Source organism: Leeuwenhoekiella sp. CH_XMU1409-2 (assembly GCF_037029365.1).
GTDB classification, from domain to species: Bacteria; Bacteroidota; Bacteroidia; order Flavobacteriales; family Flavobacteriaceae; genus Leeuwenhoekiella; species Leeuwenhoekiella blandensis.
Genome location: NZ_JAYMEI010000008.1, coordinates 57672 through 162044 on the forward strand (window position 1 = coordinate 57672; position 104373 = coordinate 162044).

Below are 104373 nucleotides of genomic sequence, written 5' to 3' on the forward strand. Positions count from 1 at the left end.
TCTAAACCATTATCCAGCGCTGCGCGATGCGCAGTGATATCAACTCCATACGCAAAGCCAGAAACAATAAGCGGATTGAGCGGCGCCAGATCTTCAACAAATTGCTTGATAAAATCGATACCATGACTCGTCACTTTTCGCGTTCCTACAATTGAAATCATACGTTGATGCGTGTAGTCTTTACTACCGCGCTTAAACAGTAAGATCGGGCCGTCTATGCAATGTTTTAAGCGCTCAGGATATTCCGACTCCAAATAACCGCAACAGTGAATTTTATTATCCTGAATAAACTTCAGCTCTTCCTCGGCAGCAAGGCGGTGTTCCTTTTCAAAAAACTCTTTGAGCTTCAGCGTTCCTATACCGTCTAGTTTTAAGAGACTTTCCATTTTTTGACTCAACAAGTTTTGCGCAGATTCAAACCGCGCGATCAACCGCTTGATCGACGTATCACCCAATTTTGGAATACGTTGTAATGTAAGGTATGCAAGGAGCTCTTCTTCTTCCATTTCTGTAATTAACTGTTAATAAAGGTATTGTAAAATTGTTAACAATTCACAGATAACTTTCTAAAATGGGTAGGCTTTTTTTATAATTTTACTTTATGCATTTTTCAACTTACATCAGCGACTTACTTTATAGATACGAGTGCGTGATTGTGCCAGGCTTTGGTGCATTTTTAGCACATCGTGTTTCTGCGCATTATGACGAAACGACGCAGGCCTTTTTCCCACCTAAAAAACGCATTTCTTTTAACGCCCAATTGCAGGAAAACGATGGCTTATTAGCCAATTATATCGCTTCTGCAGAACGTTTAAGTTATGAAGACGCGCTTTTACAAGTCCAAGAGTTTGGACTTCAAATTCAGCAAAAATTAGATGCTGAAGAGCGCGTGTATGTTGACAAAATTGGTACATTAACTCGCAATGAAGCCGGTAAAATAAGCTTTGAGCCAGAAGCCAAAACAAATTACCTTACTGAAGCTTTTGGTCTTGCATCATATAACGCGCGTCCTGTGAGCCGTGAGGTTCTTACACAACAGGCTGAAGAAATTGAAGAAAAAGCACCTATTCACATCACTCCAGAGCGACGTTCTAACGGATGGATGAAATATGCGGCGGTAGGCTTACTTACCATCGGCTTGTCTGGATCTTTAGGCTTCTTATACTTCAAGGATATTGCAGATCATAATTTTGCTGAAAAGCAAAAAGCAGAGAGTCAAGTGGAGAATACCATTCAACACGCGACGTTTACCATTGACAATCCTTTGCCGGCAGTAACCTTGAATGCGTTTAAACCCAAAGGAAATTATCACATTGTGGCAGGAGCTTTCAGAATTCCTGAAAATGCTGAAACACGCGTAAATCAATTACGTGAAGCAGGATATAAAGCAAGAACCATTGGTAAAAACAAATACGGTTTACACCAAGTGGTTTACGGAAGCTACACCGATCGTATCGAAGCTTTAAAAGAATTAAGACAGATACGTAATACCGATAATGCAAACGCCTGGATGCTGGTTCAGCAATTGGATTAATACGCGTATTACACTATAAATATTGAAAGCCTCCAAACTAGGAGGCTTTTTAATTTCTTAAAGGCGCATTTCTTTCTATTTTTGCCGAAAATAAAACTATGAAAGCAAAAACGCCTTCTGAATCACGTACTACGCAAACCGACTTGGTTTTACCTAACGAGACCAATCCTTTAAATAATATGTTTGGGGGCGAACTCCTTGCCCGTATGGATCGTGTTGCGAGTATTACTGCCAGAAGACACTCTCGCAGAATTGTAGTAACCGCTTCAGTAAATCACGTGGCCTTTAATAAAGCTATTCCGTTAGGAAGTGTGGTGACTGTAGAAGCTTCGATTTCCCGAGCCTTTAAAACCTCTATGGAAGTTGTTATCGATGTATGGGTAGAAGATCGTGAAAACGGCTTAAAATCTAAAGCCAACGATGCTATCTACACCTTTGTAGCCGTAGATGAAACCGGTATGCCTGTACCCATCCCGCAGATTAAACCAGAAACAGAGAAAGAAGTTGAGCGCTATGAGGCAGCACTGCGCAGAAAACAACTCAGTCTTGTTCTCGCCGGAAAAATGCAAGCCAAAGAAGCCACAGAGCTTAAAGCACTTTTTGAATAAAAAGTTCAATCATAAAAAAAGGGAAGCAATTGCTTCCCTTTTTTTATTTTGATCGTTTTTCTAATTTCTATAATCCAACGCAGGTTCTCGGTCTCCCAACAATGGAATATATTCAAAGTCTGCGCCTCGTTTTTCTTCAAATTCCTTTTTTGCAGCTTTAAGAATTGCCGGATCATCAAAAAGATCCATCCCGGTTTTAGCCATTGTTTTTGCAGCAACCATCATTCCCTTTACGCCAATGCTGGTTCCTCCTGCAGCTACGGCTTGCCAACTGTGCGCTGGTGTTTCCGGTACCCAAGTTGCTGTATACAAGCCAACAGTTGGTACTGTAAAACTAACATCGCCCACATCGGTTGAACCACCAGCTTCCGGATTTGGGTTGTATTCACTTACACCTTCTACATTTTTAACATTAAGATCTGTGTTCAAACTTGCTGCGATCTCCTCGGCAAACTCGCGTTCTTCTGGCGTATAGGTGTAACCTCCAACCTCTGTCAGGTTATCATACATAAGTTTTTGAAGCGTAAGATTGGGCAGTAATTCGTGTGTACCGCCAATCATTTCATAATCCATTGTAGTACCGGTTCCTAAAGCTGCACCTTCAGCAGCTTTAACCATACGGTCAAAAACATCAATCACCACATCTCGTGTCGTGTGGCGGGCGTAATAATACACCTCAGCAAAATCAGGCACTACGTTGGGCGCCTTTCCACCATCGGTGATTACATAATGAATACGCGTATCTTCAGGCACGTGCTCGCGCATCATATTCACCATATAATTCATCGCCTCTACCCCATCTAGTGCAGAACGTCCTTTCTCAGGCGCGCCCGCTGCGTGTGCTGCGATTCCGTGAAATCTAAATTTTGCCGATTTGTTTGCCAATGCCGCACCGGGATCGGCTCCGTTAGCATTGCCGGGATGCCAGTTGATCACCGCATCTACATCATTAAAAAGTCCGGCTCTGGTAAGGTATACTTTACCTGATCCGCCTTCTTCTGCAGGGCAACCATAAAAGCGTATGGTGCCTGACTTTCCGGTTTCTTCAAGATATTTTTTGATGGTGATGGCAGCGGCGGTAGATGCGGTTCCAAATAAATGATGCCCACAAGCGTGACCGGCCACACCTCCATTAGATTCTTTATGTGCAACGGCTTTTTGCGATAAACCCGGCAAGGCATCGTATTCTCCTAAAACCGCGATCACCGGTTTACCTGAACCGTAACTCGCAATAAAAGCAGTAGGCATTCCTGCCACACCGGCTTCAACGGTAAAATCTTCTTCTTTTAAAGTTTCCTGAAGCAGCGCAACGCTTTGTTCTTCTTGATAACCCATTTCGGCAAATGACCAAATTTTATGCGCTATTTCACCGTAGGCTTCGGTGTTATCATCTAATTCTGAAATAAGCTTGGATTGCTTTTTTTGGGCCAAAAGAACACCTGAAAGCAGTAAAAAACAAAAGAGAAACGTAATTTTTTTCATAAAAATGAGATTGAAGTATTTATGTTCTCCTAAAAATAAAACAATCTGTTTTTATGAATTGATGCTCAATTTACATATTATACACCCAATCTGCGGGGTTTAAACGCTCTGAATCTTTATAGACCAAAAATTTTAAAATGGTTTTTCCGTTGAAGGAATTTTCAGCGATTTCACCTAAAGCTTGCTTGGTATTCACCTGATCATTAACCTTAACTTTAAGGTTTTTCAGGTTTTGATAAACGGTCAAGTAGTTTCCGTGGCGAATGAGAATGGTATAACCACCTCCACGTATGAGTTGTATTTGTTGAACTGTTCCTTTAAAGGCTGCACGCGCAACACTTCCGGGAGCAGTTTCTATTTCTATACCACTGTTGTATGTTGTGATATTGGGCAAAGTAGGATGTCTTGAGGTACCGAATTTTTTATAAACTCTACCACGTTCTACAGGCCAATCCATTCTACCCTTATTTGACGCAAAATCACTAGCCAATGCTTTGGCTGCAGGAGTAAGTGCAAATGTGGGCATGGCTCCCTTTTTGATCTCTCTTTCTGGTGCTGTTGCTCCACTTTCTTTTTTGGAAGCTGCAATGGCTTCTCGAATTAAACGATCGATCTCACGGTCAATGCGATTGGCTTCTGCCTGTTTTTTATTGATCTGCGCAACATAGGTAGATTCCTTTTCCCTAATGGTTGCAATTAAAGCATCTTGTTGCTTTTTCTCTTCTTCAAGCTTGGCTTGCTCTTTTTTGTTCTGAGCGATGAGTTGCTGTTTTTGTTCCTTTTGATCAATCAGCCTCGCATTGGTCTCTTGCAAAAGCGCTGTGCGTTCTTTAATCTGGTCGCCCTGTTTTTTACGGTAGTTGCTGTATTGTTTCATGTATTGCACCCGCTTGTACGCCTGCAAAAAACTCTCTGAAGACAACAAAAACATAATACGACTCTGACTGCTTTTACTCTTATACGATTTTTGAACCATCGCCGCATAGTCCTCCTTGAGCCGCTTTAGCTCGTCGCGCAATTCACTTATTTTATTGATGTTTTGATTGATCTTTTGCGTGAGCAAATTGGCTTGACTGTTGGTTACGCGAATCAAGTTTTGACGCGTTTTTATTTTAGAATCAAGATCTTCAACCTGGCTGAGCACATTAACTTCTTTCTGCTTATTGTTTTGTCGCAGCTTACTCAATTCTTCGATCTGACTCATCAAAGCCCGACGCTGGCGCTCCAGTTCTGCTTGCTTGTCTGTTTGTGCAAAAGCGAGCGTCGCACTAAGAAATAGCCCAAAAAACAACGTGTATTTAAAAAACGGCTTCAACTGCATTAAAGTTCGATTTCTTTTAATCCGCCAGGAATGTTAAACGGAAAGCTTACATCGGTATTAAAATCAACACCGCGATACGTAATGTCAATGGTAGTGGTTTTATCTGCTTCTTGTGCTTTTACGTGAATTTCTGACGGAAAGTATCCGTTTTGCTCCTGTACATAATCGCCGTAAGCAATCGTCAGGTTACGCTGTTCTGCCCGTTGTGCCAATCGTTGTTCCTGAAGTGTAAACGCTCCACTATTAAGATAAAAGAACAGATCAAATAAGGAAGACTGTTTGCGTGGCGCTACGACATAGCGCGCAGAAGTCGCCCCGGCGCTAAAACCACCACTTCTCAGATCGTAAATAGGCTGGCCAAGAAGTAAGGCTTCAACTTGATTATAATCGAGTTCTGTTCCCAATAAATCACTGAGTAGTTCAAAATCCCCATCAAAGTAAGTTCCTTCTATTTTCTCATAAAATTGAACACGATCTTTTGTGATCATGGCTTTGGCCAATGAAATTCCTAGAACCGAAGCACTCATCCAGATGGTTTCGCTTTTTTGCATACGCAAACTTACGGTGACACTTTGATTGGTATCAGGGTCTGAATATCTAATTTTTAATCGCGCAGCCAGCGTTTCAAAATCGGGATGCGTATCGTAATGCGTTTTAATGATTTTTGCTGAAGCTAAATCTTCGGTTGAAGCGGTATTTTTTGTGGATTTACACGCCGCTAAACTCAGAATCACTAAAACTAAAATTCCTCTATAAATCAATTGCATACTATTGTGTCAAATTTTTTAATCGTGTGCGGTACTCCGCTGCCTTTTCAGCATTGCCCAAAACTTCGTAACCGCGCGCCAGTTCGCTATAAAAATCAGCTTGCATCTGAGGATTTTCGATAACATAATCAACACCCATCTCCAGATAATCTACTGCTTGCTGTGCATTTCCCAACCCATTTTGTGCTACGCCGTAAACCAAATAGAACACGGCTTGTGCCGGATAAAACGCCAAAGCTTCTTCACTTAAGGTTGCTGCCTTTTCAAATTGCTGCGCCTGAAGCTGAAGCAACATCAAATTACGCAACACGTTTACATCATTAGGATTTTTTTGATACGCTGCCTCGTAGTAGGATAACGCTTTGGTTTTGTCATTATTTTTCAAATAATAAGCACCAAGCTCCTCATTGACGTCTGTAGCTTCAGTTTCAGAAAATAATGCGATCGCTTGCTCAAGTTCTGGTTCATATTCTGGATTTCGGTCTACAAAAATTAAAAAATCATTGAGCACGCTGTGCTTTGCTTTAGCTTCAATTTTTGAACTTTTCATCACGCGCTCTAAAGACTTGAAAGCCTGCTCTACTTCTTTTTGCTCCAGATTAAATTTATAAAGCGCCAGATGTACTTCGTCTGCATTAGGATTTATTTTAAGCAGCTTTTGTGCTGTTTGATAGGCTTGTTGCGTCTTACCTTGCTCGCTATAAACGTAAATTAAATTCAGGTAGTTTTTCTCGTTTTGTGGATTTTCAGCAATAGCACTTAGAAGTCTTTTTTCTTGATAATCGCCGCCACTTAACGCCAACGCCTGCTCTCGTATCTGGTTGCGATATGCATCTTTACCCAATGCTTCATCCAATTCATCGAGCACCGCGATTGCCTTTTCAAAAGCGCCTTGGCGCACATAAATGCGCGCAAGATCTTCTTTATACCGAATGTCGAATTTTGCCAAATCCTGTACCAGATCAATCGCCTTTTCAAAATCCTGACGCGCATAATACACTTCGTACAAGGCTTCCATGATATCGCGTTGATTCGGTTTGAGTTGTAGGGCCTTGAGGTAATTGTTTTCAGCCTCCTGAACCTGACCCAAAGCAGCTAGATTTTTTGCTTTTTCAAAATAAAGAATCGGCTCTTCGGGGCGCAGCGCGATACACTTGTCTAATGCCTGCACCGCACGATCGTAATTCTCGATGCCTTTCTGCTTTAAGGCTTCAAAGAAAGATTCTTGAAAAGCATCGGTAACGTCTTCGAGTTCGTCTACATTCACGTCTTGTAAAGGAGTAGGTTCTTGGGCTTCCGCCAACGGCGAAAACAACAATAACATCCCTAAAAACGCGAGCTTTTTCATCTAACTAGTTTAAATCAGCTCAGAATAATCGCCAATGCTGATCGCTGTAAAGTTACCATCGAATTTAGCATAATTACCAATCATGGCATTTTTTAACTGTGCATTAGTGACTTGGCTATACTTCTGAATCAAACTTTGTTCTATGGTACTGTTTTCAATAATTGTGCCTTCGCCAATCGAAACATTAGGTCCTACCGTCGCATCTTTTATCACAGCGTTTTCCCCAATAAAACAAGGCGGAATGATAGAAGCATTTTCAAGTTTTGCCGAAGACGCAACGAGATGCGCTCCTTCTTTTTGCAAAAACTGAAGCATTCTACCATTAGTTTCAACTGTTACGTTTTTATTACCACAGTCCATCCACTCGTCGATCTTGCCTGGTTTAAAGGTATAGCCTTTTGACTGCATTTGCTTGATCCCGTCATTGATCTGGTATTCTCCACCGTGCATCAATTTGGCATCCAGAACGGCCTGTAATTCCTCTTTAAGCACTGCAGCTTCTTTAAAATAGTAGATCCCAATTACGGCCAAGTCAGATACAAACTCTTTTGGTTTTTCTACAAGACCTTCGATCTCATTACTTGAATTAAGCGAAACCACGCCATAGGCTTCAGGGTTTTTCACTTGTTTTACCCAGATCACACTGTCTGCTTCTTTATCTAAGGTAAAGTCCGCTCTAAAGAGTGTATCTGCATAAGCGATCACACATGGACCACTTAAAGATTCTTGCGCACACATAATGGCGTGTCCCGTTCCTAAAGGCTTATCCTGATAGTAAATGCTTCCTTTTGCACCGAGATTTTTTGCGATTTGCTTCAGGTTTTCTTCGGTTTCCTCGCCAAAGTCTTCTGCAATCACATAGGCTACTTCTTCAATATTCTCGTCAAGAACATGAGCAATATCTTCTACAAGACGCTGCACGATAGGTTTGCCCGCAATAGGAATAAGCGGTTTTGGGATGGTTAAGGTATGTGGTCTAAGTCGCGAGCCGCGACCTGCCATTGGGACAATTATTTTCATAAGCTTATGTTCTGGTTGTTCCCTGCAAAAGAAACGTGAATTAAAAACTCGAAATGTAAATTGAAAATCTGGTGGTGCATTTCGAGTCTAGTTTACATTTTTACTTGGTTCCGGTACTGCCAAAGCCACCGGCGCCGCGTGCGGTCTCGCTCAACACTTCAACTTCATTCCAGTCGGCGCGCTCATGTTTTGCGATCACAAGCTGGGCGATACGCTCGCCATTTTCTATGGTAAAATCTTCGTTAGAAAGGTTGACCAAAATCACGCCTATCTCCCCTCTATAATCGGCATCAATAGTTCCCGGAGCGTTGAGTACGGTAATTCCCTTTTTTGCTGCAAGGCCACTGCGTGGTCTAACTTGCGCTTCGATACCCACGGATAGCTCAATAAACAAACCGGTTTTTACGATAGTGCGCTCTAAAGGCTTTAAGGTTACCGGTGCATCAAGTGCGGCCCTAAGATCCATTCCTGCCGAAGCTTCGGTCTCATAATGCGGTAGCTCGTGATTGGATGTATTGATGATATTTATTTGCATAGTATATATTGTTTCTTCCACAAGGTGGAAATCTTTTAGTTTTTATTCCGTCCTAAAATGGCTAGCAATTCTTTGTATTCCAGCACGAATATTAATCCTGCAAAAGCCAGAAGGATTGCAGTATTTACTCCATAATTTGATCTGAAAAAATAAAAAGAGATCAAAGCTCCGGCTGTGGCCACGAGGAGATACATACTGATTCTGCTCACATTGTAGGGGATTTGGTAATTATTTTGACCGTAAAAGTACGAAATCAACATCATCGTACCATAAGCCACAAGAGTCGTATATGCTGAAGCCATAAAACCAAGAATGGGTATAAAATACCAATTGAGACCAATGGTTAATACAGCTCCAAGAATTGAAAAGTACATTCCGTATTGGGTTTTATCGGTAAGCTTGTACCACACCGATAGGTTGTGGTAAATTCCCAAGAACAAATTGGCCAAAAGAATATACGGCACGATCTCTATAGCTTTATAATAGCTAGAATCACTGATCAAAAGCTCTTTAAAAAAGTCGATAAAGCACACGATAAAAAGTAAGCCTGAAGCTCCTACAACCACAAAATATTTTAAAATGGTAGCATAGGTCGTTGGAGCATTTTTATTTTTTGCGTGACTAAAGAAAAATGGTTCTGCTCCCAAGCGAAAGGCCTGTATAAAGATGGTCATAAATACCGCTAACTTATAACATCCTGAATAGGCTCCCATAATATCCTTATCGAGCATATTGCCTATAAGGAGTTTATCAAGGTTTTCATTTACCACAAATGCCAAACCGGCGACCATCACCGGCCAGCCATAGCGCCAAAGCTGAGCGAATAAGGCTTTATCAAAAACAAGCTTTATTCTAAAAAAATCAGGAGCTATCAAGAGAAAGGTCACTGCACTGGCGGCTAAGTTGGCCGCAAAAATATACGTGAGCAAATCATCTGAAGTATACCAACTCAACTGAAGATTAAATTCTGGTATCGCCCACAAGAAAAAAATATTGAGCAGGACATAGATTGCCAGATTGGTAAGTTTAATTCCTGCAAAGCGTAACGCTTTACCTTTTGCGCGCAAATACGCAAAAGGAGCTACTACAAGCGCGTCTAAAATAGCAACACCTAATAGATAGCCAAAATATTCAACGGGCAGCTCTAAGGCGTCGGTAATGGGTCTACGCAACGCATAAAGCACACCAAAGGCGACAATAGATGTTGTAGTAAGGGCAATTAGAACTGTGCTGTAGACTTTGTTTTGATTTTCAGCTTTAGAAAAAAAACGAAAAAAAGCCGTTTCCATACCGTAAGCCAATAACACATTCAAAAAAGCTGCACCCACGTAAAACGCAGTATTATCTGCATAACCCGAAGTCTCAAGGCTGTCTGTATGCAAACTAATGAGAAACAGGTTCATCAATCTTGGCAGTATCGTTGCCAACCCGTAAACCGCAGTATCTTTTACAAAACCTTTAAGTACGCTCAAAGAAGTTCGATTTTTTCCATTTAAAAATAACTATTCTGAAGCAATCCAGAACCGAGACTGCTTCGCTTTCTCCTTATTTAACCTCCAGAATGGTATAAAAGGTCATATCCCCCACTTTGTATTCTAGTAAGGCTTCATTTTTCTGAATTTTAAAAGGAGTTTCAGCCGGAATCTGAGGCAATGGATTTTGCGCTTCTTCCTTCCGATCTACAGAAAGAATACGATCTTCTGAATTTGCCGGAACTGTCGAGAAGGTTGCATAATACAAGTTGGTATCTTCCCAGCGCACTTCTGACTTTTTATTCTGAAAATACACATATTCAAAACTAACCTCCTCTGGGATACTTTTGACCACAAATTGTACTCTTTGAGTTTTATTTACTGAAGTTTTTTGAGTCGTTTTTTCAATCTCAAATGGCGGATTTTTAACGAGCTCGCTACTGCCTCCACAAGACAGCAATGTCATTAAAAAAAGTGCCGATACTAAGTTTTTCATAATCGAGTAGATTGGGTTTACAAAACTAACGTAAGGATTGTTTGGGTCTTATGTTATCAATAAACTATTTGCGGCATCCCGATAGCTATCGTGACATGCTAGAAAATACTTTGGCGGTAGCCATAAAAAAAGCCTTGCACTTGCAAGGCTTTAAGATATGAAATAAAATAATTTCTAGTTATTTAATGCTTCTGCACCACCTACGATCTCAAGAATCTCGTTTGTAATAGCAGCCTGACGCGCTTTGTTATACGTTAGTTTAAGTTGATCTCTCAACTCGGTCGCATTATCTGTTGCTTTATGCATCGCCGTCATACGTGCACCGTGCTCACTTGCTACAGAATCTCTGATTCCTTTGAAGAATTGTGTTTTTAAAGCTTTAGGTATAAGCTGCTTTACAATCTCTTCTTTTGATGGTTCAAAAATATAATCTGCAGTATTTGCCGGAGTTACATCTTCAAATTGCTCTTTTAAAGGAACAATAGGTAAAAACTGCTCACGGGTTACGATTTGCGTAGCGGCATTTTTGAAGGAATTATAAAGCAATTCTACTTTATCGTAAGTCCCTTCTGTAAACAAATTCATTGCACGCTCAGCGATCGCTTCAACATTCTCAAAAGTCAAATCATCAAAGATCTCACTGTCATTAAAAATCACAGTGTGCGATTTTTTCAGAATGTCATTTGCTTTTTTACCAATGGTTAAAAAGTGTACTTCTTTACCTGCGTAAACGTTCTCAGCAATGTTTTTAGCTTCTTTTATGATGTTTGAGTTGAAAGCACCTGCTAGACCTCTGTTTGAAGAGATCGCTACAACAAGTACTTTTTCAACAGGGCGTTCTTCTGCAAAACGACTCCCGCTATCCCCTTCCATAGAAGCGCTAAGATTTTGAAGCAACTCGGTTAACTTATCAGAATAAGGGCGCATTGCTGTAATAGCATCCTGAGCCTTCTTCAACTTTGCAGCAGACACCATTTTCATAGCGCTGGTAATCTGCATCGTAGAAGATACTGATGATATCCGGTTACGTATTTCCTTTAAATTTGCCATTTATTTAATGGTTTCTTACTAGGCGAAAATTATTTTTTATATCGAGCAGCAAGGTCATTTGCTACAGTGGTCAAGGTGTCGATCACCTCATCTGTAAGCTTACCTGCTTTCAATGTATCTAAAGTATCTCTGTGCTTTGCATTCAAAAGTTCAAGATAGTCTGTTTCAAACTCTTTTACTTTATCGATAGGCACATTACGCAATAGGTTTTTAGAACCTGCGTAGATTATCGCGATTTGATCTTCTACAGTATATGGCGTGTTTTCCGCTTGCTTTAAGATCTCAACGTTACGTTTACCTTTTTCAATTACACTCAAGGTAGCTGCATCAAGGTCTGAACCAAACTTAGCAAATGCCTCTAGTTCACGGAAAGCCGCCTGGTCTAACTTAAGTGTACCAGATACTTTCTTCATCGACTTGATCTGTGCAGAACCACCAACACGTGATACTGAAATACCTACGTTAATCGCTGGACGTACACCCGAGTTGAATAAGTCACCATCAAGGAAGATCTGACCATCTGTAATCGAGATTACGTTTGTAGGGATATATGCTGAAACGTCCCCTGCTTGAGTTTCGATAATCGGAAGTGCTGTTAATGAACCACCACCTTTAACGATAGGTTTCAAGCTATCAGGAAGGTCGTTCATGTTCTTTGCAATATCATCATCTGCAATCACTTTTGCAGCACGCTCTAATAAACGAGAGTGTAAGAAGAAAACGTCTCCAGGATACGCCTCACGACCCGGTGGACGACGTAATAAAAGTGAAACCTCACGATAGGCAACCGCTTGCTTAGATAAATCATCATAGATGATCAAAGCAGGACGACCTGTATCTCTAAAGTATTCTCCAATTGCGGCACCTGCGAAAGGAGCATATACCTGCATAGGAGCAGGATCTGATGCGTTTGCAGCTACAATTGTAGTATAAGCCATTGCACCTTTTTCTTCAAGTACACTAGCGATACCAGCTACAGTAGAAGCCTTTTGACCTACAGCAACGTAGATACAGTAAACAGGCTCTCCAGCATCATAAAATTCTTTTTGATTCAAAATGGTATCAATACAAACGGTAGTCTTACCTGTCTGACGGTCACCAATAACAAGCTCACGCTGGCCACGACCTACAGGAATCATTGCATCGATAGATTTGATACCTGTTTGTAAAGGCTCATTTACCGGCTGACGATAAATAACACCAGGCGCTTTACGCTCAAGTGGCATCTCATAAGTTTCACCTTCGATTGCTCCTTTACCATCGATAGGTTGTCCTAAGGTGTTAACAACACGTCCTACAATACCTTCACCTACGTTGATCGAAGCGATACGTTGTGTACGTTTTACTGTAGCACCTTCTTTAACTTCTTTAGAAGGACCTAAAAGTACAACCCCAACGTTATCTTCTTCCAAGTTCAATACAATACCTTCGAGACCTCCGTCAAATTCAACGAGCTCTCCGTATTGTGCGTTAGAAAGACCATAAACACGGGCAATACCATCACCCACGGTGAGTACTGTTCCTACCTCATCTAATGAAGCTGATGCTTCAAAGCCTGAAAGTTGTTTCTTTAAAATCGTTGAAACTTCAGCTGGTTTTACTTCTGCCATTTTGTTTGATATCTAAGTAAGCTTTGATACAACTCAAAGCTAAGTTGTAATTATAAACGTTTACTAAATTCTTTTTGCACGCTCACAAGTTGATTTGCAACACTTGCGTCGTACTGTACATCTCCTACACGAAGAATAAACCCTCCTATTAAACTCGGGTCAATATGCTGTTCTAAAGTAACCTCACTGCTATTGGTAAGCTCTTTTACTTTAGCTAAAATTTTTGCTTCTAAACTAGCGTCTAACTCCACAGCTGTTGTTACCTGAGCAACAACAATACCTTTAGACTCATTATATAAGCTCACATAGCTTTGAGCTACCTGACCTAAAAGAGCGCTACGCTTTTTATCAACCAAAAGATCGATAAGGCTTAGTGTGCTTGGGTCATAATCTGCAAAAACAGCCTTTAACGAAGCTCTTTTATCTTCTGGCTTAATAACAGGACTTTTAAGCACACTGCGCAATTCTTTGCTTGCGTTTAGTGTAGCATCAATAGATTTCATATTACCAAAAACAACTTCCTCAGTACCTTTTTCTTTGGCCTGATCTAAAATTGCCTTTGCATAACGTATTGCTGCTCTTGATGACATGAACTGCTTGTTTTATTAGTTAAGGGTAGCGTCTTGCAGCATTTTATCTACATACTGCTGCTGTTTTTCTTTATCTGAAAGCTCTTGCTTAACCACTTTCTCTGCAATTTCAAGAGAAAGTTCTGCAACTTGACCTTTTAACTCAGCCACTGCCGCACGCTTTTCTGCTGCGATAGCCTCTTGTGCTTGAGTGATGATTTTATCAGCTTGCGCTTTTGCATCACCTTCAGCTTCTGCGATCATTTTTGTTCTGATCTCACGAGCTTCTTTCAACATAGCATCACGCTCTGCACGTGCTTCCTGCAATGCTTTCTCATTGTCTGCCTGAAGATTTTTCATCTCCAAACGTGCTTTTTCTGCTGCTTCTAATGCACCTTGAATTCCTTGCTCACGCTCATCTAAAGAGCTTAAGATAGGTTTCCAAGCAAATTTCTTCATCAATAAGATGAGGATAATTAATATAACAGCTTGCATTACAAACAAGCCCGGCGAAAAATCATTTAATAACTGATCCATCTTTGAATTTAATGTTTTAAATAAAACAACTCCTGTAACCAACCGTTACAGGAATTGCTTAGTTGTTTAAGCTTGATTATTTACCTAAGATCAACGCACCGAAAGCAAGACCTTCTAAAAGTGCACCAATGATAATCATCGCAGTTTGAATCTTACCAGCCGCTTCAGGTTGACGTGCGATACCTTCCATCGCTTTTCCACCGATTTGACCTAGTCCGATACCACCACCGATAACGATTAATCCAGCTCCAATTAAATTGTACATAACAATTGATTTAAAAATTAAACAAAACTTTCTCTTACATCCTCAACGTCATCTACATCATGACCTTCTGCATCGTGCTCATGGTCGTGGTCGTGTTCTGCAACCGCCATACCAATAAACAACGCAGAGAGCATCGTAAAGATAAATGCCTGTAAGAATGCAACTAATATTTCAATAACCGAGATGAACAAGGTAAGAACCAGAGATAATCCTGTAGAACCTACTGCGCCAAACTGGGCTTTTAAAGTAATCATTAATGCGATTAACCCCATTACCACAACGTGACCTGCGGTGATGTTTGCAAACAAACGAATAAGAAGGGAAAAAGGCTTGGTCAACATACCTAAAACTTCGATAGGTATTAATATGATTTTCATAATCACCGGTACATCTGGCATCCAGAAAATGTGTTTCCAGTAATCTTTATTACCGCTAAACTGAACGATAAAGAATGTGAATAATGCAAGACAAACGGTAACTGCGATTTGCCCTGTGATGTTGAAACCGAATGGCGTCATCCCCAAAAGGTTTGAAACCCAAATGAAGAAAAATACGGTAAGCAAGAAACTCATATACTTACGATACTTGTGCTCTCCAATGTTAGGACGTGCGATCTCGTCACGTACATAAATCACTAGTGGCTCTAATGCACGACCAAAACCGGTAGGGATACTTTTCTTTTTGTATTGCTTTCCTAAAGAACCAAACCAGAATAATAACAGTAATCCTACGAGTAAGATTCCAAATACACTCTTGGTGATTGATAAGTCAAAAGGCTTATGCGCATTTACAGGATGATGATCTTCTCCCATCACGATCTCCTCTGCGCCTTCTTCTAATTCGTAAATTTTATCGTGAAGATTTACAAAACGGCCTCCGCCTTTCTCAACAACAACTTCACCGTCAATATCGTGATGAAATTCTGAAGACATAAATGCAACAGGACCATTACTTGCCCATAAAATTACGGGTAATGAAAAACCTACACTGTGACGCTCACCATCACTCCCTTGATAAGAGAACAAGTGAAAGTCATGAGAATCTTTTAAGTGATGATTGGTGTAATCTGTGATTTCCTGTTGTGTATTAACAGGGCCTTCGTCATTAGCTTCCGCGACACTATGCTCTTGTGCATTAACCAGTGATCCTAACAACAGAAAACTGATAACAGCTAGAAAATGAATGGGTAAAGAAGTTATCTTCATTATTATTTTTTAAAAAATCAGGCTTGCTAAAATTTGGTGCAAAACTAATCAATTTATTCACAATTGCACCTTTTTTATCAAGAAATAGACTTAAGATTCTTTTTTTAAGATTTTAACAATCACTAAGACCTCGTAAATTAAGAATATAAATATGGGAATCAACATACTAAGACGCTCCATTCTCGAGAAAACAGTTTCTGAAAACAGTAAATTTTTAAAAAACAAAGCCCATAAAAACAGTTTACCAAAAATCGTGAACAAAAACATATAGCCCACCTTATCCTGAAGCTCGGGAAGCAAGGCCGGTAGCGTAATAAATGTGAGGCAAATGATCAGGCTGCTTACACCTCCAAATATGTAAAAATCGAGTAGGTCGTACGGCAATTGTACCTCGAGCATTTGCAATGCTCCGATATGCAAGAAATAAGAAACTACAGCAAGAGCAATGATAACTATTGCGGTAGTAAGTAAAGGTTTTGTAAGATTCATGAATTAAGGTCTTTGACCGCTTTAATGATCACATACATTGACAAGAATACAGCAAGCAGTGTTACTGCAGGTTCTAAAAACGTCGTTTCAAATTTACCATCTAACCAAGAGCCCAAGAGGTTGCCCAAATAAATGGTCACACCCATTTGGATGGCTACGGTAGAAAATTTTGCCCAACTTTTAAGCGGACTTTCCGGTTTCTTTTCTGACATCTTTAGACAGATTTTTTACGCCGCTTCCCATAACACAGCTCGCATTAAAGTCGGCGCCGGGCTCTACCGAAAGTTTTCCGGTTGCAACCTCACCTTTTACAACAGCAGAAGCCCTTAGGTTTAACAATCCGTCAATAGTTATTGTGCCGTCAACGGTACCCTCAAGATCTGCTTCTTTGCAAATCAATGTTCCTTTTAAAACACCCGATTTACCAATGACAACCTTACCGGTACTTTTTATTTTTCCTTCAAGGCTACCATCGATTCTAAAATCACCTTCAGACTTGATTTCTCCGGTAATTGAGGTTCCTTCACTAATTCTGTTTTGTTTGTTTCCCGTTTCGGGCGCTTTTGCAGCTCTGTCTTTTCTCATTATTCAGACTCTAAGTTTTTATATGCTTCAACATTTTTATGCAGTTGTATAATTCTATAATTAGCAGAACTTATGACAACCGGTTCTTCCTCTTCTTTTATAGCAATGAGTTTTGTTTCTTTTAAGCGCTGGGCAAAATATAAGGCTTCAACCTTAGATTTAAAACCGTGAATGGCTAAATATTGAGTTGCGCTATCATACACATCGCGTGAGACACTCAATTTTGCCAAATTATTTCGGTCGAGATATTGAGAAATGGAATCCTGTATGTTGACAAGCGTATCTCGTTCATTGGTCCTGAATGCATAGAGCAAGTTGTAATTCTTTGCTTCTGCATCTGGTGTAAAATTGGCATCTTTAAGCTGTGGCAACACCTGATCAAGCAATTCTTTTGCTTTTTTACCCTCTTCTTGGTTGGGATAATTCAGTGCTACATAATTTAATGCCTCTTCATACGCTGCATATCCTTTTGAGCGTCCTATGGCTGTTGCTTTGAGCAGTTCAAATTTGGGTACAAACGTGTCTCCGGCAAATTGATCTATGTATTGATTGGCCTGGGCGATCACCTTTGCATATTCCTGATTTTCAAAATCACGATACACGCGTTTATAAATCACCTCAGGACTGTCTTGATCTTGCTCTAAAGCCTTATCGGGATTCTTTATGATACTCGCATAGCGCGTGTCTGCGTAATTCTGAAGGATATCAAATTTATATTTATCACTGTTAAACGTATCGCCACTCGCCTCGTACAGCTGATACAGGTTATATTTTGCCGGAAGCACCAAGCGCTCTTCAGGATTTGCTGCGAGTAATGCTTCTAATCGCTGAATCGCCAACTGTGGCTCTTTCAGTTTTTCTTTATAGATCAAACCGAGCTGATAATATGCATAATTACGTTCGGTATGAATGCTGTCGATTACCGGTTTTTCTGAAGGGATTTTGCTTATGTAAGTGTCTACCTTGTAAACTCCGTTATCTACTTCTTCCAGCATATTTTCTTCACCGGCGATCTCATTTGAAGCAAGTGCCCCACCTACTTTATTTGAAACACGCCAGTTATCTACATTGGCACGCGAGCCCCAGCGCTGCTTAAAATCAAGTTTACCTTGCGCAACCTGTGCCGGATTATAAAAGTAAAAAAGGCTGTTTCCTCCCGGAGGATTAGGACCAGAATTTGGATTATTGGCTACAAAAAATTCGTTATTGGCAATTGCTGCTTCGGCATTTGCTTCAGCGATAGAGTCTTTTGTTTTTTGTTCTTTGAGCGCGGTGATATACGATTCAAAATAAGCAACACGGTCAGCATCGTTCATATAAACCAAATTGAGAATGCTGTCATTGCGCGTAGCGATTCCTTCATAAAGAATTACATCGCTAAGATTCTCCCGTTTCTTGCTGATGTTGCGGTACTCTCTTGTTTTCTCCGGAATAAATGCCAGCGTACTGTCATAGTATGCGCCTGCGATTAAATATTCTGAATTGTTGAAGTTGAGATCTCCCAGACTCAAATAATTGCGCGAGGTCAAGTATTTATCTTCGCCTTGCGAGGCAATGGATTTATTGTAATACGACACCGCTGAATCTTCGCGGCCTACATTGCGATAAAACTCGGCAAATTGATATTGAATGATGTCCTTGTAAGGGCGGTTCTCTCGATTTTCTTCCAGATCGGTTAGCAGTTCAAAAAGGCGTTCTTGATCTCCCTTCTCGTAGTTAAAATTCCGGATCTTGTTGATGTAAGCGTTGATCATATACCGGCGCGGAGAACGACGATTTAAGTCAATGACTTTATCATAATTTGCGTTAGCCAACTGATCCTGCCCGATATTGTCATAAAGCTGACCTTTGATAAAATAGTAACGGCCTTTCTCTTCATTTTTTCGGGTAAGAAACGCTGCTTTTTCAATATAAACCAAAGCGCTGTCTAAGCGATTCTCATAGATATACCCCTGCGCTAACATTGCCGAAGCATCAGCAAAATCCTGACGATCAAGGGCGTCTTCTTCCTCTAGAAGTTTGTGCAGGCTTGCAATAGCAAGTTTTGTATTGTCAAGGCGTATTTGTGTTTTTGCCTTCCAGATCTTGGCTTGAGCGATATTGTTACTCGCAGGGTAATACGACAAAATATAATTGAAAGCTTCTAAAGCTCGTACAAAGCGTAAATCATAATACCGCGCTTTACCCAGAAGCATAAAGGCTTCATCAATCTGCGGATTGCGCTCGGTACCATCAATAGCCATACTGTGTTTTTGAATGGCTTTTACAGCTTTCTCTTCGGCACGTTTAAAACTGGGGGCGATCGCTTCACCCGGCAACGGCACAAAATCTGGAGAATCTAAACGCTCGATGGGTAAGATGGCCCAAAAATTATCCTGATAGCCCTCAATAAGCGCATCACGCCCTTGCTCAAAGGCTTGCCTTCCGTTAAAAAGGGTATTGTATTCTGCGGTGATCGCATGAAAATTGCGCGATAAAAATTTGTCTTTCTTGCGGGAGCAGCCCATAAGAACAGTCAAAAGCACCAGAATAGTGAGTAATTTTTGTACCTGAGTTTGCAAATCGATTTAGAGTATATAGCAATAACTGCAAAGTAGCAAAATTAGTATGAAAGGGTTAAAAAGACGTTAATATAATTTTTCTTAGAATCTAAAGCACTCATTTCATATTTTTAGAATAACGGCTGTGCTATGAAAAAAATAATTCTACTTATATCGTTAATTTCTTTAGTTGGTAGTAATTTATTATTTGCCGCTTATAGGCAAAGTGACAGCAAAAATCCTTTAATTAATCTAATAAGTACTCTCGAGCATAACTATTTTGATATCACCGAAAACCTATTAAATGAAGAGCTTGAAGCAAATTTTGAACTTAGCAGATTAAAATTTCTCCTAAATGATTTTCATCAAGTAACAGAAGTTATTCTTCAATCAATTTCTACAGCTGATCAAACAAGGGTCCTGAAAGAGAATAGCTCATTTAATCAAATCAGACAATTAACGCTACTCAACCTTAAAGAAATTGAAAGTAAGCTTATTCAGCTTGAGGCCCGTTCAGCAAGCTATAACCTGATTAATCTCTTAAAATTAGTTGAACTTGCCAATACTTATTGTGAGGAAATAGTTCGTTATCGAGAACATATTAACAACCCTTATTTTGCTAAAGCGAGCCTGATAAAAAAGGTGAGAAAGTCTAAAATGCTTGAAGAGCGTTTAGGTGCAGATGGAATTACAAATAATCAATGGCAAAAAATTATGACTTCTGGAGTGGGAAGCCAAGCCCCAGATTTAATTAGACAAATTAACAGACAAAATCAAGATTTACTAATTCAATTTAAAAAGGAAGAAAAAGCTATTGTAAAAACTGGTGCTTTAGAAGAAGTAGTTACCAATACTCATGTGGTTGACGGTTTAATTTATACCTACAGCGACTTTCCTCCAGACAAGCTATCCTATATTTATAGTTCTGATAGCTTTCTAATTCAAGGTTTAATCAGTTGGTTAGTATATATTAATTCTGGAACCAAGGTTTTACTTTCAGAGCTTTTTCATTCCCGCTTAGATGAACAAAGGCTGCTCAAAGAGCTCAATTTAAAATCTGCGACCACCAATACAATTCATAGGTCTATTAAAAATGAAAATCAAGATGAAATATGGTTAGAGTTAAATTCTTCGATTCTAAAAAATAAGTCTTTCTCAGAAATAAGAATCGACCGTGTCTCAATCGAAAAAGAGAATATTATATTCTATTCTCAGGAGAACGCTATCCTTAGTTTGAACAATAGGTCTGGTGACCTATTAGAACAAATTAAAGCCAAAATCAATAATCAAAGACAGCCTGAATATCAAATGAATTCATTTAACATCCAACTGAGTACTTATTAAACTCCTACTCTACCAAAGGCTCCTCCTTACTAAAATACGCCTCAAGCTCTTTTAGCGTAGCTTCAGAAGTTTTGATGTCTTTTACAACGCTTCCTTTTTCTAAGACTACAATACGCTCACAAACTTCGGTAACGTGCATCAGGTCGTGACTTGAGACCAAAACCGTAACACCGGTTTCTGCTGCCAATTTTTTGATGATGCCTTTTAAGCGTATCTGAGTGGTTGGATCCAAATTTGCAAACGGTTCGTCAAGAATTACCACTTCAGGATTCCCGATCAAGGTTGCAACGATACCCACTTTTTTCATATTTCCTTTAGAAAGATCACGCAGGTACTTGCGTTTATTTAAAATCTCGTCATTAAAGAAATCTTCAAATCCGGCAAGCAACTTATCTACATCAGCTTTGTTCTGTCCGCGTAATTCTCCTATAAAATAGAAATATTCTTCCGCAGTGAGATAACCAATTAAAAAGCTCTCGTCTATAAACGATGCGGTGTGCGATTTCCAGGCTTCGCTCTCGTGTACTTTGACTTCGCCATTTTGAATATATCCCGTAGTAGGCTGAATCAAATCGAGCAATGCACTAAATAATGTGGTTTTTCCGGCACCGTTATTTCCTACCAAACCAAAAGATTCGCCTTTAGGAATTTGAAGTTCGTCTATTTTTAAAACGGTAACGCCGTTGTAAGTTTTTGATAAGTCGTGAATATGTATCATAATCTTTTCAGTTTTATAAGCTTGCGGATCGATTCTGAAATAGGTTCAGAAGGACGCCGATTGAAGTTTTAGTTTTTTTGTTTGTATGCTGCGATGGTCTGGTACTTTTCTGCCTTATAAATGCCAATGATCTTTTTGAACATAAAATCTCTAAATGCAAAACCGGCAATTCCGGCTAAGGCCACTAGCGCATACCCAAACACAGGCCCGAGTGTAAAATGACCGATGGTATACAGTAAAATGGGTAATAACAGCTTCGGCATTGTGATCAATAAGGTTTTAACATTGAAAGACGAACTGTCACCAAAGGCTTTTTTATTACTCGTCAAGTCAATAGGCGTTTTGATATAAGCACCGCCCCAGAGTACGACGTGTCCATTAACGCCCATGTTGTAAATTCCGCCAACAAAAACAGCAGCATACGCTTCCCAGCCAAAATATAAATAGCCCAAACCTAGAATTGTTGAAACCGCTGAAGCCAGCACGACCAGCATCCATTTAGAGCGTAGATATTCTTCATAGCTGATGTTTTGCGTCATCATAAGCGGATAATACGAACTGTCCCAACTAGGCACAAACTGCCCAAAACTGAACAGGAAACCTCCGGTGACAAAGATTCCGGCAAAGATTTTCATAAATGGATTGTCGTAGCTTTCAATTCCACCGGTGAAAAAGAGTAATCCGTAGAATAAAAACACGACGCTCATAATCACCGTGGTTTTTGAACGCTTGTTACGCTTGATGAGCTTAATATCATTTTTAAGGAAAACAGCCGTTTTACCAAAACGGTCTAGCCAATCTAGATTTTCGGTAGAAGCCTCTTTCGTTTTTGCTGAAAGTCCGGCGTCCAGATACAGTCGGTTTAAGAAATAGCTGTGCGCTACTTTGTATAAAGCAATAGCGATTACAACTGGAATGGCGAACATCCACAATTGCTCAAACAAGCCTTGAAAGTAAACTCCGGTATACGGTGTGACATCAAAAATGCCATAATACTGCAGCGCGCCTAGACCAATGATCACCGAAGCTACGCCAACTACCAGCGGCATAGCATCATTAAGGAAAACATTGATGAAGTTGTTGATGTAGATCATCGCCATCATTCCCAAATGCCAAGTGATAACCTGAAGCGGATCGTATCCTTGCGTCAACAACACCACACTAAACGGAATGAAGAAAAATGCGTGCACGATGTTGAAAAACGAAAACATCGTTTTTCCCAGTGCAAAGTTGACGATCTTCGATTTTTTAAACGGCATCAAAAGCAGTGGTTTTATATTAACCACCGGCATTTTTTGCAGCATATATTTAATCACCAGATCGAGCACCACATAATAAATCATAAAGCGATTTATGGTTTCAAGCGGTTCGAGATCGGCTTTTTCAAGACCATAATAAGCACCAACTCCTACAAACGTAAAAAGACCGATAAAGTACAGCGCCCCCAGCGCCATAAAGATTTTTAAAACAAGATTGGTTTGAAAAGCGGCAGATCTAAAGAAACTCTTCCACTCGAGGGTGAGAAAATATTTAATCATAAGAATTAGATTTTTTGTGTGGGCACACCCCATTGGTATGAAAATTATAAAAATGTTACGCTTCAAAACCGTGTTGCTTTGTATTTTTGCCAAAATTTTTAGGCAATGAGCGATTTTCACGCACTTACTATTCAAGATATTACCCGCGAAACCGAGAAAGCCGTGAGCATCTCGTTTGGTGTTCCCGAAGCATTAAAAGAAGTTTTTTCATTTAAAGCCGGTCAATACCTTACTTTAAAAACAAGCATTGACGGCAAGGAAGTTCGCAGATCATACTCGCTATGTTCTACGCCGCAGAGCGGAATCTTAAAAGTTGCGGTAAAAGAAGTTGAAGGCGGAACATTTTCTGTACTAGCAAACAATAAGTTAACCGTAGGGCAATCACTAGAGGTACACCCACCAGAAGGTAAATTTATTTTAGAGCCTAATGCCGAAAATCAAAAAGATTATGTGGCTTTTGCTGCCGGAAGCGGAATCACACCCGTACTGTCTATTGTAAAAACCGTTCTCGAAGAAGAACCTAAGAGCCGTTTTGTACTCGCTTATGGTAACAGAACCGTTGAAGAGACCATTTTTCACAAAGAGCTTTTAGAACTTCAGTTGAAGTATCCTGACCGTTTGTTTATTGAGTTTATCTACAGCCGTAAACAAGAAACCGATGCGCATTTTGGCCGTATTGAAAAAGCTACGGTAAACTTCATACTCAAGAACAAATTTAAGTCTCACGATTTTGATCAATTCTTCTTATGCGGTCCCGAGGAAATGATCAACGGCGTGCGTGGTGTTCTTGAAGAAAATGGTGTAGCTAAAGAAAAAGTAAAGTTTGAATTATTTACCTCATCAGATGATGGTGAAGAGATCGCTGAAGCACTAGATGGGCAAACCGCACTAAAGATCATTTGCGACGACGAAGAGTTTGAACTGGTAATCCCTCAAGATAAAGTGGTTTTACACGCAGCCTTAGAAAATGATATCGATGCACCACACTCGTGTCAAGGTGGTATTTGTAGCAGCTGTATTGCGCGCATCACCGAAGGAACCGCAGTAATGCGTAAAAATCAAATCCTAACCGACGACGAAGTTGAAGAAGGCCTTATTTTAACCTGCCAGGCACTGCCTACCTCAGCAAATCTTACTGTAGATTATGACGATATATAAGTTTTTACTTTTTTAAGCTAAAATCCCCTCAACATTTGAAGTGTTGAGGGGATTTTTAGTTTTAATGCGTTCTAATACCACTGCTTTTGATGTAAAATGCGTAATATTTTTACTGACTTGTCATGAATTACGTAATGAATAGAATACTTGAATTCTTCAAAATGGACTATTCTTATTTCTTTATAACGCTTTTGAAATAATTCTGGATTAGTTGCCAAAAAAGTAAGGCACCTTTTAAAACCCTCTAGGAATTCTTTAGATAGCTCAAGGTCTTGAGCGCGAAAAAAACATAGGTTAACATCAAGCTCTATCTGTGCTTCTTGAGATAATTCAATTTTATACCTCATACCTTTTCAAAACCTCTTCTGCTGAAGTAAATTTTAGATTTCCTTGATCCAATTTCGTAAGCATATCATCCATCATCCGTTTATACGATTCTGAAGGTTCACTTACTCTATGAGCCTTTTCAGTAACTGTTTTTTCAATGAGACTTTTAAGCGATCTGTTTTGAGCTTTAGCCTCCTCATCAAGAATCTGAATCACCTCTGGATCAAGATCTATTAATTTACGCATCTTTTTCATTGTATATAATTTATATATAAAAATAGCGATTTTTTACACAAAACGTTCAATAATTTTTTCTACCGGTTCAATGGCTTTGCTGTGCTCAATCGTTGGCCCCGCAACCCAGACGGTTTTATACGTGGCTTCTGTTGCGGCTTTAGTAACCATATTGGTTCCTTTCAAGAAGCGCAGCATTTTTACATATTTCTTCAACCATTTATTTTTATTGAGAATCTTTTCAAGCCAGGTTTGCTCAGTGCCAATTTCTTGTACATAGGGTGTGTTGATGACCGTACACGGCGTTCCGCTGATTTTTTGAGTCAGAACAATATCTTCGGCTCCATAATTCACGCAGGCCTCTTTATATTCTTGAGAAACGCCAGCTTCTTCTGAAGCAATAAACGCACTCCCAATACTTACGCCAATTGCCCCAAAACTCAGTTTTTCATTCAGTTGAGCTTTAGTTCCCACGCCACCCGCTGAAATTACCGGAATCTTTAAAGCTGCATTTAGTTCTTCTATTAATTGTTTTGGGGCAATATTACCGCGGTGGCCGCCGGCTTCATTGTTTACGGCGATAACTGCATCACAGCCTAAAGCCTCTACTTTTCTTGCTTGCTCGATATTGACTATATCGCAAAATACCAGAATACCCTTTTTATGAGCTTCTTCAATGACTTGTTTGGGATTACCCAGTGAGGTGATAAAAAAATCACAACCTAGCTCGCAGCACACCTTCAGTTGCTCGGGGAATTTGAGATTCGATTTATTAACGATTAAATTGAAACCAAACGCTCCTCCTTCGGTTTTAGCGGCTTTCAATTCGGTTATGGCTTCTCGTAATTCGGGTAAGGTGCGGTAATTCAACGCTGGAATACAACCCGCAATTCCGGCTTGCATTGCAGCTTTAACCATAGCAACGTTAGACACCAAAAACATAGGCGCCATAATGATTGGATGTTTGATGTTTAGCAGTTGCGTAAGCGGCGTTTTCATAAGCGTCATTTAAATAAGTAAGATACCTAAATATTATGCGCTAATGCGAAAAGCTTGAATTGAAAACTAATCTAAAATCGCCGAAAGTCGCTGAAGCACAGTATCAGGTTGAATGCTATGCATCGCTTGCTCGTAGCCTTCAGGAACTTTGTTTCCGTATGCTGAAGTAGGTATCGCAGGAAACTGTTTACGATCTGCGGTAAGTTGGTTTTCCTCCGGCTGCCCAAAGGGTGCAAAACCCAAATACGGATGCGTAACCCCCCAAAGCGTCACCACCGGAACTCCAAAAAGCGCAGCCATATGACCATTGCCGCTATCCATCGCGAGCATCGCGTCAAGATGAGAGATCAGCGCCAATTCTTCTTCAAAACTGAATTTACCCGCGACATTGATGCAATTCTCATATTTGGAATCAAAAGAATTCAGCAGCTGCTCTTCTTCCTTTCCTCCTCCAAAAAGAATGATTTTTAACGGCTTTTCATTTAATGCCGACAGTACTTGATCTACCAATGCTAAAGGATATTTTTTACCCTCGTGTGCGGCAAAAGGTGCAAAACCCAGCCATTTGTAAGGTTCTTGACCTATGGCTTGCTGTATTGTGTCGATGAGTTTACGCTTCGGTAGCAGTTCATCTCTTTTAAGTTTCAGCGGGTAACCCAAAGCTTTAAACACATCAGCATAACGTTGATGCGTGCTTTTAAGCGGTTTAAAAACTTTATCGGTTTCTCTTGTAAGCGCTTTTTTTTCGGCTCTACCTTTATCTATTTGTGCTGTTTGGCTTCCGCGTAAGCGAAAAAAAGACAACAACACCTTAGACCGAATCACATTGTGCAAATCTGCAATTGCAGTAAATTGTTCGGGTTTGAGCGCTTTATAAAGTTTATATAAACCGGTAACGCCTTTGTATTTGGTTTTTACCTCGGCACCAAAAAAATGCACGCGCTCAATTCCTGAGAAAAAAGGCTTAAAAAAAGGTTTAGAAACCACAGTGATCTCTAGCTCCGGATACGCACGCGTTAACGCGATTAGCACGGGTACGGTCATCGCCACATCGCCCATCGCTGAAAATCGAATACATAGAATATGCGCTGCTTTTGAAGAAGGCATCAACTACTTTTTTGCTTGCCCGCGTAGTACCGGATTGAGCTCGTCGTCGTTGTACATTTTCATCTGCTTATAGACTTTCATGTACTTATCACCATTGCGAATATCTTTGATCAATTGATCTATCGCAGTACATAAATCTACGCGTTGCTCCAGTAAAACATCAAGCTTTTGCTGGCACGCCAATTTATGCTCTTGAGAAGCATCTTCGCGCGTCGCTTCTTCTTCCATATGATAGATCTTAAGCGTTAAAATCGCCAAACGATCTAAAGCCCACGCCGGACTTTCGGTATTGATCGTAGCAGATTCTTTGGGCTCAATATCTTTGTATTCATTAAGAAAATAGCTGTCGATATACTCAACCATATCGGTACGCTCTTGGTTAGATGCATCGATCTGGCGCTTGAGTTTCAGCGCTGCTTCAGGATCAATTTGCGGGTCACGAATGATGTCTTCATAATGCCACTGCACGGTATCAATCCACGCTTTGCGATAAAGTAAGTGTTCTAAAAAGTCAACCTCGGTATCGTATGGATTGGTAAAAGGTTGATCAACGCGGTCTTTGATATGGTAATCGTCGACAGCACTTTGAAATATACGTTTTGCGGTATGAGTAATCATTTCTGGTGTTTTTCTAAAATGTGTAAATATTCGGTGGTGGCGTTTGCTTTATGATTTCTGTTTTCGGTTTTATCTGCCTTAAAACGTTGATATTCTTTGGTGACCAAATCATATTTTCCGTAGCGCTGCATAATTTCTTTAACTGTTGCAGCAGGCATCAAACCCTCGTTGTTATAACTTAAAAACAGGGTTTTAAAGCGTGCTTTTGCGATGAGTTCTTCGAAGCTTTTTTCAACTTCAAGCTTACTGCAAAAAGCACTTTTTGTGTACGCCCGTAAACCGGTTTTTCCTTTGGGTGCAAAGGTATCTTTTTTTGCAATAGTATTGAGCACATGATAGTTGGCTCCGTATTGGCGGGCATTGTACGGCGGGTCGAGATAGAGGATATCTCCCTCAATATCATTGATTAACACATTGCTATTGGTATTATAAACCGAATGACTTCCCGAAGTGATCTCAAAATTAGCCGGTACTAATTCTAAGGTTTTTTGTGCAGATTTTTTAAGCTTTTTAAGGTAAGCGCCATAAACCGAAGCAGTATTGGCAACCTTATCGGCACTTTCTAACAAACTTGCTAAAAGGAAAAAATAGGTGTCCTCGTTAATTCTAGACTGCTCTAACCACTCCTCGATTTTAGCGCGAATTGCATCAATTTTCTGACCGTTTTCTGCGGAAAAATAAAGTCGGTTTTCTGAACCGGTCTCGCTGTAATTATGAAAGATAAAATCCTTTCTCGGCGGAATTTCATTGAGTTCTTCAATCAAAGCAGAAGCATCAAATATCGAATTGTTCCCGATGTAATTTCGATTTAAGACATAACTATAAAACTCCAAATCGTTGGCAATAACCCTTTTTACATAAGGTTTAAACGTACGTCCCACGGCACCGGTTCCCGCAAAAAGATCACAAAATACCAACTGAGAAAGATCATCGCCGCACGCGGCTTTAATGTTCTCGAGCAGCCAATCTGAAAGTTTATGTTTTGAACCGATATAATTCATCGTGTCGCCCAGATGATGTCTGAAAGGGCTGTTTTATTTGTTGCGGTGGTAACGCTAATTAATTTTTCGGGCTCAAAAGTACTCACATAATTTTCAATTAAAGCTTTAAGCCAAGAAATTTCAGCTTTCAATTTATAATGCTCGCCGTTGGCGGCAAACACCACCAGAAACAGTCTGTTTTCCAAATGGAAACGGCGGCCTGTACTTTGGTTGTTATAAAGCCACTTTATAAGCATTTCAGGATGGTTTTGTGCATATGCAAAATCCTTCTGAAAACCTTTGGGAAATTTGGTGGTTTTTAGGTCGAAACTAATTCCTTGGATACTGAAATCTTTAAGTCGGTCTTTTTCATTTAAAACCGCATTTACATTGGGTTGATCGATAAAAAGCTGCTCTACCGCTCGTGCACTCCAGTAATTATACCAGCGATTTAAACTGTAGTAGAAAAATTCCTTCTTGTCAAATTGATTAAGCTGTAGCTGACTTTTAATGCGTTCTATGAGCTCGTCAAAATCTTGTATGTTGTAAATAAAATTGCTCTGATTATCCCAGATGTTATTTTGCCTTCTAAACCATACATCTCTGTAGGGCCAGCGCTTTTTGAGTTCGTTTTCTATATGTTCTAAAACTACACGCGCCAAAATATTAATAGGATTGGAATAAGCAATGCCAGCCACATCATCATCTCTTTAAACCAAAAACTCTTGCTCGTTTCAATGTAAGTGGCTGTGATGATCGCCAGGGGGCCAAACAAAAAATACAGCTCGCTACCATCGCGTAACGGAGCAACAAAAATCGCAATGAACAGCGCTACAAGTGAACTAATGATGATTAAAATGAATGAAGCTTTTAACTTTTGAGGTACATCAGAAACCTGTTTAATATATCGAGAACCACACCAAATATAAAGTGCCAGAAAGAACGATGTGGGCAATAACAGTTTTAGAGAACTATACGCTCTAAAATCTAGCGTAGGCAACTCAAAATAACTTAGAGCAAACTCCTTTGCGCCTTCATAATACAGACTGAAGGTAAACGTAAGCAGCAGTACGACAAAGATTCCGCCGAGTGGCATCAGCCAGTTTCGGTATTCGCTTCGGCCATAAAATAAAATCGAAAAATAGAGCACCAAAAGAAACAAGATGCTCCAAAAGAAAAATAAAGAGGCAATGGTAATCCAAAAAGCCGCATCAAAGATTTTCTTTTTAAAATCTTTTTCTGTTTTCATGCTGATGATACGTCGCAATGCCAAGAGTATAAAAAGCCCTGAAAACACAATATCATAATTGAAAAAAGAAACCGGCACGGCAAAGGTAAAACACACAAAAAAGTACAAAATATAGGTCGTACGCTTAGAGAGCGTATTGCGTTTTACCACAAAATTGAGAACTCCTAAAGAGAATAAATAGGCCAATAAAACAAAAAATTGTCCTAAAGCCTCGAGTGTCGTGAGCTCATAAAAGTCTGATGCCAGATAAATTCCGGTGAAGTAAACGATGACTGCCAATACAATCATCGCAAAATTTATTGGTTTTGAACCGCCAAAAAAGCTTGTTAGCATTCTAGTTTTTTCTATTTTTGCACTGCACACCCTAAAATTTAAAGTGTGACCGTGGTAATCACGTTGTAAAAGTATACAATTATGGAATTGAAAGATTTTTTTTACGGCATTCAAGATTTTTTTGTCAACGTTGCTTTTGCACCGTTAGATGCAATTCGTGAATTGCAAGACAGCAGCTGGGTTGCCGCAAACCTTCTTAACTTTGTTTTTATTATCATCGTATCGGTAGCATTTACCTACTGGTGTGTACAACTTAATAAATTTGATAAAGACGAGCATCACAACATTCACGGTTAATCAACAACCGTTTTAGATATAAAAAAAGCCTGCTAAATAGCAGGCTTTTTTTATGGGTAATCTTTTAAAGATCAAAGCCTATATCGGTACGATAATTCATTTTATCAAACTTGATCTTCTCAATATTTTTATAAGAATTTTTAAGCGCAGCTCTAAAGTCGGCATCTAGTGAAGTGACTGCCATTACACGGCCGCCGGCTGTAACCACTTCTCCATCTTTTAAAGTCGTTCCTGCGTGAAATACCAAAGCATCTTCAACTTCTTCAGTCCCTGTGATTACTTTCCCTTTTTCGTAAGCTTCAGGATAACCGCCACTCACAAGCATAACTGTAGTTGCAGCACGCGTGTCAAGGTCTAAAGTAACTTCGTCAAGCTTTTGCGCTGCTACTTTTTCAAAAACCTCAACAAGATCATTCTTGATGCGTGGTAGCACCACTTCGGTTTCAGGATCGCCCATTCGCACGTTATATTCGATCACTTTAGGCTCGTCACCCACTTTGATCAAACCGATAAATATAAAGCCTTTATAATCGATATCTTCAGCCTTTAATCCGTCTACCGTTGGCTTAATGATTCGGTTTTCTATTTTCTCCATAAAGGCATCATCGGCAAAAGGCACGGGAGAGATCGCTCCCATTCCGCCGGTATTTAAACCTTTATCTCCTTCGCCTATACGCTTATAATCTTTTGCTGTTGGCAGTGTGATGTAGTTTTTACCATCGGTCAATACAAAAATGCTGAGTTCGATTCCGTCAAGAAACTCTTCAATCACCACGGTTTCACTAGCCGCACCAAACTTTTTATTGGTCAACATATCGGTCAGTTCTGCTTTTGCTTCCTCGAGATCATTCAGGATCACTACTCCTTTTCCGGCAGCAAGGCCATCAGCTTTAAGAACGTATGGCGCGTTGAGTTTTTCTAAAAAAGCTTTTCCCGCCTCAAGGCTTTCGGCTTTAAAGCTTTCGTAAGCAGCAGTTGGAATGGAGTGCATCGCCATAAATTCTTTAGCGCGCTCTTTGCTTCCTTCTAGCAGAGCTCCACGTTTTGACGGACCGATAACTGCGATTTCACTTAATTCCTTATCATTTTGAAAGAAATCGTAAACCCCTTGAACCAATGGGTCTTCAGGACCTACAACCACCATTGTGATTTGCTCATCCAGAACCAGTTTTTTGATCGCTTCAAAATCGGTCACTCCAATGGCAACATTTGTTGCTATACCCGCGGTGCCGGCATTTCCGGGAGCTACAAAAAGACGCTCACATTTTGAACTTTGTGCAATTTTATAGGCAAAAGTGTGCTCACGGCCACCAGAACCCAGAATGAGGATATTCATCGTAATAGCTTAAAATTTGTTTAAGCGTCAAAAATAAATGTTTGTAAATTGACCTACTAATTTTAGTCTTGTGAATTTAATCAACCTCAGCCTGCAACTTAATGGTTATGCTATCGCTACTGCGCAAAAGCAACTTCAGGAACTCAAGCAGCAGGTTGAACATGATTATGCCGCTTATACTGAAACAAAAAAGACCGAAATCTTAAAGCATCATCTACACAACACGCCTTTTTACAGAAACTTAGTAGGTGATCAATGCCAGACTTGGGAAGACTTACCGGTTTTAACGAAACAGGATTTGCAACAAGCATTAAAACCTAGATTATCTAAGGGCTTTTCAGCTAAAAATGTACACGTTCATAGAACTTCGGGATCTTCGGGGACGCCTTTTATTTTTGCAAAAGATAAGTTTTGTCACGCGTTAACCTGGGCTTCTATCACTCAGCTTTATTCAACTTCGGGAATTGATTTACAAAATTCGTACGAAGCTCGGTTTTATGGAATTCCCAATCACGGCGCTGCCCGATTGAAAGAGCGTTTAAAAGACAGACTGAGCAATCGCTATCGGTTTTCAATTTTTGACACTTCGGCAGCCAATTTTGAAAGCTTCATCTCAAGATTTAAAAAAGAACGCTTCGGCCATTTAAATGGATATACCAGCACCTTGGTGCTTTTTGCACGCTATCTCGCCGGAAAAAAGCTCGTTTTAAAAGACCTCTGCCCGAGTCTTACACATTGCATCGTTACTGCCGAAATGCTGTTTAAAGAAGATCTTGAATTGCTTCAGCAGCAGTTTGGCGTGCCGGTGATCAACGAATATGGCGCTTCAGAAACCGGAATCATTGCTCTTGGAAAAGCCGGAGGCTTCCTTCATATTGACTCGAGTTTACTCTATGTCGAGATTCTTGGTGAGGCCAACAAGCCAGTCGCTCCGGGCACTTCGGGAAAAATTGTGGTTACTTCGTTATTCAATAAAGCGCATCCATTTATCAGGTATGAAATTGGCGATCTCGGGGTTTTAGCCTATCAAAACGGTTTACCTGTTCTCTCCCAATTAGAAGGTCGTGTGGGTGATTTTGCGCTGCTTCCTGACGGAAAAAAAATTCCGGCTTTGGCGTTTTATTATGTGACCAAAGAAATAATGAACGATACCGCGAGCGTAAAAGAATTCAAGATCATTCAGAATGCACCGAATCATTTCAGCATCAATTATGTGGCTGAAACTGAATTTTCTGCTCAGGATGTTGAAAAGATCAAGCGCGCTATGCTAAATTATTTAGGGATGGAAATTCAGCTTTCTCTCCATAAAAAACCCATTCTTGACCGAAGCAAGCGTGGAAAATTAAAGCAGTTTACCAGAACGTTTTAACTGCGGTATTTCACAAAGCCTTTATACGCCCAGCACGTCAAATAATAGGCAGACGCCAATACTGATAATTGCTCAACCTCGCGATAAAATTGCCATTGATATTTGATCAACCCGGTTTTATTGCGCGAGAGTGAATTCCGTCGAATACGGTAAATCGCTAAGGGTTCCTGAATGCCGTATGCATAATCGACTTTCTTCAAATACTGCAGCCACAACCCCATATCCTGACGCTTTTTGATGAGCGGCATATACTTTTTACCCAAAACCTCGATATCGAGAAAAGCCGTCAAGCAACTTATAGAATTACTTTTTAAAATATCAGTATAACTCACCTTATCAGGAACGATAAAATCTGAGAGATAAGGCTGTAGATTTTCATCCAGACGTTTATAAGAAGCAAACACAAATGGATGCTTTTTTGCTTCGGAGATACTTCGCTCTAAAAATTTGGGGAACCAAAGATCATCAGCATCGAGAAAGGTGAGGTATTTTCCTCTAGCCTTTTGAATTCCAAGATTACGGGCGTGTGCAGGACCTTTATTTTCGGTAAGCGGAATGCAGTGAATGCGGGAATCTTTTTCTTGTAATTTTTGAACATAGGCAACCGTCTCGTCTGAAGAAGCATCATCGATAATAAGCAATTCCCAGTCGGTCACGGTCTGTTTTTGAACAGACGCGATGGTTTCTGCAATAAACTTTTCAGAATTATAACTGGGTGTTACAATAGAAACTAACGGCCGGGCATCAATAGGCTTTTTTATCGCCATAAATCACTTGAAAAAATGTTTTTGCTATAATACGCAGATCCATCAGGATAGACCAGTTTTCGACGTAAAATATGTCAAAACGCACTCTGTTTTTTATATCAAGCTTTGTTTCTATTCCGCCTCGATACCCGCTTACCTGAGCAAGACCTGTGATTCCCGGTTTTACCAGATGACGCACCATAAACTTATCAACCTGGTTTTTGAACGAATTGGTATGGCTAATCATATGAGGTCGTGGCCCTACAACAGACATATCACCGAGGAGCACGTTGTAAAATTGTGGAAGTTCATCTATGCTCGTACGCCTTAAAAATTTACCGAGTTTTGTCGTTCGCATATCATTTTTACCGGCTTGTTGATCGTTTGCCTCGGTATTGATCGTCATCGACCTGAACTTATAACAGTAAAACTCTTTCCCGTCTATACCATTGCGTTTTTGTTTGAAAAATAATGGCCCTTTTGAAGTTGTGGGAATGATAATCGCTAAAATTGGCGTTAACCAAGAAAGAATGCCCAAGACGACCAGCGACGCAAAGAATATATCTAACGCGCGTTTTATAAACAGATTTACCGGTGTGTCTATAGGAATGGTGCGCAGCGCCAGAATGGGTGTAATCCCGTAGTATTGAAAGTCCATTTTCTTTGTAAAGATGTCTTTATTGTCGGGTAAAAACTTTAGCGTAACTAAGTTGTTATCTGCAAAGTTGATGAGTGCTTTGATCTCTTTATTTTTCAATTCGGCTACAGAGCAATACACCTGATGTATCTTGTGCTCGATCACAAATGCAGTGATATCATCGATCGTGGTTTCTCCTCCACGCAAATCAAAATGCGCTATAAACTGAAACCCATACGCCGGATTGTAATTGAAGAAATTCTTGAGTTGTTCGGTTTTGGCATTTTCACCCAAAATGATCACGCGTATCGTATCGCGACCAAATTGCTTCCTGTATTTCTTCCGCAGGTTGAAAACAACAATTTTCAACAGCGCTATAAATCCCATACTTAAAAAAGCATATTCAAGTACAGCTAATGTCACTACATCGATTTCGTTGTAAATCCCAAAAAAAGTGAAAGTGCAAATGATAAGTAAAAAGGTCTGCTTAAACAGTAAGGCCAGGATTTTTACAAGCGGTGTGAATCTATACACCTTATAAAATCCTATAGCAAAAGTCGTGATGATCCAACTGAAAACCAGAAAAGGAACGAAATGCGTGTATTCTTCAGTTGACAATTGAAATAATAAAGCACAAGACAGCAATATCATTAAATCACAAAAACCCACTAGCGGCTGTAGTACAAAACTATGTTTCGTTCCGTTTTCGTTCATATATTTTTGGTTAGTTGATCTTCATGTTGAGGCATTGCCAACCTACCAAAGTTAGTAAATAATTTAGAAGTTAAAACCTTGATCGATCAAATACAACTTTTAGAAAAACGTCTTGAGGTTGGTCTATTTCAATTCATGATGTTATCTTTCACAACTTCAGCGTCTTTTGATGCGCCGCAGACAAAATTTCATGAGTACTATTAAAATCGTTCACGTTGTTGAAGCCTTGGGAGGTGGTGTTTACACCTATTTTAAAAATCTTACCCACATACTTTGTGAGCATCCTGAACTGGAAGTGACGGTGATTTATAGCGCAAATCGTACAGAAATAGATCCTCAACGCGTCGCAACAGATTTTCATCCCAAAACCCAATTGATCGAACTCTCCATGCAGCGCGAAATACGTTTAAAAGATGATATCAAGGCGTTTAAACAACTGCGCAAACTTTTTAAGGAACATAAGCCAGATGTATTGCATTTACATTCCTCTAAAGCGGGTATTCTGGGCAGATTTGCTTACCGACTTTCTTGGTTACCCAACACCAAACTGTTTTACACGCCGCACGGATTTTCTTTTCTTCGGAAAGATATAAGCGCTCTAAAACGTTTTGCGTTCTGGAGTATCGAGTTTTTAAGTCAAAAATTTTCTGGCGGAACTTTTATTGCTTGCGGAGATACGGAATGTTTATATGCTAAAAAATTAGGCCCGGCGGTATTGGTACGCAACAGTATCGATCTAAATACGGTAAAACCGAATCTGGAAGAAAAAAATAAACACATCAAACGCATAGGAACCTTAGGTAGAATCACCTATGCCCGTAATCCCAAGCTTTTTAATGCGCTGGCGCTTAACCACCCAAAACTAGAATTTATCTGGATTGGCGACGGTGAATTGAAGCATTTGCTTACCGCTCCCAACATTACCATCACCGGTTGGTTTACGCAATATGCTTCAGGAATTGAAGCCTTAAAACAGTTAGATGTTTATGTACAAACTTCGTTATGGGAAGGCCTGCCTATTGCCGTCTTAGAAGCTTCCGCCAGGAAAATACCGGTACTTGCTACACATATTATTGGCAACAAAGACATTATCGCTCCGGGAAAAACAGGCTATTTATTTAAAACTACTGAGGAGTTTGAAGAGGTACTTAAGAAACTAAAACCGCTTGAGGTACGTCAAAAAATGGGAATTAACGCTGCCAATCGTACTACCCGATTATTCAATAGTCGCGTTAACTTTGAAAAACTCATAGCAGTTTATCGCTCCTGATATCTAATGCGTTCTTAGTAAATATTGAAAGCCATAGTCCGCTGAAGACTATCCCATCAAAGCGTATTAGAAAGTCATCTACTAAGTTGGCGCTTAGAAATAGTACAAAGAAAAACACACATAAAATCTGCTTTGAACTCCAGCCTACATATGCAAATAAGCCTATGTAAATAGCGACGACTAGTAAGCCTAGAATTCCAAATTTGATCCAAAAGTCTAAAAATTGATTGTGTACTGGAAATTTATATTTGGCTAAAAAGTGTTGGTTGGTTTCTTCAAAGCGATCTATAACTGCCTGTTTTCCGTCGGCTGCTCCTACTCCAATAATCGGATGTTCTAAAGCCACTTCAAGACTGGATTTCCAAATGCTTAAACGCGTAACCAAACCATTATATGCAGAAGCCTCCGGATTGTCGAATTCGTCGAGTTTTCCCACTTTATCTAAATGAGCAAAAGTCACTTCTGAAAACTTCTCAATGCTGTATGGAAAAATCTTTACAAAGCCATAGCTCAACAAGGCAAACCCCAAAACACCCACAGCCAATAATTTCAGCACCTTTTTTGAACGGAGTTTACGCACGTCTGCCAAGCTCACCAAAATAATCCCAATAAACGCATTGGCAATGGCAAGTCTGGTATTGATGTATAAGAGAATCACCACCGACAATACAAAAAACACAAAGCGCCAAACCACGTGCGTTTTTCGTATTTGACCTAAAGCTTCTTTAAAAAAGTAAAAGTTGATCACCGTCACAAAAGCAACATGCATATTAAGCGCCGGAGCATGTATATTGATCGATCGAGAAAAAGCGTACCCCATTTCCCAAAGGTCAATTCCATTGAGGTATTTGTTGAAAACCTCAGGATAAAAAATAGCGAAACGCACTAAACACAAAACTAAAATTGAAGTCGTTGCCAGTGCATAGTAGCGTAAAATGAGCACCGTATTAAATCGGTGGTTTTGACTTAAAATAAATAGCGGAAGTAAGACTAAACTCAGTCGCTTTTCGCCGTGTTTTAAAGCTTCGGTTAGCGTTGAGCTATTCCAAAAAAACAACAGATCTAAAAGAAATGGAGCTGCGATGAGCAGCATAAAAAAGAGGCGTCTTCGGGTAAATTTCAGTTCTCTAAAAAAGAACACATTATACGCTGTAAATAACACAAGTAACACCGTAGCCGGAATCCTAAAAGGAATCGAAACTGCTAAAATAGTAAGCCACGCGTTGTAACTAAACCGGTATGTTCTTTCTGAAACTATCATAGTACAGCACAAAATAAATCAAGGGTAAGATGCCAATTTTATGTTTAACCGCCGAACCTAGATCGGGTTCAAACACCCCTTGGATAATGAAATAAGCAAAAACCAAGTAAAATCCCCAAAGTTCGTAGCGATACTTCTTTCGCTTTGCGAGACAATTTTTAAACAGAAACAAAAGGTAAACCGACAACACAAGCTGCCAAAAGACAAAAGCGATGATTTGAGGCTGTAATACGTGTTTTAAGCCGTTTACAGGCACATTCACTGAAACAAAACCATAAAGCACCCCAAAGGTCTCGCCATACCAAGTATCGGTCTTTAGCGGTGATCTAATTGCAGAATTGGTTGCTTCTTCTCCCAAACGCTCTTCGTTGAGCGCTTCGCGCGTACTTTGTGATAAGAATTCGCCTTTTACAACTCCGTACGACAAGCTTAAAAAGATGACGACAAGCAATCCTGAAAAAATTCCTGTGAGCACTTTCCGCTTAAAGTTGATCAAACTCGTTAGATAGATCACTCCGGCAATTATTGGAATAAGAACATAGTAAGGGCGGTACCAAATTCCAAAGAAGAGCAGTCCTGAGAAAATGAGAAGTAAAGTGTATTTTAGACGTAGTTTCTTTTTCAACAGCAACCACGGAATCCAAGCTATAAAGAGAAACGTAATAAACTCTTTTGAAGGCATCGACACAAAAAAGGCCAGCATTAGTAATAAAGAATACGCTAAAAGATTGCGTACCGAAACATTAGCGAAACGCTTGGGAACTCCCAATTTGTATAACACCCAAAGTAACAGGGGTAATTGAATTAAGGCTACCAGTGAAAATGAGAGACGGTTTAAACCGGTTACCTCATAAAAAAGCATCGTCACGGGATAACTACGCCAAAAACCTTTCTCGTTATAGAAATCTTCGGCGATCACGATGGCATCGTTAAAAAAACGCTCGGGAAGATAAAACGGCGCCAAAACACCCAATATCAAAACCACCAGCCCCAAAAGCAAGAACAGCAATTTTGATTTAGATATGAGGAGCTTCATCAATGTAAAAATAGTTTTATTCGATCTTTTTTATAAACCCAGACCACCGCGGCAAAATTCCAAAACAGAACACTTATGGCAGAAGCGGTCGCAGCACCTTCAATCCCGTAAACCGGAATGAGTTTCCAATTGAGAAGGCAATTTATTATAACCGCCAGAATCAAAATATACTGAAGCACCACTTGCTTTTTTGTCATGTTGAGATATACCTGCGTGGTTCCGCAAAGGGTAGCCATATAATGCCCTAAAATCAAGATGCGTAGTGCCAGAGTTGCCTGCTGGTATTCAGCACCAAAAATGCTTAAAATTTCAGCAGAAAAAACAAAAAGCAGCACTGAAAGTAAGGTTGAAAAAACTACGATTACCCGAACTCCGGTTTTCAATAAGCGCTGCAGCTCTTGGTGATTGGTTACATACAAATCTGCAATACGCACAGCTAAAAACGAACCGATAACATTGATCACGGTAGAGATTAAAAAAATGATTTTTATCGAGGTCCCGTAATACGCCAGTGTTTCAAAATTGGTATACCTTTTCAGGAAAAAAACATCAATACTGATGAGTAAATAAAAGCCTAAAGCGCTCATTGCAATGGGTAAGGTGGCTCTCAACACCGTACGCAATTTGATCGCCGGCATTTTAAATTTAGGAACCGTAAATCTTTTATAGTTCAGAAAAACTTCAAGCGAAGAAACGACTGCACAAAAGAGGAATCCGCCTAAAAAAACCTCAACGAGGTACTGCGGTTGTTTCAGCACAAACAAAAACAACACGCCTATTCCAAAAGGTAATTGTTTGATGATTCCGCGATACAATTCTGATTTAGCATGTTGATTAAAAGCTCTAAAGAATTCGGTATTAAAAAGCGTTACCGCGTAAAAAAACAGGCAACATCCCACTTTCACGAGTAAGCTGCCCGATCGTGCATCATTAAAAACAGCTTGATAGGTAGAAGAAGGAACACTTAAAATGATTACCAAAAACAGCAGGGAAACGACAAAAAGCAACAGCAGCATTTTGAAATATACCTTGAACAAAGCGCCCACCTGATCTGGTTTTGAGAATCTTCCTGAAAAAAACAAAATGGCTTGATCTGTTCCCAGCATGGTAAATCCTCCAATCAAAAAGAGTGCAGAGCGCACAAATTCGTAGGTTCCTACTTGAGACGCACTGTAAAAGTTGGTTAAGAAAAGGGTGATGCCAAAAAGAAAAGCAACTCCGGCGATTCTAAGCGCTATAACTTGAAAAGCCCCGCGCATCAAGTTGCCGGTTTGTAATCTATTGAATTGTTCGCTAAGTTTTTTGAACATAAGTCATCTTCAATAGGTTGCCTGTACTCAATTAAATGCTATTGTAACTCTTTACTATATCGGTTTTTGAAGCGTAAAATAAGGTGATATAAAATAAAAATCGAGATTAGTAGAATAGGTAAAATATAGATCAAAAGACTTCGTAATGAAGTTTTGTTGACCCAATTGGATTGAGAATACACTTTAAAAACACGGTCAAGCGCAGCTTCGGTTTGTTCTAAATATGCATTGCGCTCAAGAAGCATAGATTTGGTATTGACTATGGCGCTTAGCTCTGAATTTTCATTGCTTCCCATTACCGTAATTGCACCTCGATCTTGCTTCAGCGCATTAGGAACTGCACCCAATGTACTGTCTATTTGTGCGATAGTAAATTTATTTGCTTCCAATTCTGTAGTAATACTTTTGAGCAAAGCTTTGCGCTTATCTTGAAAGTATTCTTGTTTCTCCAGGTAGTCTAAAAACGACTCAATAGCGATCGTATCTGAAGCAACGAGGATAATCTTATGCACATCATAAGCCGGCGCATATAGCGGTTTGTCAAAAAAGTTAGACTTATCATCATAATTTTCTGAAATTCTCGGCACAATATCTACAGGAAACTCCTCAAGATTTTTGAGCACACTCGTGATATCTTCTACCGGCTCGATAGAGATTTCCTTTAAATTTACTATGGAAAAATGCTTGTTTAAGACTGACTCCTGGTCTGAAGCGCTACGGTCTAATTCTTCAATTTTACCATAGAGATAAGCGGTACTTTTTACATTAGGCGCAACTAAGATCTCTGCAGTTTTTAGCGGATTTAAAAGTTTTGATAAGCCAAAGCCTGCTACAATACCAATCACAAAAAGCAGAAGAATTATTAGAATATTTCTAAAAACAAATCGAAAAAACCGAAACCCATAAATCAGGAACTTTTTAAGTTGGCCTTTGAGCCACCTAAAAAGGTCAAAAACATCAATATCCTGATTATAGTTTGTACTCATTAGTCTTTAAAGATTTGTTCTAAAATTTGCTCTGTGATCAAATATGTAGGTTTTACACCTGTAGTTCCTAATCCTCCAGAGGCAAGTGTGCTTCCGGTTTCTAAAGGGTTGTCTGAAGCGTAATATGCATAACGTACCTTCACGCTATCACTGATGCTTCCGCGTAGTTTTGCAGCAGCTTGAATCGCTTTTTGATAATGCGCACCTTCCATCTCAAGCCCGATAACATTCCACGTACTCTCATAGAAAAAGCGCAAGATGTCTCTGTTTTGCAATGAGGTACCCAAAACCGTGATCATTGCACCATCGTAAACTGAAATTCCGTGTCCTTCAAGATCCTCTTTCTTCAGTTGGTTTTCAAACGGATAATTATCTGCCGTACCTTCAAAAAGATGTGCAGAAGGTATCATAATATCGCCTTTTCCGCCTTCAAGAATTCCCGCTTTACCCATAATCGAAACCGATTTTACATCAAGATGCACCGTTTCTCTTTTATCCTCATACGGCTTCAGTAATTCTTCCATCGTTTCGTAGGCTTGCTCTCCAAAGGCATAATCCATCACGATGATCACTGGCTCTTTACCTTCAGGATATGAGGTTTTAGAACAAAAGTTGTTCTGCTTAAGATCAAGCTTAGCGGTATCAAAAATTTGAACGTCAATATTGGTTCCGCTTTGATCAGGAATAAAAAGCATTCCGTGTTGCTGCGCTGTTTTTTCAACACGTGCGCGTAGTTTTCCGCTACTTGCACTGCTAAGCGTCTCATAGATCTCAAGGTTTGACTTTTTGGTCATCTCTTTTTCAAGCGCCACCGGAGCAAAAAGGGTATTCATCACACTATGCATATTGGCACTTATGATGTGTATAGGACGTCGTAAGAGACCTTTAGCATCCAATTCCTTTTTGATCGCATCTGCCCAAACTTCGCCGTGAATATGATGTCCCAAACGCTCTCTTAAAACGGGAGAAAAAGTTACCAGACGCTTATCGTTTTCTACAATCTCTTCGATCGCTCGTTTTCCTAACCAATACACTAATTTTAAAAAGCGCTTCTCATTTTTTGGCGCAGAAAACTTACTGTAGATCGTAGAAACCTCATGAAACGTACGTCCCAAAATATTTGCTGTATGCGTTAACGCAATCTCGCGTTCGGTTTGAGAAAGAGGTTCTTCGGTAAGTACTGCTTTCTCTAATTTTTGCCAGTCACGAGTTGTATGGCCTTCTTCGTTGATCACCACACGTTTCATAATCTTGTGTGATTCTACAAATAAAAACGTCAAATGCGTTAGAATATCATAGATCTCAGAGCGCCCGCGTGTGATCTCAATGTTCATCTGTTCTTCATCAATACGGTAGCAATTGCGACGACGCTTGGGTGGAACGATGGGTTTAAAATGAGAATCTTTATAGCCTTCATCGCTCGTAAGGTTGATGTATCTACATTCTTCGATACCTTCCGGAAGGCGGTCGATCACGTATAATAAACCATTGAGTTCTACTTTCTCTTCGGCAATGGTTCCATAAATTTCAGGGCGCAAAATAAGTAGCGCCTCCCTTAGGGTTTCGCCAGAAACGCCCATGGGTTTATAAAAGCCGCGGTTAAATAAATGCCGCATGGTAATATACATACGCTCAATCGCTGCTGAACTTTCTTGTGATCGGGTTCTATTTTGTTGTTTTATTAAACTCATTAAATCAAATATACCTTTTTAAAAATCAAGTTGATACAGCACATCTGCAATACTGCGATCATTGGCCAATCTGGGTAGCTTGTTTTGACCGCCCAATTTTCCTTTAGACTTCATATATGCTGTAAAACCGCCATGCGGAATTACTTTGATTTCTAATCTTTTTAAAATTTTTCCTATTATCAAATCTTTATAATAACTGTTCTGCTGTTGCAGCGCTTCATCAATGGCTTGCGCAAAAGCGTCTAAATCTTCTGGCTGCGTGTCAAACTCGATAAACCACTCGTGAAACGGAAGCCCTTCTGAAGGATTGATTTGTGGCGCCACGGTAAATTCACTCACTTGCGCCTTAAATTGGCTCGCTGTACTCGCCAAAGCCTCTTCTACCTCCTTGCCTATCACATGTTCGCCAAAAGCCGAAATAAAGTGCTTTATACGCCCGGTAACCACCACGCGATGCGGTTTTGTTGAAGTAAACATCACGGTATCTCCTACGTTGTACGCCCAAAGCCCGGCCGTGGTAGAAATGATCATCACATAATTAACGCCAACTTGTACCTCACCAATGGTTAAACGTTGTGGATTTTCGTTAAAAAATTCATCTGCTTTTATGAATTCATAAAAAATACCAGAATTTAAAAGCAGCAACATGCCTTTCTCTTTCTGAGAATCCTGAAATGCAAAAAAGCCTTCACTCGCGGGATACAATTCTATGCTGTCTACACGACGCCCGATGAGGTTTTCAAACTTCTTGCGATAAGGTTCATAATTGACTCCGCCGTAAATAAACAGATTGAAATTTGGGAAAATCTCACCTACCAGTTGGCCTGTTTTTGCCTGCAACTTTTCAAAATACATCTGCACCCACGGCGGAATCCCGCTGATCACGCTCATATTTTCAGGCAAGGTTTCTTCAACAATAGCATCTACCTTGCTTTCCCAATCTTCAATACAATTGGTTTCCCAGCTCGGCATTCTGTTTTTTTGAAGATATCCCGGCACATAATGCGCAACGATACCTGATAATCTTCCGGTTTTAATGCCATTTTTTAGTTGCAGTTCCGGACTTCCTTGCAAGAAAATCATCTTTCCGTCTACAAACTCGCTGTTTCCACTTTCTGCGATGTAATGCAAAATGGCATCACGAGCCGCATTGACGTGCATCGGCATAGATTCTTTAGTAATCGGAATGTATTTTGCACCAGATGTGGTCCCGGATGTTTTTGCAAAATACTCGGGTTTTCCCGGCCATAAAATATCTTCTTTACCGGCAACTGCTTCTTCTACATAATCCTTTAACGCTTCATAATCCCGTACTGGTACTGCTTTTGCAAAATCTGCCGCCGTTTTTATATTTTCAAAATTATGGTCTTTTCCAAATTTTGCCTTTGCGCCTTTTTTGATCAAATACTGAAAAACCGCATCCTGAGTGGCAACGGGATTAGCGCTCCATTTTTGGGTTTTACCAGCGATATACTTAGCAAATAGTTTTGCCGAAAACGACTTAATAGACATTATTCAAACGAAATATAATTAGTAGGATCTACAGGATAACCGCTGTTCCATAACTCAAAATGCAAATGGGGCCCTGTAGAAAATTTACCGGTAGAACCGGCAGTGGCAATAACTTCTCCTGCCTTTACCAGATCTCCCTGATCTTTGGTAAGTGAGGCGTTATGCTTATAAACCGAAATCAAATCATTACCGTGATCTAAAATGATCACATACCCGGTTTCTGCGGTCCATTCAGAAAAAATAACCGTGCCGTCTGCAGCTGCCTTGATCGCCTCATTTTTGGGTACTACGACGTCTGTTCCATAATGTTTTTCTTCGGTATCAAAACCTTCGGTAATGTTTCCTTTAACCGGCGGAAACAAAGAAAAACTTACGGTTGAAGAAGCCGGCTCAAACAGGTTATACCGATCTTCATTAGCGACCTGTTCCCGCAACAAACTATCTTCTCTTGAGATTTTCATATTAAGCCCGCTTGTATCGCGCGGCTCGAGCAATAAGATAGAATCACGATTAAAATTTACCTCATCAACATCACCGGTAAGTACTTTTCTAATACTCGCGTAGTACTGTTGATTGATGTCGAGTTGACGCTTTAAAGAATCGGTTTCAAACATCAACTCCGTCGCTTGTCGTTTTAATTTAACCGAAGAATACCCGGGAATATACTCGCGTAACGGGGTATAAGCAATGAGTAGTGTGGTTAAGGCGATTAAAATAATTATTGAAAAGCCAACAACGATAAATACATTGAGTCGCGTGAGTTTAAAAGAGACACGTTCTTCAAAAGTGTCTTCGTTTAAAATGAGCAACCTGTATTTATGTAAAAGGCGCTTTTTAAGCTTCTTTTTTTCCTTAGGTTTTGCCATAAAAATCAATGAATAAGCAAATATAAAATTTAAAAGGCGTACGCCGACTGCTAAAGTTTTACAAGGAACGGTCTATTCTTATGATTTCTTGTTATATTTACCATCTAAATTATCATGATATGAATGCATTAGCAATATTTTTAGGAATGGTAGGACCCTGGCAAATAGGGCTTATCGTGGTTGTAATTCTCTTACTTTTTGGAGGTAAGAAAATACCAGAGATGATGAGAGGGCTTGGTAGCGGTATTAAAGAATTTAAAGATGCCTCTAAAGATGATGAAGCATCTCACAAATCTGACGAGACTCTAGAAGAGAAAAAATCATAAGTAGTTCTTTTAAAAAGAAATTAAAAAAGCGCTTTAGAAATCTAAAGCGCTTTTTTAATGCATTATTCTGAACTAGGTTATTCGGTTTTGTCAACGAATTTGACAGATCGCAGAATAGATTCCAGCTCAAAAATATTATCTCTTTTATTTGCTGAAGGTTTAAAAACAAAGCCTTCTAATACCAAATAACGATCGTTTTCTTTATCATCTACAGTGAAGTTTACAAACGGTCCCGCCATGTAACGCCCTTTTACTTCCCACATACCTTTCATTTGATACGCCGGTTTTCCGTCTATTGTAGTTTCAGAAAGATAGGGTGCAAAAGCAGCTTCTGTAATAAAACGCATCCCTTCACTTACCGTAATATTATCACCACCTATTGAATCACGCATTTTGATCAGTGAGCCAATCGTGTTTGAATCTCGATCGATCATACTATACGGAACTTCGTAAACCGTGATGTTCATATCACCATTAGGAATATCTTTTCTAATCCAGAAAAATCCCTCATCGTCTTTAGCATAACGGTATGCAGAAGGAAATTTCATCGTGATTCCAAAAGCATCAGTCAACGGCTTATCTTCTTTAAGAGAAAGACTTACGCGTCGTATTTTCTCTGTGAATTCGGTTTCTTTAATCGTATTTACGATTTTGGCACTGTCCTGCTGAATGATATTAATAATCGCACTTTCGGTAGGGCCTTTAACCAAAATACCGGTTTGAGGTCGCGCGTACTCATCGTTCACGACTTCTATTGAAGCCGAATCGGCTTGTTCAATTTTTAAAAAAGTACGTTGCTTACGCATAAAGCCAGAAAAAGCTTCACTAGGCATTTGATTAATCGCAAACATAGGTTCTACCTGTGGCAAACCATTTACAGGTCCTGCAAGTTTCTCACGTATACTCTCTCCTACCGGTCCTTCCCACATATCGTTTGGCATTACAACGGTAAGGTTATTCAAAGCCCCAGAAGAAGCCGATAAAATTTTGCCTGAAGGCTTGTCGTCACAGGCTATAAAAGCAAATAAGACAAAGGCAAGAATTAGTTTTTGCATAACATAAAATTATTTAGTGTTAGTTAGCTATAACCAGAGTCATTCCCGGTTTGAGCTTAGTACCGCTAATATCGTTCCAAACTTTAAGGTTCTCTGCGCTTACCCCGGGAAATTTACGCGCGATCTTCCATAAACTGTCGCCTTTCTGAACAACGTATTTCTTTTGACCTCCTCCGGAAGTTGATTTTGACGCACTTGAAGAGGATGCCGAAGCTACTGGTTTGCTGGGATATAAGGTGAGCCGCTGACCGATACGCAAATTATTAGAGCGTAAATTATTCCAACGTTTAATCTGAGAAACTCCTACACCATAACGCTCTGCAATTTTTCCTAAATAATCGCCACTGCGTACGCGGTAGGTAATGCTTGTAGGTACTTCAAGATACTTTGGTAAGGTTTCTTCGTCCCGCTCAAGCTCTTTTTTTGCGCGTTGATAGATGTTGTCTTCATTGGCAACAAAAGGTCCAACGGCCGTTACCGGCAAGCGCAAATAATAATTTTCATCCTCAACATACGGTATGATATCTAATTTATATGCCGGATTTAAAAACTGAAGCTCTTCAAGCGAAACCCCGGTATATGCTGAAACCTGCTGTAGTGTAATGGTTTCTTTTACTTTGATCGTATCGGTTTCAAAATAATTTACATCGGGTTGTGCCGGGTGATACCCGTGTTCTTCAGCATATTCAAAAATATACATCGTTGCTAAAAATGCCGGAATATAGCCTGCCGTTTCCCGTGGAAGATGATGTCTGATATTCCAGTAATTGGTTCTTCCGCCACTGCGACGAATGGCTTTACTTACATTTCCCGGTCCTGAATTATAACTTGCCAAAGCCAAATCCCAATCCCCAAAAATCTCGTGAAGTTTAGATAAATATTGCGCAGCAGCTTCGGTAGAAAGGATAGGATCCATACGCTCATCTACATACGAACTAATGTCTAATCCGTATAATTTCCCGGTATTGAACATAAATTGCCACATCCCCGTAGCTCCTACTCTAGACTTTGCGCGCGGTCGCAATGCAGATTCTACAATGGCCAGATATTTTAGTTCCAGAGGCATATTGTGCTTGTCTAAAGTCTGCTCAAACCCGGGAAAATAGAATTGAGATAATCCCATCAAGCGTTCTAAAGTAGGTTTGTGGCGCTTTAAATAGCCTTTGATGACATTCTCTAAAGAAGGATTATACTCAACGTTAAACGGAGTGCGTGCATCAAGAGCTGCAAGGCGCTTTTTAAGCACTTCTGTGGTGAGTTCTGGGTATTCAACGTCTTCATAGTTGGTATCATCAACTAAAGACGCCATATCGTCGTAAAGTGTGTTTGTAGTAAGTTCTTCTAGCCAAAGTTTATCAACTTTAGCAGGAAATTTACGATCGTTGAGTTTTTTTGAAGTACTGTCCCATTTTACCTCTTTAAATAAGAAAGGTTCAGGAACCTTTTGTACCACATGCCCGTTAGCACTGTTAAGCTCGCGCATGAGTTGTTTGAGTTCTACCGTATCGACGATAGGTAGCGTCTGAGAAACCTGCAGCGTTGCTGCCTTAGGATTTTTCTTCTGGGCATAAGATGCCAACGAGGTCATGACTACAAATGCATAACCGAGACAATAGCGTTTTTTCATATGTGTTTACAACGATGCAAACGCTAAAGTCGTATTTTTTGTTCAAAATCTAAAACACCCAGAAGAAAGTCCTGAATACTAATTTTTATTCACGAATTGCTGCAATACCCGGAAGCTCTTTACCTTCAAGCATTTCTAGCATTGCACCACCACCGGTAGAAACGTAACTTACTTTATTTTCAAAGCCAAATTGTTTTACGGCAGCTACGCTATCTCCTCCTCCAACAAGTGAGAAGGTTCCGTTGTTTGTTGCTTCTGCAATTGCATCACCAAGAGCGATTGTTCCTTTAGCAAAAGGTTCCATCTCAAAAACACCTAAAGGCCCGTTCCAAAGAATGGTCTTGCTATTTTTTACCACTTGAGCAAAATTCTCTAGTGATTTTGGTCCTGCATCAAGTCCTTGCCATCCGTCAGGAATTTCATTGATCGGTTCTACTTTAGTATTTGCAAATTCTGAAAAGCTATCTGCTGCAAGAACATCAACCGGCAAATGAACGTTTACATTCTTTTCTTTAGCTTTTTTCAATATATCTAAAGCGAGTTCTTGTTTATCATCTTCACAGATCGAACTCCCAATTTGACCTCCTTGTGCTTTGATAAATGTATACGCCATTCCACCTCCAAGAATCAAATCGTCAACTTTATCAAGAACATTCTCGATCACGGTGATTTTTGAAGAAACTTTTGCGCCTCCTAAAATGGCTAAAACCGGACTCTCATTGTCATTAAGCACTTTATCAATGCTCTCGATTTCTTTAGCCAGTAAGTAACCAAAACATTTTTTCTCCGGGAAAAACTGCGCTACAATGGTCGTTGAGGCATGCGCTCTGTGTGCAGTACCAAAGGCGTCATTTACATAAATATCTCCCAATTGAGAAAGTTGCTCTGCAAAGTCTTTATCTCCGGCCGTTTCCTCCTCGTGATAACGCAGGTTCTCAAGCAATAAAATTTCTCCAGGCTCCAATTCTGAAGCGGCTTTTTCAGCAGCTGCTCCTACACAGTTTTCTATAAATTTTACCTGTACCCCAATAATTTCAGAAACTTTGCTCACGATATGCTTCAAAGAAAACTCTGGCTCATTGTTTTTAGGTCTTCCTAAATGCGACATTAAAATCGCCGAACCACCATCTTCTAAAACTTTTAAAATTGTAGGTTTTGCGGCTTCAATACGGGTAGTATCGGTAACCTGATGATTTTCATCTAAAGGCACATTAAAATCTACACGGATTAATGCTTTTTTATTTTCAAAATTAAAATCGTCGATGGTTTTCATGTAATCTGTATTATTTGTGATTTTGGTAATTAACTAGTTGGTTAACGGCCTAACACGATATTGCTGTTAAGCCAATACTGAACAAACAAATATAACGGATAGCGCCAAAAAATACGTTACATTTCTGTTATATTTGGCGCATGCAATTTCAATCAATTCTCGGGCAAAATTTCATTAAAAAACATCTTACAACCAGTGTAGACCGCGGTCGTGTAGCACATGCGCAACTCTTTGTAGGTGCCAGTGGTAGCGGTGTTTTACCGTGTGCGCTCGCCTATGCGCAATACCTTATTTGCAATAATACCGAAGGTGAAAATACAGGCGGATCTGCAGCTTGCAATCTAAAGTTTGATCATCTAGCGCATCCCGATTTACATTTTGCATATCCCGTGGCTCCCAATGACACGGTAAAATCGCATCCTGTTTCTGATAATTTTGCTAAGGAATGGCGCGCATTTATTCAAGAAAATCCCTACGGAAGTTTATACGACTGGCACCGGCACATCGGTATCGAAAAAAAACAGGGGAAAATTGGTGTTGATGAAGCTCAGGATATTGTAAAAAAGTTATCGCTTAAATCATACGAAGGGGGCTTTAAAGTGATGATCATTTGGATGGCTGATAAAATGAACAATGCTGCGTCCAACAAGCTTCTAAAACTGATTGAAGAACCACCGCAAAAGACCATCTTCCTTCTTATTGCCGAAAATGAAGATCAAATAATTGACACGATCAAATCGCGTTGTCAAGTCTTGCGCTTTCCTCCTCTTGCCGCCGAAGCTTTAGAAAATGCCTTGATCACCGAGCATAATTGCGACCCTGCTGAAGCAAAAAAGTTGGCCATCAAAGCACACGGAGATTATAATCTTGCTCTACATTTATTAGACCATAGCAGCGATGAAGAAGAGTTTGAAACTTGGTTTGTAAGTTGGGTGCGCACGGCTTTTAAAGCACGCGGAAATAAAAAAGCCATCATTGATCTGATAGCTTGGAGCGAGAATATTGCTTCAAAAGGTAGAGAAACGCAAAAGAGTTTTTTAGGCTACTGTGAAGATTTTTTTAGGCAAGCCATGTTATTGAATTATAATGCTAAAGAATTGGTGTATTTACAGCCGGTAACCCAATTTGAGTTGGCTAAATTCGCCCCGTTTATACACGGCAATAACATCAATTCACTTATTGAAGAGTTGCAAACTGCAGCGTATCATATCGAACGTAATGGTAATGCTAAGATCGTTTTAACCGATCTCTCTATCAAACTCACGCGTTTATTACATACGAAAGCATAAAAAAAGGCAGCTCTTTGGAGCTGCCTTTTTAAAACCAATTGGTTCAAATATTATTCTGCAGAAGTCGTGTCTTCATCTTCTGTTGCAACTGGTTCTGCAGGTGCAGTACTATTACCACTGTAAGCAGTATTTAAAGCTTTTAAAACTTCGTCTGTGATATCTAACGCTGTTTTGCCATAGAGAATATTACCGCTGTCATTTTTTCCGTAGATATAATCGTAACCATTCTCTTCTCCGTAGGCGTCGATAAAATCACGAACCTTCGTAATTACAGAATCAACAGCCGCTTGACTCTCTTGCTGAATTTGTCCACCACGCGCTTGTTGCATTTGCTGAATTTCTTGCTGTAATGCTCCCAGCTCTTGCTCTTTGACCTGGCGCTCTGACGGACTCATAGATTGCGCGTTTTTCTGATATAAATCGACTTTTATTTGAAATGCCTGAATTTTAGGCTGAAGCTCTCCGCGGATCTCTTCGCTCAATTTATTGTACTTATCCTGAACTTCGGTCATCTCGGTGTATTCTTCAAAAAGTTTCTGCGTATCGACAAACCCAGATTTTGATTTTGAACAACTCGCCAAAACAAGGGCAATTAATAAAAGACTGAATTTAGTTTTCATATTAGATTTTTAGATTTTGTTGCAAATGTAATTAGTTGGTTCAGATAAGCACCATTTTACGATGAAATCTTAATTATTGTAAAAAACAATGATAAGTATCTTATCAATAATTAAAACTTATAAATTTTCGATTCAAATAAGACGATTTAAGCTGTTTTTAGAATTTCAGCATACAAATAGTCGCACCTAAGCTTAGAAGACTCTAGAAACGTCTTATTTTGATTATTTACTCAATTTTAAGACATAAATCAAAGAAGAATACTCGCCAGAGCGTCTTGCGCTCCAATTAGATCGTAAACCGGTTAAAAATGCTGACCAAGGTTGAAAGAAAGAAGCTGCCTTATATTTTTCTGATAACAGACTTACATAAAACGAATCAAAAACTAACGGCTTGGTTTCTTCTAAAATAAAGCCATTTGCTTCAAACAAGGTTTTTATACTCTTTGCAGAAAAATGATGTAAGTGTCTTGGTACATCCCAAGCAGCCCAAAAGTTTTTATAATGCTTCGCATCTAAAGAATTGAAATTTGGTACAGCAACAAACAAAACACCATTTTCATTTAAATGATTTTTCAACCATTCAATTTGATGTTGTAAATCTGGAACATGTTCTAAAACATGCCACATCGTGATCGCATCAAATTTTTGCGTGTTTACCGCATCTAAATTTTGAAAAAGCATAATTCCTTTTTCTGAAGCTTTTTTTCTTGCATCCGGTGAAGGTTCAATTCCGGTTACCTTCCACCCTTCATTCTTTGCTTGTTTTAAAAAATCACCGGTTCCTGCTCCAATATCTAAAAGTGATCCTTGATGTACTCGAGAAGAAATTAATTGCAATTTTTTCTTCAGCATAAATCGCTTAATGAAGTGATATGCTTTTTCAAAAAGACCTTTTTTTGAATCGGTATGTGAAATGTAATCCTCACTTAAATAATACTGATCCAAGTTTTCTGGAACAGGAAGCGTGGAATACTTATCTAACTTTTCATCATAAATCAAATCAAACTCTTCTTTAGAAACAGAATAATCTTTGATTTTTAAATTGGTTTTTTTAGTCAACGAATGGGATTTTTGAAGAAATAAATGAAAAGTGTTTCACGTGGAACTAAAAAATTAGCGTCCCATATAAACAAGCATTACCGAAATATCACTTGGAGAAACACCACTTACCCGTGAAGCTTGAGAAATAGTTGTTGGTTGAATTTTTGTCAACTTCTCACGTGCTTCATAAGAAAGTGACTTTAGTTTAGTATAATCAAAATTATCTGGGATCTTGATATTTTCTAATCGCTGTAATTTATCGGCGTTTGCCTTTTCCTTTTCTATGTAGCCCGAATATTTAATTCGGATTTCGGCTTGTTCTAAAACTTCAGTCTCGAGATTGTTTTCAGCAACGTATTCCTTTACATCTTTAAATGAAAGCATATCCTCTAAAGCTATCTGAGGTCGGCTAAAAATCTTAACCATTTTATCTGATTGCTTCATCGGTGTTGTTCCTTTTTCAGCTAAAACCGGATTGGCTTCTTCAGGCTGAATACTAGTTGTATTGAAAAATTCAACAAGATTTACCGCTTGTGCTTCTTTCTTCTCAAGAGCTTGCATACGCTCTTTACTAGCCAAACCAACCTCAAAAGATCGAGGAGTAAGACGAGCATCGGCATTATCTTGACGTAATAACGTGCGATATTCTGCTCGCGAAGTAAACATACGATACGGCTCTTTGGTTCCTTTGGTAATCAAATCATCTACCAAAACGCCTATATACGCTTCATCTCTTTTCAGGATGAACGGATCTTTTTCCTGAACTTTTAAACTCGCATTTAATCCTGCAACCAGACCTTGAGAAGCTGCTTCTTCATAACCCGTGGTTCCGTTAATTTGACCAGCGAAATATAAACCGTCAACCAATTTAGTTTCTAACGTATGCTTCAACTGCGTTGGTGGGAAGTAATCATATTCGATCGCATAACCTGGTCTAAAGAACTTCACATTTTCAAAACCTGAAACTTGACGCAATGCCTTAAACTGAACTTCTTCTGGCAAGGAAGTAGAAAAACCATTTACATAATATTCAATAGTATTCCAACCTTCAGGCTCAACGAACAATTGATGACGATCTTTATCTGCAAAACGATTAATCTTATCTTCTATCGAAGGACAATATCTTGGCCCTGTACTTTGAATTCTACCATTAAACATAGGCGAACGGTCAAAGCCTTCACGAAGCAAATTATGCACCTCGGGACTCGTATAACTCATTTGACAAGAACGCTGTTTTGTCAATGGCTTTGTTGCATTACTAAAGCTGAATTTTTGTGGATCTTCATCACCAGGCTGCTCGATCATTTTTGAAAAATCAAGACTTCTACCATCAACACGTGGAGGTGTTCCGGTTTTCATTCTACCCGAATCAAAACCTAAATCAACCAACTGTTCGGTAATTCCGGTTGCTTTACGCTCCCCGGCTCTACCACCACCAAATTGTTTTTCACCAATATGGATTAGTCCGTTTAAGAAAGTTCCATTAGTTAGAATTACCGACTTAGATTTGATCTCGATTCCTAAAGAAGTACGCACACCAGCAACCCGATCACCTTCGACTAAAAGACCATTTACCATCTCCTGATAGAAATCAAGGTTGGCAGTATTTTCCAACATCAAACGCCATTCTTCAGCAAAACGCATACGATCACTTTGCACGCGCGGACTCCACATTGCAGGTCCTTTACTTTTATTAAGCATCTTAAATTGAATCGCAGTTTTATCAGAAACAATTCCGCTATAACCACCTAGTGCATCAATCTCGCGTACGATTTGTCCTTTTGCAATTCCACCCATAGCAGGATTACAAGACATTTGGGCGATGGTTTGCAAATTCATCGTCACCAATAACGTTTTGCTTCCAGAATTGGCAGCCGCTGCTGCGGCTTCACAACCTGCGTGGCCACCTCCCACAACAATCACATCGTATATATCTTCAAAAAAACTCATTGTTCCACGTGAAACATTTAATTATACTTCCTTAAAAAATGGGCGCAAAGATACTGAAAATTAAAGGGAAGACCATAGCCTACACATCCCATAGTGCTAGATACTCATCTTCCTTACTCCGCATACGTGTTTTCTCATCTTCGGTCTTATCACCATAACCGCACATATGCAACAACCCGTGTATAATCACACGACGCAATTCTGTATCAAAATCTACATTAAAATCCTTTGCGTTATCGGCAACACGATCTGTACTAATGTAGATTTCACCATTTAAAATAGTCCCCTCCGTATAATCAAAAGTCACTATATCGGTTAGCGTGTCGTGATCCAAAAATTGCTGATTGATCTCTAAAAGAAAATCATCAGAACAAAAAACATAACCCAAACTATCTATTCCATAAGACTCTTTAAGCGCTGCCGCTTTAAGCCAACTATCAACACGTTCAGACTGTTCTAAAACAAAATCATTTTGACTACTAAATTCAATCATTTTCTTTCTTGAAGTATCGTTTAACTTTTAGTTTATAATTATCCTGTAGGGGCAATTTATCTCTATTCAAAATCTCTTTGGAATTAAAGAAGCGCTTGGCTTCAGGAATGGCATTTGACGTTGTATTATTATAAACCTTACTCGTACTTTCAGATTCCCTTTGATTGTTTTGATCTTTCTCCTGCTCCGCTTCTTCCATCTTTAAAAACTGCTGAATCACTTCATTCATCTTACGCCTAGCCACGTCGGAATCGCCACTCAACAAATCATCTTCAATCGACTCCAAATATTGTAATACTCGCTGAGCTTCTTCATACATCCCAGTTTGCTGTAGCATATCTTCTAATTGATTTCGTATAGCTTCTTGCTGTTTGTAAATCTCGTATTGTCTGGCTAATTCAGACTCAGATGAACCACCTTCATTTTGTCCCTGTCCCTGATTTCCCTCTCCAGATTCACCACCTGCTCCTTCACCTTCTTTACCGGATTTACCATCTTTTCCCTGATCTCCGCTTTCACCGGTTTGACCTTCTTTATCTCCTTGACCCAATTTTTCTTGAAGTTCTTGCTGCGACATAATGATATCAGAAAGTTGTTTTCCGCCACCTTTTCCTCCACTAGGAAACGGCATAGGTGCCCCAGAACTACCAGAACCCATTGCAAATGATAATTCTGCTTGCATATTATCTAGAATGTCTGAAAGCATATCTGCTAAGGTATTTGCTCCCGCAAAAACATATTGTTCACTAGCTACCCCTTTTACAATATCATTGTCTGCTAAACGCTCCAAACTTTGATCAAGATTGTAGGTGATCTCTGTTAATTGTTCATTTATGTTTTCTTGAATACTAGGATTGCGTAATGACAATACAAACAAACTATCATCAATGTGTTCAAAATTCTCTCTCAATTGATTCTGTTTCACCAAATATTTAGAGAATGAAGGATTGCCATTATCAATGTTGGAAAACTTGTTTTTTAAATCCTCCTGATCAAAAGAAAAAATAACCAGATTGTCTAAAATCTGTCTCAACATTTCGACATCCTCTTGTAGTTGTTCAACATCACCTCCACCTCCAGAAGCCATTTGTTGCATCAACTTTTGACCCATTTTTTGCATCTTCTTCCCTGCGTTCTTTTGACTGGATTTTGCATCCTCTTGAGAGTTTGAATCACCAGAATTCTCTAAAATCTCCTCAGCCTTTTCTTGCGCCTCATGGATCTCTTCTTCTAATTTTTGATCTTCAGGAATATCTATGGGTTTACTTAATTGTTCATTTTCCCGTTTCAAATCATCAAGTTCCTTCTTCAAGGTTTCAAAAGATTCAGAAAGTTCTTTCTGTTTATCTAATTGTGGATTATCGCTACTTCCTTCTTTCTCTTGCTCACTTCCTAATTTATTTAACGAACGTCCTATTCGTTCCCCTTTGGTCTGAACAAAAAAGCGCTTGGTAAGTTCAAGTAATTGCTTCATAGATCGACTCGAATTCTTAGAATTCTTAGCCATCTCGTCGAGCTTATCTTTGAGTTCATCTTCCTCCATCAAATCCTGAAGTTTAGATAACTCATCTACAAGTTTTTCTTGCTCTTTAAGTTGCTCCTCGTTCTTTTCTAAACGCTCCTTCAAAGCCTTACTTTTTTCTGAGGCTGACTCAGAAAGTTCGTCTAAAGCATTCAAGCTTTTTTTCAACTTTTCAGCATAAGACTGCATCATTTCCTCTTGTGCCTTTTGTCTACTTAAAAATGATTTTATTTTACGCTTATCATTAAAATCTAAATTCTGCTTCTCTTTCTGAAGGTTCTGTATTTCTTTCAAATCACGCTCTTGATCCTGCATACGCTCAACAGATTTATCAAGACCTTCTAAAGAACTTTTCTGCAATTCGAGTTGTTTATCTACCGCTGCTTCCTTTGTCAAAGATTGAAAAGAAAAGGTCTCAGAGCGTGTGATTTTAAAGCCGTGTAAGGCATCATTATCTCTTACTTCAAAGTAATAGTTGTAGGAAACTCCGCGAGTCAATTGTAATTCACCCGGAAACGCAAAATAAAATTGGTCAACGGTACTTTTTTTAACTGGAATATCAACCTTTACACTATTATCTATTTGATTTTCAGTATAATAAACCAATTTAACATCGCGTAAGCCATAGTCGTCTGCTACATTTCCTCTAAAGTAGGTTTCGTCATCACCAAGTGTATCCTTTTTTACTTCAAGATCCAGTTCAGGATACGCGTCACGTATGACCTCTATTTGATAATTTAATTGCTCATAACGCTCTAAACCATCATTACTCGCAGCAATGCTATAATTCACAGAACGGAATAACTGACTATCAAAACTAAATTCATTGTTGTTCTGTTTAAAAACATATGCCGTATCTGCAATCCATTCTACCTTATCGGTGTTTCGGGTATCTAAAATCCATCGTACTTGAGTGCCTTCAGGAATAGTGATATTTCCAGTATTTTCAACCAATTCATTAGCTCTATTCAAATATTGTGGAAAATCTAATTTCATTCTTAAGGTTGAAATCGTTGGGGTATTCACTAATGTATAGCGGTAATACTTTGAGCTGTATCCGTTCCCTTCAAAATAAAAATCCAGATCTTCTGAAGCTTGCGCTACGGTATATTCAAATATCCCTGTGCCTTTTTTCTGCATAAAATAAGAAACCCCATTGAGCTCTATCATTACCTCTTCAGGTAGTTTATTTCCTTCTACCTCGACCTGAATATCTACGGGCTGACCTTCAATAATCTTTTGTCCGGGATTATTTAAATGAAAAGAAAAAGGTGCCGGTGGTGCATAATGTGTATTGTAATCTAAAACACGACTAGCACTCTCGTTAAAAAAGGATACTCCGCTACTTAAACTGATCCCCACAAAAATGAGTACTGGAATAAGCGCGTATTTTAAGTATTTTAAATTCTTTTTGTAATCAATGGCCAACGTAAACGGAATTGGCTCGAGCTCTTTACTTTTTTGTAAAACACTCGCCCTTGCCAAATCTGAAGTTTGAGCGGTCGCTTGTAATTGTAACGTATTTAATAATTTATCTTTTACTTCAGGAAAATGATTTCCGATCAATTTTGAAGCTTCACTGTAGTCGATTCCCTTAGATAATTTAAACAAACGTAAAATCGGGATCCCAATAAACCGAATCAACAAAAACGCTTCTATACCAACAAAAGACCAAAAAAGAATTCCCCTACCCCAAGTGTTGAGCCAAAAGAAATATTCGATACCCAAAACCAACAGTACATAGGCCAGGCCAATCGCGATAAAAAATAGCAATCCTCTAAGGAGTTCATCCTTGTAATATTTTCGAATAAAACGCTCTAATTTGGCCTCTAATTGGTGCAAAATGGCTCTGATTTAATCTATTTATATTTCAATAACTAAAACTACGATAATATATTATAGCCGCTACGCATGAAATACACAAGCCTGTAAACCTAAAAATCCTTGATTTTAAGCTTATTAAAATTATATCCTTAAGAATACGTAACAGTGAACTTGTGATGTGCGACACTTGCTGATATTAAGTACCTTTGCATCCTAAAATTTCTATATGCATCAAAATGTACGTGTGCGTTTTGCACCAAGCCCTACCGGACCTTTACACATAGGTGGTGTAAGAACAGCATTATATAACTATTTATTTGCCAAAAAAAATAACGGAACCTTTGTTCTTAGAATTGAAGACACCGATCAAAACCGATACGTTGAAGGCGCAGAAAACTATATTGTTGAAGCGCTAAACTGGTGCGGAATTCCTTATGATGAAGGACCAGGAAAAGAAGGTGGTTTTGGTCCTTATCGCCAAAGTGAGCGCAAGGATAAATACTTTGCTTTTGCTGAAAAACTCATCGCATCAGGAGATGCTTACTATGCATTTGATACTGCCGAAGCTCTTGATGCACATCGCAAAGATCACGAAGAACAAGGCAAAACCTTCATCTACAATTGGCACAATCGTGAGCAATTAGATAATTCTCTTAATCTCTCTCCTGAGGAAACTCAAAAACGTATTGAAGCAGGAGAAGATTATGTGATTCGGTTTAAATCACCGCAAAGCGAAATCCTGGAACTCGAAGACTTGATTCGTGGTTCGGTTGAAGTGGATACGAGCTTACTTGACGATAAAGTTTTATTTAAAGCAGATGGAATGCCAACGTATCATTTGGCAAACATCGTTGATGATCACCTTATGGAAATCACACACGTAATTCGTGGAGAAGAGTGGCTTCCATCACTTGCGTTACACGTTATGCTTTATCGCGCCTTTGGTTGGGAAGCTCCACAGTTTGCGCATTTACCTTTGATTATGAAACCCGTAGGTAAAGGAAAATTGAGCAAACGTGATGGTGATAAAATGGGATTCCCTGTTTTTCCTCTTGAATGGAAAGACCCTAAATCTGGAGACCTATCAGCCGGATATCGTGAAGATGGCTATTTGCCGGAAGCGGTAGTAAATATGCTTGCCTTTTTAGGATGGAATCCAGGTACCGAAAAAGAAATTTATGCTTTAGAAGAACTTATTCAGGATTTTGAACTGAGCCGTGTACATAAATCTGGAGCCAAATTTGATCCTGAAAAAACAAAGTGGTTTCAACAACAGCATTTGCACAATGCTACTGATGAATCATTAGTTTCAGGTTTTCAAGCCATTTTAAAAGAAAAACATTTTGACGTTGACGATGCGTATGTAAAGCAGGTAATTCATCTGGTTAAAGAACGTGCTGTTTTTATTGCAGACCTTTGGGAACAAGGTAATTTCTTTTTTGAAAGACCAACTTCTTATGATGAAAAAGCAGCTAAAAAAGCTTGGAAAGAAGATACCGGCACGATTATGACTTCCTTATCAAAAATCATTTCAGAAACCGAAGATTTTACTGCCCAAAACCTTTCTACTAATGTAAAAGGCTGGATTCAGAATGAAGGTTTAGGCTTTGGTAAAGTAATGCAACCTCTACGTCTAAGTCTTGTAGGTTCTATGTCTGGACCCGATGTGTTTGACATTGCTGCAACCATTGGTAAAGCAAAAACCTTAGAACGCATTCGCTTTGCGATAGAAACGCTATAGATATAACACGATTCCTGCAGTAATAAGTCCTAGATTTCCTTCAAAGTTTGTTGCTGCAGGATCTTTTAATTCTAATCCTTCATCATTCAGCTTGTTTAAAGCATTGGTAAAACCGTATTGGTAATTTGCAGTCAAACGCACATGTGTAAAACCTGCACTCAAGCCTACGCTTACTAATCCATTTACACGAGACCACTCCTGTACATCTTCAGCGGTTAGACTTGTATAGTTTTGAAGTACTAAATCACTTTGATTTACATCATCTAGTTCCATTTTACCATTAACCTGAAGTATTGGTCCTACTTCTAGACTTAAATGATCTCCTGCGATCAAGTAGCTCAGTAAAAGTTTAACCTGTGCCCCACTCCAAGTATATTCAACTTTTTCAACAGTTGAAGCTTCTCCTCTGGCATTCATACTCACAGAAGTTTGCATAAAATCTACTCCAAAAATCAAATCGAAATTGTTATAAAATGCAGATCGTTTAGATAAGCCCACTAAAAAACCGGCTTCCTGATTGGTCTCAAAATTTGAAGAATTAAGGTCGAGCAGTGCATATTGGCCCTGAACGCCTATTCTATTAGAATCATATTTATGACGTTGTGCGTGAATTGAAAACGTACTTAGAATTAGAAGAAAAAAGAAAAAAGGCCTCAAGTGTTACGAATTTTTAAAATGGGCGACAAATGTATTGTATTTTTAGTAAGAATATACTTGCCTTTTTTAATAATTAAAACGTATAATATGAGCTATTTTGTGCCTATTTTTCTGTTTTTAGGGATAATTGTCTTGATCTCAGCGGTTTTCATTGTCAAACAACAAACAGCTGCAATTATCGAACGCTTCGGAAAATTTACAAGTGTTAGAAATTCTGGAATTCAGCTTAAAATCCCTTTGATCGATAAAGTTGCCGGTCGTGTGAACTTGCGTATTCAGCAATTGGATGTGATCGTTGAAACTAAAACTAAAGATGATGTTTTTGTTCGATTAAAAATTTCTGTACAATTTCAAGTTGTAAAATCAAATGTTTACGACGCCTTTTATAAACTGGAAGATCCTCAAAATCAAATCACTTCTTATGTTTTTGATGTTGTTCGATCTGAAGTTCCAAAAATGAAATTGGATGATGTTTTTGAGCGCAAAGATGATATCGCGATCGCGGTAAAAAGCGAACTGAATCAATCGATGACCGATTATGGTTATGACATCATCAAAACTCTGGTTACCGATATTGATCCAGATCAGCAGGTAAAAATCGCAATGAACCGCATTAACGCTTCAGAACGAGAAAAAGTTGCTGCAGAATATGAAGCCGAAGCAGAACGTATTAAAATAGTCGCTAAGGCGCGTGCAGAAGCCGAAAGTAAGCGTTTACAAGGCCAAGGTATAGCAGACCAGCGTAGAGAGATTGCACGCGGTCTAGAGGAGTCTGTAGAGGTTTTAAACAATGTAGGAATCAATTCTCAAGAAGCTTCTGCTCTAATCGTTGTAACACAGCATTATGATACCTTACAATCGATAGGTGAAGAAACTAATAGCAATTTGATCTTACTGCCTAATTCTCCACAAGCGGGTAGCGATATGCTTAACAATATGATCGCGAGTTTTGTCGCTTCAAACCAAATTGGTGAAGAGATGAAAAAGCGTAACGAACAATTGGGTTTAAAAACACCAAAAAAGAAAGATAAACCGAAACCAGAGTCTGGCTATGATGATGATTTTGATGTTGATGACGATCTTTCTTCCTTATAATTTGAGATTGTTTTTAGATCAATTTTCTAAAGTAAATCCTTCAGCATATTGAATCTTTTGGCACCACCAATAAAAAAACCGGAGTATAAACTCCGGTTTTTTTATTTTTCTATTTCAATAGCAATTTATTTCTTGTCGTCTATATTCTTGACCTTAACTTTCTTGATTCCTAGTATTTTGTTTACTGCTTTTAAAACCAGTGTTTTCTGGACAATAGCTCCAACAGAACTTGCCACAAAACTAACCGGTGCAAAAGAATCTTTCGTCTCTTTGATACTTAGCTTAAGTTGCTCTTCATCTATCTGCTGTTGCAACTTTAGAATTTTAAGATCTTGGTCGATCTGGTCAAATGATTTGTATACCTTCATAGTTACTCCTGTAAGTGTTTGAATTCTTCATCTAAAACATCTTCCTGCGTTGAATCGTTGAAGAAAACTTTAGAATACTTCTTTAAAACAATCTCTGTAATTAAAGGTTTTCCAAATAGTTTGTAAAGTATGAATAATAGCAAATAAATACCCGCTACTATAAAATAACCATAACTTAAACTACCTAAAGATTCTCCTATAACGATAGCTACACCTACTGAAATAAAAAGTATAAAAATAAGAAAGATACTACCGCTTACCATTAGGTTCACCAAGGATACGGCACCATCCATCATTTTTTTGAAACTATCTAATTTGTAGTATTCTAGACTACTGTTTAGATATTTTTTTGCATCATCTGATACTTTACTTATATGCTCTGAAATATTGAATATCGACATCCACGCTTATGCTTTTGCAGTTGGTACATCAACATCTTCTACATCTTCAACTACCTCTTCTGTAGCTTTAGCATTTTTCTTTCTTAACTCTTCAAGCTTTTTTTCCATAGAAACCAAAATGTTGTCTGCTTTTGAACTGGCAGTTCTTAAGGTATCTTCAAGCTTTTCATCAAAAGACTTCTTAGCATCTTTTGCTGAAGCTGATAAGTGATCTGAAGTTTCTTGGATTTGCTTTTCTAATTTCTTCTTAGCTTCTTTAGCATTCTTAGAGATTTTCTTTCTGGTTTTATCTCCACTTTCTGGTGCGTATAAAAGACCAAGTCCTGCTCCTATTGCTGCTCCAGTTACTAATGCTAAAATGGTGTTACTTGTTTTTGACATGGTGATTGTTTTTTGTTATACTCAAAAGTAAGAATGTTAAATTCTAATCTCCGTTAATAACCGGTTAATAAATTGACTATTAACCTTAAAGGTATGCTAAAAAAGGGCCGCGAGGGCCCTTTTTTAGCATACCTTTAAGGTTAAATTATAGGTTGTTAACCGAATTTTCTAAAAGTTCGTTTCCTGAGGTTTTCATTTCTTCAAGATAAGCAGCAACTTCTTCTTCAGCTTGATCTACTTTATTTAATTGAATTAAAACAATTAAGGTTTCTAAGACTGCTAGACGGGTTCCTATTTTCTTTGCTGAAGTATTGAAAAGTTCTTTCAACTCTTCATAATCTACATCTTTAGCCAATTCACGTATTCTCGCAATCGCCTTTACCCGCTTCTCATCTGGCACTTGCGCCAGCTTCTTCCCTACTTTTTTAATTTCATTTAAAGCAGGAATTTGCGGAATTTGCTTTTTTGGTGCTGCTTTAGGCTGCTCTTGTTTAGTAGATTTTGATGCTACTTTGGCCCAAGTATCTCGTAGACCCACCGTTTTATTAAATACTAAATGCTCAGCGGTACTGTCTTTATCAACATTGAAATAGCCTAAGCGCTGAAACTGAAAAATATCCATCGGCTGTACCTCGCTAAGACTTGGTTCTAAATAACCGGTAATGGTTTCTAAAGAATTTGGATTAAGATGCTCCATAAAGTCAACATCTTTATCACCATCTGGAGACTCGTGATTGAACAAACGATCATACAAGCGCACTTCAGCCTTTATAGCATGCTTAATTGAAACCCAATGCAAGGTTCCCTTTACTTTACGCAGGCTTGCTTCGGTACCGCTTCCACTTCGAGAATCGGCATCGTATGTACAATGAATTTCAGTAATGTTTCCGTCAGCATCCTTAACTACAGACTCTCCTTTGATGATATACGCATTCTTTAAACGCACTTCTTTGCCTAAGGTAAGTCTAAAGTATTTGCTGTTTGCATTTTCTTTAAAATCATCTTTCTCGATGTATAACTCTTTCGAAAAAGGCACCTTTCTAAAACCTGCGCTCTCATCTTCCCGATTATTTTCGGCTTCTAACCATTCTTCCTGATCTTCAGGATAATTGGTAATTACCAATTTTACAGGATCCAAAACGGCCATCACACGTGGCGCTGTTTTATTTAGATCTTCACGCACATTGAATTCTAAAAGCGAAACATCGATCACATTGTCGCGTTTTGCAACCCCGACGGCATCTATAAAATTACGTATCGCAGCAGGTGTATACCCACGTCTTCTAATTCCTGAAATGGTGGGCATTCTAGGATCATCCCAACCGCTTACGATACCCTCTTGCACAAGCTTAAGCAACTTACGCTTGCTCATAATCGTATAGCTCAAGTTTAAGCGCGCAAATTCGCGTTGTTTGGGTTTGATACCGTTTGTATACACGTTGTCTACAAACCACTCGTAAAGCGGTCTGTGCGGCTTAAATTCAAGCGAACATAAACTGTGTGAAACTTGTTCTACATAATCGCTCTCTCCGTGTGCCCAGTCGTACATTGGGTAAATATTCCAGGTATTACCGGTACGGTGATGCGCCTTATTAATAACACGATACATTATAGGATCACGCAATAGCATATTAGGGGATTGCATATCTATTTTAGCACGTAAAACGTGTACCCCTTCAGCAAATTCACCTTTTGCCATTTTTTCAAACAGCTCTAAATTCTCTTCTACGGAACGCTCCCGGTACGGACTGTTAGTACCAGGTTCTGTAGGAGTTCCCTTTTGCTCAGCCATCGCTTCACTAGACTGTGAGTCGATATACGCTTTGCCTTCTTTAATAAGCTGAATGGCCCAATCATACAACTGCTGAAAGTAGTCTGAAGAATAACAAACTTTATCCCACTTGAAGCCTAACCATTTGATATCTTCCTGAATCGCATCTACATACTCTTGCTCTTCCTTTGAAGGATTGGTATCATCAAATCTCAGGTTTACCGGCGCATTGTACTTCTCACCCAGTCCAAAACTGATGCAAATAGCTTTACAATGCCCAATGTGTAAATATCCATTAGGTTCTGGTGGAAATCTAAAGCGTAAATCTTCTTTAGGAAATCCGTTAGTAATATCTTCTTCTACGATTTGCTCTAAAAAATTGAGCGCTACATAATCTTCTGCCATAGCTTAATAAATGCTGAAAAAATAGAATTACTCGTCTATCGAGCTTCAACTGTGGTATATCATTGTTTAAATAACATACGCTATAAGTTGCCAAAAATACTAAAAATACACGTGCTGAAACGTGATTAGCAACCTATTTAAACCTCCACAATCAAGTTCCTGCTCTGCTTTATAAATAATATCTTTACGCTATAAAAAATAAGCTGCTATGGGCGTTATAAAACTCAATCGCGTAAAAGTATATGCATACCACGGTTGTCTGGTAGAAGAAGGTCAAATAGGTTCTGATTATCTCGTAGATCTTAAAATAAATACAGATCTCTCGCTACCTGCTCAATCAGATAACTTGAGTGATACCGTAGATTATGTACATCTCAATAAAATCATTAAGGAAGAAATGGCACAACGTTCTAAACTTCTAGAACACGTATGTGATCGTATATTAAATCGTTCTTTATCAGAACTTTCAACAATTACAAAAGCTAAAGTTACCGTGCGTAAAATCAATCCGCCCATTGGTGGAGATGTGGCTTCGGTAGGAGTTACTATGAGTAAAAAGCGCTCGTAAAATAGATCTGGCTGCTGCGCTACTTAGGATTATCTCTTGAATAGCTTTTATATCTAAAGAAAAAACTTAAATTTGCAGTCCTAATTAAAAAGGGTGTCGTGGCCGAGTGGCTAGGCAGTGGTCTGCAACACCATCTACAGCGGTTCGAATCCGCTCGACACCTCAACAAAGACTCTTCTATTAAGAAGGGTCTTTTTTTATGCCCTAGCATTTTATTTAAAATGGAATAGAATCTCCTTCAATAAACTCATTCTCCGGCGCAATCTCTTCAATACGTTTTTCTATTTGTTGAATTTCTGAAGGAAATAAACCTTTTGAAATAAGGAGTAAACCAAATAAAAACATCAATACACTAATGATCTTCTTGATCACAGCAATGCGCGTAGGGGTTAATTTGCTACGTAGTTTTTTAGCAAGGAGAATTTTAATAATATCAATGATCAAATAGGTAGTGAGGATGGAACCAAAAAATACCGTTAAACGCTCGGCATTCATATCTAATTGAGGCCCTGCAGAAATTAAAATGACCAACCAAAATCCCAGTACTCCAATGTTGATAAAGTTGAGTAAAAAACCTTTTACAAAAAGTCCTAAATAGTTGCGTTTACTCATCACAACGGTAGGATGCTCATCATCGTCAAGCTTATTTTTTTTGACCCGTAAAAAAGACATCACTCCATAGACTGCGAGTAACATCCCGCCAAAAATGTAGAGTGCAGGATCATCTTTTAATTTGTCTAAAAGCTGACTGGTACTAAAATAGGCTATTAATATAAAAACCGTATCTGCTGTAACTACGCCTATATCAAACAGAAAAGCCGCTCTAAAACCTTTTAAAGCAGCAGTTTCTAATAACACAAAAAACACGGGGCCTACCAGAAATGCGAGTAAAAAACCCAGTGGAATTGCTGTTGAAATATCTTGTAGCATTTAGGAGTATGAAGTCTTGTATTTCTGAAAGTTCAGAAAAAAATTATTCTAAGAATAATTAGATTAAGATGCTCACTTTTGAAAACCAAAAGTCTATACTCACAAAAGTAACGAAATTGAATCAAATTACTCCATCACCCGCACGCGACCTCCTATAAACTTGTTTTTGATCAATTCAGTTGGGTTGCCGTAAACATCTACATCTCCACCGGCTCTGATCTTAACCTCTGCGGTTCTTCGGGCAAAAATATCGGCTTCTCCCCCAGCCTGAATACGTATCTTGGTATCAGTGGTTTCAAGAGATTTTCCTTCAAAGACTCCACCAGTATTAACTTCAACATTTTGATTGATAGCGCTTCCGCTTGCGGTGATAATTCCGCCGGTAACGGCACGCATTTCAGCATTTTCAACTTTTAAACCTGCAGTAACTTGAGCACCTTCTTGCACTCTAATCTCGATCTTAGGCTGTTCAAGCAATTCGTTTACCACAATCTCTGCACCTTCATTACCATCAATCACTTTTAGATCATTATAATGCACTTCTACAAAAGTCTCATTTCCATCAAAGATCTTGTCAAAATCCATACGTATTTTTAAAACGCCATCTTTATTAACAAGTTCAATGTATTCTGTATCCTTTCCTTTAAGGTAAACTTTATTTTCTGAGTCTTTGATAAGATTGACGCGCATGCGGTCAAAAACTTTTACTTCGGTAAAATCGCCTACATCTTTGGTATTGTCTTGTGCAAAAGTTGCACCTGCAGTTACCAATAGAACTGCCATGATTAGTTTTTTCATAAGAATTGATTTTTCGTATTTAAAAGACCAATCGCTTTTTGATTTGTTACAGTAAGCCCTTTATTGAATCGCCTCTTTAACTTCAACCAAAGTAAAATCAAGGTGCTTTTTAACAAGATCTGCTTCTTTTACTTTTACATAAACCTCATCGCCAAGCGTGATCGTGGCTCCGGTTTTACGACCTACAATAGCGTATTTCTCCTGATCAAAATCAAAATGATCGCCTTTAATATCTCGTAAACGAATCATTCCCTCACATTTATTGTCTACGATCTCTACATAAATTCCCCATTCGGTAACTCCGGAAATAACACCCAAGAAGGTTTCATCTTTATGATCTTGCATAAACTTCACTTGCATGTATTTGATAGAATCACGTTCTGCACTGGTAGCCAGATATTCCATATCGCTACTGTGTTTACACTTCGATTCATATTCTTCTTCTGAAGCAGATTTACCTTGATCTAAATAATGTTGTAAAAGTCGATGTACCATTACATCAGGATAACGGCGTATTGGCGAAGTAAAATGTGTATAATAATCAAAAGCCAACCCATAGTGCCCAATATTTTCTGTACTATACACCGCTTTACTCATCGTACGTATAGCAAGTGTGTCTATCAGGTTTTGTTCTTTTTTACCAACAACATCAGTAAGAAGGTTATTTAAAGAAGCAGTGGTACTTTTTCGATCTTTAAGATTCATTTTATAACCAAAACGTCCTGCGATAGTTTGCAAAGCTGCCAGCTTCTCATCGTTTGGTTCGTCGTGAATACGATAAACAAATGTTTTCTTTGGTGATTGCTTACCAATAAATTCTGCAACTTTTCTATTGGCCAAGAGCATAAATTCTTCAATTAGCTTGTTAGCATCTTTTGAAGATTTAAAGAAAACTCCAACCGGATCATTTTCTTGATCGAGTTCAAATTTTACTTCGACTTTGTCAAAAGAAATCGCTCCATCTTTCATGCGTTGTCTACGCATAATTTTTGCGATTCTGTCTAACTCTAAAGTTGCATTTACAATTGCAGGATCTACGTTATATGACTTTCCGGTAAGTGAAATGTCTTCCGGAATTAATCCTTCTCTGGTTTCTATAATTTGTTGCGCTTCTTCATACGCAAATCGCGCATCACTATAGGTTACTGTGCGCCCAAACCATTGCTTTTTCACTTTACCCGAAGATTTGTCTAATTCAAATACTGCGGAAAAGGTATATTTCTCTTCATTAGGTCTCAACGAACAGGCATTATTTGATAAAACCTCAGGGAGCATAGGCACCACGCGATCTACCAAATACACCGAAGTTGCCCGTTCATACGCTTCTTCATCCAGAATGGTTCCCGGTACAACATAATGCGAAACATCTGCGATGTGAATTCCTACTTCATAGTTTCCATTTTCTAAAACCTGAAAACTCAACGCATCATCAAAATCTTTTGCATCCTTAGGATCTATCGTAAATGTAAGAACATCCCGCATATCGCGACGTTTAGCGATCTCCTCTGGTTTTATACTCGTATCAATAGTATTGGCATAGGCTTCAACCTCATTAGGAAAATCGTGCGGTAAACCATATTGTGCAAGAATAGAATGAATCTCTGTATTATGTTCTCCTGGCAAGCCAAGAACTTTAATGATCTTACCAAAAGGAGAATCGGCCTTTTCCGGCCAGTCTTCAATCTTAACAAGTACCTTTTCACCGTCTTGAGCTCCGTTCAATTTATTCTTCGGAACAAAAATATCGGTACGCATCTTTCCTTCTGCGGAAGTATTTACAAAGGCAAAATTCTTTTGCATCTGCACTACACCAACAAATTCATCGGTTTTTCGCTCAAGGATCTCAACGATTTCCCCTTCATGCTTTTTGCTTCGGCGTTGCTTGTAGACATATACTTTTACCGTATCGCCGTGCAAGGCCTTATTCATATTATTTTTTGGAATATAAATATCTTGTTCCATCCCATCTACCACAACATAGCCGTCACCTCGTGAGGTCGCATCTAGTTTTCCTGTATGATAATGAGAAGTCGCATTGAAGCTATACTTACCTCGATCTTGTTCCTCAATGTGCTTTTTTGCTTTGAGTTGAGCGAGTTCCTTAACGATTTGATTGCGACTGTTGGGATCATCGACCTGAAGTTTGGCCGCGATTTGCTTGTGATTAAAAGATTTACCGGGTTCTCGTTTTAATATCTTAAGTATTTTTTGTGTGAGGTTCCCGATTTTGGAATTTGAATTTCTTCTACGTTTTTTCTTTGGCATTAAATGCTTTTATTAATTACTGCAAAATTAGCGTTAATCGCTAAAACAAAAGGTTTCAAGACGTGAAGTTTTAGTTAATCTTAGTATTTCATAATCAAATAAATAGACATTTAACACTAGGGTAATTAAGATTTAATTTTAAAAACTTTGTTTTTGTTAAATAAATCTTAATTTTGTTCTATTCATTAATCAAAACTTTTTCGTCATGAAAACGTTTAAATTGAAAAGATACCGAATAGCCTTTCTTTTTATAGGCATTTTTATTCTGGGATTTGTAGCAGTACTCTCCTACGTCAATTCAATATTTTAATAAGATAATCATTTTTAAAAATTAAAAGGGACTCTTAACGGGTTCCTTTTTTTTATTGGCACCGCCAATGGGTTTAATACTCCGAAGCTTGGCTCAAAATTGAAAATTCGTTTCCAAGCGATTTCTCAAGGGTTTGCCCTGAGGTAGTTTATTGATATCATCAAAGAATACACTACGCTGAGTCTTACTTTAATCTTTTCCTTTCAAATTTGAAAAATAGGATCTCTAAAAATCAAAGCTTAAAAACAGTTTTCAACAGTATACATATATATCATTTTTCTTTTTTAAAATTTAAATTAAAACTGTTTGTTATTATAGCTTGTTAATAGCGGTATAACTTTAGGTATTTAAAATTTGGTTTTTAATTTATGGGTAGATATTAACGGGTTATTCAAGAGTTTTTAGCATAAATTTTACTTGATTTATAAGTGCTTATAAAACGCTATTAACAAATGTTGATAACCTTAATTATCAGGTTTTTTTGAATAAGTCGTTATCAACATTTATTAAAAATGACGTTTTATTTTGCTCATAAACGGAAAAGAAAAATCCATAAAATTTTCTTGCATGATATTACCCATGAACTGCTTTGTAATTTTTTCTGAATAAAGCAATTTTCATTTTACATTTTTGACGACAACTTATAAACAAGCATGTTAACTATATGTTAACTCGTTGAAAATGAGATTTTATTATGGATAAGTATAAAATTGAACGTGTCGCTATTTTGTAACTTTAAACATGTTTTTTAATTGTTATAAATGGGACACGCGCACCATCATCACGATCATACGCATGCAGCAGATTTAAAAGGCCGAAACCTCTTAATTAGTATAGGATTAAACGTGTTAATAACTCTGGCACAAATCATAGGAGGCTTGATTTCCGGGAGTTTAGCACTTTTGTCAGACGCTGTTCATAACCTTAGTGATGTGATCTCCTTGATCATAAGCTATATCGCACAGCGCTATTCAAAAAAGGAAGCTTCTACCCATAAAACTTTTGGGTATAAACGTGCAGAGATCATCGCTGCGTTTGTGAATGCCGCCACGCTTATCGTGATCGCAGTACTTCTTATGAAAGAAGCCGTTGAACGATTTTTAAATCCACAAGCTATTGCATCTGATCTTGTAATTTGGTTGGCCGTTTTAGGTATCGTAGCTAATGGGTTGAGTGTTTTGCTTTTACAAAAGGACAGTAAAGGCAATATGAATATGCGCTCGGCTTATCTTCATTTATTAACCGATATGATGGCTTCTGTAGCAGTGTTGGTTGGTGGTATTTTGATGTATTTTTTTAAAATTTACTGGATAGACAGCTTGTTAACATTAGCGATAAGTATTTATCTAATTGTTATGGGATACGGTTTATTAAAATCTTCCTTTAAAGTACTGATGCTTTTTTCTCCAGAAGATCTTGAAATTGATGATCTCATAAAAGAGGTTAAACAGTTAGATGCGATCAAAAACATTCATCACATACACATCTGGCAACTTAATGATGACGAAGTACATCTTGAGGCGCATATTGATTTGAAAAACGATATTAAACTAAGTGCTTTTGACGCAATTCTCTTAGAAATTGAGCATATTGCGATGCATTATGGCATCAATCATATTAACATACAACCAGAATATGATAAGGATGATGCTAAAGAAATTGTTGTTCAAGACTAATCCCTATGGAAATTAAAATTTTAGCTTTTGATGAACTTACTCTTTATAGTTTATATGAATTGCTCCAACTGCGTGCTGAAGTATTTGTGGTAGAACAAAACTGCCCGTATCAAGATGTAGATGGTAAAGATAAAAAAGCACTACACGTTCTAGGCTATCAAGATCATCAACTGGTTGCCTATACCCGAGTTTTTAAACCCGGTGATTATTTTGAAAATGCAAGTATTGGTAGAGTAATTGTTAAGGAAAATGCCCGTAAATACGGTTTTGGTAAGGATATTATGAATGCCTCAATTGCCTTTATAGAAAAGGAGTTTAAACAAGATAAAATTGAATTATCTGCGCAAACCTATTTAAAGAAATTCTATAATGATCTTGGTTTTTATGAAGTAGGTGAAGCTTATCTTGAAGATGATATTCCGCATATAAAAATGATTAAAAACTAAAAAAAGCCGCAACGCGCGGCTTTTTTAATATTGTATAACTAGAATTTAAATCTTAACCGGTGTTTTATCTAAATTGATACTACTTAAAGTATCATCAGTAAATTTATAATGACCACGAGTTGTAAAAATTTTAAACTTAAAATTTTTCATCGAACTCAAGGTATCCAGAAATAACCATTTAGATTTTAATAATCTGGGTTTTTTAGATTTTAAACTCAGTTCAAAAATATGTTTTTCGCCATCGCGTTCTGCTACAATATCTGGTGTGATCGATACTTCGCTTCCGCGTCTGATATACGATTTAGGAGACTCAAATCCATCTGTATCTGCTTTGATATTCTCAAATCCTCTGTCTTCTAAATAGCTTATCGCTGTTCCTAAAATTTCTGTATTCTTATCGGTATCCTTATCTATAGTTATCATACATATAACATAAGAGATAGACTTTAAATTACTATTAAAATTAAGTTAAAGAGCTGATTTACAACGTTAAAATACTTATATTCTATGCTATTTTATAAATAACAGACAAGAATTTAGAATCTTTTGGTTAATTATGGATTAGTTTAAAAATCAACAGATTACGTCTAGATTAAAAAATCAGCGTTGTTTATCTATTTAAGATTTTACGATACTTAGGAGCATCTTTTAAAATCTTCTTTGCTTCTTCTAGTTCTTCGTTGTGCGTGATCTGATATTCATACAAGCCTTCTCGATAAAAATAACGTTTTATAAGTTCGTCAATAATCAACTTTGAAATTTCGCGTTCTCGCGTATTCAATTGCGCTTCTTTAGCGTTGTCAATAGTTCGCATCAAACTTGCATAATCACTGCTTATAGCGTCCTGTAAATTGTCTTTTGAGGCATCTAGAAATACTTCTTCAAGTTCTTTTTCGGTTTGCGTTTGATATTCAAAACCTTGCGCATCCAAAAACTTTTTAAAGTCAGTATAATCAGCATTTGTAAATTTAAAGTTGTCAAGCGATTCATAATCGTGCTTATAAAAGTAATCTGTAGCAAAATCAAAAATAGCCTGATCGCGCAGTAAAGCTTCAGTAATAGCGCTCATTTCGGCAGATTCTACTTGAATATCCGGCAAAATTCCACCGCCATCGTAAACTTTTCTTCCGGTACTGGTTTCAAATTCGTTGTAATCTGCGGCATTGGTACGCACCGCATTACCTTGCTCATCCCGATTCCAATAATCTAGTGCTTGTATACAACGACCACTGGGAGTATAATAGCGCGAAATAGTGATTTTTAACTGGGTCCCATACGTAAGTTCTTTAGGGCGTTGTACGAGCCCTTTTCCAAAACTACGAGCGCCAATAATAACAGCTCTGTCGTAATCTTGTAGCGAACCAGAAACGATCTCACTTGCAGAAGCGCTACGACCATTTATGAGAACAGCCACAGGAATTTCGGTATCAAAAGGTTCATTACGGGTGTAATATTCCTGATTGTATTTTTCAATTACCGATTTGGTGTTTGTGATCAATTTTCCCTTCGGAAGAAATAAATTACTCACATTGATAGCTTCGGTTAATAAACCACCAGGATTTCCTCTTAAATCAAGTATGATCGAAGTTGCACCTTGTGCTTTCAGATCTTCAACAGCCGCTTTGGTTTCTGAAGATGCTTTTTTATTGAATTTAGAGAGGACTACATACCCTATAGACCCGTCGATCAAGGTGTAAAAAGGCACTGCTTTGATGTCTATCTCTTCTCTCTTAAGACTCGTAGTTTGTAATTTTCCCTGGCGTTTATAGGTTATAGGAATACTGGTTCCCGGAGCGCCTTGTAACAAATCACCGGCATCTTCTTCAAAATCTGCGATGTTGATATCTCCGATTTTTACCAACTCATCCCCTGCTTGTAATCCTGCTTTATCTGCGGGATAATCTTTATATGCTTCAAGAATCGTTATGGTTTTATTGCGTGTTAAAACCGAAGCGCCAATACCGGTATACTCACCGCTATTGCTTATGCGGGCATCTTCTACTTCTTGCTCTGTCCAGTATTTGGTATACGGGTCAAGATCTGCCAGCATTCCTTCAATTGCGCTATCCATCAACTGGCCGGGATTCACCTCATCAACATAATTCATGTTGAGTTCTTTAAACAGCGTGGTAAAGATTTCGATCTGTTTAGCGATTTCAAAAAAGTCACTTTTAAAACTTACGGTCGTAAAAAGAATAACGACTGCCGTTGCCGAGATGAGTATGCGCTTTTTCATAGATTATTTTTTTAAGGACTTTGTACGCTTCCAGCGTCGAATTAGAAAGATAGCAAGAATCAATAAAATGATAAAAGGCCATATATAAAGAATGCCTAACAAAAAGGTTGAAATGCCTTGCCAGCCTCCTTTTAATGCTTCAATAATTTTAGAACCATAAGAAGGAGTTACTCCGGTTTCAAAACTAGTTTTATAAAAATAGATATGAAGCGTACTGTAAGAAACCTGCTTTTTAAGGTAATTGAGTCTACCTTCTTTAGCTTCTATTTCTTCCCGTATGATAGCAAGTTCTCTCTCTATCTCAAGGATTTCTTTTACTGATTTAGCTTGTTCTAAAAGTTGAAGATATCTACTTTCAAGCTCACGTTTTGCTTTTAAGCGCGCTTCTAAATCAATAAATTCTTCGGTTACATCACGTTGACTAATGGATTTTTCATCATAGAATTCAACTCCATCAGAAATGATAGTTAAGGCCTTTTGAAAATTTTCAGAAGGAATACGTAACTGCAATTCCTGATAGTTACTATTATAATCTTTACCAGAACGTTCATTCTGGATATAGCCATTTGTGGCTTCAACTGCTTTTAAAATAGTTGATTTTGTTTCAGAAAGGTTCTGTGTTTCAAAACGCAGATTGCCGTTCTTGATAATCTTTTGTTCTATAACTTTTTCAGAGTCTGTTGATCCATTTTGATCTTGAAAGGATACATCATCATATACAGCTTCTTCCATTTCTAATGATGCAAGTTCAGCATCACTTTCAGACCCACCGCTTGAGCACATATAAACCATACTCAACATTAAAAAACCAAGTATTTTCATAGGCACTATTTTAAATTTAAAGATTATCTGGCAGGTGTAGCTTATTAAATTTTTCAGCAAGTTTCACCATCGCCTTCTCAAGTTCGTCAATTACGGGCACTTCTCGACCGGTATAGATAAACATAAACGCATAAGTCTTGTCATTTGTTTGAAACTGCGTCTTATTTTTTCGGTAAACTTCGCGCATTAAGCGTTTTATACGGTTTCGGGTAACGGCAAGTTTGTGGTTGCGCTTGGCTACTGAAACTCCGGCCTGAATTTGCACCTCTTCTTCAGGCAAGCTGGTTTCCAAATAAAATAATAACAGTGGATAAGCACTTATTTTATTCTTTTCAGCAAAGAGCTTGTCAAGAATTTTCTTGCGTTTTAAATGTTCTTTTTTAGGAAAAGTCTGCTTCATTGTTTTGCCCTTGGCCAGCCGTTTTGAGCTGTAAAGATAGCATACTTCTTTACTGTGCGTTTTTTGAAGCCTTGTTTAGATCTGTTATTTGATCTTTGAACGCCGTTGATGCAAGCGATCAAGATCATCTGTAGCTTGATATAATTTGTTTTTCAACACTTGGTTTAAATCAGGATTTGCCTCTAAAAATGTTTCTCTAATTTGATAAGCTTCTTCAGAAGTATAACGTCCTACCGTTGCATTCAACCAATTTTTAGGAAAGAAAATATCACCGGTTAACTGAATTTCCTCAAGCAGTTCTAAAGACATTTTAAGGTGTTTTACGCCGCTTTCTTGGCGTAGTGGATGATTGATATAGCCAAGTGCTGAAAGTACCCAAGATTCCTTCTCTCTGTTCTTAGCCTCTTTTAAATCGCTCATAAAAGCATCTCTTGTACGTTCATCTGCGGCTAGTGCAGGTTGCAAATATTGAAAGCGTCTTTTTTTATCTGGATTTGAAATTTGGCTTGCTGCTTTTTGAAGGATTTCTTCAGTTTTATGATGACCAAATAACGCAAGTTGCATCGCCATTCCTGTGTAATCATCTTCATTGAGTTTAAGAGCATCAATTTTGGTCTCTTTATTCCAGATCGCATACAAACGTTTTTTTCCAGATTCGGAATATGCGATGGACTCAAACAGCCCAAAAAGTGTTTTTTTGATCGTTGCAGGAAGGTCTTTTTGCAGTTGTGCATAAACCAGATCTTCTAATTCTTGCTGATGCGATTCCCGTTGCATATCGCTGAGATAGGTCCAAAATAAATTTTGGGTTTGACCGCTTATGCGGCGTAAGATCAACGCATTTTCTTCGGTGGTTAATCCCTCTTTGTACAATTCAAAAACCGACATAGGATCAAGACCGGCATTTAAAAGATTTTCGTGCGTGTTGATATAACTGTAACCCCGAGCTACCGCGTCAGGTATTTGAGCAATGCTTTGTAAAACGCTTTCTTGCTGCGGAAAAATTCCGTAGCCCATGCTGTCATAGTTGTAAATGATCTGTTGAGGTTTTGGGAGTCCTGTTGCTTCTTCTAAAACTAACTCTTCATCAATAATAGCGGCGGTGATCACGTGTGTTGAATCTGAATAAACCAATCCTATTTTGAAGGTTTGCGGCCAGATTTTAGCACTTCCATCTTCAGCATTTTGAGTAAGCTGAAGTTTTTTAATCGCACCATTAGAGTCATAAGTTACTTCTTCAGAAAAAACGGGACGACTGCTCTGGTTTACCCAAACCTCGCTCCATTGCTTAAGATCAATTTCGGTTTTAGAATCTAAAATAGAAACAAGATCGTTCCACACCGCATTATCGTTTGCATACGTTTTTATATACTCTTGAATTCCTTCTTGAAAGGCTTTTTTACCGGTGGCAAGCTCGAGCTGGCGCATCATAATGGGCGCCTTGTGGTAAATGATATTTCCGTATAACGAACCTGCATTTTTGAGGTTGTCTAGATTTTGCCTGATGGGGTTTGCACCTTGGGTACGATCTTCTGCATACGCACTGGGATAATGACTCAATACAAACAGCAAGTCGTGGTTGACTTCAGGAAACGCCGGATTTACGATCTTATCTGCCATAAAATTGGCAAAAACCTCTTTCATCCAAACATCATTAAACCAGTTCATAGTAACCAGATCGCCAAACCACATATGCGATGTTTCATGTGCGATAAGTTTAGCTCTGCTCAACAACTGACTTTCAGTAGCGGTTTGATCTAGAAACAAAGTAGATTCCCGATATTGAATAGCGCCCACATGCTCCATTCCGCCATATTGAAAAATAGGAATCGCAGCAAAATCAAGTTTTTGAAATGGAAAAGGATATGCAGTGTACTCTTCTAAATAATCTACTGCACCAGCGTGCAATTCAAAAATAGGATCGAGGCTTGATGTTATTTTAGCACTGTCAGTCTCGCGGTAGAGCAACGTCATAGGAAATGCTACTGAATTCTGCTCGACTTCGCTGAATTTTCCCGCGACAAAAGAAAATAAATACGAACTCATTTTATCTGAAGTTCCAAATTTATGCGTGGTGTACGCACCTGTTGTTTCGGTACTGATCTCTGGAGCTCCTGCAAGAACTTTCCAATCTTTATGAGCAGTAATTGTTAAATTATAAAGCGCTTTTAAATTGGGCTGATCAAAAACCGGAAACAAAGTGCTGGCACGATCGGGAACCAAGAGCGTGTATAAAAATTCTTCATTACGATTAAGCGATTGTTCGCCGGCAATAAAATCAATTTCAAAGGTATTGGCGCCTCGTTTTAAATGCGCTGAAGGAATGATCAAATGTTCTTGCTCGTGATGAATAGTGATTTCCTTTCGGTTAGCGATGACGTTTTTGACGTGACCTTCTGGCACATTAAAATCCAGATATAGTGGTTTTAAATGATTGTCAATGGTCACTTCTAAAAGCAATACTGCAGGAATTGAATCTTCTAATTTTTCTGGAATAGCAAAGTCTAAGTTGTAAACAATCTCACTGAGTTGCTCTTTTCTAAAATCGGCCAATTCTTTTGAAATACCTGGGCTGAGTAAGTCGGGTTTTTTTGAAGTGTTCTGGCAAGAAAATAAATTAAAAACAAGTACAGCGAGGAGAATACGTAGCTTCATTTAGGGAATATGGATTTTTGAAGTCTTAAATATCGGTAAAAGCGGGTATACGCGGGTTACATAAAATAAAAAAAGCCGTTTTCAAATGTGAAAACGGCTTTTTAAAATAAGTGTATTCTAAAATTATTCTGCGTCTTTAGACCAGCTGTTGTTGCTTCGGTCTATATCTGCCATCAACTGTTGTGCGTCGATCGTCATGGCGTTAATTTCAGAAAGAGGCTTGTCTATCGTCAACGTATAGGTTGGGAATGCCCAAGGCCAGTCTTCTAGCTGTGTACGTTTCATATCAGGAAACGGATTTGCTTTCTCAGCACGCATCATACGTAATGGGATGTAATATGCTTCGTTAGTACCATCTGCTGTATTGATATAAAAATCAACAGGCATTGGCATCAAGCCTTTACGCTCAAGAGTAACTTCGGTTTTACCATCTACCTCTTTAACCTCTTTAATCGCATAATCGATCGTATTGGTGGTCTGCGTCCAGTCTACAAGGTACCAGTCTAGTTGCATGCCGCTTACTTTTTCTGCTATGCGTTTAAAATCATTAGGCGTAGGATGTTTAAAGTGCCATTCATCGTAGTACTTTTTCAAAGTTTCATCAAGGTTTTCTTTCCCTATGATGTATCCTAATTGTGCAAGAAAAACAGCTCCTTTAGAATAGGCTGAAGCGCCATATGCAGCATTTAATGCATAACGATCTGCATAAGTGGTTTGTGGTTGTTCAAAACCGCTTTTAGCTAATCTGAAATAGGAAGAATAACTACCTGCTTGTGGATTAGGTTTTTCTTCATTCAAAATTACATTTTCGGCTTCGCTAGAAATGTAAGAAGTAAAACCTTCGTCCATCCACTCGTGTTTTTGCTCATTGGTTGCCATTAAAAACTGAAACCACGTATGTGCAAATTCGTGTGCTGTAACGCCTACTAGGCTACCAAAGTTTCTTCCGCCGGTGATCAATGTACACATCGCATATTCCATACCGCCGTCACCACCTTGTATCACTGAATATTGATCGTATGGATACTGGCCAATATGCTCATTGTAATAGGCTAAAAGTTCGGCTGTTTTAGGCTGTAATTTCTTCCAGTTCTCAATGATCTCTTCGTCATTTTTATAGAAGAAATGAAGTACAGTACCATCTTCTGCAGTAAGCTTGTCGTGAATGTATTCAGGATCTGCAGCCCAGGTAAAATCGTGCACGTTAGGTGCAACAAAATGCCAGGTATATTTTCCTTTTGTAGGCTTAATTGCTTTTTGGTTAGGTTCGCCATACCCGTGACCGATTTCAGGATTTTGAAGATATCCTGTACCTCCAATGGTATAGTCTGCATCGATAGTGATCTTTACATCAAAATCTCCCCAAACCCCGTGAAATTCACGTGCGATATAAGGATCTGCGTGCCATCCTTCAAAGTCATATTCTGCTAATTTAGGATACCACTGCGTCATAGAAAGCGCTACACCTTCGGCACTGTTACGACCGCTTCTTCTAATTTGAATAGGCACTTGCCCGTTAAAATCCATATTAAACGTGGTGCTTGCTCCCGGAGCAATAGGTTGCGCCAGATTCACTTCAAGAACGGTCCCTGCAACATTATAGCTCAAAGCGGTTCCATCTTGAGAAAGTGCATTTACTTTTAAAAAGCCTTCTTCTTCAGGCTCTAATTTTGAAATACGATCTACAACACGACGATCTGGATCTTTGATGTTCAACGAGCGTACATCCATCTCGCTTCCCGGTTGAAACGCATTAAAATAAAGATGATAAAATACCTGCGTTAAGGTATCTGGAGAATTGTTTGTATACACCAGTTCTTGTTTACCGGTGTAATTATAATCTTCAACATTCATATCAACTTCCATCGTGTAGTCAACGTGTTGTTGCCAATAGGAAGTATTGTTTTGTGCTTGTGCCAATGCGAAAACACTAAAAAAGGAAAGACTTAAAAATGCTTTTAGCTTCATAAATAATTAGTTTTTACTTGATAATTCAGCCATTTTAAAGGCGTTGTACATATTAACCATTTTACCTGATTTTGAAAGCTGAGAAAATGATTTTACGTTTTCTGGATCGCCACCTGCAGATACCTGAATGTTTGTACTTACACCGGTTTGCATAATGATCTTTTTGATCTGAGCAGCGCTAAATTGTGGGTAGTATGAACGCAACATTGCTGCAACTCCGGCAACTTCTGGAGAAGCCATTGAAGTTCCTTGTAAGAATTCATATTCATTACCCGGGATGGTTGAATAAATCTGAACTCCCGGTGCAAAAACGTCTACATTAGATTTACCGTAGTTTGAAAAGCTGGCAACAAGTTTACCGCCATAGGTTTCATTTAAAGCACCTACAGAAATTAGGTTATCGGCAAATTCAGTTTCATTATCTAACTGATCATTTGGGTAAACCGTGTCACCCGTGTCCAGATCAATACCTTCATTACCGGCTGCATTTACGATCAAAACATCTTTTTTGGCAGCATATTTTATAGCATCATAAACCCACTCAGGATTTGATGCGAAATATTTACCAAAGCTGGTGTTGATCACTTTTGCACCGTTGTCTACCGCGTAGCGAATAGCGAGTGCGATATCTTTGTCACGCTCATCCCCGTCAGGAACGGCTCTAACGACCATAATTTCAACATTATTAGCAACGCCATCCATTCCTATCCCATTATTGCGTTCTGCAGCAATAATACCCGCTACGTGTGTTCCGTGGGTAGCGGCATCAGGATCAGGACCCATCACATTGTTGTTTCCGTAGTCTGTATCTTTAATATCATCAGGATCATCACCTAGAACAGCTCTGTAATTTCCTTCAAGATTATAGTTATGGTTTAGGCGTTGTGCCATACTTTCTAACTGCTCATTGATCATTACCAAAAATTCTGGAATGGTATCCTCATAATTCAACATCTGCGTTAAGATGGCTTTATTACGCTGTTCCATTTCGGTAGTCGCTTCAAGTGCCTGAAGTTCTTCAGCGGTGTAATCTTCTTTTCCTAAGCGTTGAGAAACTGCGGTATGCGCACTTTTTACGGCAGCAACGATCTGATCATACTGCATTTTTTGTTGCAGAAGTTCTTCTTTTTCAGTTTCTACTTGCTTTTTAGCTTCGGTATAGGTTTTAAAAAGTTCTTTTTGCGAAGCTGGAATTTGGTCTAAAGTTTTCCCCTTAAATTGAGCATCATACTTTTGAACAATTCTACTTTTTTCAAGCTGCTCGTTCACGATATCTCCAAGGAAATTCCAACCGTGTACATCGTCTATATAACCATTCTTGTCATCATCAATTCCGTTACCGGGAATTTCATCTTCATTGGTCCAGATCACACCATCAAGATCTTCGTGCTCAATGTCTACACCACTATCGATCACAGCCACAATGACTGAAGATCCCGTGCCTTTGATCAACTCGTTATACGTTTTTTCGACACTCATCCCGGGAATAGTATCTGCAGTAATGTCTTTTGCAGGCCAACTTTTTTCTTGAGATTCGTTTAGTTCTGAAATTTTTAAAGGAAGTTGGTCCACGTTTTCAGCAGGAATGCTGATTAAAGGTGCTGTGGTGTCACAACTAGAAAGAAGCATTGCAGCACCCAAGGCTGCAAGAACTGTTTTTTTCATATTTAGGAGTTATTTTATGTTTTGGCTTTGTGCCTTTGTGTGAGGTATTGTGATTATATATTCTTTAAACCCTCAATTTTAAAGAATATCTGCAATATTAAATTTTTCGTTTAAGCGAACCCCTTTTTCGGTATGCTTTACCGTAATTACAGGATTATGAGCATCGTGTTGCAGCCATAAATAATAGTTTTGATCTGCGGCTTCATTGAGAAATTTCTCTTTTTCGCTCAGTGTTAACAGCGGTCGGGTATCAAATCCCATAACATACGGTAAAGGTAAATGACCGGCTGTAGGCAATAGATCTGCTGCAAAAACTATGGTTTTTCCTTTGTACGTAATATGTGGAATCATTTGCTTATCGGTATGACCATCAACAAATAAGATACCAAAATCAAGCGCTGAGGTTTTAGCAAAAGCTGAATCAGGTCTCTCAACAAATTTTAATTGACCACTTTCTTCAATGGGTAAAATGTTTTCTTTTAAAAAGGAAGCTTTCTCTCTGGCGTTGGGCTGTGTTGCCCATTCCCAATGCGCTTTGTTGCTCCAGTAAGTAGCATTTTTAAAAACAGGAATTGGTGTTTTACCATCTTCTGCCCATTTGATACAGCCACCGCTATGGTCAAAATGCAAATGCGTCAGGAAAACATCGGTCACATCATCAGGATGAAAACCCTTTTGTATAAGTGAATTTTCAAGTGTTGCTCCTCCCCAAGGATGATAATAGCTGAAGAATTTTTCACTTTGTTTATCGCCCATTCCTGTATCTATTAAAATCAGGCGATTGCCTTCTTCAATAAGCATACAGCGTGCACCAATATCAATCATATTGTTGCTGTCTGCAGGATTTGTGCGCGTCCATAAGGTTTTAGGAACCACACCAAACATAGCGCCGCCATCGAGTTTAAAACTGCCGGCATCTATTGCGTGTATCGTCATAAATTTTAAATCTTGAACGTTTTAATTTATTAGCATTCTATCGTAGAATGCTGAGTCATTTAAGCGGCTATAGTTAGCAATAGGATTAAAACAGAAGATAAATTCCTGAACTTGTATACGTATTTCCGCCAAAATAATCTAACTCTTGATTATCAAGTAAAGTCTTGCAAAATACTAAAACCACGTTAAATCAAATTTTTTGCCCCGAGTAATTAAGCTATATTTAACAAAGAATCGCTTTTGACGGCTTTAGTATCATACAATAAAGCCGTATCATAGCAAAAAATTGAATACATGTTAGAACTGGGAGGAATCATCATTCTAGGTATCTTGGCGCAATGGGTAGCTTGGAAATTTAAGATACCGGCAATCTTACCCTTAATATTGATCGGGCTTTTTGTGGGGCCTATTTCAACTTTATTTACTTACGACGGCTCTAAATGGATTGAACCTATTTGGGACGGGGAAGTGGGTATTTTTCCCGGAGAGCGGCTCTTTAATTTTGTGTCGCTTGCCATCGGGATCATTCTGTTTGAAGGCGGACTTACCTTACGCTTTAGCGAGATAAAAAATGTAGGTCCGGTAATTACAAAACTGATCATTATTGGTTCGCTGGTAACCTTTTTTGGTGCAGGTGCAGCAGCCTACTATATTTTTGATCTAAGCCTGCGCATTTCCTTTTTATTTGCTGCCTTGATCATTGTAACGGGACCCACCGTGATCACACCGATCTTGCGTAATATTCCCTTAAAAAAGGACATTTCAGCAATTCTTAAGTGGGAAGGGATACTTATCGATCCGATTGGGGCTTTGGTAGCCGTATTGGTTTTTGAATTTATCAGCGTGGGTGCCGGAAGCGAATTTACACTGACTGCCCTTGAGGAGTTTGGTAAAATTGTGCTCTTTGGGTTTACGTTCGGGTTTACATTTGCACATGCTTTGGCTTTGAGTATCAAGCGTAATATCATTCCGCATTATTTATTAAATGTGTTCACACTCGCTTGCGTTTTGGGTGTGTTTGTACTTTCAGATCTTTTTGCGCACGAGAGCGGATTACTTTCTGTGGTAGTCATGGGTATGGTAATGGGAAATATGAAATTACCAAACATCAAAGAGCTTCTTTATTTCAAAGAATCGCTTAGTGTGCTCTTGATTTCGTTGCTGTTTATTCTGCTTTCTGCAAACATTGAAATGCAGGACCTATACTTAATTTATACCTGGAAAGCCGTGTGGCTTTTTGCCGTTGTGGTTTTTGTATTAAGACCTATAGGAGTTTTTCTTAGTGCTAAAGGTTCAGGCTTAAAATTCAACGAAAAGCTTTTTGTAAGCTGGGTAGGACCACGGGGTATTGTTGCCGCAGGTATTGCTTCGCTTTTTGGACTTCAGCTGGTAAGTGAAGGTGTTGAAGGAGCAGAATATATTACTCCTTTGGTATTTATGATCGTGCTTGGTACCGTGTTACTAAATGCAACTACCGCGCGTCTTTTTGCAAAAATCGTGGGTGTTTTCCTAACGGAATCAAAAGGTATTGTGATCATAGGAGCTTCTAAAGCTTCTCGTATCATTGGGGAATACTTGATGCAAAATGGGCGTCACGTCGTACTTGTTGACAGCAACAGTTATAATATTGAAAAAGCCAAAGAACGCGGTCTTGAAGCTATTGAAGAAAGTATTTATTCAGACAGTTTGATGAACAATATAGAACTGAATGACGTAGGATATCTTATGGCTTTAACCGGTAACGGTGACATTAATGATTATGCTATAAACCGTTTTAGAGATATTTTTGGAGAAAATGGAGCCTTTAGACTCATCACTCCCGATGAGATGAGAAGTTCGCAGTCTTCTCCTCATGAAGGACTCTTCTCTCCTACCGATGATTTCATTCGCCTTACAGAAGTTGCGCGTGCACATCCTACCATTCAAGAGATTGATATTGATTCAAAAGAAGCTTTTGAAAAACTGGTAAAAAGCACACGTGAAGATGAGAACGTTGTGCCTATTTTCTTAAAGAAAGAATCTGGCGAACTCGAGATTTTAAAGTCTAATCTCGATGAGGTAGAGGTTGAGAATTTTACCAATACTAAACTTGTGTACTTAGGAAAACCATTTGATCCCGAAGAAGTTGCTATAGCAAAAAAAGAGGTTGAAGAACCTGAATCTGATGATTTATAAAACCACGCTTTAAGCTTTAAAAAGGGATTCTTTAATGAATCCCTTTTTTTTACAAATAACAGATTTTAAGCTTATTAAAATTTTATTAATAATTCAGTTTTAAGAATTTGATATGTGATTGTTGAGTAACTTTCTACAAAACAAGCTTATGAATAATAGACGCAGCTTTCTAAAAAATACCGGACTAGCTCTTGCCGCGAGCACCTTACCACTTCCCTATTTTGCTCACGCTAAACCTCAAAAGAAACTTGGAGTTGCGCTCTTAGGATTAGGTGGCTATGCTACAAATAATCTGGCGCCCGCACTTATGCAAACCAAGCATATTGAATTACGCGGGATTGTAACCGGAAGCCCTGAGAAAATACCGGTCTGGCAAGAGAAATACGGGATCAAAGATCAAAATGTTTATAGTTATGAAACGCTCCCTGAAATTGCCAATAATAACGACATAGATGTGGTGTACATCGTTACTCCTACTTTTTTGCATAAAAAATTTGCAGTGATGGCTGCAAATGCGGGTAAGCACGTGTTTTGTGAAAAACCAATGGCGATGACCGTAAGTGAGTGTCAAGAAATCATAGACGCTTGTGAGAAGAATAATGTGCGCTTGGCGATAGGTTATCGTATGCAACATGAAAAAAACACCCAAACCATAATCAATTGGGCAAAAACCAATCCGTATGGGGCGTTACAGCGCGTTCATACCGAAGCAGGTTTTAGAATTGGAGCTTCGGGCGGTTGGCGTTTAAACGGAGCCAAAGGAGGCGGAGCTATCTACGATATGGCCGTTTATCCTATCAACGCCATGCGATACGCAACGGGATTAGAGCCTATTGCGCTCACTGCTTCACACGAGACACAAAGACCCGATTTATTTTTAAACGGAGCTCCGGAAATCACTTATTTTGATCTTGAATTTCCGAACGGAATAAAGGCTAAAGGCCGCGTGACTTATGCAGATAATGTTAACTTTCTAAAAGTAGATTGCGCAGACGGAAACTATGAGTTGGCTCCTTTTCAAAGCTATAATGGCGTAAGCGGAAGCACCAGCGATGGAAAATATTTAAAGCCTTGTGATTGTAATCAACAAGCAATCCAGATGGATGATGATGCGCTTGCGATATTGAACGACAAGCCAATGATCGCTCCGGGTATCGAAGGTTTACGCGATATACAAATTGTTGAAGCTGCTTTGGCCTCAGGCCGAAATGAGGGTGAAAGAATAGTTTTAAAACAGTATTAAACAAAAAACCTCGCAATTTATGCGAGGTTTTTTGATACGTTATTTTTTCTCTTTGGAAGTAAAATAATCGGAGATTACCATCAGGATTCCGGCGACAGCGCCTAGGGCTAGCAACCACACCATAAATTGATTTTGTGTGGCGTTTGTATATTGACTGATCATTCCGCAGATGATGATCAAAGCTAAACCTATAAACTGTATGCGTTTCATCTAGTCGTTAAGTTTCAGTACCGCCATAAATGCTTCCTGAGGAATTTCCACATTACCTACCTGACGCATACGCTTTTTACCTTTTTTCTGCTTTTCAAGAAGTTTTCGCTTACGTGAGATATCTCCACCATAACATTTTGCAGTAACGTCTTTACGAAGCGCTTTTACAGTCTCTCTGGCGATGATCTTTGCACCAATCGCAGCCTGAATAGGAATATCAAACTGCTGACGCGGAATAAGCTCTTTGAGCTTCTCACACATCTTTTTACCTATATCGTAAGCATTGTCTTTATGCAGCAAAGCAGAAAGTGCATCTACGGTATTTCCGTTTAATAAAACATCTACTTTAACCAGATGTGAAGCACGCATTCCTATAGGTGCATAATCAAAGGAAGCATAGCCTTTAGATACTGTTTTAAGACGGTCGTAGAAGTCAAAAACGATCTCTGCAAGCGGCATATCAAAACTCAACTCTACACGCTCAGGCGTTAAATAGGTTTGATTGGTAATTTGACCGCGTTTTTCGATACACAATGACATTACCGGTCCTACAAAATCAGCTTTGGTAATGATCGAAGCTTTAATAAATGGTTCTTCAACACGATCCATTCCCGCAGGATCAGGAAGGTCTGAAGGATTGTTGACCAGTATAGGTGTTTCCTTATCTTTGATCGTATATGCTAAGTAAGAAACGTTAGGAACTGTAGTAATAACGGTCATATCAAACTCACGCTCTAAACGTTCCTGAATGATCTCTAAGTGCAACATTCCTAAGAACCCACATCGAAAACCAAAACCTAAAGCGGCAGAACTTTCCGGCTGAAAAACAAGAGAAGCATCATTAAGCTGAAGTTTTTCCATAGAAGAACGAAGGTCTTCATAATCTTCGGTATCTACAGGATAGATTCCGGCAAAAACCATAGGTTTTACATCCTCAAAACCAGAGATCATATTAGTTGTTGGGTTCTTGGCATCGGTAATGGTATCCCCAACTTTTACTTCTTTAGCCTCCTTAATTCCGGTAATTAAATAGCCTACATCACCGGTTTTGATTACTTTTTTAGGAGATTGTTTCAGGTTAAGCGTTCCTACTTCATCTGCATAGTACGTTTTGCCGGTAGCCATAAACTTAATATGCTGACCCTTTGTGATCTCCCCATTGATAACTCTAAAATAGGTTTCAACACCTCTAAACGGATTATAAACCGAATCAAAAATAAGTGCTTGTAATGGTTCGTCCGGATTTCCTTTTGGCGCCGGAATACGCGTAATAATCGCGTCTAAAATTTCCTGAATTCCAATTCCTGTTTTTGCACTGGCAGGGATCACCTCTGAAGCATCACAACCTAAAAGGTCAACAATATCGTCTGTAACCTCTTCAGGATTTGCACTGGGTAAATCTACTTTATTCAATACCGGAATGATTTCAAGATCATTCTCTAAGGCCAGATACAAGTTAGAAATGGTCTGTGCTTGTATACTTTGAGCAGCATCAACCACAAGTAAGGCTCCTTCACAGGCCGCTATACTTCTAGAAACCTCATAAGAGAAATCTACGTGACCCGGAGTGTCAATAAGATTTAAGATAAACGGCTCACCGTTGTGTATATAATTCATCTGGATGGCGTGCGATTTAATGGTAATACCACGCTCACGCTCCAGATCCATATTATCTAATAGTTGCTCTTGTTTTTCACGGTCTGTAACAGATCCTGTAAAATCTAACAAGCGATCTGCCAGGGTACTTTTACCGTGATCAATATGAGCGATAATGCAAAAATTGCGAATGTTCTTCATAGACGTTCTTCATCAATGTTCGCAGTAAGCGAACTTTAGCCTGCAAATATACAGTTTAGGTTATGCATTTTCTAATAAATAAATTTCGATTGATTTTATAGGCACTGCCAAAGGGTTTAATACTCCGCGGCTTATCTTGAATTTGAAAATTTGTTTCCAACCACCGCCTCATTGGCTTAACCTGAGGTAGTTTACCCTAAAAAACATTCAAAAAATTTAAGGTTTAATTTTATTAACATATAATTTACATTAGTTTTGAGCGTATATGAAGCACCAGTTACTAATCTCCTTTTTCTTAGCCCCTTTTGTTTCTTTTACCCAAAGCGGAAACATAACCGGTAAGGTTATAGATGATCAGCAACGTGCGGTGCCTTATGCTAATGTATTACTACTTAAAGCTGCAGACTCTACCTTTGTCAAGGGAGCGGTAAGTGAAGAAAATGGTGAAATTCTTTTTGCTGAAATTTCTTCCGGAACCTATTTAATTAAAGCCAGTTTTGTTGGTTTTAAAGAGAGTTACAGCAGTCCGTTTGAGTTGAAGGATCAAATACGTATTCCAGATTTAATACTTCAAGAGAATTCTGAAGCGCTCGATGCCGTTACGGTGAATTACAGAAAACCCACGGTAGACCGAAGAGTAGATCGCATAGTTTTTAATGTTGAAAATACTGCAATTTCTTCGGGGACTACTTTTGATATTTTACAGCGCACTCCCGGAGTAATTGTTAATCAGGGGCAACTTTTAGTAAAAAACAGACCGGCACAAGTATATATCAATGACCGTAAAGTGTATTTGACCAATGAAGAATTGCAACAATTGCTTGAAGGCTTTGCGGGAGTTAATGTAAAATCTGTTGAAGTGATCACGACACCTCCGGCGAGATATGATGCCGAAGGCGGTGCGATTTTGAATATCATTACTTCAAAAAATCTTTCGATTGGCTATAAAGGAAGTCTCAATGCTTCCAATACAGTTGCAATCAAACCTAAATACAACGTAGGAACCAGCCAATACTATAAAACCGATTGGTTAAATGCGTTTGCGAGTTATAATTTCAATTCCCGATTTGATGTCAAAACCGATGAAGGTTTTGTTCAGTTTTACAATCCTAACGGAAGTGAAAAAGCGACTTGGGAAGATTTGTTTCAGCGAGAAACCCGAACCATTTCGCACAGTTTAAATACCATTTTAGATTTCACATTAAGTGAGACAGAAATGTTGAGTTTTACTGCTAATATTCTGCATACGCCAAAAGCAAATTCAGACATCAGCGGTAGAACGGAAACCTACAATCCACAAGGTCAGTTAGATTCTTTATATACCACGCAAAGCCGATTAGAAAATCAGCGTGATAATTTGCTTTTCAATTTAAATTATGAGAAGCAATTGGGTGAAAATGGAGCAACGCTTTCGGCCAACGCCAATTATATAGATTATACAGATAATCAAATGCAATCTGTGGCTACGCGCTATGTTTCGGCTCAAGGCAACCTTTTAAATGCAAATGCGTTCAACACTATCCCAACTCAAAAATCTCAGATTTATACCGGGCAATTAGATTATTCAGGTAATTTAGGAAAGTGGTCCTTTGAAGCCGGAGCAAAATATTCTGGAATCAATTCTGAAAGTAGACAGGAGTTCTTTAATACTGCAGGAAATGTAAGCGATGCCGATGCGATCCTTAATGATAATTTCGATTATACTGAAGGTATTTATGCGTCGTATTTCAGCTTTGCTAAAGATTGGGAAAAATGGAGTTTTAAAACTGGCCTGCGCGGAGAATATACCGATGCTAACGGGAACTCACGAACTTTAGGCGTTGTGAATACGCAGGAGTATTTAGAATTGTTTCCTACAGCTTATTTGATGTACGCCGCTGCTGACAACCATAGCTTTGCTCTTGATTACAGCAGAAGAATAGATCGCCCGCGTTTTCAAAGTTTGAATCCGTACAGGTATTTCTTAAATGAAAACAACTTTCAAGAAGGAAACCCAAATATTCAACCGGCAATTGCAAACAAAGTCAAGCTTTCGTATTCTTTTAAAAACAAGTTGAGTTTTGAGCTGTATTGGGATCGTATCGATAATGCGATGAGTAGATTGCCTTTTCAGGATAATGAAAATTTAACCTTGAGAAGTGTAAATACTAATCTTAATTATGAGCAACAATACAGTCTGGATGTTATCTATTCAGAATTTGTAAATAATTGGATGTGGATGAGCGTTTATGCGTCTTTTTTCAATCTAGAAAATGAATTTGTAGCCCTAGAAGATAACAATAGCCTAGTTCAAAAAGAGATCAATGGGTTATACATTGAAACACTGAATTATCTCATAATCAATCCAACGCTTAATGTGGCTATTTCAAATAATTTCACTTCAAATTTTTTAGTGGGTTCCTATGAATACGATCGCCCGCAATATAGGCTCAATGTAGACATTCAAAAGCGTTTTCTAGATGGGCGTTTGATAGTTAATTTAAGTTCTGAAGACATATTCAACACCAATAACATTCCGCTTACGTCGCACTATTTGAATCAGAACAATACCTTCTTTGCTATGCCAGAATCTCAAAAGATTCGTGTAGGTGTACGTTATAACTTCGGAAACTTCAAACTAAGCGATAACAACAGGAACACTTCGGTTGAAGAAGAAACCAGACTGAAAGAGCTCGGTAGCAATTAAGAATATACTTCTTAATAAAACATTCCTTAATTTTGCGCGAGAATTGCTCGGTTAAAACAAACCGAAGCTTTTTAGGTATTCCAAGAAATTATTTTAAAAAGTATTGCTTTGGCTAAAATAGGAGATATTGATGTAGGAGACTTCCCGTTGCTTTTAGCACCTATGGAAGATGTGAGTGACCCGCCTTTTCGCGCGTTGTGCAAAGAGCAAGGAGCAGATGTGGTGTATACCGAGTTTATCTCGAGTGAGGGCCTCATTCGAGACGCTGCAAAAAGCGTGATGAAACTCGATATTTATGAGAAAGAACGTCCCGTAGGTATTCAGATTTTTGGAGCCAATCTCGAGTCGATGCTTCAGAGTGTTGAAATTGTAGAAGCTTCAAAGCCAGATATTATTGATATCAACTTTGGTTGTCCGGTTAAGAAAGTAGTTTCTAAAGGTGCCGGTGCCGGAATTTTAAAAGATATTGATCTGATGGTTTCACTTACCGAAGCTATGGTCAAGCATACTAACTTACCGATTACCGTTAAAACCCGTTTGGGTTGGGATCACGACTCGATCAAAATCGTTGAAGTTGCCGAACGCTTGCAAGATGTAGGTTGTAAGGCGATTGCCATTCACGGTAGAACGCGCGCACAGATGTATAAAGGTAATGCCGATTGGAAACCTATTGCTGAAGTTAAAAATAATCAGCGCATGCATATTCCCGTTTTTGGAAACGGTGATGTAGATACTCCTGAGCGCGCTGTAGAAATGCGAGATCAGTATGGCCTTGACGGTGCGATGATCGGTCGGGCGAGTATTGGGTATCCTTGGTTTTTTAGAGAAGTAAAGCATTTTTTCAACACAGGTGAGCATATGGCGCCACCAACTATGCAAGAGCGCGTTGATGCTGCTCGCAGACATTTACAAATGTCTATAGATTGGAAGGGTGAAAAACTTGGTGTATTTGAGACGCGACGTCACTATACTAATTACTTTAAAGGGATTCCCGGGTTTAAGCCTTATCGTATGAAAATGGTAACCAGTGATGCTCCAGAAGATGTTTTTGCTGCTTTTGATGAGGTTGAAGAGTTGTTTGCCGATTATGATTTTGCGCAACAAACCTATTAAAGCTAGCAGCAGGTTAATCCTGTAATAACTTAGGCCTAATAGTCGACGACGCGAGATAGGAAGCCAAAATCCCTAAGATGGAAATGGTAAAAAATACCGCTAAGAAATTAACGAGTGTAAATTCCATAGGGTAGGGAAGTGTTGGAGTGATCATTTTAAGCTGAAACTGCAATTGTGCTCCTACGATCAAACTTCCTAAAATCAAACCGATGATTCCACCAAAGACACTCATCATCGTTCCTTGTAAAAAGTAGATTTTTTTGATGTCTTTCAATGAAGCGCCCAGGCTATGCAGCGTTTGGATATTGGCTTTTTTATCGATGATGATCATAATAATACTTCCCACAAGATTGAAAAGCGCAATGATTAAAACCAAGGTGAAAATTAAGTAAACTGCTAGATTTTCGGCATTTAGCATTTTGTAAAGCTTGTCATTAAGCTGAAAGCGGGTTTTAACTTCAGTCTGATCTCCAAAAAGGCGTTGTATTCTTTGCTGTACCTGTACGGGGTCTGCCTTAGGATTTAACTTTAATTCTACACTGCTGAGTGTAGCTTCGTTGTAATTCAGCAATTTTCGAACGTAGTCAATATTGGTGAATAAATATTTTTGATCAAGTTCCTCATTAACTTGAAAAATATCTGAAACGACCAATTGCGAACTATTAAAAGCTTGTGTAGGATCGGTAATTTGTCCGGTTCCCGGCTTGGGAACCATTACTCTAAGTAAATCACTATAATTATTTACGCCTAGCGAAAGAATGCGAGAGATTCCAAAACCAATGGCTGCTACAGGTTCTTCCGGAGTGATCCAATTACCATAAAGCAAGGTGCTATCGATATTGTTAACGTTTCGGTAGTTTTCATCAACACCTTTAATATAAGCTATGTGGTTTTTTCCTCTAAACTCGAGAAATGCACGCTCTTCAATAACTTGAGTGTAACTAATTATATCAGGATTAGCTTCAAGCTCAGCAGCTAAATCTGGAGTAAACAAAATAGTTTTTCCGCTTGCGGGAAGTACTTTTAAGTCTGGATCAAAAATCGAAGAAAAGGAAAGGCTGAAATCTTTTAAACCCGAAAACCCTGATAATACGATAAAAAGAGCGGCAGCACCTGCAATGATACTCACTGCCGAAATAAGCGTAATGATATTTATAGCATTATTACTGCTTTTTGTAAACAGATAACGTTTTGCGATAAATACGGGAAATTTCAACAGTGGAGTGCCTTATGATTTTTTTCTACGAGGAAGTAAATCGGGATTTTGAATAGGATCTTCAGAACCTTTAAGAGATTTATCAATTCCGTCGATGTACTCTAGAGAGTCATCAATATAAAATTGCAATTCAGGCATACGACGCAATTGATGACGCGTGCGATTTGCGATCTCGTGCTTAATAAAAGGCTTTACAGCGCTTACTTCCTTTAAAATTTCAGAAGCCTTGTCGTGAGGAAAAACACTTATGTAGACTTTTGCCTGTGAGAGATCTGTAGTTACATTCACTTTGCTCACCGAGACAATTATATTTTTTACACCAGCCTCCATCAATGCCTTTTGAATTACATCAACTAAATCGCGTTGAAGAACACCGGCAACCTTCTTTTGTCTATTTGTTTCCATACTGCAAAAATACATTTTTTATAATTGCGCTACCTTTAGCTTAACCGAGATTTAAAAGCTGAAAATTTAGAAACGGAATACCATGGAAAAAATTGAACATATAGGAATTGCTGTTAAAAGTCTGAAAGATTCCAACGAAATGTATACAAAGCTTTTAGGAACTGCTCCTTATAAAACTGAAGCCGTAGCTTCTGAAGGTGTAAACACCTCTTTTTTTAAAATGGGTGCTTCTAAAATAGAATTGCTTGAAGCAACACAAGATGATAGTCCCATAGCTAAGTTTCTTGAAAAGCGGGGAGAAGGAGTGCATCATATCGCTTATGCGGTTGACGATATCAGATCAGAAATGAAAAGACTGAAGGATGAAGGATTTCATTTACTCAATGAAGAACCTAAAAAGGGAGCAGATAACAAATGGGTAGCCTTTTTACATCCTAAAAGCACAGGAGGTGTTTTAATAGAGTTGTGTCAGGATATTGATTAAACAGCTGCTGCTATAATTTAAAGTTTGTAGTAAATAAAAATTAATCTTATTTTTGCGCCCGCTTTAACTATGAAATAATGGTTAACAGCCGGTCCTATAGCTCAGTTGGTTAGAGCACCTGACTCATAATCAGGTGGTCCCTGGTTCGAGCCCAGGTGGGACCACCAGTAAACACTAAGCCTCAGAAGATTTTGTCTTCTGAGGCTTTTTTAATTTGCAAGTGATTTGCAAATAAGTCTATTTTTAATAAAATTTTAACTTATTTAGAGTCAATTAGTTATCAATTCCATCATTTATATTTAAAAGCTGACTCTACCTCTCAAAATTTTAAGTATTAGCTATTCTTTATCATACCTCTGTCAATCGATTGAAACCTTTTAATTGTGAATAACTTGTTGACAAATCATTAATTATTGTTATTTTTGTAAACCTAATTAATTGTGGTTTATGAAAGAGTTATTTGCTAAAAGACTGAAGAGCGCAAGGGTTCGCGCGGGTATGTCACAGGATGAGCTTGTACATAGGATGGATAATATTGTTTCTAAAAATTCAATTTCAAAATATGAAAAGGCAGAAATGCTTCCTGATTCTAAAGTTTTGGTTGCCTTAGCAAAAGCTTTGGACGTTAAAACCGATTATTTTTTTAGAGAATTTAAAGTTGAAATAGAAAATATAGAATTTAGAAAAAAGAGACTTGGTGTTAAAAAAGTAAATGCTATTAAAGAAAAAGTAATAGATAACGTAGAACGTTATTTAGAATTAGAGCAATTCTTAGGTTTAACTTCAACTTTTGAAAACCCTATTGTATCTCTTAAAATCAATTCTAAAAATGACGTAGAAAATGCAGTTAATCATTTGTTGGAGGGTTGGAAGATAGGTTACAATGCATTACCAAACGTGATTGACTTACTCGAAGACAAGCACATAAAAGTTATTGAGATAGACGCGCCAGCGGAATTTGATGGTTTTTCCGGTTGGGCTGATGGAACTTTTCCAGTAATTGTTTTAAATCAAAATTATGGTCTTGAAAGAAAGCGTTTTACTGCATTACACGAATTAGGTCATTTGGTCCTACAATTTGATTCAGGAATAGAGCACAAAGTGATAGAGAAAATGTGTCATCAGTTTGCAGGAGCTATGTTAATGCCTGAGAAAACTTTTAAGAGGGAATTTGGAGGTAAAAGGTCTTCTTTATCATTGAATGAGTTAATTTCAATCAAAGAGGAATATGGAATATCTATACAGGCCATAATGGCTAGAGCTAAAGATTTTGAATTTATCTCAGAAAATAGATATAGAAGTTTTCGAATTTATATTTCAAAGAATAGGGAAGAGAAGGATTTAGGTCAATACATTGGCCGTGAATCCTCTCATAGATTTAAACAATTGCTTTATAGAGCGGCTTCAGAAGAAATTATATCTATGAGTAAAGCGGCAAATCTTTCTAATCAAAAATTAGCAGCATTTAGAAAAGAGCTAATTGCAATATGAAAATTGTTGTAAACGATGCGAATATTTTGATTGATTTGGTTGAGCTGGAGCTTTTACCTCATTTTTTTGCGCTCAAGTTTGAATTCTTTACAACAACATTAATTTTAGAAGAATTACTTGAAGAACAAAAGGAGCAGTTGGAAGTATATATTACCGAAGGTGTTTTGATTGCTGAGGAAATGACCAGTGAAGACTTAGAAGTGATTAAAGATATTGAGAAACAAAAGCCTAAATTATCCCAACAAGATTGTTCAGCATATCATCAAGCGAACACAAAAGAAGGAACGTTAATCACAAGTGATAATGTTTTGAGAAAATTTGCAAAATCTACAAATCTGGATGTTCATGGTCACCTATGGGTTTTTGATCAAATGGTCGCTCAAAATACGTTAGCGCCTCTAACTGCCTCTCAAAAATTAAAAAACTTGTGTGATGTTATTAATACGCAACTCAAACTTCCAAAATTGGAGTGCGAAAAGCGCCACACTCTCTGGAATGATTAGATCCTAATATCCCATATCCGGATATGGGATATTTAATATGTTATATTCTCAACCTTATGGAATTAAGTGTTTAAATACTAATTAACTATCAATAAATTAGGGGTCTAATCAAATCATCGATGATAACCCAATTTACTCGTAAGAAGTTTTATGAATTTGTTTGGTCTAAGCCCTTAACCAAGATAACAGAGGAGCTCAAAATTGACTACCATACAATAGTAGCGCTTTGTAAAAAACACGATATACCTCGACCTCCATCCAATTATTGGTTAAAATTAAAGTTTGGCAAACAAGCAGCTCAGCCAGAATTGCCTAACCCTGATGATGAACGTATTATTTGGGGAGCTATTAATGAAGAACAAGATCCTTATTCCTGGATCTATTTAAGAGGAAAGGCTTTAGAAAAACACATAAAAAAAGAAATAGAAGAGGATCAAAGCTTAGATCTAAATGTGTCTCAAAGACTCAGTAAACCTGATAGGTTGGTCGAAGACTATCTAAGAATAAAAGAACAGCGAGAAAAGGCACGTAAGCGAGGTCAATACTTAAGCAGTTATGACAATCCTACAATTTCTATTAACACCTCTAAAGAACAAGAGTCTCGTGCGCTGCGATTTGTAGACTGCTTGATTAAAAATTTAAGATTGCGAGGACACCATTTCGAAATCCGGAACTACCACTATGAAATTTATATTTGCGGGGTGTCCTATCCGTTTAGTCTTCGTGAGGTTAATAAACGGGTTCCTAGAAGTGATGGTTGGGGATCTGATTATATACCTACAGGAAAGCTTGCTTTAAAAATTGATAGCTGGCGCGGTAAAGAATGGCAAGACCAAAAGACCCTAACTCTAGAGCATAAAATTTCTGAAATCATTGCCAGGCTTGAATATTTAGCCAAGAAAGAACGTGCAGAATCTATTTATCGTGATGTAAAACACCGAAGAAATAAAGTCGAATCAGAAAAGGCTGAAGCTTTAAAACGGAAAAGGATTGAGGAAGATCAAAAATTTGAAAAGCTTTTACAATTAGCGGATCAATGGAAACGTGTTGAAAATCTGAAGGAATTTATATTGATGCTTGAAAATAATCGCTTAGTTGATAGTGATAAAGAACAAGTAATCCAATGGGCAAAAAACAGAATTGAGAAACTTGACTTTATTGGATCTATAGAATAGAATTTTAGATCCGTAATTCTTCACCCCATTTCCCTACATTCCGCAAAAAAGCTTCATTTCGGTAAAAGCGGTTCATTCAAAAATCTTGAACCCAATCCCGGAAAAAGGGATTACGTTCGCTTGATTCAAGTGCACTATAAAATCATTGCGCAAAAAGAGGCTGAGTCAAACTCAAAAATACTACCAACACACTTTTTTCAAACGCTCATTTCCTTTGCTTGAAAGAACTAAAATTTAGATTGAGCCGCTTTGCATAACCAGGCTCCGCTGTCGCTCTTTTTATAAAAGCTTTCCTCAATACTAAATTTTAAATGGGGGTAATCGAAAAGGAAACGCGATGGCGCTATGGAAAGTAAATGGATGCTTAGAAGCAGCTATTTTTCGTTTGGGTGTATATTGAAATCTATCTGATGTGAAGCTTCTGTTTTTCTATCAAACTTCAAGAAAAACGCTCCAGATATACCAAGTAAATGGTTTTGATCTTCCATAAAATTTGAAAGCATTTGACATTAAAATTAATGCGGATTTTAATTGATAACTTAGGGTGTACAAGTTATCATTTTGAGTAGCGAAGCGGACAAAAATGAGAAGCAAGAGGATAACCCGCTACGCGAGGTTATATAGCTCATTTTTATTTGTAATTTACTGTCTTTAAGCGAGTTATTTAAACTTTGCAAAGTGTTGAAAACAACTGCTTTGTAGTAATTTTTCGTGAAATGCTTCAAAACCCTTATAAACAGGGCGATTGATTATCCTAATCTTTAAAAATCTAGTGATGCCTAAACGATTTTCCCGAATAAATTTTCACACCGAAACAGTGGAGCGCTTTAAAAAGTATGCCATAGCAAATGATGCCAATTATACTGAAACCTTAGAGGCTATTTTAGACTTTTTTGAGCAGAATTCTATCAATCCATTTGAGCCTTTTGATGATTCTAAACAGCGATTGGAAACATTATTTAATAAACGAATGGATGGGGTAGAAGCTATACTACGAAGAATAGAAAACGAGCAAACCAAACCGACCAAAGAGTTATTGGATCGACTTTTTAACCAACAGGAAGAAGAGCAACCCAAGTTTGTTGAGCGGAAATTTAGGTAGATGAACAAGTTTGTTCTGTGTTTATAATTCAACCTTTTAAATGGATAGTTCGCTCACGTCCGTTGTATAGGTTTTAAACATTTAGTGAGCGTCTTATATTACTCACCCTACGGGTGTACAAGCACCCTCCATTATATTCTATATTCAATATCTCTTGATAGGTCTATTTTAAAGTAATGCGATAGATAACTAACTCACGCCATTGTATATATCATTATGATATTTAGTGAGCGCCCAAGCCTCACCTTACGGGTATACAAGTACCCTCTGACCTTAAAGGTCTTTTAAAAATATGGTACATATATCGGTTTTCTTTTTGTGTTCTATTCATCAAAACTTGGATGACCACGCCGTTGTATATGCTTTCTGCATTTGGTGAGTGCCCGTGACCTCACTTTGCGGGTGTACAAGCACCCTCGACCCTAAAGGGTCTATGTATAATTCATTCAGGTTATCATTTGTTATTTTTTCATCGGCATCTTTCTTTATTAGAGTTGATTTATAAGTAAGCCCACGCGTTGTATATGCCCCCGCGGCATTTCGTGAGTGTATTTAAACCTCACGTTATGGGTATACAAGTACCCGCTGACCTTAACAGGTCTAGTTTTATGCTTAATCGATAAGCAGTTCTATTCCCGCTTTTTTGGCTTTGTATTCTATTTTTTTAATGAGTTCGTAATAGTTCCAGTTTCTGAGGACGAATTGGTTTTCTTTGGCGGCTTCAATCTTGGCTTCTTGATTAAGCAAGATCAAGGTGCCGGCCTGGTGTTTAACACAAAAGTCTATAAGTCTTCTGCTGTATACGTGTAAACGCTGATTGACATACTTGGTTTCTTTGTCCCTATATTTTTCTACCGCCTTAAGCTTGCGGGTTCGTCCGTGTCCTCCTCTGGAATTTACTGTTCCTGCTAAAGCACGCTTCCGCGCGGCTTGGATGGCTAGTCTCCGATACAAAAATTCTTCTTTGGTCCCGATGTTTAAACGGTTACTACCTACCTTGACGCTGATAGGATGCTCCAGTGACAAGGAAGCTTCTGCAATCACCTCCGGTTTTAAAGCGTGCTGCTCTTGCTCGATATCAAATACGGCCAACCAAAAGATCTTAGTATCGGTCAACTTGATCTCTGAGGTCCGTAAACGAACCTCCCCCTTTACCGCCCGATGCAAAAGGTCCCGCTTATCGGAAAAGTCCCTCCCCAGATAGGTGCAAAATGGAATCTGAAATAAGCGAAAACAAAAGGCATTGCGTTCCGGGTCGTGCTTGAAGCCCCACATACAGCGCGCAGGAAATGGAAACCCAATGTCCCGCCTGAAGTTTTTGAGGGAGCGTTCGCCCTTCCAATATTTGGGTTTGTTTTTATTGAAGCTACTTTCAAGATTTCGATTGAGGTTGGATAAGATCTCCATCGGGATCTCCCCTTTAAAGCGGTCTGCGATTACACGGTAGGTGGTATTGATGCGCGAACGGTTTAAAATACCACTTTCAACTTTCTTTTGGTCGGCTAGTTTGTACTGGATATCCTCGGTCAGGTAAAAGAATTCCTTGATCATTTCCTGGCAGTATAAATGGGTCACGATAATGTTGGCCGCTTTAAAGCAGCGGTTTTGCCATTGGTAGAGTTTACCAATCGCTTCTTTACGCTCTTCATAGGTAGGCAGATCTACCTTGAGTTGGATTTTGCGGGTAAGGCTTAAGGTCTTATTCTTCATCATCACGCGGATTGTAAGTGTTCGTGCTGCTGTAAGAGCTTGTAGGCCGTTGTAAAGGCGCGGTGCACTTCCTTTTGAGAAAGTTGGAGTTCGTTAGCGATCTGGGCAAACGAATATTGATGCTGGCAACGAAGTTCCAGTATATGAGCTTCCTGTTCGGTTATCTGCCCTACTTCTTCTTGAATTGGCTCGGGTTCTTGAGATTGAAGCACATAGCCTTGGTGCAGGATGTTTTTAATCTCTTCGATGGTAAGCTGGAGAGTATTACTGGTTTCTTTGATGCTGATGCCCAGCTGTTCGGAAATGGTTTTATACTTAAACCCGTGTTGCAAGCAAAGCTCAATAAGGCGTTGACGTTGGACACCCAAGAGGGGTAATACCTTAACCACCTGCTCATACTCCTTTTGCTGCTGTTGTTGGTCTTCTAAATGTGCGTCTACCGCTGTAGGATCATAGCCTAGCATAAAGCTTTGGTAGTTCTCAATTTTTTCTAAAGCGTAGCACTCCCGATTAAATTGATTTTTAGGCCGCGCATAATACCATTTGCATTCATTAGAAATGACGGTATATAGAAAATTGACCAGATGTTGTGGAGACTCGATTTGCTCGCGTTTTTCCCATAGCGTGAGAAAAGTGTCCTGTACCAAGGTCTCGACCACAAATACATCTTTGATCAAACTCCGTCCCATCCAATAGATCTGCCGATGGTATTGGGTATAAATGGCATTAAAGGCCAAAGGGCAGCCGTGTTTGAATAATTCGAAAGATGATTTGATTTTTGAGCACATAATTAATCCCGTATTAATTGAAATGTGTATGAAGCAGCCGTAAACTTTGAATAGATTATTGGCAACCCTATAGTTATAAATGCTTATAATTTTCTAGCATTTCACCAAATATAATAAAAATTACTTAATAATGGTACAGGTACCTTTATTGAGTGATCGATTATTTTACTTCTTGTACTTCGTAAGAAGGAACAGTGATTAGTAAAATAGAAGCTTATATTATCGACAGGGTTAAAGAAAAAAGGAAAGAGAAAAACCTTTCTCAAATAGCCCTTTCCCAGAAATTAGGTATGAGTGATAGTTTTATTTCTCACGTAGAATCTACAACCAGAAGAGCAAAATATAATCTTAATCACCTTAATGCACTTGCTCAAGTACTCCAATGCTCTCCAAAAGACTTTTGGCCAGATAAGCCTATTTCAAAATAGGCTTATTTAAAATTTCTATTTCATACTCCATCAAGGCCTTTGAGTGGGCTTTGCCTGAGGGATGCTATGCTTTTTTAGTCTTTCTAACCCGTCCTAAATTAGCTATATAATTTAGTGATATTAAGGAATTCCATAAAGTGCTTCTTAAGCAAATGTTTATTTTTATAAACGCAATTGTAAAATGTTGGTAATCTGCGATTTTTGAGGGGATATTCATGTATTTTATATTAATATAAAAAGTTGCCTAATTAAAAGAACTATGGAAGAAACACCTGAATTGAAGATTTGTCAAGATTTCGTTTTTGAAACAAACAAGTCATTTTCTATTGTTACCTCTCAAAAAGCGTTGGAATTGTACAGCAAAAAATTAGAATCTGCTCTGGGGTTTGAAAATGAAATTCCTATTTTCTTAGATACTAACGTTTTATTAGATTACTATAGGATTTCGTTTTCAGAGAGGGCAGAATTAATTAAGTTCTTTGAAACAAATAAGGAGCGTATTTACATAACTAAACAAATTGAGACAGAATTTTTGCGTCATCGTATTGACCATATTCGCTCATATCTTAAATCTTTAGATGAATTTGTAAATGCTTACAGGAATATCCGTGCAGAAATTGAACGCTTAAAAAATGGAGAAATTAAAGGGTTCGACCATTATATCAATAAAAATATAATATTGAAAAATGATTATCAAGATCTTAGGAAAGAATTATCTACTTTCAACGAGACTTTAAAGGATAAACTCAAAAATCTTTTTTCGGAATCCGATTTTGAAGAACAAATTGAAGAAAAAGAGGGCAAAATTGAAGAAATAAGGAAAAGGCTCGAAGGACAAGCTGATATTGAAAGAAATGACCCATTGTTAAATGTAATTTCTAAGTTTCAAATTACACCTGAATTATCAGAAGAAGAAGAGGTTGTATTAAAAAATCAATTTAATGATTTAACTTCTATTTATTCAACAGTTAAAAATGACCAAAATAAGAATTGGAAAAGCACATTTCCAGGGTGTGGAGACAAGAAAGAAAATCCTTATGGAGACTTTATTATTTATCACGAAATGATAAAGTTTCTAAAGTCTAATCAAACAGATGCAGTTTTTTTAACAAATGATGTTGAGAAAAATGATTGGTTATCAAAGAAGAAAGCGGAATACAAACCATATACCCACTACATAATAAATTCTTATTCATTATCTGAACAGACATTATTCATATTCAATGCTCAAGATAAAATACGGGTTTCCTATAGTCCTGTATATACAGAAATTAAAGAAGATGTACTCATTAACGATGATATTGAAAAACTTATTGAAACGTCAGATAGTTCAAGTTCTGATATGGAAAAACACCTCAAGGTTGTTGGAAAAATTAATTTGGATAATCATAAGTATAACTTTTATTCAGAATATGATGATATAACAAAGGAAGAGTTTTTAAGAGAACTTGCAGAAAGTGAGAAATGGGCGAAAACCTATGGTAGTGATTTTGTAGGTTTAAATAGTTTCGTTGTGAAATATTTAGGAGCGAAAGGTTATCATTATCGATCTTCTTACAACATTAAAGATGAATTATTAAAAGAAGGATTGGTGGAAGTGTATACCCACACGCCTGAAGATTCCTTTTACAATCAGGTAGAGGCAATCAAATTATCGAAAAAAACAAATTGTAATGGTTTAGAAGGTAATGAGCGATAAGCCCACGATTCACCTCTCACTCTGCTGTATGTAGGGGTTTCGTTTGCGATCGTAAAATCAAGACGTTACTTTGACTAATCAATTTAATATGAAGAGATAAAACTTGACAGGCATTAATATTTTTAAGTAATGCTATTTAATTTTATTACCATAATCTTTATACATTTTCAAGAATTCTATTTCAAAACGATCTTAATACTTGAGAAATAGAATTTAAAACTGTCCTTTTTTAGGAGATTACAAAATTGCTTAAAGCATAGTATCAGTTATAAATAATATACTGTTCAATGTATATCTATCTATGAATCAGTTGTTTTTTGAAATATAAAGGTATACATTCATATAGTCATTAAAATCAATGGTTGATCAACTTCGCAAATTTCGAGATCGCTTAAGAATTATTATAATTCTCTATACGTTTTGTGAACGTTCGCCTGGCGATTGTAAGCTTCCCTTAAAACCGAACTGTTTAGAAGTGTAATAATTCTTAATTTTAAACAGTATGAGACGAAGCAAATTCACACCTACACAGATTGCAAAAATTTTAAAGGAGTTCGACAACGGTAAGAGTGTTGAAGAAATTAGCCGCGAATACGGTGTCAGTACCTCTACCTTTTATAAATGGCGTTCTAAATACGCTGGTATGAGCAGCAAAGAACTTAAGCGTATTAAGGAGCTCGAAGCTGAAAACGCCCGTCTAAAGCAGATGTATGCCTCTTTAGCACTAGACCACCAAATGGCAAAAGAGATTATTGAAAAAAAGCTCTAAAGCCCTGCCGTAAACGTATAATAGCTAAGGAGCTTATCCACTACGGTATTAGTAGGGCGTGCCGTGTGCTTAATATGAGTAAAAGTGTTTATTATTATAAACCTTTACCCAAGAATGATGCTCCTATAGAACAAGCTCTTAGAGAAAAAGCTGAAAAACATTCAGAAGAAGGATTCTGGAAAGCCTACTGGCGTATCCGTAACGAAGGAAAGCCTTGGAATCATAAGCGAGTACACCGGGTATATGTGTCCTTAGGGCTTCCTTTAAGAAGAAAAGTAAAGAAGCGCCTGCCCGCGCGTATACAGGAACCTTTGGAGATTCCTGAAGAATTGAATGATACTTGGAGTATTGATTTCGTAAGCGATGTCCTAGAAAACAAGAGACGTTTTAGGTCTTTTAATGTAATTGATGATTTTAATCGGGAGGCACTACATATTGAAGTAGACTTTTCATTGACTAGTAATCGGGTAGTCTGGGTACTCAATCACCTAATCAACCGACGGGGCAAGCCAAACAGGATCAGGATGGACAATGGCCCTGAATTCATAGCAAACCTTACGGCTGAATGGAGTAAAATGCATGATATTGAATTTAAATACATACAACCGGGAAAACCTACTCAAAATGCTTTTGTAGAACGTTTTAATGGCTCCTATCGCAGAGGTGTCCTAGATAAGTATATCTTTGAAAACATTGATCAGGTAAGGGAGCAAACTCAAATATGGATGGAAGATTACAATAAGTATCGTCCCCATGACTCACTGGGCAAAATAGCACCAGTGCAATACGCAAAACT

94 protein-coding genes, 2 tRNA genes and 1 pseudogene (1 of these 97 cut by a window edge) are annotated in these 104373 nt (G+C 38.4%); 28 read left to right on the forward strand and 69 right to left on the reverse strand.

The window, feature by feature from the left end:
- Positions 1-506, reverse strand: the beginning of a protein-coding gene (gene dprA, locus WA338_RS10250) for a DNA-processing protein DprA (protein WP_009781953.1). 595 nt of this gene lie to the left of the window's left edge; 506 of the gene's 1101 nt are visible here — the first part of the coding sequence; it begins with the start codon at positions 504-506; its stop codon lies beyond the left edge, outside the window.
- 95 nt (positions 507-601) lie between these two features.
- Between dprA and WA338_RS10255 the strand changes: the two genes are divergently transcribed.
- Together WA338_RS10255 and WA338_RS10260 are read left to right on the forward strand one after the other, a co-directional pair.
- Positions 602-1534 carry an SPOR domain-containing protein gene (locus WA338_RS10255; protein WP_009781954.1) on the forward strand — a complete coding sequence of 311 codons (933 nt, stop codon included), beginning with the start codon at positions 602-604 and terminating at the stop codon, positions 1532-1534.
- Between the two features lie 98 nt (positions 1535-1632).
- The gene (locus tag WA338_RS10260) at positions 1633-2142 is read left to right on the forward strand and encodes an acyl-CoA thioesterase (protein WP_009781955.1); all 510 of its coding nucleotides are present in this window, start codon (positions 1633-1635) and stop codon (positions 2140-2142) included.
- 60 nt (positions 2143-2202) lie between these two features.
- Here the strand turns inward: WA338_RS10260 and WA338_RS10265 are convergent, their stop codons facing one another.
- The 18 genes from WA338_RS10265 to porW all read right to left on the reverse strand — a co-directional run bounded on the left by WA338_RS10265 (position 2203) and on the right by porW (position 19454).
- On the reverse strand, positions 2203-3624 hold the full coding sequence (locus WA338_RS10265; protein WP_009781956.1) for an amidohydrolase: 1422 nt from the start codon (positions 3622-3624) through the stop codon (positions 2203-2205).
- Positions 3625-3694: 70 nt separating this feature from the next.
- Positions 3695-4945 carry a murein hydrolase activator EnvC family protein gene (locus WA338_RS10270; RefSeq protein WP_009781957.1) on the reverse strand — a complete coding sequence of 417 codons (1251 nt, stop codon included), beginning with the start codon at positions 4943-4945 and terminating at the stop codon, positions 3695-3697.
- On the reverse strand, positions 4945-5712 hold the full coding sequence (locus WA338_RS10275) for a DUF4292 domain-containing protein (protein ID WP_009781958.1): 768 nt from the start codon (positions 5710-5712) through the stop codon (positions 4945-4947). Before WA338_RS10275 ends, WA338_RS10270 begins: the two co-directional genes overlap by 1 nt.
- A gap of 1 nt (position 5713) precedes the next feature.
- Positions 5714-7060 carry a tetratricopeptide repeat protein gene (locus tag WA338_RS10280; RefSeq protein WP_009781959.1) on the reverse strand — a complete coding sequence of 449 codons (1347 nt, stop codon included), beginning with the start codon at positions 7058-7060 and terminating at the stop codon, positions 5714-5716.
- A 9-nt stretch (positions 7061-7069) separates the two neighbouring features.
- Positions 7070-8080 carry a sugar phosphate nucleotidyltransferase gene (locus WA338_RS10285; RefSeq protein WP_040533042.1) on the reverse strand — a complete coding sequence of 337 codons (1011 nt, stop codon included), beginning with the start codon at positions 8078-8080 and terminating at the stop codon, positions 7070-7072.
- A 100-nt stretch (positions 8081-8180) separates the two neighbouring features.
- The gene (dut, locus tag WA338_RS10290; RefSeq protein WP_009781961.1) at positions 8181-8615 is read right to left on the reverse strand and encodes a dUTP diphosphatase; all 435 of its coding nucleotides are present in this window, start codon (positions 8613-8615) and stop codon (positions 8181-8183) included.
- A gap of 35 nt (positions 8616-8650) precedes the next feature.
- The gene (locus tag WA338_RS10295; protein WP_009781962.1) at positions 8651-10087 is read right to left on the reverse strand and encodes an oligosaccharide flippase family protein; all 1437 of its coding nucleotides are present in this window, start codon (positions 10085-10087) and stop codon (positions 8651-8653) included.
- A gap of 73 nt (positions 10088-10160) precedes the next feature.
- Positions 10161-10583, reverse strand: coding sequence for a hypothetical protein (locus tag WA338_RS10300; RefSeq protein WP_009781963.1), 423 nt, complete (start codon positions 10581-10583; stop codon positions 10161-10163).
- Positions 10584-10757: 174 nt separating this feature from the next.
- Positions 10758-11633 carry an ATP synthase F1 subunit gamma gene (atpG, locus tag WA338_RS10305; RefSeq protein ID WP_040533043.1) on the reverse strand — a complete coding sequence of 292 codons (876 nt, stop codon included), beginning with the start codon at positions 11631-11633 and terminating at the stop codon, positions 10758-10760.
- Positions 11634-11662: 29 nt separating this feature from the next.
- Positions 11663-13243: a F0F1 ATP synthase subunit alpha gene (gene atpA / locus WA338_RS10310; RefSeq protein WP_009781965.1), complete on the reverse strand. Its 1581-nt coding sequence runs from the start codon at positions 13241-13243 to the stop codon at positions 11663-11665.
- Between the two features lie 50 nt (positions 13244-13293).
- The gene (gene atpH, locus WA338_RS10315; protein WP_009781966.1) at positions 13294-13833 is read right to left on the reverse strand and encodes an ATP synthase F1 subunit delta; all 540 of its coding nucleotides are present in this window, start codon (positions 13831-13833) and stop codon (positions 13294-13296) included.
- Between the two features lie 15 nt (positions 13834-13848).
- The gene (locus WA338_RS10320; RefSeq protein ID WP_009781967.1) at positions 13849-14349 is read right to left on the reverse strand and encodes a F0F1 ATP synthase subunit B; all 501 of its coding nucleotides are present in this window, start codon (positions 14347-14349) and stop codon (positions 13849-13851) included.
- A 76-nt stretch (positions 14350-14425) separates the two neighbouring features.
- The gene (gene atpE / locus WA338_RS10325) at positions 14426-14614 is read right to left on the reverse strand and encodes an ATP synthase F0 subunit C (RefSeq protein ID WP_004569351.1); all 189 of its coding nucleotides are present in this window, start codon (positions 14612-14614) and stop codon (positions 14426-14428) included.
- A 17-nt stretch (positions 14615-14631) separates the two neighbouring features.
- Positions 14632-15819, reverse strand: coding sequence for a F0F1 ATP synthase subunit A (gene atpB / locus WA338_RS10330; protein WP_272985979.1), 1188 nt, complete (start codon positions 15817-15819; stop codon positions 14632-14634).
- A gap of 90 nt (positions 15820-15909) precedes the next feature.
- Complete coding sequence (locus tag WA338_RS10335) at positions 15910-16308, reverse strand: DUF6168 family protein (protein ID WP_272985980.1); 399 nt, start codon at positions 16306-16308, stop codon at positions 15910-15912.
- Positions 16305-16520 carry an AtpZ/AtpI family protein gene (locus tag WA338_RS10340; protein ID WP_009781970.1) on the reverse strand — a complete coding sequence of 72 codons (216 nt, stop codon included), beginning with the start codon at positions 16518-16520 and terminating at the stop codon, positions 16305-16307. Before WA338_RS10340 ends, WA338_RS10335 begins: the two co-directional genes overlap by 4 nt.
- Positions 16489-16893, reverse strand: a complete 405-nt coding sequence (locus tag WA338_RS10345; RefSeq protein ID WP_272985981.1) for a bactofilin family protein — start codon at positions 16891-16893, stop codon at positions 16489-16491. Before WA338_RS10345 ends, WA338_RS10340 begins: the two co-directional genes overlap by 32 nt.
- Complete coding sequence (porW, locus tag WA338_RS10350) at positions 16893-19454, reverse strand: type IX secretion system periplasmic lipoprotein PorW/SprE (protein ID WP_272985982.1); 2562 nt, start codon at positions 19452-19454, stop codon at positions 16893-16895. Before porW ends, WA338_RS10345 begins: the two co-directional genes overlap by 1 nt.
- A gap of 129 nt (positions 19455-19583) precedes the next feature.
- Here porW and WA338_RS10355 point away from each other — a divergent pair, with 129 nt between their 5' ends.
- Positions 19584-20777, forward strand: a complete 1194-nt coding sequence (locus tag WA338_RS10355; protein ID WP_272985983.1) for a hypothetical protein — start codon at positions 19584-19586, stop codon at positions 20775-20777.
- A gap of 4 nt (positions 20778-20781) precedes the next feature.
- On the opposite strand, the gene WA338_RS10360 is transcribed toward WA338_RS10355, so the two are convergent.
- Positions 20782-21495, reverse strand: coding sequence for an ABC transporter ATP-binding protein (locus WA338_RS10360; protein ID WP_009781974.1), 714 nt, complete (start codon positions 21493-21495; stop codon positions 20782-20784).
- Positions 21496-21563: 68 nt separating this feature from the next.
- On the reverse strand, positions 21564-23033 hold the full coding sequence (locus tag WA338_RS10365) for a DUF5687 family protein (protein WP_336093290.1): 1470 nt from the start codon (positions 23031-23033) through the stop codon (positions 21564-21566).
- Between the two features lie 105 nt (positions 23034-23138).
- Here WA338_RS10365 and WA338_RS10370 point away from each other — a divergent pair, with 105 nt between their 5' ends.
- The gene (locus WA338_RS10370; RefSeq protein ID WP_336093292.1) at positions 23139-24191 is read left to right on the forward strand and encodes a ferredoxin--NADP reductase; all 1053 of its coding nucleotides are present in this window, start codon (positions 23139-23141) and stop codon (positions 24189-24191) included.
- A gap of 71 nt (positions 24192-24262) precedes the next feature.
- Here the strand turns inward: WA338_RS10370 and WA338_RS18895 are convergent, their stop codons facing one another.
- The 8 genes from WA338_RS18895 to WA338_RS10405 form a co-directional block, all read right to left on the reverse strand.
- Positions 24263-24538 carry a type II toxin-antitoxin system RelE/ParE family toxin gene (locus tag WA338_RS18895; RefSeq protein ID WP_009781978.1) on the reverse strand — a complete coding sequence of 92 codons (276 nt, stop codon included), beginning with the start codon at positions 24536-24538 and terminating at the stop codon, positions 24263-24265.
- On the reverse strand, positions 24528-24764 hold the full coding sequence (locus WA338_RS10375; RefSeq protein ID WP_230199287.1) for a hypothetical protein: 237 nt from the start codon (positions 24762-24764) through the stop codon (positions 24528-24530). Before WA338_RS10375 ends, WA338_RS18895 begins: the two co-directional genes overlap by 11 nt.
- A 42-nt stretch (positions 24765-24806) precedes the next feature.
- Positions 24807-25751: an NAD(P)H-dependent flavin oxidoreductase gene (locus WA338_RS10380; RefSeq protein ID WP_273016352.1), complete on the reverse strand. Its 945-nt coding sequence runs from the start codon at positions 25749-25751 to the stop codon at positions 24807-24809.
- A gap of 66 nt (positions 25752-25817) precedes the next feature.
- Positions 25818-26858 carry a glycosyltransferase family 9 protein gene (locus WA338_RS10385; RefSeq protein ID WP_273016354.1) on the reverse strand — a complete coding sequence of 347 codons (1041 nt, stop codon included), beginning with the start codon at positions 26856-26858 and terminating at the stop codon, positions 25818-25820.
- Positions 26859-26861: 3 nt separating this feature from the next.
- Positions 26862-27476: a DUF4254 domain-containing protein gene (locus WA338_RS10390; RefSeq protein ID WP_272985988.1), complete on the reverse strand. Its 615-nt coding sequence runs from the start codon at positions 27474-27476 to the stop codon at positions 26862-26864.
- A complete protein-coding gene (locus WA338_RS10395) occupies positions 27473-28477 on the reverse strand; it encodes a DNA adenine methylase (protein ID WP_272985989.1) in 1005 nt (334 codons plus the stop codon). Before WA338_RS10395 ends, WA338_RS10390 begins: the two co-directional genes overlap by 4 nt.
- On the reverse strand, positions 28474-29154 hold the full coding sequence (locus WA338_RS10400) for a hypothetical protein (protein WP_272985990.1): 681 nt from the start codon (positions 29152-29154) through the stop codon (positions 28474-28476). The genes WA338_RS10395 and WA338_RS10400 overlap by 4 nt, the downstream gene beginning before the upstream one ends.
- A complete protein-coding gene (locus WA338_RS10405) occupies positions 29106-30038 on the reverse strand; it encodes a DUF6427 family protein (RefSeq protein WP_009781985.1) in 933 nt (310 codons plus the stop codon). Before WA338_RS10405 ends, WA338_RS10400 begins: the two co-directional genes overlap by 49 nt.
- 81 nt (positions 30039-30119) lie before the next feature.
- On the opposite strand from WA338_RS10405, the gene WA338_RS10410 reads away from it, so the two are divergent.
- Positions 30120-30335 (forward strand): DUF6341 family protein, encoded by a 216-nt coding sequence (locus WA338_RS10410; protein WP_414672007.1) that lies wholly within the window; start codon positions 30120-30122, stop codon positions 30333-30335.
- A 64-nt stretch (positions 30336-30399) separates the two neighbouring features.
- Here WA338_RS10410 and purD read toward each other — a convergent pair whose 3' ends face one another.
- Entirely contained in the window at positions 30400-31671 is a 1272-nt protein-coding gene (gene purD / locus WA338_RS10415; RefSeq protein ID WP_273016356.1) for a phosphoribosylamine--glycine ligase, read from the reverse strand.
- A 70-nt stretch (positions 31672-31741) separates the two neighbouring features.
- Between purD and WA338_RS10420 the strand changes: the two genes are divergently transcribed.
- Positions 31742-33040 (forward strand): phenylacetate--CoA ligase family protein, encoded by a 1299-nt coding sequence (locus tag WA338_RS10420; protein ID WP_272985993.1) that lies wholly within the window; start codon positions 31742-31744, stop codon positions 33038-33040.
- On the opposite strand, the gene WA338_RS10425 is transcribed toward WA338_RS10420, so the two are convergent.
- Both WA338_RS10425 and WA338_RS10430 read right to left on the reverse strand, forming a co-directional pair.
- On the reverse strand, positions 33037-33807 hold the full coding sequence (locus tag WA338_RS10425) for a glycosyltransferase family 2 protein (RefSeq protein WP_272985994.1): 771 nt from the start codon (positions 33805-33807) through the stop codon (positions 33037-33039). The two genes, WA338_RS10420 and WA338_RS10425, sit on opposite strands and share 4 nt — an antisense overlap.
- Complete coding sequence (locus WA338_RS10430) at positions 33785-35137, reverse strand: exopolysaccharide biosynthesis polyprenyl glycosylphosphotransferase (RefSeq protein ID WP_272985995.1); 1353 nt, start codon at positions 35135-35137, stop codon at positions 33785-33787. Before WA338_RS10430 ends, WA338_RS10425 begins: the two co-directional genes overlap by 23 nt.
- Before the next feature lie 190 nt (positions 35138-35327).
- Between WA338_RS10430 and WA338_RS10435 the strand changes: the two genes are divergently transcribed.
- A complete protein-coding gene (locus WA338_RS10435; protein WP_272985996.1) occupies positions 35328-36407 on the forward strand; it encodes a glycosyltransferase in 1080 nt (359 codons plus the stop codon).
- On the opposite strand, the gene WA338_RS10440 is transcribed toward WA338_RS10435, so the two are convergent.
- Genes WA338_RS10440 through WA338_RS10470 form a run of 7 tightly spaced genes read right to left on the reverse strand, consistent with a single transcriptional unit; the run spans position 36385 to position 45069 of the window.
- Positions 36385-37668 (reverse strand): O-antigen ligase family protein, encoded by a 1284-nt coding sequence (locus tag WA338_RS10440; protein WP_272985997.1) that lies wholly within the window; start codon positions 37666-37668, stop codon positions 36385-36387. The genes WA338_RS10435 and WA338_RS10440 overlap by 23 nt on opposite strands.
- The gene (locus tag WA338_RS10445) at positions 37637-38704 is read right to left on the reverse strand and encodes a hypothetical protein (protein WP_272985998.1); all 1068 of its coding nucleotides are present in this window, start codon (positions 38702-38704) and stop codon (positions 37637-37639) included. The genes WA338_RS10440 and WA338_RS10445 overlap by 32 nt, the downstream gene beginning before the upstream one ends.
- Positions 38704-40014, reverse strand: a complete 1311-nt coding sequence (locus tag WA338_RS10450) for an MATE family efflux transporter (protein WP_272985999.1) — start codon at positions 40012-40014, stop codon at positions 38704-38706. The genes WA338_RS10445 and WA338_RS10450 overlap by 1 nt, the downstream gene beginning before the upstream one ends.
- Before the next feature lie 38 nt (positions 40015-40052).
- Positions 40053-41000, reverse strand: coding sequence for a hypothetical protein (locus WA338_RS10455; protein ID WP_272986000.1), 948 nt, complete (start codon positions 40998-41000; stop codon positions 40053-40055).
- Positions 41000-42691 carry a DUF6909 family protein gene (locus WA338_RS10460; protein WP_009781996.1) on the reverse strand — a complete coding sequence of 564 codons (1692 nt, stop codon included), beginning with the start codon at positions 42689-42691 and terminating at the stop codon, positions 41000-41002. Before WA338_RS10460 ends, WA338_RS10455 begins: the two co-directional genes overlap by 1 nt.
- 18 nt (positions 42692-42709) lie before the next feature.
- Positions 42710-44203, reverse strand: a complete 1494-nt coding sequence (locus WA338_RS10465) for a GH3 auxin-responsive promoter family protein (RefSeq protein WP_272986001.1) — start codon at positions 44201-44203, stop codon at positions 42710-42712.
- Positions 44203-45069: a M23 family metallopeptidase gene (locus WA338_RS10470; RefSeq protein ID WP_273016358.1), complete on the reverse strand. Its 867-nt coding sequence runs from the start codon at positions 45067-45069 to the stop codon at positions 44203-44205. Before WA338_RS10470 ends, WA338_RS10465 begins: the two co-directional genes overlap by 1 nt.
- A 119-nt stretch (positions 45070-45188) precedes the next feature.
- Between WA338_RS10470 and WA338_RS10475 the strand changes: the two genes are divergently transcribed.
- Complete coding sequence (locus WA338_RS10475) at positions 45189-45395, forward strand: Sec-independent protein translocase subunit TatA/TatB (RefSeq protein WP_040533835.1); 207 nt, start codon at positions 45189-45191, stop codon at positions 45393-45395.
- A gap of 77 nt (positions 45396-45472) precedes the next feature.
- Here WA338_RS10475 and WA338_RS10480 read toward each other — a convergent pair whose 3' ends face one another.
- The 3 genes from WA338_RS10480 to WA338_RS10490 form a co-directional block, all read right to left on the reverse strand.
- Positions 45473-46450: a DUF4837 family protein gene (locus tag WA338_RS10480; protein WP_273016359.1), complete on the reverse strand. Its 978-nt coding sequence runs from the start codon at positions 46448-46450 to the stop codon at positions 45473-45475.
- Positions 46451-46469: 19 nt separating this feature from the next.
- Positions 46470-48077: a lytic transglycosylase domain-containing protein gene (locus WA338_RS10485; protein ID WP_336093306.1), complete on the reverse strand. Its 1608-nt coding sequence runs from the start codon at positions 48075-48077 to the stop codon at positions 46470-46472.
- Positions 48078-48162: 85 nt separating this feature from the next.
- Positions 48163-49350 carry a phosphoglycerate kinase gene (locus WA338_RS10490; RefSeq protein WP_272986002.1) on the reverse strand — a complete coding sequence of 396 codons (1188 nt, stop codon included), beginning with the start codon at positions 49348-49350 and terminating at the stop codon, positions 48163-48165.
- Between the two features lie 140 nt (positions 49351-49490).
- On the opposite strand from WA338_RS10490, the gene WA338_RS10495 reads away from it, so the two are divergent.
- Complete coding sequence (locus WA338_RS10495; protein WP_272986003.1) at positions 49491-50639, forward strand: DNA polymerase III subunit; 1149 nt, start codon at positions 49491-49493, stop codon at positions 50637-50639.
- A 50-nt stretch (positions 50640-50689) separates the two neighbouring features.
- Here the strand turns inward: WA338_RS10495 and WA338_RS10500 are convergent, their stop codons facing one another.
- The 5 genes from WA338_RS10500 to WA338_RS10520 form a co-directional block, all read right to left on the reverse strand.
- On the reverse strand, positions 50690-51259 hold the full coding sequence (locus WA338_RS10500; protein ID WP_272986004.1) for an OmpH family outer membrane protein: 570 nt from the start codon (positions 51257-51259) through the stop codon (positions 50690-50692).
- A 222-nt stretch (positions 51260-51481) separates the two neighbouring features.
- Positions 51482-52318, reverse strand: coding sequence for a class I SAM-dependent methyltransferase (locus WA338_RS10505; RefSeq protein ID WP_273016362.1), 837 nt, complete (start codon positions 52316-52318; stop codon positions 51482-51484).
- Positions 52319-52372: 54 nt separating this feature from the next.
- Positions 52373-54250 (reverse strand): tRNA uridine-5-carboxymethylaminomethyl(34) synthesis enzyme MnmG, encoded by a 1878-nt coding sequence (gene mnmG / locus WA338_RS10510; RefSeq protein WP_009782006.1) that lies wholly within the window; start codon positions 54248-54250, stop codon positions 52373-52375.
- Positions 54251-54329: 79 nt separating this feature from the next.
- Positions 54330-54743, reverse strand: a complete 414-nt coding sequence (gene ybeY, locus WA338_RS10515; RefSeq protein WP_336093310.1) for an rRNA maturation RNase YbeY — start codon at positions 54741-54743, stop codon at positions 54330-54332.
- On the reverse strand, positions 54736-58107 hold the full coding sequence (locus tag WA338_RS10520; RefSeq protein ID WP_336093312.1) for a hypothetical protein: 3372 nt from the start codon (positions 58105-58107) through the stop codon (positions 54736-54738). The genes ybeY and WA338_RS10520 overlap by 8 nt, the downstream gene beginning before the upstream one ends.
- Positions 58108-58315: 208 nt before the next feature.
- Here WA338_RS10520 and gltX point away from each other — a divergent pair, with 208 nt between their 5' ends.
- Complete coding sequence (gene gltX, locus WA338_RS10525; protein WP_272986008.1) at positions 58316-59830, forward strand: glutamate--tRNA ligase; 1515 nt, start codon at positions 58316-58318, stop codon at positions 59828-59830.
- On the opposite strand, the gene WA338_RS10530 is transcribed toward gltX, so the two are convergent.
- Positions 59825-60487 (reverse strand): hypothetical protein, encoded by a 663-nt coding sequence (locus WA338_RS10530; protein WP_273016365.1) that lies wholly within the window; start codon positions 60485-60487, stop codon positions 59825-59827. The two genes, gltX and WA338_RS10530, sit on opposite strands and share 6 nt — an antisense overlap.
- Positions 60488-60574: 87 nt before the next feature.
- On the opposite strand from WA338_RS10530, the gene WA338_RS10535 reads away from it, so the two are divergent.
- Positions 60575-61582, forward strand: a complete 1008-nt coding sequence (locus WA338_RS10535) for an SPFH domain-containing protein (protein ID WP_272986010.1) — start codon at positions 60575-60577, stop codon at positions 61580-61582.
- A gap of 125 nt (positions 61583-61707) precedes the next feature.
- On the opposite strand, the gene WA338_RS10540 is transcribed toward WA338_RS10535, so the two are convergent.
- The 4 genes from WA338_RS10540 to WA338_RS10555 form a co-directional block, all read right to left on the reverse strand.
- Complete coding sequence (locus tag WA338_RS10540) at positions 61708-61950, reverse strand: DUF6327 family protein (protein ID WP_272986011.1); 243 nt, start codon at positions 61948-61950, stop codon at positions 61708-61710.
- Between the two features lie 2 nt (positions 61951-61952).
- Entirely contained in the window at positions 61953-62351 is a 399-nt protein-coding gene (locus WA338_RS10545) for a hypothetical protein (protein WP_009782013.1), read from the reverse strand.
- A gap of 6 nt (positions 62352-62357) precedes the next feature.
- The gene (locus tag WA338_RS10550) at positions 62358-62732 is read right to left on the reverse strand and encodes a YtxH domain-containing protein (protein WP_272986012.1); all 375 of its coding nucleotides are present in this window, start codon (positions 62730-62732) and stop codon (positions 62358-62360) included.
- Positions 62733-62877: 145 nt separating this feature from the next.
- Positions 62878-64908 (reverse strand): glutamine--tRNA ligase/YqeY domain fusion protein, encoded by a 2031-nt coding sequence (locus WA338_RS10555; protein ID WP_272986013.1) that lies wholly within the window; start codon positions 64906-64908, stop codon positions 62878-62880.
- Positions 64909-65116: 208 nt separating this feature from the next.
- Between WA338_RS10555 and folB the strand changes: the two genes are divergently transcribed.
- A complete protein-coding gene (folB, locus tag WA338_RS10560; protein WP_272986014.1) occupies positions 65117-65476 on the forward strand; it encodes a dihydroneopterin aldolase in 360 nt (119 codons plus the stop codon).
- 92 nt (positions 65477-65568) lie between these two features.
- Positions 65569-65639 (forward strand) — tRNA-Cys (locus WA338_RS10565).
- A gap of 53 nt (positions 65640-65692) precedes the next feature.
- Here WA338_RS10565 and WA338_RS10570 read toward each other — a convergent pair.
- From WA338_RS10570 to rnr, 3 genes are all read right to left on the reverse strand, one after another.
- Positions 65693-66406 (reverse strand): LysE family translocator, encoded by a 714-nt coding sequence (locus tag WA338_RS10570; RefSeq protein ID WP_272986015.1) that lies wholly within the window; start codon positions 66404-66406, stop codon positions 65693-65695.
- 126 nt (positions 66407-66532) lie between these two features.
- A complete protein-coding gene (locus WA338_RS10575; protein WP_009782018.1) occupies positions 66533-67204 on the reverse strand; it encodes a head GIN domain-containing protein in 672 nt (223 codons plus the stop codon).
- 60 nt (positions 67205-67264) lie between these two features.
- The gene (rnr, locus tag WA338_RS10580) at positions 67265-69469 is read right to left on the reverse strand and encodes a ribonuclease R (protein WP_009782019.1); all 2205 of its coding nucleotides are present in this window, start codon (positions 69467-69469) and stop codon (positions 67265-67267) included.
- 1071 nt (positions 69470-70540) lie between these two features.
- Here rnr and WA338_RS10585 point away from each other — a divergent pair.
- Together WA338_RS10585 and WA338_RS10590 are read left to right on the forward strand one after the other, a co-directional pair.
- A complete protein-coding gene (locus WA338_RS10585) occupies positions 70541-71455 on the forward strand; it encodes a cation diffusion facilitator family transporter (protein WP_009782021.1) in 915 nt (304 codons plus the stop codon).
- A gap of 5 nt (positions 71456-71460) precedes the next feature.
- Positions 71461-71901, forward strand: a complete 441-nt coding sequence (locus tag WA338_RS10590; protein ID WP_009782022.1) for a GNAT family N-acetyltransferase — start codon at positions 71461-71463, stop codon at positions 71899-71901.
- Positions 71902-71946: 45 nt separating this feature from the next.
- On the opposite strand, the gene WA338_RS10595 is transcribed toward WA338_RS10590, so the two are convergent.
- From WA338_RS10595 to WA338_RS10630, 8 genes are all read right to left on the reverse strand, one after another.
- Positions 71947-72324 (reverse strand): hypothetical protein, encoded by a 378-nt coding sequence (locus WA338_RS10595; RefSeq protein WP_272986016.1) that lies wholly within the window; start codon positions 72322-72324, stop codon positions 71947-71949.
- 187 nt (positions 72325-72511) lie between these two features.
- Positions 72512-74137 (reverse strand): S41 family peptidase, encoded by a 1626-nt coding sequence (locus tag WA338_RS10600; protein ID WP_272986017.1) that lies wholly within the window; start codon positions 74135-74137, stop codon positions 72512-72514.
- Between the two features lie 3 nt (positions 74138-74140).
- Positions 74141-74959: a DUF4349 domain-containing protein gene (locus WA338_RS10605; RefSeq protein ID WP_272986018.1), complete on the reverse strand. Its 819-nt coding sequence runs from the start codon at positions 74957-74959 to the stop codon at positions 74141-74143.
- A 16-nt stretch (positions 74960-74975) separates the two neighbouring features.
- Positions 74976-75359 (reverse strand): ribonuclease P protein component, encoded by a 384-nt coding sequence (gene rnpA / locus WA338_RS10610; protein WP_272986019.1) that lies wholly within the window; start codon positions 75357-75359, stop codon positions 74976-74978.
- A gap of 84 nt (positions 75360-75443) precedes the next feature.
- Positions 75444-78014 (reverse strand): M1 family metallopeptidase, encoded by a 2571-nt coding sequence (locus WA338_RS10615; RefSeq protein ID WP_272986020.1) that lies wholly within the window; start codon positions 78012-78014, stop codon positions 75444-75446.
- 123 nt (positions 78015-78137) lie between these two features.
- Positions 78138-79982, reverse strand: coding sequence for a M1 family metallopeptidase (locus tag WA338_RS10620; protein ID WP_009782027.1), 1845 nt, complete (start codon positions 79980-79982; stop codon positions 78138-78140).
- 6 nt (positions 79983-79988) lie between these two features.
- The gene (locus tag WA338_RS10625) at positions 79989-81647 is read right to left on the reverse strand and encodes a S8 family peptidase (protein WP_009782028.1); all 1659 of its coding nucleotides are present in this window, start codon (positions 81645-81647) and stop codon (positions 79989-79991) included.
- A gap of 78 nt (positions 81648-81725) precedes the next feature.
- Positions 81726-82583: an MBL fold metallo-hydrolase gene (locus tag WA338_RS10630; protein WP_009782029.1), complete on the reverse strand. Its 858-nt coding sequence runs from the start codon at positions 82581-82583 to the stop codon at positions 81726-81728.
- Positions 82584-82877: 294 nt separating this feature from the next.
- Here WA338_RS10630 and WA338_RS10635 point away from each other — a divergent pair, with 294 nt between their 5' ends.
- Both WA338_RS10635 and WA338_RS10640 read left to right on the forward strand, forming a co-directional pair.
- The gene (locus WA338_RS10635; protein ID WP_009782030.1) at positions 82878-84758 is read left to right on the forward strand and encodes a cation:proton antiporter; all 1881 of its coding nucleotides are present in this window, start codon (positions 82878-82880) and stop codon (positions 84756-84758) included.
- A 148-nt stretch (positions 84759-84906) separates the two neighbouring features.
- Positions 84907-86001 carry a Gfo/Idh/MocA family protein gene (locus WA338_RS10640; RefSeq protein WP_272986022.1) on the forward strand — a complete coding sequence of 365 codons (1095 nt, stop codon included), beginning with the start codon at positions 84907-84909 and terminating at the stop codon, positions 85999-86001.
- Between the two features lie 39 nt (positions 86002-86040).
- On the opposite strand, the gene WA338_RS10645 is transcribed toward WA338_RS10640, so the two are convergent.
- Together WA338_RS10645 and lepA are read right to left on the reverse strand one after the other, a co-directional pair.
- On the reverse strand, positions 86041-86211 hold the full coding sequence (locus WA338_RS10645; protein WP_009782032.1) for a hypothetical protein: 171 nt from the start codon (positions 86209-86211) through the stop codon (positions 86041-86043).
- Positions 86212-88008: a translation elongation factor 4 gene (lepA, locus tag WA338_RS10650; protein ID WP_009782033.1), complete on the reverse strand. Its 1797-nt coding sequence runs from the start codon at positions 88006-88008 to the stop codon at positions 86212-86214.
- Positions 88009-88273: 265 nt separating this feature from the next.
- On the opposite strand from lepA, the gene WA338_RS10655 reads away from it, so the two are divergent.
- Together WA338_RS10655 and dusB are read left to right on the forward strand one after the other, a co-directional pair.
- Positions 88274-90694, forward strand: a complete 2421-nt coding sequence (locus WA338_RS10655) for an outer membrane beta-barrel family protein (RefSeq protein ID WP_272986023.1) — start codon at positions 88274-88276, stop codon at positions 90692-90694.
- Between the two features lie 108 nt (positions 90695-90802).
- The gene (gene dusB, locus WA338_RS10660) at positions 90803-91807 is read left to right on the forward strand and encodes a tRNA dihydrouridine synthase DusB (protein WP_009782035.1); all 1005 of its coding nucleotides are present in this window, start codon (positions 90803-90805) and stop codon (positions 91805-91807) included.
- 13 nt (positions 91808-91820) lie between these two features.
- Here the strand turns inward: dusB and WA338_RS10665 are convergent, their stop codons facing one another.
- Positions 91821-93023, reverse strand: coding sequence for an ABC transporter permease (locus WA338_RS10665; RefSeq protein WP_272986024.1), 1203 nt, complete (start codon positions 93021-93023; stop codon positions 91821-91823).
- Between the two features lie 12 nt (positions 93024-93035).
- Positions 93036-93428 (reverse strand): 30S ribosome-binding factor RbfA, encoded by a 393-nt coding sequence (rbfA, locus tag WA338_RS10670; protein ID WP_009782037.1) that lies wholly within the window; start codon positions 93426-93428, stop codon positions 93036-93038.
- Positions 93429-93510: 82 nt separating this feature from the next.
- Between rbfA and mce the strand changes: the two genes are divergently transcribed.
- The 6 genes from mce to WA338_RS10700 all read left to right on the forward strand — a co-directional run bounded on the left by mce (position 93511) and on the right by WA338_RS10700 (position 98183).
- A complete protein-coding gene (gene mce / locus WA338_RS10675) occupies positions 93511-93912 on the forward strand; it encodes a methylmalonyl-CoA epimerase (protein ID WP_009782038.1) in 402 nt (133 codons plus the stop codon).
- A gap of 90 nt (positions 93913-94002) precedes the next feature.
- Positions 94003-94079 (forward strand) — tRNA-Ile (locus WA338_RS10680).
- Positions 94080-94359: 280 nt separating this feature from the next.
- Complete coding sequence (locus WA338_RS10685) at positions 94360-95403, forward strand: helix-turn-helix domain-containing protein (RefSeq protein WP_272986025.1); 1044 nt, start codon at positions 94360-94362, stop codon at positions 95401-95403.
- Complete coding sequence (locus WA338_RS10690) at positions 95400-95906, forward strand: hypothetical protein (protein ID WP_272986026.1); 507 nt, start codon at positions 95400-95402, stop codon at positions 95904-95906. Before WA338_RS10685 ends, WA338_RS10690 begins: the two co-directional genes overlap by 4 nt.
- 119 nt (positions 95907-96025) lie before the next feature.
- Complete coding sequence (locus WA338_RS10695) at positions 96026-97081, forward strand: hypothetical protein (protein WP_272986027.1); 1056 nt, start codon at positions 96026-96028, stop codon at positions 97079-97081.
- Positions 97082-97856: 775 nt separating this feature from the next.
- The gene (locus WA338_RS10700; protein WP_272986028.1) at positions 97857-98183 is read left to right on the forward strand and encodes a BfmA/BtgA family mobilization protein; all 327 of its coding nucleotides are present in this window, start codon (positions 97857-97859) and stop codon (positions 98181-98183) included.
- Positions 98184-98795: 612 nt separating this feature from the next.
- Here the strand turns inward: WA338_RS10700 and WA338_RS10705 are convergent.
- Together WA338_RS10705 and WA338_RS10710 are read right to left on the reverse strand one after the other, a co-directional pair.
- Entirely contained in the window at positions 98796-99893 is a 1098-nt protein-coding gene (locus WA338_RS10705) for a hypothetical protein (protein ID WP_272986033.1), read from the reverse strand.
- A gap of 2 nt (positions 99894-99895) precedes the next feature.
- Positions 99896-100681, reverse strand: coding sequence for a sigma-70 family RNA polymerase sigma factor (locus tag WA338_RS10710; RefSeq protein ID WP_272986029.1), 786 nt, complete (start codon positions 100679-100681; stop codon positions 99896-99898).
- A 194-nt stretch (positions 100682-100875) separates the two neighbouring features.
- Between WA338_RS10710 and WA338_RS10715 the strand changes: the two genes are divergently transcribed.
- The 3 genes and pseudogenes from WA338_RS10715 to WA338_RS10725 form a co-directional block, all read left to right on the forward strand.
- Positions 100876-101109, forward strand: coding sequence for a helix-turn-helix domain-containing protein (locus WA338_RS10715; RefSeq protein ID WP_272986030.1), 234 nt, complete (start codon positions 100876-100878; stop codon positions 101107-101109).
- A 259-nt stretch (positions 101110-101368) separates the two neighbouring features.
- Complete coding sequence (locus WA338_RS10720; RefSeq protein WP_272986031.1) at positions 101369-102808, forward strand: PIN-like domain-containing protein; 1440 nt, start codon at positions 101369-101371, stop codon at positions 102806-102808.
- A 502-nt stretch (positions 102809-103310) separates the two neighbouring features.
- A pseudogene (locus tag WA338_RS10725) lies at positions 103311-104371 on the forward strand (IS3 family transposase); the annotation flags it as partial.
- Positions 104372-104373 lie beyond the last annotated feature (2 nt).

Coding starts and splice junctions, on each gene's coding strand:
- WA338_RS10255 (WP_009781954.1), top strand. CDS start 602: ATGCATTTTTCAACTTACATCAGCGACTTACTTTATAGATACGAGTGC.
- WA338_RS10260 (WP_009781955.1), top strand. CDS start 1,633: ATGAAAGCAAAAACGCCTTCTGAATCACGTACTACGCAAACCGACTTG.
- WA338_RS10265 (WP_009781956.1), bottom strand. CDS start 3,624: ATGAAAAAAATTACGTTTCTCTTTTGTTTTTTACTGCTTTCAGGTGTT.
- WA338_RS10270 (WP_009781957.1), bottom strand. CDS start 4,945: ATGCAGTTGAAGCCGTTTTTTAAATACACGTTGTTTTTTGGGCTATTT.
- WA338_RS10275 (WP_009781958.1), bottom strand. CDS start 5,712: ATGCAATTGATTTATAGAGGAATTTTAGTTTTAGTGATTCTGAGTTTA.
- WA338_RS10280 (WP_009781959.1), bottom strand. CDS start 7,060: ATGAAAAAGCTCGCGTTTTTAGGGATGTTATTGTTGTTTTCGCCGTTG.
- WA338_RS10285 (WP_040533042.1), bottom strand. CDS start 8,080: ATGAAAATAATTGTCCCAATGGCAGGTCGCGGCTCGCGACTTAGACCA.
- dut (WP_009781961.1), bottom strand. CDS start 8,615: ATGCAAATAAATATCATCAATACATCCAATCACGAGCTACCGCATTAT.
- WA338_RS10300 (WP_009781963.1), bottom strand. CDS start 10,583: ATGAAAAACTTAGTATCGGCACTTTTTTTAATGACATTGCTGTCTTGT.
- atpG (WP_040533043.1), bottom strand. CDS start 11,633: ATGGCAAATTTAAAGGAAATACGTAACCGGATATCATCAGTATCTTCT.
- atpA (WP_009781965.1), bottom strand. CDS start 13,243: ATGGCAGAAGTAAAACCAGCTGAAGTTTCAACGATTTTAAAGAAACAA.
- atpH (WP_009781966.1), bottom strand. CDS start 13,833: ATGTCATCAAGAGCAGCAATACGTTATGCAAAGGCAATTTTAGATCAG.
- WA338_RS10320 (WP_009781967.1), bottom strand. CDS start 14,349: ATGGATCAGTTATTAAATGATTTTTCGCCGGGCTTGTTTGTAATGCAA.
- atpE (WP_004569351.1), bottom strand. CDS start 14,614: ATGTACAATTTAATTGGAGCTGGATTAATCGTTATCGGTGGTGGTATC.
- atpB (WP_272985979.1), bottom strand. CDS start 15,819: ATGAAGATAACTTCTTTACCCATTCATTTTCTAGCTGTTATCAGTTTT.
- WA338_RS10335 (WP_272985980.1), bottom strand. CDS start 16,308: ATGAATCTTACAAAACCTTTACTTACTACCGCAATAGTTATCATTGCT.
- WA338_RS10340 (WP_009781970.1), bottom strand. CDS start 16,520: ATGTCAGAAAAGAAACCGGAAAGTCCGCTTAAAAGTTGGGCAAAATTT.
- WA338_RS10345 (WP_272985981.1), bottom strand. CDS start 16,893: ATGAGAAAAGACAGAGCTGCAAAAGCGCCCGAAACGGGAAACAAACAA.
- WA338_RS10355 (WP_272985983.1), top strand. CDS start 19,584: ATGAAAAAAATAATTCTACTTATATCGTTAATTTCTTTAGTTGGTAGT.
- WA338_RS10360 (WP_009781974.1), bottom strand. CDS start 21,495: ATGATACATATTCACGACTTATCAAAAACTTACAACGGCGTTACCGTT.
- WA338_RS10365 (WP_336093290.1), bottom strand. CDS start 23,033: ATGATTAAATATTTTCTCACCCTCGAGTGGAAGAGTTTCTTTAGATCT.
- WA338_RS10370 (WP_336093292.1), top strand. CDS start 23,139: ATGAGCGATTTTCACGCACTTACTATTCAAGATATTACCCGCGAAACC.
- WA338_RS18895 (WP_009781978.1), bottom strand. CDS start 24,538: ATGAGGTATAAAATTGAATTATCTCAAGAAGCACAGATAGAGCTTGAT.
- WA338_RS10375 (WP_230199287.1), bottom strand. CDS start 24,764: ATGCGTAAATTAATAGATCTTGATCCAGAGGTGATTCAGATTCTTGAT.
- WA338_RS10380 (WP_273016352.1), bottom strand. CDS start 25,751: ATGAAAACGCCGCTTACGCAACTGCTAAACATCAAACATCCAATCATT.
- WA338_RS10385 (WP_273016354.1), bottom strand. CDS start 26,858: ATGCCTTCTTCAAAAGCAGCGCATATTCTATGTATTCGATTTTCAGCG.
- WA338_RS10390 (WP_272985988.1), bottom strand. CDS start 27,476: ATGATTACTCATACCGCAAAACGTATATTTCAAAGTGCTGTCGACGAT.
- WA338_RS10395 (WP_272985989.1), bottom strand. CDS start 28,477: ATGAATTATATCGGTTCAAAACATAAACTTTCAGATTGGCTGCTCGAG.
- WA338_RS10405 (WP_009781985.1), bottom strand. CDS start 30,038: ATGCTAACAAGCTTTTTTGGCGGTTCAAAACCAATAAATTTTGCGATG.
- WA338_RS10410 (WP_414672007.1), top strand. CDS start 30,120: ATGGAATTGAAAGATTTTTTTTACGGCATTCAAGATTTTTTTGTCAAC.
- purD (WP_273016356.1), bottom strand. CDS start 31,671: ATGAATATCCTCATTCTGGGTTCTGGTGGCCGTGAGCACACTTTTGCC.
- WA338_RS10425 (WP_272985994.1), bottom strand. CDS start 33,807: ATGGCGATAAAAAAGCCTATTGATGCCCGGCCGTTAGTTTCTATTGTA.
- WA338_RS10430 (WP_272985995.1), bottom strand. CDS start 35,137: ATGAACGAAAACGGAACGAAACATAGTTTTGTACTACAGCCGCTAGTG.
- WA338_RS10435 (WP_272985996.1), top strand. CDS start 35,328: ATGAGTACTATTAAAATCGTTCACGTTGTTGAAGCCTTGGGAGGTGGT.
- WA338_RS10440 (WP_272985997.1), bottom strand. CDS start 37,668: ATGATAGTTTCAGAAAGAACATACCGGTTTAGTTACAACGCGTGGCTT.
- WA338_RS10445 (WP_272985998.1), bottom strand. CDS start 38,704: ATGAAGCTCCTCATATCTAAATCAAAATTGCTGTTCTTGCTTTTGGGG.
- WA338_RS10450 (WP_272985999.1), bottom strand. CDS start 40,014: ATGTTCAAAAAACTTAGCGAACAATTCAATAGATTACAAACCGGCAAC.
- WA338_RS10455 (WP_272986000.1), bottom strand. CDS start 41,000: ATGAGTACAAACTATAATCAGGATATTGATGTTTTTGACCTTTTTAGG.
- WA338_RS10460 (WP_009781996.1), bottom strand. CDS start 42,691: ATGAGTTTAATAAAACAACAAAATAGAACCCGATCACAAGAAAGTTCA.
- WA338_RS10465 (WP_272986001.1), bottom strand. CDS start 44,203: ATGTCTATTAAGTCGTTTTCGGCAAAACTATTTGCTAAGTATATCGCT.
- WA338_RS10470 (WP_273016358.1), bottom strand. CDS start 45,069: ATGGCAAAACCTAAGGAAAAAAAGAAGCTTAAAAAGCGCCTTTTACAT.
- WA338_RS10475 (WP_040533835.1), top strand. CDS start 45,189: ATGAATGCATTAGCAATATTTTTAGGAATGGTAGGACCCTGGCAAATA.
- WA338_RS10480 (WP_273016359.1), bottom strand. CDS start 46,450: ATGCAAAAACTAATTCTTGCCTTTGTCTTATTTGCTTTTATAGCCTGT.
- WA338_RS10485 (WP_336093306.1), bottom strand. CDS start 48,077: ATGAAAAAACGCTATTGTCTCGGTTATGCATTTGTAGTCATGACCTCG.
- WA338_RS10490 (WP_272986002.1), bottom strand. CDS start 49,350: ATGAAAACCATCGACGATTTTAATTTTGAAAATAAAAAAGCATTAATC.
- WA338_RS10495 (WP_272986003.1), top strand. CDS start 49,491: ATGCAATTTCAATCAATTCTCGGGCAAAATTTCATTAAAAAACATCTT.
- WA338_RS10500 (WP_272986004.1), bottom strand. CDS start 51,259: ATGAAAACTAAATTCAGTCTTTTATTAATTGCCCTTGTTTTGGCGAGT.
- mnmG (WP_009782006.1), bottom strand. CDS start 54,250: ATGAGTTTTTTTGAAGATATATACGATGTGATTGTTGTGGGAGGTGGC.
- ybeY (WP_336093310.1), bottom strand. CDS start 54,743: ATGATTGAATTTAGTAGTCAAAATGATTTTGTTTTAGAACAGTCTGAA.
- gltX (WP_272986008.1), top strand. CDS start 58,316: ATGCATCAAAATGTACGTGTGCGTTTTGCACCAAGCCCTACCGGACCT.
- WA338_RS10535 (WP_272986010.1), top strand. CDS start 60,575: ATGAGCTATTTTGTGCCTATTTTTCTGTTTTTAGGGATAATTGTCTTG.
- WA338_RS10540 (WP_272986011.1), bottom strand. CDS start 61,950: ATGAAGGTATACAAATCATTTGACCAGATCGACCAAGATCTTAAAATT.
- WA338_RS10545 (WP_009782013.1), bottom strand. CDS start 62,351: ATGTCGATATTCAATATTTCAGAGCATATAAGTAAAGTATCAGATGAT.
- WA338_RS10550 (WP_272986012.1), bottom strand. CDS start 62,732: ATGTCAAAAACAAGTAACACCATTTTAGCATTAGTAACTGGAGCAGCA.
- WA338_RS10555 (WP_272986013.1), bottom strand. CDS start 64,908: ATGGCAGAAGATTATGTAGCGCTCAATTTTTTAGAGCAAATCGTAGAA.
- folB (WP_272986014.1), top strand. CDS start 65,117: ATGGGCGTTATAAAACTCAATCGCGTAAAAGTATATGCATACCACGGT.
- WA338_RS10570 (WP_272986015.1), bottom strand. CDS start 66,406: ATGCTACAAGATATTTCAACAGCAATTCCACTGGGTTTTTTACTCGCA.
- WA338_RS10575 (WP_009782018.1), bottom strand. CDS start 67,204: ATGAAAAAACTAATCATGGCAGTTCTATTGGTAACTGCAGGTGCAACT.
- rnr (WP_009782019.1), bottom strand. CDS start 69,469: ATGCCAAAGAAAAAACGTAGAAGAAATTCAAATTCCAAAATCGGGAAC.
- WA338_RS10585 (WP_009782021.1), top strand. CDS start 70,541: ATGGGACACGCGCACCATCATCACGATCATACGCATGCAGCAGATTTA.
- WA338_RS10590 (WP_009782022.1), top strand. CDS start 71,461: ATGGAAATTAAAATTTTAGCTTTTGATGAACTTACTCTTTATAGTTTA.
- WA338_RS10595 (WP_272986016.1), bottom strand. CDS start 72,324: ATGATAACTATAGATAAGGATACCGATAAGAATACAGAAATTTTAGGA.
- WA338_RS10600 (WP_272986017.1), bottom strand. CDS start 74,137: ATGAAAAAGCGCATACTCATCTCGGCAACGGCAGTCGTTATTCTTTTT.
- WA338_RS10605 (WP_272986018.1), bottom strand. CDS start 74,959: ATGAAAATACTTGGTTTTTTAATGTTGAGTATGGTTTATATGTGCTCA.
- rnpA (WP_272986019.1), bottom strand. CDS start 75,359: ATGAAGCAGACTTTTCCTAAAAAAGAACATTTAAAACGCAAGAAAATT.
- WA338_RS10615 (WP_272986020.1), bottom strand. CDS start 78,014: ATGAAGCTACGTATTCTCCTCGCTGTACTTGTTTTTAATTTATTTTCT.
- WA338_RS10620 (WP_009782027.1), bottom strand. CDS start 79,982: ATGAAGCTAAAAGCATTTTTAAGTCTTTCCTTTTTTAGTGTTTTCGCA.
- WA338_RS10625 (WP_009782028.1), bottom strand. CDS start 81,647: ATGAAAAAAACAGTTCTTGCAGCCTTGGGTGCTGCAATGCTTCTTTCT.
- WA338_RS10630 (WP_009782029.1), bottom strand. CDS start 82,583: ATGACGATACACGCAATAGATGCCGGCAGTTTTAAACTCGATGGCGGC.
- WA338_RS10635 (WP_009782030.1), top strand. CDS start 82,878: ATGTTAGAACTGGGAGGAATCATCATTCTAGGTATCTTGGCGCAATGG.
- WA338_RS10640 (WP_272986022.1), top strand. CDS start 84,907: ATGAATAATAGACGCAGCTTTCTAAAAAATACCGGACTAGCTCTTGCC.
- WA338_RS10645 (WP_009782032.1), bottom strand. CDS start 86,211: ATGAAACGCATACAGTTTATAGGTTTAGCTTTGATCATCATCTGCGGA.
- lepA (WP_009782033.1), bottom strand. CDS start 88,008: ATGAAGAACATTCGCAATTTTTGCATTATCGCTCATATTGATCACGGT.
- WA338_RS10655 (WP_272986023.1), top strand. CDS start 88,274: ATGAAGCACCAGTTACTAATCTCCTTTTTCTTAGCCCCTTTTGTTTCT.
- rbfA (WP_009782037.1), bottom strand. CDS start 93,428: ATGGAAACAAATAGACAAAAGAAGGTTGCCGGTGTTCTTCAACGCGAT.
- mce (WP_009782038.1), top strand. CDS start 93,511: ATGGAAAAAATTGAACATATAGGAATTGCTGTTAAAAGTCTGAAAGAT.
- WA338_RS10685 (WP_272986025.1), top strand. CDS start 94,360: ATGAAAGAGTTATTTGCTAAAAGACTGAAGAGCGCAAGGGTTCGCGCG.
- WA338_RS10690 (WP_272986026.1), top strand. CDS start 95,400: ATGAAAATTGTTGTAAACGATGCGAATATTTTGATTGATTTGGTTGAG.
- WA338_RS10695 (WP_272986027.1), top strand. CDS start 96,026: ATGATAACCCAATTTACTCGTAAGAAGTTTTATGAATTTGTTTGGTCT.
- WA338_RS10700 (WP_272986028.1), top strand. CDS start 97,857: ATGCCTAAACGATTTTCCCGAATAAATTTTCACACCGAAACAGTGGAG.
- WA338_RS10705 (WP_272986033.1), bottom strand. CDS start 99,893: ATGAAGAATAAGACCTTAAGCCTTACCCGCAAAATCCAACTCAAGGTA.
- WA338_RS10710 (WP_272986029.1), bottom strand. CDS start 100,681: ATGTGCTCAAAAATCAAATCATCTTTCGAATTATTCAAACACGGCTGC.
- WA338_RS10720 (WP_272986031.1), top strand. CDS start 101,369: ATGGAAGAAACACCTGAATTGAAGATTTGTCAAGATTTCGTTTTTGAA.